Genomic DNA, 115343 nt, shown 5'->3' on the forward strand with positions numbered 1-115343 from the left:
GCGGGGCAGCGAAGCGGGGCAGCGAAGCGGGGCAGCGAAGCGGGGCAGCGAAGCGGGGCAGCGAAGCGGGGCAGCGAAGCGGTTCGGGGGTGCGGGTCGCTCCACTACTCCGCTGTCATCGACTGAACCACCCTGACACCAACACCGGCGGACACCCGATCCCAACCCCGCATCTGATTTGCACCCTCAACCCTCATCCCGACGCGGTGTTTCACGTGAAACATCCTCGGACCAACGCTCGGGCGCCGAACGCCGACTCCTTCCCGGAACCTCCGGAATCGCGATTCACGGACTGGTCGCCGGACTAGGTCACTGGTGGGCGCAGAACGCCCCGCGTAGGAGTTCCGACTGCCGCACCCGATCTGAATGGCGAGCTGTGGCGGAGGAACTGGCAGGTACCGGCTCGAAAACCCCGGGGAGGAGCATCGGCGCACTCATGCCCGACGTGACGGTGCGTTCGCTCGGAATCAAGACCTGGACGCGGAGCGGAAGTCGGGGCGGGCACACAATCACATGGCCGTCGGCGCCAGGACGCGCGAGTACTCGGCGGTAAGTACGCTCCGCCTGACACCGAAGAGCTCGTGCACGCCCCGGTGTCACGGACGGGCGCTGAGAAGCACAGCACAGCGCGCTGGAGGCGAGACGAGGTGAGGCACGGAGGAGCGCGCGGCGCGGAGACGCACGGCGAAGCGCCAATCTCGGACCACTAAGGACGCCCACAAGCGAACCCGCACGGCGGCGGTAGGCGGGTGCATGGTGCGAGCCCCAATGCCGCGCCGAACATCCGCGCGGGCGGTGACTCCGCGGCTCGTCGATGTTTCACGTGAGTCGGCCCAGCTTTGGGCTCGCAGTCGCCACCGCGTCGGGAACAACGCCTTTCGTCCAGGATCGGCACAGAGTCCGCTGATCAAGCGGCGCCGCGACGCCACCACAGACGTCCGTCATAGCGGGTCGGCAGATAGATGCCCGCCACAAAGCCCGTCGGAAGGACTCAGATGCGGCGCGATAACACGGGGACCGCAGCCACGAGTGAACTGCAGCTGCGGAGCTGGGCGGGGGATACGTGGAGCCCCGGGTCCAGTAGTGCCGCCCCCTGTGCGACGCTCGCACGACAAGTGGAAACCGCGGCGCGTCCGCTGCGAGCACCCCGACTTCCAACGCTGTGCGCCGATCGTAAGGGGTGCCGCGTCGACACCACGGGTTACCGCAGCACCAGGACAGCAAGTACCGGGACAGCAAGTACCGGGACAGCAAGTACCGGGACAGCAAGTACCGCAGCACCGGGACAGCAAGTACCGCAGCACCGGGACAGCAAGTACCGCAGCACCGGGACAGCAAGTACCGCAGCACCGGGACAGCAGGCAGAGGCCCCCACAACCTCAGCCGGCGGGGGCAGACATGCGAAGCGACAACACAGCGGGCGCGACGACCCACGATGAACCCAAGCTGCCGCACGGGACGATGCCTGAGGCCGGTTCACATAGCGACTCAGAGCGTCCGACGCTCGCACGACAGGGTGCGAAACACCGCTCGTCGGGCAGCCCACATCCCGGCTTTGAGCGTTGCGCGCCTAGACTCGGCGATCCGGACGGCTCATCTGGGGGAGTGGACCGACCGCGGGCCTGTCGAGACCACAAGCCGGCTCGCGCTCTCGATCCCCCGCGAGTGCTCGGGAATGTTTCACGTGAAACAACCGCATGTCGTCCGCGGCAGTCACACGCACATCGACCTGAGGTAGACGAGCATCCCTTGTCTGGATCTCAGCGCAGTTTCGCCGTCGGCTCGGTGGATCTGATTGTGCCTGGATGCACGGCACCGAGTCACACCCTGCCCGCGCGCGACGCTGCTTCAGACCAGGAGACTCGACGACGCACGACAGCCCCGGCTGACTTCGACCGCCTCACGACATCCCTTGATCTCGGTAATGTGCACGCGATCGAGACAGGCATGCCGCGCCCCGGATGGTCCGGGTAGGCGAACGCCCGTCAACACACCGCGACCGAGTCGACAGCGTCTTCGGCGACCAGCGGACCACGCGGTAGGAGTGGCCAGACATTCCCTTCCCAGCTGACCGACAAGAGGGCGTATAGATATGGGCAGACAGGCGTCCGAGCGGCCATCCTTGCCGCCACCCGCAGGGAATCCGGCGGTCGCACTGCGGGCGTCGCCCGCTGACCGAACAGGAGAACGCCCTCCGTGCGAGCGCCATCGGACCCAGTCGGCAACGACAACAGCCTGCTCACATGCTCAAGCTCCGACGCGAGACGCCCACGCGCACTGTCAGATGCCACGCTTGAGGGTCACTCTTGAGGCGCACGGAACGCGAGAGCGGAAGGCACACATCACGACGACCAAGCTCCCGCTGGGTTCACCAAGACCGCGACGGGTCTGCGTGATTCGCGGTATCCATACGAGCGGCAATCGTTCGATACCTCATCCTGCGGTTCCGACGTTGCATGGGCCGAGTCCTCTGCCCCCCAGCACGGCGATCATCGATCGCCGCTGCGCAGCGAGGTCCATCACGCCAGCATGGGCGCCGCTGAGCGTTTCACGTGAAACATCGATCCTGTTCGGCTTGCTGACGCCATCACACTCGTCGGCTCACGGCATGATGGGACGCGGGCGACTTGGATGGAACGCAGACCACCACCCCGCGTGGTGTGCGCAGCAGCAGCCATACCGTCGTCAACCACCGCACCGAGTGCTGCGCGACCGGTTGAACTCCGCCTACGCGCGTCGCGACAACGTTCACGACCATGATCATGGTCGCGCCTCAGGTGCAGCAGCCGCGCGGTCACACCGCCACAGAGGCGCCACAGAGGCGCCCAACTCACGCCAGCGGGGGAGCGTGCCAAGAAGAACCTGCCGAGAAGAGCGGTAGCCAGGCCAAACCCGACACTGAGCCGTAAGACCCGATGGTGCATTGAGTTGATCGACCGCTGACGCGAACGGTCCAGCTCCCACCGGCCAGGACGGAGAAGCGGAGCATCCCCTGAAGCGCACCACCGCATCGCACCTCTTCACCGGCTGGAAGGCGCCTGTCCAAACATGCGCCGTCGCAAGGACGCTGCCAGAGAGCCTTGATCCCCGCTCTGCTCCCCATCGCCGAGCGCAGTCCATCAACCTAGAAGCGCAGCACTGCGCAGCCCACTCGACCGCCGGGGAGTCAGGCATCCGAACCCTCGTGACGACACCAATGGCGCGTGCCGTGCAAGGCTGGCTAGCGAAGACCATCCATTGTCGACGCTTCGACAGCGCCGGACGCTCATCACACGGACCTCCATTGGTGGTCCACTACCGACGGACGCGAACGTTTCACGTGAAACATGCGCGGGCTCGTGCCGCCCCGTCGCCTCGCCCAGCACTAGGTGGCTGGACTCTCGGTACTCAACGCCTTCGGTCTCTCCCCGAGTGCCTTCAACTATGGCCCGGTGTCTCCGGACCCTGATTCCCCGTTCCCTCAGTTGTTCGGTGGAGCACCCACGCCCGCCGACCAACAGCATTCGAGCTAGACCGAAGCGCGTGATGAGCCGCCACGCCTGTGGGCGATGCCGACGCTGCGTTGCTGCGCGGCGACGATCGCATGGACATACGAGCAGGAGTACCGCGCCTCATCTGCAATTGCATTGCCCGTCTGACTTGTCCACATACGCGGCATTGGCGATCCAGTCACTGCACCAGAGCCTCGCTCCGGGGTGACCGCACCAAGGCGAAGCAGCTCCCTCGCTATCCCACCCGCCGTACCCCGCCCACCTGGCCGCGCCCCGGCCCAACAGCCGAGCTCAAGGCTCCTCACCATCGGACCAGTGACCTCATCACCCCGATTCCTCGCGCCGGAACACATGATCGATGGGCTCCGTTCCACGTGAACACGGCAGGGGAGAGGCGCCTGTGCAGAAGTGGCCTCCGCGGTTCTTCGACCCAAGCAGGTCGAGTCCGCTGTCGCGTGGCCGTGCCTGCGACGTCAGGCGATGAGAACCGTGGTCACCGGTGACAGAGTGGCTTCTTCTCACCACCCCACCGCAAGCAGGCCCGCAGCACGCAGACCACGGGAGTCACCCCGCTCACCTCCCTCTCAACATCCAGTTGTCGTGCACCCCGAAGTCGCCCGGACACGAAGCTGGTTGCTACGGCCACGAGCAGTCCGGCCGCGAACCTAGCCAAGTCTCGGTAGCGAGGCGGCCCGGAGGGCGAAGCGAGCTCGCCGCGTGAGCCCTCCCGTTCCACGTGAAACGGGAGCCTCGCATCGAGTCAGCGCGTTGCGCATGGGCAACGCCTTTCGCCACGGCCGGTGTTCGCACGCGCCAGTCACACGTCAGTCACGAAGTCTGCTGCACCGCGTTCGCGATCCCAACCAGCGGCCGCCCACCCCCGGCGATGATGTGCATCGGGTCGGCTGGCTGACTGTAAACGCCCCACGGAGCGAGATCGCCAACTGCCCGTCGCGTCAACGGAGAGCACGTCACGGGAGCGCCCTTCCGCGCGTCCGGGCACCGGAGAACTTCCTACGCCGCACACGGTGCAACCCAGATGACCAAGGCACGTCGCAACGGATGCCGCAGCCATCAACGTTCAGGGACCTTGTGGGGAAACGCATCTCGAGCATCACGCCAGGCGCGAAGCGGCGCGCTACCCGACCGAGCGCTGCCGGACAGGACACGTCACCGTACAAGACAGCCCCGTCCGCACGGGGAGTCGGTCGAGTGTTCCGCGGGTAGCGCCAACGTCGGGGCGGCAGAGACTCGGACGGAACCCACGCATGTCACCGCGTTCGGCCTAGAGGCGACGCCTCCGTCCAGCGCTCCACGAACGGCAACGCGTCGACGCCGGCCTCACGCGCGCAGTCGGTGCACTTGACTGGTGGCTCGGAGCAGCCGACCACCGATCAGCTGCCCCGGTTGTCGCTCCGCCTCCAGACGCCGAAGACGCCGTCGACCATCCCGCGACCGCTAGGACCGCTGGGACCAGCACGATTCACGTGAAACCGCGGTCCGGGGCGCGGGGCCGCCCGCCGGCTACGCAGCGAGATGAAACCAGCGAGACGGTGGCATTAGCCAACTGTCCGAAAGGCCACACACAGGACGATCGACAGGGAGTGCCGGGATCACCGGCCTCAAGTCCGACGCTAAGAAGCGACGAAACACCAGATCAGGATGAATAAAGCATCCATCCGTCGCTCACCGCGACGAGACGTCAGCGCACGGTGGCGCGGATGACTCGCGACGGCTCGTCGAGCAGGCCTTCGCCCACGATCTCGACGCGCGCGTCGGTCACCTTGTACTTACGCAGCTGCTTCTCGGCTGCTTCGATCTCGTTGCCGGCGCTGGTGCCCTTGAGGAGGATGAGCTCTCCGCCGTCGCGGACCAGGGGAGCGGTGATCGGCACGAGCGTGCGCAACGCGCTGACGGCCCGAGCGGTGACAGCGTCGAGCGACGGTCCGCGCTTCCAGTCCTCGGCGCGGGCACGCAGCACCTCGACGTTCTCGAGCCCGAGGTCTGCCGCTTGTTCCGACAGCCATGCGACCCGGCGCTCCATCGGCTCGATGAGCACCCATTCCACATCGGGGCGCGCGATCGCGAGCACCAGGCCAGGCAGGCCCGCACCGGAGCCGACGTCGCCGACGCGGCCCGAGAACAGGGGAGCGATCACCGCGCTGTTGAGAATATGGCGCGACCACAGGCGGGGTGGCTCGAGCGGTCCGATGAGGCCGCGCTCTTCACCGTGCTGGCCGAGCGCCTCCGCGAAGCGGCGGGCGACGTCGATGCGATCGCCGAAGACCTCGGCGGCCGCAGGGGGCTCCTGCTCGATCTCGATCATCGATGTGTCCGTGAGCGTCACGTCAGGCGCGACGGATCACCGTGTGACGGTCAGCGCCCTCGCCGTACGACTCCGACACGAAGCCGCGGTCGGCGACGATGTCGTGGACGACCTTGCGCTCGTAGCTCGACATCGCAGGAAGCGACGCCTGCGAGGCGCCCTCGTCGATGCGCGCGATCGCGCGGTCGACGAGTGTCTCGAGCTGGTGCTGACGCGCGTCGCGCGAACCGCCGATGTCGAGGATCAGACGCGAGAAGCGCCCGGTGCGGTTCTGCACGGCGATGCGGGTGAGCTCCTGCAGCGCCTGCACCGTGTCGGGGGCGGCGATCAACGACACCGAGCCGCCGACCGGAGCCTCCACCGACACGTACGCGCGACCGGCGCGCACGTCGAGATCGAGGTCGCCGTCGATGTCGGCGATGTCGAGCAGGCCCTCGAGGAAGTCGGCGGCGACGTCGCCTTCCTGCTCGAGCTCCTCGACGGTCGCGGGCGCACGGTCGTGACGCGGCTCGGCGGAGGCGAGCTCAGGAGAGGTGGTCATGAGAGGTCCTCGTGTTCGGGTCGGGGGAGAGCGATCGGGCCGGGATCAGGATGCCGCACCAGGGCCGCCGGAGGTCCCGGTGCCACCGGCTCCTCCGGTGCCGCCGGCCTGACCCTGCTGCGGACCCTTCTGCGACTGCTTCTTGGCGCGCTGCTTGCTCACCGGCTGCTGGCGCTTCGGCGCTGCGGCCTTCGCGCGCTCGGCCTCTTCGTACAGACGCTGCTGCTCGGCCAGGTACTTCTCCATCGGGATGACCTTGCCCGAGGCGTCGAGCGCCTTGCCCTTGCGCGCCAGGCGCTCTTCGCGCTCCTTGGCGGCCTCGGAGCCCGGGGTCGGCATCTCGCGGATGACGAGGAACTGCTGCCCCATCGTCCACAGGTTCGAGATGAACCAGTAGATGACGACGCCGAGGGGGAAGAACACACCCGAGAAGATGAAGCCGAGCGGCAGGATGAAGAGCATGATGCGCTGCATCTGGTATGCCTGACCGGTCTTGGCCTCGGGCGACAGGTTCTTCGAGATGATCTGCAGCTGCGTGAAGAACTGCGACGCGATCATCAGCACGACGAGCGTGATGAGGATGATGATCGCCGGCGTGTTCTGCGTGTTGAACGCGTCGATGAGCGTCTCGTGCAGCGATGCGACGCCGAACAGCTTGGCGTTGTAGAACTCCATCGTGAGTTCGGGCGTCAGGGGGCCGACACCGCCCTGACCCAGTTCGGCGTGCAGCTTGATCGAGCTCAGCACGGAGTACAGCGAGAAGAAGACGGGCATCTGCACGAGCAGCGGCAGACAGCTCGAGACCGGCGTGGTGCCGTGCTTCTTGTACAGCGCCATGGTCTCGCGGCTCATCGCCTCACGAGACAGCTGGTCGCGCTTGCCCTTGTACTTCTCCTGGACCTTCTTCAGCTCAGGAGCGATCTCCATCATCTTGCGCTGGCTCTTGATCTGCCGCACGAAGAGGGGGATCATCGCCGCGCGGACGACGATCACCAGGCCGATGATCGCGAGAACCCACGTGATGCCGTCGGCCGGCGGGAGGCCGATGGCGGTGAAGACCCAGTGCCAGGCCACGAGCACGAGCTCGACGAGCCACTTGAGCGGCCAGAGGATCGTGCCGAGCAGGTCGAACCCACCACCCGCCGCGGGGCTGGGCGTCGGCGTCGGGGTGGCGGCCAGCGCCATGAAGAGATCCATGCGGTGGATCAGTCCTTTCCGGAGGGGGCGGGTACGACGAACCCGTGATGGGTGAGGCCGTACCGGAAGCTCTTGCGAAGCGGGACGTCGTCGACGCCGCCCTTCGCCCAGGGGTGACAGCGGACGAGGCGAGCCGCAGTCAGCGCGGATCCCACGACGGCGCCGTGCTGCTGAACCGCGCCGACCGCGTAGGCCGAGCACGACGGGTAGTACTTGCAGACGTCGCCATAGGTGTGCGAGATCGTGGCACGGTAGCCGTGCAGCAGCGCGAGAACGGCGTTGCGGGGGAGCAGTGGGACGCTGCGAAGGACATCGGATGCCGCGAACTCGGCATCACCGAGCGCATAGGCCGGGAGCACGCTCATGCCGGCCTCCGGGCGAGACACTTCTCGACGTCGGCCTGCAGTTCCGAGAACGACGCGGATGCGGCGGTCGGCAGCGCGCGGATCACGATGTCGTTGCCCGGGGCGACGCCCTCGAGCGACGCGTAGCAGAGCGCCTTGAGCCGACGGCGGACGGAATTGCGCACGACGGCGCCGCCGACCTGACGACTCACGATGAAGCCGAACCGCGCCGGACCATCGGTCTCGACGCGGCTGACATAGGTGATTGTGTGCGCTCCGGCACACCGACGACCCCGACGGACGACGGCTTTGTAGTCCGCGCCGCGGGTGAGTCGGTTCGCCCTCGCGAGCACCGCTCGGCTCAGGCCGAGAGCTCGGTGCGCCCCTTGGCGCGGCGAGCCGAGAGGATGCCGCGGCCGGCGCGCGTGCGCATGCGGGCGCGGAAGCCGTGCTTCTTGGCGCGACGGCGGTTGTTGGGCTGGAAGGTGCGCTTGCTCATGAGGATTACTTCCGATCAGGGGTCACCGGGACGCTCGACCGGGGACGCGTGTACAGGAGGACTGCCCGGAGAATGACTCCAATGGGCATAAGTCAACCGATTAAGGCTACGTCGAGACGCCCGATAACTCAAACCGAGCCGGGCGAACCCGCAATTATGCCCCGCGCGCGCTGCCCTGCCTGGTAGGGACACGCCGCCGCCATCTACAGTGGAGTTTGCTCCCGAGTCGCCCGCTGACTAGCGTTGCTCCGGCAGTTATCCACAGGCTCGGCCCGATGTTTCCGCGGCATCCGGTGCAGTCATCAACAACCCGGGGGGGCCATGTCACCGCACGAGATTCCAGATGTCCCAGTCTGGTCGGCCGTCCTGGACGAACTCGCGCACGACGAACGCATCACTCCGCAGTTGCACGGATTCCTGAACCTCGCCGTGCCGCAGGGCGTCATGGGCGGCACCTTGTACCTCGATGTGCCGAACGATCTCACCGCGGCGCAGTTCACCAAGCGCATGCGCGCGCCGATCCTCGAGGCCCTGGCCCGGGTCGACCAGGACCTCGAGGGGGCGGCATCCACTTTTCGGGTCGTCGTCAATCCCGACCTCGCGGACGCGCACCTGACCGCGCCCATCCCGATCCAGGCGACCTCGACCGGCCCCACCCATACCCAGGCGCCCACGCAGGCGCCGACGCCGATCGGCCGCCCGCCGCTGGAAGAGCCGGTCGACACGGCGTCGGCATCGCGCAACGACACCCGCCTCAACCCGAAGTACACGTTCGACAACTTCGTCATCGGGCAGTCCAACCGCTTCGCGCATGCCGCAGCCGTCGCGGTGGCCGAAGCGCCGGCGAAGGCGTACAACCCGCTGTTCATCTATGGCGACTCCGGCCTCGGCAAGACCCACCTGCTGCATGCGATCGGTGATTACGCCCTCAGCCTCTATGCGGGCATCCGTGTGCGCTACGTCTCGAGCGAAGAGTTCACCAACGACTTCATCAACTCGATCGCGAACAACCGGGGCTCGGCCTTCCAGGCGCGCTACCGCGACGTCGACATCCTGCTGATCGACGACATCCAGTTCCTGCAGGGTCGCGCCGAGACGCAGGAGGCGTTCTTCCACACCTTCAACCAGCTGCACGACCACGACAAGCAGGTCGTGATCACGAGCGACGTCCCGCCGAAGCACCTCACCGGCTTCGAGGACCGCATGCGCAGCCGGTTCGAGTGGGGCCTCATCACCGATGTGCAGGCGCCCGACCTCGAGACGCGCATCGCGATCCTCCGCAAGAAGGCGCAGTCCGAGCGGCTTCACATCCCCGACGAGGTGCTCGAGTACATCGCGACCGTCGTCTCGAGCAACATCCGCGAGCTCGAGGGCGCACTCATCCGCGTCTCGGCGTTCGCGAGCCTCAACCGCTCGACGCTTGACATGTCGCTGGCCCAGACGGTGCTGCGCGACATCGTGGATCAGGACGACGCCAACGTCGTCTCGCCGACCGACATCATCACGGCGACCGCGCAGTACTTCAAGCTGACGGTCGACGACCTGTACGGCTCGAGCCGATCGCAGTCCGTCGCCACGGCGCGCCAGATCGCGATGTATCTGTGTCGTGAGCGCACGAGCCTGTCGCTGCCCAAGATCGGACAGCTGTTCGGCAACCGCGACCACACCACTGTCATGTACGCGTACAAGAAGATCAGCGAGCTCATGAAGGAGCGCCGCTCGATCTACAACCAGGTGACCGAGATCACCGCGCAGCTCGGCCGCAACGGCCGCTGACGCCCTCTCACCGCGCTCCCGCACCCCAGAACCCGTTCCGGCGCCATATGCCGGAACGGGTTCTTGACACGCGCCCACGACAGGGCCAAAATTCCGGTTCTGCACAGTGTGGAAAACCTGTGGATAACTCCCCAAGTCTGCGGAAACACCTGTGAATGAGCGGGGACAGCCTGTGGATGAATCGTGGATGCCGCGGCCACCGGCATCCCGGATCCCGCAATCTCTCCGCAGCCGTTCCACAAGTCACAACGGTGTGGTTTCCATCTCCCGACTGGTCTCGAGGACGTTGTCCACAGTTTCCACAGCCGTTAACACCATGACAAGAAATATCTCTGATGAAACCCGTCCGATGACCTTTCCGGTGGACAAGCCTCCGCGAGGATGACGGGCTGGCAATCTTGTGACCTGCCACTAGCATGAGAACCCCGAGCCCGCAGTCGAGGGGCCCGTTGCTGCAGAGGGAGCATTCGTGAAGTTCCACGTCAACCGCGATGTGTTCAGCGAAGCCGTGTCGTTCGTCGTCAAGCTCCTGCCGCAGCGAAACCCGCAGCCGATCCTGGCCGGCGTGCTGATCGAGGCGTCCGACGCAGGCCTCTCGCTCGCCGCATTCGACTACGAGGCTTCGGCACGCACGACGATCGAGGCCACGGTCGACGACCCGGGCACGATCCTGGTCCACGGCCGGCTGCTGTCCGACATCGCCAGCCGTCTGCCGAACGCGCCGATCCAGATCGAGGTCGATGACGACGGCGGCATCCTGCTCACGTGCGGCTCCGCGCGTTTCACGCTCGCCTCGATGCCGGTCCAGGAGTACCCCGCGATCCCCGAGGTCACCGGCGACTCCGGTCTCGTCCCGGCCGAGGACTTCGCGACCGCCATCGCGCAGGTCGCGTTCGCAGCTTCTCGAGACGACGTCACTCCGGTCCTCACCGGCGTCCAGCTCGAGGTCTCGGGCACGAGCCTCAGCCTCGTCGCCACCGATCGCTACCGGGTCGCGCTCCGCGAGATCCCCTGGGACGGCGGCACCGCTGCGTCCGAGGAGTCCACGACGGCCCTCGTCCCGGCGCGCACCCTCACCGAGGTCGGCAAGACCTTCGCGCACGGCGGCGACATCTCGATCGCCTTCTCGGGCTCCGGCGACCGCGAGATCATCGCCTTCACCGCCGGCAACAAGACAGTGACCTCGCTGCTCATCAAGGGAAACTTCCCGCCGGTCCGCCGGCTCTTCCCCGCGCAGACCGAGCACCACGCGGTCGTGAACACCGCCGAGCTCGCCGAGGCGGTTCGACGCGTGTCGCTCGTTCTGGACCGCTCTGCTCCGCTGCGCTTCACGTTCACCGCCGACAGTGTGTCGATGGATGCCTCCGGCACCGAGCAGGCGCGGGCCACCGAGTCGGTCGACGCCACGCTCATCGGCGGCGACGAGGTGACGCTCGGACTCAACCCGCAGTACCTGCTCGAGTCGCTCGGCGCGGTCAAGAGCGAGTTCGTGCGGATCACGTTCACCTCGAGCGAGAACGCGAACAAGCTGAGCCCGGTGCTCATCACGCCGCAGACCTCGGTCGACAAGGCCGGCTCTGACTCGTTCCGCTACCTGCTGCAGCCCAACCTGCTGTTGCGCTGACCGTCCTCCGCCCTCTCGAGCCCCGCGTCGGTGCCGATCACTAGGCTTGTCCGGTGATCGTGGAGCACCTGAGTCTGGTCGACTTCCGCAACTATGCGGCCGCCGACGTCGAGCTCGGTCCCGGTCCGAACGTGTTCGTCGGCCGCAACGGTCAGGGCAAGACCAACCTGGCCGAGGCCATCGGCTTCTTCGCGACGCTGGGCTCGCACCGCGTCTCGAGCGACGCGCCCATGGTGCGCGACGGAGCGGATGCCGCCATCATCCGGGCTCGGCTCGCCCACGGTGAGCGCCGCGTGCAGCTCGAGGCCCAGGTCAACCGGCAGGGTTCGAACAAGGCGCGCGTCAACGGCGCACCGGTGAAGCCCGCCGAGCTCCCGCGCTACGCGCAGGTCGTGCTGTTCGCCCCCGAAGACCTGCAGATCGTCCGCGGCGATCCCTCGGCCCGCCGCCGGTTCGCCGATCAGCTGCTCGTGCAGCGCGCGCCTCGCATGGCCGGCGTGATCGCCGACTACGACCGCGTGCTCAAGCAGCGCACCGCACTGCTGAAGTCGGCGCGGGCCCGTGGCGTCCGCGGCGACGCGCTGTCGACCCTCGAGGTGTGGGACGACAAGCTGATCACCCTCGGCACACAGCTGATCGCCGGGCGGCTCGCCCTGGCCGGCGACCTCGCGGCACCACTCGCCGCGGCCTACACAGCGATCGCCGGCGCCGACCACGATCCCGAGATCGAGTGGGCGCTCTCGGTCGCGGGCGCCGATACAGGCGAAGACGACACTGTCGCGTCGGCGACGGAGTCCGCGGCGCTCGAGACGTCGAGGGATGCCTCCACCCAGCGGATCGCGGAGCTCTTCCGTCAGGCACTGGCCGCCAAGCGCACCGCCGAGCTCGAGCGGGGACTGACCCTCGTCGGTCCGCACCGCGACGACCTGCTGCTGCGGATCCGCGGTCTTCCGGTCAAGGGATACGCCTCGCACGGCGAGTCCTGGTCGGTCGCGCTGTCGCTGCGCCTCGCTTCGGCCGAGCTGCTGCGCGCCGACTCGAGGCTCGGCGACCCGGTCCTGATCCTCGACGACGTGTTCGCCGAGCTCGACGCCGACCGCCGGGCACGGCTGGCACAGCTCGCGGGCGACTACGAGCAGGTCGTCGTGACCGCGGCGGTCGAAGGGGATGTCCCGGACGCCCTCCGCGCCCGGATGGTTCGGGTCGAAGCCGGCCGGATCCTCGAGAGCGCCGAGGCCGGCGATGCCTGACCCGTCGAACCGCCCGGGGACCGGTCCCGAAGGCGGCGCGGGCGTGCCCGAGACGATTGCCACCTATCTGCGGCTGCGCGGTCTCGAGCCCTCGGCGCGGTCGTACCGCAAGCGCCGGCGGCGCACCGAGGACGATGACAACATCCCGTTCGCCCCGGGTCGTGACCCGAAGGGCGTGGCCGATGTGCTCGCCGACCTGACCCGCGAAGCGGGCTGGAACTCGCAGCTCGCGCGCGAGGACGTCGTGCGCGCGTGGGACGAAGTCGCCGGCGCCGACACAGCCCGCCACACGCGGCCTGTCGCGTTCTCGGAGGGCACGCTGACCGTGCAGGCGGACTCGACGGCGTGGGCGAAGCAGCTGCAGCTGATGCGTGCGCAGATCCTGTCGGAGATCGTCCGGCGGTTTCCTGAAGCGGGCGTCGACGCGGTGCGGTTCATCGGGCCGGACGTCCCCTCCTGGAAATGGGGTCCCAGAACCATTCCAGGGCGGGGTCCACGCGATACCTACGGCTAGGCCACCTCAGGAGCTGTCCGCGACGATTTCAGGGCCTCACAGGGGCGTAGAACGCCGTAATCGACTCGTTACCCGATAGACTGTCAGGGCCCCTTCGAAGGATTTGGAGCCATCGAGAAGATGACGTCTGACAACCCCGACAACGTGTCCGAGGAACCCGAAACGCCCGCAGCGGCTCCCACAGGATCTCCCAGCGACTACGGGGCCGACGCCATCCAGGTGCTCGAGGGCCTCGAGGCCGTGCGCAAGCGTCCCGGTATGTACATCGGTTCGACAGGCCCGCGTGGTCTGCACCACCTCGTATACGAGATCGTCGACAACTCCGTCGACGAGGCGCTGGCCGGTGCGAACGACGCGATCCTCGTGACGATCCTCGCCGACGGCGGAATCCGCGTCGTCGACTTCGGCCGCGGCATCCCCATCGACCCGCACTCCTCCGACCCCTCGAAGTCGACGGTCGAGGTCGTCCTGACGATCCTGCACGCCGGCGGCAAGTTCGGCGGCGGCGGATATGCGGTGTCGGGCGGTCTCCACGGCGTCGGCTCCTCCGTCGTGAACGCGCTCTCGACCCGGTTCGAGGTCGAGATCAAGCGTCAGGGCTATGTCTGGCGGCACAGCTTCGCCGATGGCGGCCGTCCCCAGCAGAAGCTCGAGCGCGGCGAGGCCACCGACGAGACCGGCACGACGATCACCTTCTGGCCGGACCCTGCCATCTTCACCGAGACCGTCGAGTTCGACTACGACACCCTGCGCACCCGTTTCCAGCAGATGGCGTTCCTGAACAAGGGCCTTCGCATCGAGCTGCGCGACGAGCGCCCCTCCGCACTCGTCGAGGAGGAGATCGACGGCACCATCGTGACGAAGCAGCGCGAGGACTCCTTCCTCTACGAGCGCGGCCTCGTCGACTATGTCGAGTACCTCAACCACGCGCGGCGCGCCGAGGTCGTCAACGACGAGGTCATCGCGTTCGAGTCAGAGGATGCGGAGCGCAAGATCTCGCTCGAGGTCGCGATGCAGTGGACGACGGGCTACACCGAGAACGTCTTCACCTACGCGAACACGATCAACACGCACGAGGGCGGCACGCACGAGGAGGGGTTCCGCGCGGCGCTCACGACTCTCGTCAACCGCTACGCGCGGGCCAACAACCTCCTCAAGGAGAAGGACGAGAACCTCTCGGGCGACGACGTGCGCGAGGGCCTCACCGCCGTCATCTCCATCAAGCTCGGCGAGCCGCAGTTCGAGGGTCAGACCAAGACCAAGCTCGGCAACACCGAAGCGAAGGCCTTCACCCAGAAGGTCGTCGGCGATCAGCTCGGCGACTGGTTCGACCGCAACCCGGTGCAGGCCAAGAACGTCATCCGCAAGGCGATCGACGCCGCGACCGCCCGCATGGCGGCCCGCAAGGCGCGCGAGACCGCGCGTCGCAAGAGCGTCTTCGAGTCGGCGGCGATGCCCGACAAGCTGAAGGACTGCACGAGCAAGGACCCGTCGATCAGCGAGATCTTCCTGGTCGAGGGCGACTCGGCCGGCGGCTCGGCGGTGCAGGGTCGCGACCCGCACACGCAGGCGATCCTGGCGCTGCGCGGCAAGATCCTCAACGTCGAGCGCGCACGCCTCGACAAGGCGCTCGGCAACCGCGAGGTGCAGGCGATGATCCAGGCCTTCGGCACGGGCATCGGCGAGGACTTCAACATCGACAAGGCCCGGTACCACAAGATCGTGCTGATGGCCGATGCCGACGTCGACGGCCAGCACATCACGACGCTGTTGCTCACGATGCTGTTCCGCTACATGCGCGGGCTCATCGAGGCCGGCTTCGTGTATCTCGCGATGCCGCCGCTGTACCGCCTCAAGTGGACCAACTCGCCGCACGAGTACGTGTACTCCGACAAGGAGCGCGACGCGCTGCTCGAGCACGGCCTCGCGAACGGCAAGCGGATCCCGAAGGAGGGCATCCAGCGCTACAAGGGTCTCGGCGAGATGAACGCCAAGGAGCTGTGGGAGACCACGATGGACCACACCACGCGGACCCTCCGCCAGGTGACCATCGACGACGCGGCGGCTGCGGACGAGATCTTCTCGGTCCTGATGGGCGAGGACGTCGAGTCCCGCCGCACGTTCATCCAGCGCAACGCCAAGGACGTCCGCTTCCTCGACATTTAGCACAGGCGAGCGCAGCGAGCTGCCCCGGTCGTTGAGCGAGCGCAGCGAGTCGAAACGCCCAAGACGATCTCGAAACGCAACAAGAATCGAACAAGACATGGCAGACGAAGAACGCCCCGACCCGAACGCCGAGCATGAGCACGGTCGCATCGACCAGGTCGACCTGCAGCTGGAGATGCAGCGCAGCTACCTCGACTACGCGATGGCCGTCATCATCGGCCGGGCGCTCCCGGATGTGCGCGATGGCTTGAAGCCGGTGCACCGCCGCGTGATCTATGGCATGTATGACGGCGGTTTCCGTCCCGACAAGTCGTTCTCGAAGTGCGCGCGAGTGGTCGGCGAGGTCATGGGCCAGTACCACCCGCACGGCGACTCGGCGATCTATGACGCCCTCGTCCGCTTGGTGCAGCCGTGGTCGATGCGCTACCCGCTCGCTCAGGGCCAGGGCAACTTCGGCTCGCCGGGCAACATGGGCGCCGCCGCGCCGCGGTACACCGAGACGAAGATGGCCCAGCTCGCGCTCGAGATGGTGCGCGACATCGAAGAAGAGACCGTCGACTTCCAGCCCAACTACGACGGGCAGACCCAGGAGCCGTCGGTGCTGCCGGCACGGTTCCCGAACCTGCTGGTCAACGGCTCGGTCGGCATCGCGGTCGGCATGGCGACCAACATCCCGCCGCACAACCTGCGCGAAGTGGCCTCCGGTGCGCTCTGGGCGCTGGAGCACCCCGACGCGACCCGCGAAGAGTTGCTCGAGGCGCTGATGGAGCGCATCCCCGGTCCGGACTTCCCGACCGGCGCACAGATCCTCGGCACGAAGGGCATCCGCGAGGCGTACCGCACCGGTCGCGGCTCGATCACGATGCGCGCGGTCGTGGCCATCGAAGAGATCCAGGGCCGCACGTGCCTCGTGATCACCGAGCTGCCGTACCAGGTCAACCCCGACAACCTCGCGGTCAAGATCGGCGACCTCGCCCGTGACGGCAAGATCACCGGCATCGCCGACATCCGCGACGAGACGAGTGACCGCACCGGTCAGCGCATCGTCGTCGTGCTGAAGCGGGATGCCGTCGCCAAGGTCGTCCTGAACAACCTGTACAAGCACACGCAGCTGCAGGAGAACTTCGGCGCGAACATGCTCGCGATCGTCGACGGCGTGCCGCGCACGCTGTCGCTGGACGGGTTCATCTCGCTGTGGGTCGACCACCAGATCGAGGTCATCGTCCGGCGCACGGCGTACCGCCTGCGCAAGGCCGAAGAGCGCATGCACATCCTGCGTGGCTACCTCAAGGCGCTCGACGCGCTGGACGAGGTCATCGCGCTCATCCGTCGTTCGCCGACTGTCGACGAGGCCCGCGAGGGCCTGAAGACGCTGCTCGACATCGACGACCTGCAGGCCGATGCGATCCTCTCGATGCAGCTGCGTCGGCTGGCCGCCCTCGAACGGCAGAAGATCATCGACGAGGCCGCCGAGCTCGAGCTGCAGATCGCGGACTACAACGACATCCTCGCGACGCCCGCGCGTCAGCGCACGATCATCCGCGACGAGCTGACGGCGATCGTCGACCGCTTCGGCGACGAGCGTCGTACCCACATCCTGCACGGATTCGACGGCGACATGTCGATCGAGGACCTCATCCCCGAAGAGGAGATGGTGATCTCGGTCACGCGCGACGGCTACATCAAGCGCACGCGCAGCGACAACTACCGCCAGCAGCACCGCGGGGGCAAGGGCGTCAAGGGCGCGCAGCTGCGCGCCGACGACGTGGTCGAGCACTTCTTCGTCACGACGACGCACCACTGGCTGCTGTTCTTCACGAACAAGGGTCGCGTGTACCGCTCGAAGGCGTACGAGGTGCCGGAGGCCGGTCGCGACGCCAAGGGGCAGCACGTCGCGAACCTCCTCGCGCTGCAGCCCGACGAAGAGATCGCCCAGATCCTCGACATCCGCGACTACAACGTGGCCACTTATCTGGTGCTCGCGACGCGCAGCGGGCTCGTGAAGAAGTCGCGCCTGACCGAGTACGACACCAACCGTCAGGGCGGGATCATCGCGATCAAGCTCCGCGGCCAGGTGCCCGAAGAAGGCGAAGAGATCGAGGCCGGCCCCGACGACGAGGTGGTCAGCGCACTGCTCGTCGACGAGGGCGACGACATCCTGCTCATCAGCCGCCACGGCATGTCGCTGCGCTTCTCGGCGACCGACAGCGCGTTGCGTCCGATGGGCCGCTCGACGTCGGGTGTGAAGGGCATGGACTTCCGCGAGGGTGACAGCCTGCTGTCGGCCTCGGTCGCGAAGGATGAGGAGTACGTGTTCGTGGTCACCGAGGGCGGCTACGCGAAGCGCACGGCGGTGGACCAGTATCGCGTGCAGAACCGCGGTGGACTGGGCATCAAGGTGGCCAAACTGAGCGACGATCGCGGCGATCTGGCGGGCGGTCTGATCGTCTCGGAGGACGACGAGGTCTTGGTGGTTCTTGCCAGCGGCAAGGTGGTACGCTCTGCCGTGGCCGAGGTGCCTGCCAAGGGTCGAGACACCATGGGTGTCGTATTCGCCCGGGCCGGCGGCGATGATCGCATCCTCGCGATCGCCCGAAACGGCGAGCGTGGCCTGGCTGAAGAAACCGAGGACGCAGACGCCGAAAGCGGCGACGTCGACACCGACTCTGCACCGGCGACCGAGACCCCCGGCGGCGCCCCGTCCTCGCCCGATATCCCCGAAGAGAGCACTGACGCATGAGCACGGTAGCCGACAAGCTCGCAAAGAAGTCCAGTCACAAGACCAGCGCCAAGCAGGTCCGCTTGCGCCTCGTCTACGTGGACTTCTGGTCCGCGGTGAAGCTGTCGTTCCTGGCCGCGATCGCGATCGCGGTGGTGACGGTGGTCGCCTTCGTCATGGTGTACCTGGTCGTCTCGACCACCGGTCTCATCGGCAAGGCCGACGACTTCTTCTCGAGCTTCTCGGACGGCAGCGTCCTGCTGTCGGACTTCGTGAGCTTCCCGCAGGTCCTGGCATTCTCGGCCGTGGTCGCGATCCTGAACCTCGTCGTCGTGACGGTGCTCGGCGCCGTCGTGGCGGGGATCTACAACCTGGCCGTCAAGGTGACCGGCGGACTGCTGGTCGGCTTCACCTCGAACTGACGCGACACGGGGCGCCGGCATCCCTTCGACAGAAGCGGATGCCGGCGCTTCGTCGTTCTCTCAGACGACGGTGGTGCCGAGCAGGGTGCCGATGGCCCAGGTGGCCACGAGGGCGAGCGCCCCGCCGAGGACGAGACGGGATGCCGCACGCAGCCGCGGCGCGCCGCCGAGCTGGGCCGACACGGTGCCGGTCGCCGCGAGGGCGATGAGCACGGCGACGAACGTCACCGGAACGCGCCATTCGGGCGGCGGCAGCAGGATCGCCAGCAACGGCAGCAGGGCGCCCAGGGTGAACGAGATCGCGGACGACAGCGCCGCGTGCCACGGGTTGACCAGATCGTCCTGGTCGATGTGCAGCTCGACCTCGAGATGCGCCGACAGTGCGTCGTGTGCGGTGAGCTCCGCGGCCACCTGACGCGCGGTGGCGTCCGACAGGCCGCGATCGCGGTACAGCTGCGTGAGTTCCTCGAGCTCCTCGTCGGGCATCTCGCGCAGTTCTGCGCGCTCCTTGGCGATCAGGGCGCGCTCGGAATCGCGCTGGCTGCTGACCGACACGTACTCGCCGAGCGCCATCGAGATCGCGCCGCCGACGAGTCCGGCGATCCCCGCGGTGAACAGCGCACCGATGTCATCGGTGGCGCCGGCGACGCCGACGACGAGTGCGGCGACAGACACGATGCCGTCGTTCGCGCCGAGGACGCCGGCGCGCAGCCAGTTGAGGCGCTGTCCGAGTCCGGTCCCGTGGGGTTCGTCAGAATGCGGCTGAGCGGTCACGGCCCCAGTCAACCAGCCCGATTCGTGAAATCGACGATCGTCAGGTAAAGTCTTGGAGGTTGCGGAGCGCAAGCGAAGCACACAATCGGGGCTATAGCTCAGGCGGTTAGAGCGCTTCACTGATAATGAAGAGGTCCCAGGTTCAAGTCCTGGTAGCCCCACAACAACATGCCCCGGGGGCCTTAGCTCAGTTGGTAGAGCGCCTGCTTTGCAAGCAGGATGTCAGGAGTTCGAATCTCCTAGGCTCCACACACGAGATGCGACTCCCTGCCGGGGGTCGCATTCTTCATTTCCGGACGATCGATCGGATGCCGCGGACGCACGGTCGGGCGACCCGATCCTCCCGACGCCAGGCTGGAATCATGACGAGTACTGCATCGCTCCCCATGATCACCCCCGCGCAGCCGCGCCTGCGCTACGGCGCGCTTGTGGCGATGATGGCCATGAGCTTCCTGCTCGTCACCGCTGAGTTCCTCCCCGGGGGCGTGCTCACCGAGATCGCGGACGACATCGGCGTGACGCCCGGTCAGGCCGGTCAGATGGTCGCCGTGACGGCACTGGCGGGTCTGATCGTCGCCCCGACGATCGGTCTGGCGCTGCCGCGGCTCGATCGCCGCTCGCTGCTGGTGTGGATGGCTGTCGGCGCCACAGTCTCGAACGCGATCGTCGCGATCGCGCCCAACCTGCCGCTCCTGCTCGTCGGCCGCGTGCTGCTCGGCGCTGCGCTCTCGGGCTTCTGGGCGATGTCGATCACGGTCGCCGCGCGCATCGCCGGACCCGAGCGGCTCGGACGTGCCGTGATGTTCACGTCGGCGGGGACGTCGCTGGCGACCGTCGCCGGAGTGCCGATCGGCGTCATGCTCAGCGAGGCGCTGGATTGGCGCGCCGTGTTCGGACTGGCCGCGGCCGCGACGGCCGTGCTCGTCGTCGCCCTGCGGATCCTGCTGCCCTCGGTACCCGCCGAGAGCTCGGCGTCGCTGTCGACCCTGCTCGGAACGCTGCGGCTGCCCGGCATCGGCCTGGGCGTGGCCGGCCACGTGCTGGTCGTGCTCGGGCACTTCCTCGCCTTCACGTACATCCGCATCGCACTGGATCGCGTGCAGGACGCCGGTCAGCCGATCGACGCCGGCACCGTGATCTTGCTGCTCGCCGTGTTCGGCATCGGCGGGTTCGTCGGCAACATCCTCCTCGGCATCATCATCGACCGCACGTACAAGCTGTTCGCCGTCGTGTCGCCGATCGTGATGGCGCTGATGACGGTCCTGGTGATCATCGCCTCGGGCACCCCGATCCTCGTGGGCTTCGCCGCGTTCGCCTGGGGCTTCTTCTTCGCCTCATGGCTGCTGATCGTGAACACGTGGGTGGGTCACCGCATGCCCGATCGCCTCGAGGCCGGAGGAAGCATCGTCGTGGTCGGCTTCCAGGCGGCCATCATGATCGCAGCCGGCGTCGGCGGCCTGCTGGTCGACGGCCTGGGCATCGTCGCGGTCTACCTCGCCGGTGCCGTGATCCTCGTGCTCGGCGCGGTGCTGTTCGGGCTCTCGAACCGGGCGGGCGCCCGCGCATAGCCGAAGGGATGCCGCACCCCGCGTGATTCCGATCGGGCGGGGCGCGGCATCCCTTCGCCGTCGGCGGCCGGCGCGTCAGACGGTGGCGAACCGGTGCGTCGAGCGCCATACGGACGGCGTGGTGCCGACGCTGCGGCGGAAGGCGCGGCTGAAACCTTCGTCGGAGGCATAGCCGAGCTCGCGCGAGACCGCGCTGACGCCACTGCCGCGCGAGAGCATGTCCTGTGCGGCGCGCATGCGCACGGCTGTCACATAGCCCGCCGGCGATCGGCCGAACCGGGTGCGGAATCGCTCCGCGAACGCCGAGCGCGACATCGCGCCCACCGCGGCCAGGGCCTCGACGGTCCATTCGCGCCCGGGGTCGGCGTGGATCGCGGCCACCACCCTGTCGAGGAACGGGTCTGCCGACGCTGTGGGCCACCCGGCGGGAGCGCAACCGTTCGCCGCCCAGGCCCGGATGACCGACACGAGCACCGTCACGGCCATCATGCGGCAGACGACGAAGTCGCCCCCGCGCTTCGCGAGCTCTGCAGCGTGGGCGTCGTAGCCCATGTGGGGCAGCATCGCGGCTGCGGCGGGCTCCAGGTCCGCGAAGGAACGGACCACTGCGTGGTCAGGCAGCAGTGCGAGCAGATGCGCCGCGTCTTCGGCGAGGTCCAGCTCGGACAGCAGCACCGTCGTGGCGCCGCTCGCCGACAGCGCGCCGCGCGACCGGCCGCTCAGCAGAAGGATGTCGCCCGCCGGGAGTCGGCCGGGCTCCTCCCCCGCGAGGTGCGTCTCCAGTTCGCCCTCGAGGACGTAGGCGAACGTGAGCGCACCGGGATCCGGCGCCAGCAGTTCCTCGCGGTCGAGCCGGAGCCGGCGCTGACGGCGGATGCGGACGTCGACCGAGGCGAGCAGACGCTCGAGCGCGTCGTCGTCGGCGTCCGTGCGGGGCGCGCGCAGCGCGGCGGCGGTGGACTCCATATGAGTGACGAACCGCTGGTGACGAGGCAGTATTCCGGCAGCCGACGGCGTTCTCACGCGGCCTCGCCGAGCATTAGGGTGAAGCATGGACCTGCGCGTCGCCGCCTACGCGGTGATCCTCGACGAGCACGATCGCGTGCTCCTCGCGCATTGGAACGAGGGCCGGCGTGCCGCGTGGACCATGCCGGGCGGCGGGCTCGAAGACGGCGAGGACCCCGAGCAGGCCGCGCGCCGCGAGGTCCAGGAAGAGACCGGCTATCGCGTCGCGGTCGGCGAGCTGCTCGGCATCCATTCCCGCGTGATCCCCGCAGGCAGACGGCTGACACCGGGCGTCACCGAGCCGCTCCACACCCTGCGCATCGTCTACCGGGCGCAGATCACCGGCGGCCGCCTGCGCAACGAGGCCGACGGATCGACCGACCGCGCGGAGTGGTTCCCGCTCGCAGATGTGCCGGCCCTGCAGCGGGTCAAGCTCGTCGACATCGCCCTCGATCTCGCCGGGGTGCGGCTGCCGTCGTGATGCGCAGTGCGTGCCGACAGGTGCCGGTTCAGCCGAGCGGCTGCGAGATGTCGGCGACCGTCGCGCCGTACGCCGAGATGAGGTCGTCCGCCTGCACGAACATGCTGTACCCGTGGGCGCCCGCCCCCATCGCTACGCGGCGGCCGACGATGTCGGTGTCGGCGTAGACGGGCCAGTCGGTGGTGCTGCCGACCGGCACGATGGTGCCGCGCTCGTAGCCGGTGGCGGCCAGTGCGCGCTCCTGATCGGGCAGCTGCAGCTTGTTGACACCGACGACGGCGCGCAGCTTCGGCCACGAGATCGCCCGGTCGCCCGGGATCAGCGCGAACAGGTACGTGTCGTCGGAGCGCTTGACCACCAGGGTCTTCACGATCCCCGACGGGTCGATCCCGAGGATCTCGGCGGCCTCGTTCAGGCTGTTCGCGGCGGGGCGCTCCTTGATCTCGATCTCAAGTCCGCGATCGGATGCTGCCTGCCTGACGCGTGCGATGCCCTCGGGCTCAGGCATCCGGGGCGCGCAGCGGGTCGTCGGCGACCCAGAGCTCGTCGTCGGCACGGAGCGTCTGCCAGGCGGCGTAGAGCACGCCGACCGCGGCAGCCACGCCGAGGATGATGGCGATCACGCCGCCGGCGCCGATGCCCTTCTTCGCGGGGACGACCACTGGAACGGCGGCGCCGCGGACACCCGCCAGGCGTCCGCGCTGCTCGTTGGCGGCATCCCACACCGAAAGGGCCGACCCGACCACGGCGCCGGCCGCGGGGATCACGGTGCCGTTGAAGACCTGCTTGCCCTTGTCGACGTACGGTGCGGCGTACTTGTCGTACCCGGCCTGCACCTGCGGCGCGACCTGCTCACGGCTGTAGTTGCCCAGCTGGCGACGGGCCTCGCGAGCGACCGTGGTGGCCTCGCCGACCAGCACCTGCTGCGCCTCCCACAGGTTCGACGCCTGCTTCTGCAGCTTCTCGAGTTCCTTCTTGCGCTTGCGGCTGAGGCTCACGGTGCCCTCCCTGTCGTGGGGATGTCGGTCTGTTCATCTTGCCAGACCGGCGCCGAGACGGGAGGTGTTGCAGGGAACTCTGAGAGAATATGCACATGCCGCTTCACACCGCAGTCGCAACGATCCACACCAATTACGGCGACATCGTCGTCAACCTGTTCGGCGACCAGGCGCCGCGCACGGTCCAGAACTTCATCGGACTCTCCGACGGATCGCAGGCGTGGACCCACCCCGCGACCGGCAAGCCCGGCGAGGGCCCCCTGTACAAGGACGTCATCTTCCACCGCATCATCTCCGGCTTCATGATCCAGGGCGGCGACCCGCTCGGACAGGGTGTCGGCGGCCCCGGCTACAACTTCAACGACGAGATCAGCGGCGAGCTCACCTTCACCGACCCGTACAAGCTGGCCATGGCCAACGCGGGCCTGCGTCGCAACGCGATCACCGGTCAGGTCGAGGGCACCAACGGCTCGCAGTTCTTCATCACGGTCCCCGGCCAGGGCGGCCGCGGTCCGGAGTGGCTGCAGGGCAAGCACACCATCTTCGGCGAGGTCGTCGACGACGCGTCCAAGGCCGTCGTCGACACGATCGCCGAGGTCCCGACGGCTGCCGGCGACCGTCCGGTCGAGCCCGTGGTCATCGAGTCGATCGACATCGCCGCGGTCTGAACGCGGCCCGCGTGACCACCGACGACTTCCGCCGCAACAGCGACAACTTCTGCTACCGGCATCCTGACCGGCAGAGCTTCGTGCTCTGCCAGCGATGCCTGCGCACGATCTGCCCCGAGTGCCAGACCCCCGCCGCGGTGGGGGTCATCTGCCCGGAGTGCCTGCGCGATCAGCAGAAGGGCCAGTCCCCTGCGCAGCGCAAGGCGGAGCGTCGGTGGTCACGCCCGCGGGCGGCATCCGTGTCGGACGGCCGCCCCGTCGTGACCTACGCGATCATCGCTGTCACGGCATTCGTCTATCTGCTGACGCTCATCCCCGGATTCGGCGACACCGTCGAACGCGCGCTGCTGTACTGGCCCCCGACGCTCTACCCGGGCCTGACCGGCGTGTTCGAGCCCTGGCGGCTGCTCACCACCGCCCTCGTGCACTCGAGCATCTGGCACATCGGCCTGAACATGCTCGCGCTGTACATGATCGGCCGCACCCTCGAGCCGCTGCTCGGGCGCTGGCGGTTCCTCACCCTCTACGTGCTCAGCGCGCTGGGGGGTTCTGTCGCGGTGACCCTGCTCGCCTTCACGACGTCGGTCGTCGGCGCCTCGGGCGCCATCTTCGGCCTGTTCGGCGCGCTGCTCGTGATCGGCCGGCACCTCGGAGCGAACATCGCGAGCATCGTACTCGTCATCGGCATCAACCTGGTGATCGGCTTCGTGCCGGGCATGAACGTGGCGTGGCAGGCGCACGTCGGCGGGCTCGTGACCGGGCTCGTGGTGGCGTTCATCTTCACGCGCACTCGCGCGGTGCGACAGCGCACGCTGCAGATCTCGCTGCTCTCGGCGGTCGGCGCGGTGCTCGTCGCGCTGCTGTTCGTCCCGGTCCTCTTCCCTGCCCTCGTGCTGGGCTCCTGATTTCCACAGGAGTTATCCACAGGTTCATCCACAGCCTGGGGAGAATCACACCGGTGTAATTCACAGCTGTTAACAGATCTGTTAACAACTGCCGGGATGCCGCAGCCCGCGGCCCGCGGGCACGAAAAAGCCCCGGTCAGCTATGACCGGGGCTCTCTTCGTAGGGTTTATCGCCAGCGCGTCGTCATCAGGAAGCCGACGAAGGCGATGCCGAAACCGATCACCAGGTTCCATGCTCCGATGTCGGGAATCGGGAACGCCATACCGCTGAGGTAGAAGACGAGGATCCAGATCAGTCCGACGAGCATGAGGCCGATCATGATCGGCTTGAACCACACCGGGTTGGGTGCGGATTCGCCTTCTGCGCGCTCGACGAGCGAGTCGTCGTCTTTGCCGGGTCGTGCCATGCAGAAGAGTCTAACTGCCAGCCGGACCACAACTATGCTGTGCGAGAATCCCCCTGTGGATGAAGCGGTCGCCATGACCCGGGGGGCCGCCCGGACAAAGGCGCGCCCGAGGCGGCGAGTGTCGGTCGCGGGCGCCATCGGCGAGCTTCTCATCACCGCCGGCGTCATCGTCCTGCTGTACGTCGTGTGGCAGCTGTGGGTCGGCGACATGATCTACGGCGCCGAGCGCAACGCGTCGGGATCGGCGCAGTCGGAACTGTGGCAGCAGGAGTTCCAGCAGCAGAATCCCGGAGCCGCCGCGCCGACGCCCGAGGCGACCGATCCTGCCGTTCCCGTGACCGCACCGCCGCCCGTTCTCGCCGAACCCGGAGACGGCGAGAAGTTCGCAGTCATGCACATCCCCCGCTTCGGCCCGGACTACGCCGTCGAGATGGCCGGCGGCGTCACCCGTCCGCGCACGCTCGACCCCATCGGCATCGGGCACTACCCCGGCACCGTCATGCCCGGGCAGCCCGGCAACTTCGCGCTGGCCGCGCATCGCACCACATGGGGCAAGCCGTTCAACCGGATCGCCGAGCTGCACGTCGGCGACGCCATCGTGGTCGAGACGCAGGAAGGCTGGTACACCTACCGCTTCCGCACACTCGAATACGTCAAGCCGAGCGCGGTGGAGGTGCTGCTCCCGGTGCCGCAGGCGATGGACGTCCCGGCCGGCACCGCCTACATGACCATGACCAGCTGCAGCCCCATGTACTCGATGACCGAACGCATCGTCGCCTACAGCGTGTTCGAATCGTTCACCCCCAGATCGGCCGGCGCACCGGCATCCCTCCAGGCGGTGGCGTGATGTACGGGGCTCTGTGGCACGGCCTCCCCGGCCCATGGTGGGTCAAGGTGCTGATCCTCGTCGTGCTCGCCGCGGCGGTGCTGTACGGCCTCATGTTCTATCTGTTCCCGTGGGTGAGCCAGTTCATCGTCCCGCAGGAGGTCACCGTCGGACTGCCGCTGCCCGGTGCTCTCACGGGCGCGTCGACCGGCGCATGAGCGCGGCCGCGGGCGACGCGGCGCCGATCCTCGTCGTCGACAACCACGACAGCTTCGTGCACACCCTCGTCGGGTACCTGCATGAGCTCGGCGCCGACACCGACCTCGTCGAGGCCGATGCCATCGCCGATCCCGTCGCGGCGATCGCGGGCCGTCGGGGCGTGCTCGTCTCGCCGGGCCCCGGAACCCCGGCCGACGCCGGCGCGTCGATCGCCGTCGTCCGTGCGGCCACGGGCCGCGGCATCCCTCTTCTCGGAGTCTGTCTCGGCCACCAGGCGATCGGTGAGGCGTTCGGTGCGACAGTCTCGCACGCGCCGGAGCTCATGCACGGCATGACCTCGGCGGTGCACCACGACGGCTCCGCGCTGTACGCGGGCCTCCCCGACCCGTTCACGGCGACGCGGTATCACTCGCTCGCGATCATGCCCGAGACCCTCCCCCACGAGCTCGTCGTCACGAGCCGTACCGCGAGTGGCGTCATCATGGGCATCGCGCACCGCACCGCCCCGATCGTCGGCGTGCAGTTCCACCCCGAGAGCGTACTCACCGAGGGCGGATACCGCCTGCTCGGCAACTGGCTCGCGTCAGTGGGATTCGTGGATGCCGCCGCCCGAGGCGAGCGGCTCAGCCCGCGTCGGTGAACCGATCCCGGGGCCGGCGGGTCAGGAACCCGTGCAGACCTTCAGGGTGATCTCGGAGTGCACCGGCACGTCGCCCGGTGGCAGGGACTGCGCGGCGACGCCGGGCTTCTGGGCCGGCGTGCAGCTCGAGTCCTCCTCCACGGTCACGGTGAGCCCGGCGTCCTCCAGCACGCTCGTGGCCTTGTCGACGGTGTAGCCCGTGACGTCGTCGATGGCCACGCGGCCCGAGGCGACGACGAGGTTCACCGTGCTTCCCGCAGGCACGCTCGCGCCGTCGACCGGATCGGCCGAGACGATGACACCGGCCGCGAGATCCTTGTCGTTCTGCGGCGTGATCGTGCCCAGTGTCAGCCCGGCGTCGGTGAGCGCGGTCGTGGCGGCATCCTGTTCCAGGCCCTTGAGCGTGGGAACGGTGGTCATCTCCTGGCCCGTCGAGACGTAGACCTTGACCTGCTGCTCCTTCTCGACCGACGTGCCCTGCTCGGGGTCGGTGCGGATCACGTTGCCCTCGGGGACCTCGGAGCTCTCTTCGTCGACGCGGAAGGCGCGCAGATCCTCTTCTGCCAGGGCCTCGTTCGCGGCGTCGTACGTGAACCCGACCACGTTCGGCACGCTGCGCACGTTCGGCGTCGCGGGCGGCTGGATCGACAGCACCCAGAACAGCAGCGAGATCAGCAGCACGGCCAGCACCGCGACGCCCGCCCAGATCCACGCCACCGGAGGCCCAGCCTGCGTGCGCTTCATCGTCGTGTCGGTGCTCAGCTGGCGCAGCGAGCGGGCCGTCTCGGCCGCCTGGCGCGGGTTGGGCCCGTACAGCTCGCTGGTGAGAGCGCCCACCTGCCGCTTGCTGGGCTGGCGGCCATCGACTGTCGCATCGAGCGCCTCGCGGAAGCTCGCGGCATCCTGGTAGCGCTGGAACGGGTCCTTCGCGAGAGCCCGCAGCGCGACGGCGTCGAGGGCCCGGGGCACGGTCTCGTTGACCTCGGAGGGCGGCACCGGGGCCTCGCTGACGTGCTGATACGCGACCGCGACGGGCGAGTCGCCCCGGAACGGCTGGCGCCCGGTCAGCAGCTCGTACAGCACGACACCCGTCGAGTACAGGTCGGCGCGCGCGTCGACCGGCTCGCCCTTGGCCTGCTCGGGCGAGAAGTAGGCCGCGGTGCCGAGGATCTGGGTCGTCTCGGCCACCGTCGACGAGCTGTCGGACACCGCGCGCGCGATGCCGAAGTCCATGACCTTCACCTGGCCGGCCTCGGTCACCATGACGTTGCCCGGCTTGATGTCGCGGTGCACGACGCCTGCGCGATGCGAGTACTGCAGGGCTTCGAGGATGCCGTCGACGTATTGCACGGCATCCGCCACCGGAACCGGTCCGGCGGCGATGACGTCCTTCAGCAGACGGCCCTTGACGAGCTCCATCACGATGAACGGCACGGGACGCACGCGGCCGTCGGCACCGGTCAGCGAATCCTCACCCGCGTCGTACACGCGGACGATCGTCGGGTGCGCCATGCGTGAGGCGGCCTGCGCCTCGAGCCGGAAGCGCGTGCGGAACGCGTTGTCGTCGGCCAGTTCGCGGTCGAGGATCTTGATCGCGACATCGCGGCCGAGCGTCAGGTCATAGCCCTTGTAGACGCTCGCCATGCCGCCGCGGCCGATGGGCTCGTCGATGCGGTAACGCCCCGAAAGCACATGCGGCTCAGCTGTCACGGTCACTCCTGCCTGGAACATCAGCCACACTAGCCGAGGCCGAGCGGGTCACGCGTCGCGCGCGACCCGCTCGGCGTGACTCACGGCTTGGGCTTCGAGGCCGCAGTGGCCGACGGGCTCGGCTCGGGCTCGGGCTCGGCGGCCTCGATCACTCCGGTCGCCTCGACCGAGGTGCCGGTCGTGCGCTCGCCCGCCGTGCCGCCGCTGCACGTGACGGTGTACGTCACGATGAGCGACGCGCCCGCCTTGCCGGTGACCTGGATCTCGCCGGAGCGCTCGTCCGGACCGAACGAGGACGTCGACTGACCCGTCGTCGGGAACACTCCCTGGGTGGCCGTGAAGTTGTACGAGCTGACCTGGCCGGTGCCGGACGGGCAGCTGTATCCGGGCCACTGCACGGTGACCGTGCCCTCTTCTTCGATCGGGTCCGACAGCGTCGGAGCCGCCGGCGGGTCCATCGGCACCTGGCCCGCGTACACCGTCAGCTCGATGATGGTCGCGAGCGGGACGTTGCCCGTCGGCGCCACCGCGTAGACCTTGCCCTCGCTGTCGGCGTCGGGTGCGGCGTTGCCTTCGACGCAGCGCGTCGCGAACCCGAGACCGTCGAGCGCCGCCGATGCCGTGTTGCAGTCCTGGCCGATGTAGTCGGCTGCCACGACGGTGCCGGTGGTAGGCGTGGGCGTGACCGACTGCGTCGGCGTCTGCGAGGTGGTCGGCGTGGACTTGGTCGGCTCAGGCTCGCCACCGCCGTTGGCGAGGATCGCCCACAGCGTTCCGCCGATCACGAGCACCAGCAGCGCGATCAGCGCGATCAGGGGCCACGTCCACGGGCTGCGCTTCTTCTTCTCGGCCTCGGCCTCGGCGACCGGTTCACCGGGTGCGGGCATGAGCCTCGTGGCCGCGGAGGTGTCGCCGGCGCCGAGCAGCTGGGTGGCGGCCTCGGCCGCGACGACACCGCCGGCGATCGCCGGCACGGCGGCGGCTGCCGCCGAGACGTCGCCGCGACGCAGTGCGGTCGCCGCACGTGCGACCGCGGCTGCCGACGCCGGGCGCTCTTCGGGCTTCTTGGCGATCATCGCCATCACGAGGTTCTGCACCGGCACCGCGACCGTCGCGGGCAGCGGCGGCGGCTGCTCGTTGATCTGAGCCATGGCGATCGCGACCTGGGACTCGCCGGTGAACGGACGCTTGCCCGCCAGGCACTCGTACGCGACGATGCCGAGCGAGTAGATGTCGGTCGCGGGCGATGCCGGGTGGCCAGACGCCTGCTCGGGCGAGAGGTACTGCACCGTGCCCATGACCTGGCCGGTCGCCGTCAGCGGCACCTGGTCGGCGATGCGCGCGATGCCGAAGTCGGTGATCTTGACGCGGCCGTCGGGCGTGATCAGGAGGTTGCCCGGCTTGATGTCGCGGTGCACGAGCCCCGCCGCATGCGCGGCCTGCAGCGCCGCCGACGTCTGCGCGACGATGTCGAGCGTCTTGTCGGTGGACAGCGAGCCGTCGCGTTCGAGGATCGTCGACAGGGCTTCGCCCGGCACGAGCTCCATCACGAGGAACGCGCTGCCGTTCTCTTCGCCGTAGTCGAACACGCTGGCGATGCCCTCGTGGTTGACCAGGGCCGCGTGGCGGGCCTCGGCGCGGAAACGCTCCAGGAAGCCCGGATCGCCCATGTATTCGTCTTTGAGGATCTTGATGGCGACGGTGCGGCCGATGACGTGGTCGGTCGCCTCCCAGACCTCGCCCATGCCGCCGATCGCTATGCGCGAGTCGAGTTCGTAACGGCCGCCGAAGGTCACGCCCTGCGTCGGTCTCATTTGCCCAGCACCGCCTCCATGACCTTCTTCGCGATAGGAGCGGCGATGGTGTTGCCGCTTCCCGATTGTCCTTGCCCGCCGCCGTCTTCCACGACGACGGCGACGGCGACCTGCGGATTCTGTGCGGGTGCGAACCCGGTGAACCACAGCGTGTACGGATCGCCGGTACCCATCTCCGCGGTGCCCGTCTTTCCGGCCACGTCGACGCCGTCTATTCTTGCACCCGACGCCGCACCGTCACTGACATTGGCGACCATCATGGTGACCAGCTCGGCTGCCAGGCTGCGATCCAGCGCCCGTCCGAACTCGGTGTCCTCGTACGTCTTCTGCACCGAGAGGTCGGGGCCGATGACCCGGTCGACCATGCGTGGGTTCATGACCACACCTCCGTTGGCGATGCCGGCCGACACCATCGCCATCTGCAGGGGCGTCGCCGTCACCTGGCCCTGGCCGAACCCGCTCAGCGCGGTCTGCGCGTCGTCCTGGATCGTGCGCGGGTAGCCCGAGGGCGTCGAGGTGAGCGGGATGTCGAAAGACTTGTTGAACCCGTACTTCTCGGCCTCTTCGCGGATCGCGGTGTCGCCCAGCTCGACCGCGAGCTCCGCGAACGGGATGTTGCAGCTCAGGCGCAGGGCGTCGGCGATCGTGACGGTGTCACCGGGGCCGCACGCGCCGCCACTGGCGTTGTGCACGATGCTGCTCGACTGCGGCAGCTGGTACTGCGCCGGGTTCGGGAGCGTCGACTCGGGCGTGTAGTCCCCCGAGGCGAGGGCGGCCGAGGCGACCACGAGCTTGAACGTCGAGCCGGGAGGGTTGACGTCACCGCCGATCGCGCGGTCCGACAGCGGCTTGCCGGGGTCGGCCACCAGCTGGTCGTACGCCTCGTTGACGGCCACCGTGTCGTGCGAGGCGAGCACATTGGTGTCGTAGCTGGGGCTCGTCACGAGCGCGAGCACGCGTCCCGTCGACGGCTCGATCGCGATGACGCCGCCCTGCAGGTCGCCGAGCGCCTCGAACGCGGCACGCTGCACATCGGCGTCGAGGGTGAGCACGACGCTCGAGCCGCGCGGCGGCTGACCGGTGAAGATGCGTTCGACCCGTGACAGGAACTGCGACCCCGCGGTGCCGCTGAGCTCCTGGTTCATCGCCTGCTCGATGTTGGTCAGCGAGTTCAGCGCGGGGTTGATGTACCCCGTCACCGGTGCCCACATGTACCCGTCGGTGTACACGCGCTGCCACGTGTAGAGGTCGTCGGAAGGCACCGACGACGCGATCGCGGTGCCGCTCGCGATGATCGAGCCGCGCTGCACCTCGAACGAGTCGTACAGCGACCGCCGGTTGGCGGGATTCGCGGCCAGCTCGTCGCTCTGGACCACCTGGATCCAGCTCGCGGAGCCGAACAGCGCGAGGAACATGATCAGCATCAGGATGCTGAGGCGTCGGAGTTCCTTGGTCATGTCAGCCGATCACCACCCGGGGCCGGCTGCGGACGGCGTCCGAGATGCGCAGCAGCAGCGCGACGATGATCCAGTTCGCGACGAGCGACGAGCCGCCGGCCGCGAGGAACGGCGTCGTCAGGCCGGTCAGCGGGATGAGGCGCGTGACGCCGCCCACCATGATGAACACCTGCAGCGCGATCGTGAACGACAGGCCGGTCGCGAGCAGCTTGCCGAAGTCGTCCTGGCCGGCCAGGCCGATGCGGATGCCGCGGCTCGTGAACACCATGTACAGGCACAGGATCGCGAACACTCCGATCAGGCCCAGCTCCTCACCGAGCGCGGGCAGGATGTAGTCGCTCTCGGCGACGGGCGTCAGATACGGTCGCCCCTGGCCGAGCCCGGTGCCGAGCAGGCCGCCGTTGGCCATGCCGAAGATGCCGTTGACCAGCTGAAAGCTCGAGTTGTCCATCAGCTCCGGGTTGAAGGCATCCAGCCAGATCGTGAACCGGTTGCCGACGTACGGCAGGAATCGGGATGCCACGAACGCGCCGCCCGCGGCCAGCACGACGCCGATGACGACCCAGCTGGTCTTGCCGGTGGCGACGTAGAGCATCGCGACGAACATGCCGAAGATGAGCAGGCCGGTGCCGAGGTCGCGCTGCATCACGATGATGCCGAGCGAGACGAGCCAGATCACCAGCAGCGGGCCGAGTTCGCGGGCGCGCGGCCACGTGAGGCCGAGGAACCGCGTGCCGGTCGAGGTGAGGCTCTCGCGCGTGCGCACGAGGTAGCCGGCGAAGAAGATGCCGAGTGCGATCTTTGCCAGCTCACCCGGCTGGAACGAGAAGAAGCCGAGCGAGACCCACACGTCCGCGTTCGCGTCGGTGCCCAGGCCCGGGATGATCGGCAGGATCAGCAGCACGATGCCGACGAGGCCGAAGATGTAGGTGTACCGGAACAGCACGCGGTAGTTGCGCAGGTACAGCACGACGAGGATCGCGGCGACGAGGGCGATCGCGGCCCAGGCGAGCTGCCGCGTCGAGAACGCGTCCCAGCCGTGCCGGTCGCGCGCGATGTCGAGCCGGTAGATCATCGCCAGGCCGATACCCGTCAGCACCGTGGCGATCGGGACCACGAAGGGGTCGGCATCCCGGGCACGAAGCCGCAGCAGGATGTGCAGGGCGATCACGAGTGCGGTGAGGCCGCCGCAGTAGACCAGGAAGGTCCAGTCGATGGCGCCGAGCGCGCCGAGCTGCACCAGGGCGACCGCGGACCCGTTGATCGCGAACGCGAAGATCAGCAGGGCGAGCTCGCGGTTGCGCTGCGTCTGCGGCACGCGGATGCGCCGCAGCGCGCGGATGACCGCGGTGTCGGCCGAGACGCCGTCGGGCGGCGTGGTGACGGGTGCGCTCATCCGCCGCCTCCCGCCAGATCGCTGATGTCCGCGACGATACGGCGGGCATCTTCGAGCGAGCTCGCCGAGATCGTCCCCTCCACCGTCGCACGTGCGAAGTCCGACAGCGAATCGAGGGGGATCCCCGTCTCTTCGAACGGCGCCGACAGCGAGATCGGCCCGATGTTCTGCTGCACGCCCTGGAAGATCACCACGGTGTCTTCGTCGGCGCCGACGTAGTAGCGCGTCTGCGTCCACTGGTAGCCGAGCCACACGGCGCCCGAGATGAGGATGAGCACCAGCGCGACGCCGGCGATCCATCCGGCGCGGCGGCGCCGGGCGCGGCGGCGGTCCTCTTCGATGAGCTCCTCGAGGAACTCCGGCGCGGGCTCGAAGTGCGTCGGCTCGTTGGCCGCCTGGCGGTTCGGGTGCAGCCAGCCGCCGCGGCGCGGTGCGGCAGCGGGGACCTCGATGCCCTTGGGGTTGGACGCCGATCCGACGATCGTCGCGGTGCCCGAGAAGACGGGATGCTGCCCGCCGACGTCGACGATGACCATCGTGACGTTGTCGGGGGCACCGCCGTCGAGCGCCTGCTTCAGCAGGATGTCGGCGGTGCGGCCCGGCGCGAGTCCCATCCCGAGGGCCTTCGACGTGTGCGCATCGTCCACGACGCCCGACAGGCCGTCCGAGCACAGCAGCCAGCGGTCGCCCGGCTGCGTCGGCATGATGAACGTGTCGAGCTCGGGATCGGGGTCCATGTCGCCCAGCACGCGCATGAGCACCGAGCGCCGGGGGTGGTACCGCGCCTCTTCCGGAGTGATGCGGCCGGAGTCGACCAGGCGCTGGACGAACGTGTGGTCGGTCGTGATCTGCGTCAGGGTTTCGTCGCGGTACAGGTAGATGCGCGAGTCGCCGATGTGGGCGATGACGGCGTAGTCGTCGACCATGATCAGCGCACTGACTGTCGTGCCCATGCCGGCGAGCTCGGGGCGCACGTGAACCGTGTCGATCAGGTCGACTGCCGCCTCCGAGAGCGCATCCCGCAGCGCCCGCTCGGCGGCCGCGGTCGTGTCGTAGGGCTTGTCGAGGCCCTCGAGGCGTGCGATCGCGAGGCTGGAGGCGACGTCGCCGCCCGCGTGACCGCCCATGCCGTCGGCGACGACGAACAGGTTCGAGCCGGCGTACCCGGAGTCCTGGTTGTTGGAGCGGACCTTGCCGGTATGCGAGATCGCGGTGCTCGAGCCTTGGAAGACCATGTGCGAGGAGTCCGCCCGCTACTTCCGCAGCTCGAATGTCGTCGCGCCGACCTTGATCGGAGCGCCCACCTTGATCGGGACGGGCGAGGCGACGCGGGCGCCGTCGTGCCACGTGCCGTTGGTCGAGTCGAGATCCTGGATCATCCACTGGTCGCCCCACAGCACCAGGCGCGCGTGATGGCTGGACGTGTAGTCGTCGCGGACGACGAGCCCGGACTCGCTCGAGCGGCCGATCGTCAGCGGCTCGTTGCCCAGCGGCAGCTCCAGGCCGGCCTTCGGACCGCTCGTGATGACGATGCGCGAGACCGTCGCGGTGGTGGCGGGGCCGCCGTCCACGTGCGGTGCCGGAGCAGCAGGCGGGGGCGACACGGGCGCGGTCGCGGCCGATACCGCGGCGGCGGGGGCCCCCGCCCCGGCCGCACCGGGAGCGGCTGCGGTTGCGGCATCCGGCATCCGCCGCACTTTCACGCCGAACAGGTCGGCCCGCAGCGAGTAGACCACCGAGAAAACGAAAGCCCACATCAGCACGAGAAAGCCGATGCGCAGCAGCAGGAGCGTGAGCTCGCTCATGCCAGCGGTCCCCTCTCGCTCGGATCGTAGGCGGCGCTGCCCAGATCGAGTCGCCGCGTGGCGTCGTCGTGGGGTGCCGGCGGGCGAGGCGGTGCGGCCTGCGCGACCACGCGGAAGACGATGTCGGTGCGACCGATGCGCACTGTCGAGTCGGGCGGCAGCGCGGCCTCGGTCACCTTGCGGCCGTCGAGCATCGTGCCGTTCGTGGAGCCCATGTCGCGCACCATCGCACGCTCGCCGTCCCACAGGATCTCGACGTGCCGGCGGCTGGTTCCCGAATCGGCGACGGTGATGTCGGCGTCGCTGCCGCGTCCGATGACGGTGCGCGACTTGGTGAGCGGGATGCGGCGGCCCTCGACGTCGACGACCCCTCGCCAGGCCACGCGGCCGCCCTGGGCGGTCGCGGACTCGACGCGCAGCGTGCCGGTGCCGAGCTGGTCGTCGCGGCGCAGCGCGATCGTGACGGGTCCTGCGAACGAGTACCCCTGCGCTTTGGCGTGCTTCTGGACGAGCGTGTCGAGCTCCTGCGTGAGAGCGTCGCCGAGCGCCGACATGCGCTCGTCGTCGGCAGCCGACAGGCGCACCGTGAACGTGTTCGGAGCCAGGATGCGGTCGCGGCTGACCACAGCGGCTTTCTTGTCGAGTTCGCTGCGCAGGGCCGATGCGATCTCGACAGGCTGGATGCCGCTGCGGAAGGTCTTCGCGAACGCGCTGTTCACAGCGCGTTCGAGACCTTTCTCGAAGCTGTCAAGTAGTCCCACGGAGCTCCTCTTGAGGGGGGTGCCGGTTGCTACATGCTAATTGCACAGTCTGTCCGTGCGATGGATCGTCCTCGGGATCAGTCGAGTTCGGCGTCACGCGGATCGCGTGATATCCTCGGGAAGTTGAGTTTCGCGGATCTTCGGATCCACGACTCGCGCGAGTGGCGGAATAGGCAGACGCGCTGGCTTCAGGTGCCAGTGCCCGAAAGGGCGTGGGGGTTCAACTCCCCCCTCGCGCACAGAACGAAGGCCCCCGGGATCCCCGGGGGCCTTCGGCGTTCCCCGGCGTGGACGCTGGGGGGCGGGTGGGTTGAGGTGGCGCAGGCGTCTGCGCGCACGTCGCGGAGACTCGCCCTGTCGAGGCGGCGTGCGCTGCTGCTCTGAGCGGCACTCGGCATCGCGCTGCAGAAACCGGCATCCGCGGTCGGACTAGGGATCCCGCCCGCGGAAGCTCCCGTCGTCGAGAGCCTCCCGGACGGATGGCAAGGACATCTCGGACTGAGGGAGCGCCGCGGCAACCCCGCAACACGACGGTCTTCATGCTCGAAGGCGCCATCGGCCTGGGCAGCCGAGCGCCGCGCCCAGCAGGTAGCGTGGGCGCGGTGCGCGAGTTGACGGCGGCCGGTGCCGACTTCCTCCGGGAGCGGCACCTCGGGACGCTCTCCACGATCTCTTCGTGGGGCGGGATCCACGCGGTTCCCGTCGGCTTCACCTTTCACGACGGGGTCGTCAGGATCATCACGTCCCGCACATCGCAGAAGGTCCGCAACGTCCTGCGCGATGAGACCGCCGCCGTCAGTGCCGTGGCAGGCGCGAGGTGGATCTCCTTCCAGGGGACCGCATCCGTCCACGACGACCCGGCGGAGGTCGCATTGGCCGTCGCCCTCTACGCCGACCGATACCGCCAGCCCCGCGAGAATCCCCTGCGGGTCACGATCCACCTCGTGCCGACCCGGCTGATGGGGAGCACCGGGCTCCTGGCGTGAGCATCACGCCCCGTCGAGCGACGGAGGCAGCGTGAACACGATCTCTTCGATCTCGCGGCCGACGCCGGGGGCGAAGTCGACGTTGCGCGAGAGCTCGGTGAAGCCGACCTTGCGGAACACGGCGATCGAACCGGCGTTGTGGGCGGCGACACGGGCGAAGAGCGGGCGCACGGGTTCGTGCGACACCAGCAGACGCAGTGCGGCGGTGGCGACGCCGCGGCCCCACGCGTGCCGGGCGATCCAGAAGCTGACCTCGCGGTCGCCGTCTACGGTGAACGCCGCGGCGGTGCCGGCGAACCCGCCGTTCTCGGTCACGACCAGGCACAGCACGTCGTCGGACGCGCGCTGGCGGGCGATCCACGCATCGAACGCTTCACGGTCGTCGGGATCCGACGCCGTGAACGCGGCCATCTCGACCGCCTCGCGGTCGCGCATCATCTCGAAGACCGCGTCGAGGTCGTCGTCGTCGAACGGCCGCAGATCGATGTGGTTCACCCGAAACACGCTAGCTGCGGCATCCGACGTCGAAAAGGGCGGCCGGGGACCCGGTGGATCAGGGGAGGCCGTGGATGCCGCGCAGCAGCGCCTCGGCGCGGTCGCCGTCGCGGGCGACGAAGGCCTCGCGGAACTCCTCGTAGGCGGCGGTGCGGCCGACGGGGCATTCGAGGAAGGGCTGCCAGCCAACCATGTCGCGTCGGATCGCGAACTCGTACTCACGGACGAACTGCAGCAGCGCGTAGTTGCCGGCCGCGCGGGTGATCACCGCGAAGAAGGCCTGGCTGGCTTCAGCGAGGGCCACGCTGTCGTCGGCGCGCGAAGCGGCGATGACAGCGTCGAGACGCTCGACGGCCTCGACGATCTCTTCCTCTTCGGCGCGCGCGGACGCCATCCGCGCCGCCAGGCCCATGTTGAAGGCGACCAGCTCGGCCGTGTCGGTCTGCCGGTTCGGATGCGACACCCGTGTATAGCGGTGCGGCGAGACCTCGACGAGCCCCACGCGCTCCAGCCGCTGCAGCGCTTCGCGCACCGGCGTGCGCGAGACTCCCAGCCATTCCGCCAGCTCCTGATCGCGGACCCGCTCGCCGGGCGCGAGGCGGCCGTCGAGGATCGCCTCGCCCAGGCGTGCGTATACCTCGTCTCCGAGGACGGCACCGCGCGGGTCGAGCGGAACGAAGGGAGCAGTCATGGGTGGCACCAGTGTACGCCGGAGGATTCATTTGCATAGACCCTGATCCGCCGCGTGATTCCGCGGAAATGAACCCTCGCCTCTGCGTTGATATATCGGTACGATTACCGTGTCCACGCTTCGGCGTGGCCTATCCGGGGGGATCCGTCGACGCCCGGGCTTAGAGCACCGCTCAGCCCGGGCGTACGATGGGCGTACCCGAAACCCTCATCGTCGCGTGCAACGTTTGTGTCACCATCCGACGAGGGTCTCGCCGTGCGCCCGCGAGTTCACTACGTTGGATGCAATCGCCGCAATCGCGACGAGATCAACGAAGAACGGCAAGTAATGGCAACGCAGGGCACCGTCAAGTGGTTCAACTCCGAGAAGGGATTCGGCTTCATCGCTCCTGATGAAGGCGGAGCAGACGTCTTCGCGCACTACAGCGCCATCGAGTCGAGCGGCTACCGCTCGCTCGAGGAGAACCAGCGCGTCGAGTTCGAGATCGCCCAGGGCCCCAAGGGCCTGCAGGCTGAGAACATCCGCCCGCTCTGAGTCGAGCGGACAGACCGTAACAGGGTCACTGAGCCGCGGCATCCCGAATCGAAAGACGGTGGATGCCGCGGTTCAGCCATGCCCGCGCACCGGTGCTCGCGCGACCGCCCGCCGATCGAAGCGCAGCGCGCGCTGATCGGGGCAAAGTTTGCACGAGCGTAACCTGCGCGAAGCACCTGACGCCTAGCGTGGAGCCTGTGCGGCTCCCCATGCGCACACGGCCGATGTCGTCCGGACGGACACATCGACGATTGGACGCAGCGCATGGCAGAGATCTCGCGGCGGGTGGCCCTCTCGCTCCTCCTCGCCGCTCCGGCGGTGCTGGTGTCGTGCTCCGTCCCCGATCGCGCCAGCGCCCGTCCGACCCCCTCTCGGACGCCGACCACCCAAGCATCCCGCGGGATGCCCGCGTCGCTCTCGAACGCCGCCCTGCCGCGGGGCCCGCTCGCAGCGGCGTCGTTCGGGCCCACCGGCCGTCACTGGCCGTCCCGCACACCGCGCCCTTCGGACGCGTTCGACCTCGTCGTCGAAGCCGAGTGCACGTGGAAGGACATCTCGCGCTGCATCTCGTACGTCGCCGAACGCACGCCCCACGGCAAGGGCTGCGTCCTCGTCAAGCCGGGGACGCTGCCCGGCTACGGCGCGGGATCGTCCAAACCGCCGGTGCTGCAGGGGATCGGCGCGCTCGGTCGTGACTACCGCGTGCTGGTGATGCCGCGCGAGGGCTCGGCCAGCATCACCTTCAGTGACGCGATCCGCATGGATGCCGTGAAGGGGGTCGCCTTCGCGGGATTCTGGCTCTTCCCGCAGAGCATCGTGCTGACCTCGGTGCAGGACTTCGCGTGGGCCCGGTCCAAGGGACAGGCCTTCAACATCACCGCCGGCGGCTCGGGGCCCGCATCGCAGATCGAGCTGGTCGAGTGCGTGACTCCCGAGGCCAAGCTGACCGACGCGGACGTCTGGGCGATCCGCACCGGCGACAACCCGTGGAGCGACATCCAGATCGTCGGCTGCTACCTGGCGCCGTCATACAAAAGCGCGACGTCGACGGCGCACTGCGACACCCTGCAGCTGTCGGGGAGCAGCCCCGGTGCGGACCTGGTGATCCGCGACTCCGTGATCTTCGCGTCCACCAACTCCGGATTCATCCCCTCCGACCGTACGAGCGGCATCGTGTTCGATCACAGTCTCGTCGTCGGCGGAGACCGGATGGTGGTCCGCTACCCGCTGCCGCCCGACGCGAACGCGTTCGCCTCGGGCAAGCCCGCCGCCGTCAACGGCATCGGCACCGTCGACGCGATCTCGGCGGTGTCGTCGACGTTCGTGGGGAACCTGCGAGGACAGTGGCTGTCGGTGCAGAACTGCGTCGCGTCGATCCCGCGCCCACCCGCCGTCACCTCCGGCCAGTTCAGCATCGACCTGTCGCTGAACGCGATCGGCGCCGACTGGCTCGACGCCCGCGCGCCGCTGCCCACCGACGAGGCGCTCCGACTCGCGTGGAGCCTGTGACGAGGAAGGCGGGGCGAGCATGGTCGAGGTGATCCACTGGAACCCGCGGCGCAACCGCATCCCGGTGCTGCGGCGGTACCGCGTAGGGCCTCGGGTCGGCAACTTCGGCGACCTGCTCGGGCCTCTCGTCGTAGCCGCGATCCGCCGGAGCGAAGCCATCGCGGGCCGAGGCGACGGCAGGCGCCTGCTGGCCGTCGGATCGATCCTGCACCTGGCGCGCGACGGCGACGTCATCTGGGGGAGCGGCGTCAACGGCAAGATCCCCGTCGGCCAGCACCGGTTCACGGCGGTGGACGTCCGCGCGGTGCGCGGCCCGCTGACCCGCGACTGGCTGCGCGACGAGAAGGGCATCGAGGCGCCCGAGGTCTACGGCGATCCCGCGTTGCTGCTCAAACTGGTGCGACCCGACCTGTTCGACGGCGATCCGGGACCGCGTCGGGGGCTCACCATCGTCCCGAACCTGAACGACCACGCACGGATGTCGGCGCACGCCGCCACGATCGACCCGCGACGGCCGGTGCACGAGGTGGTCCGCGCGATCCGGTCCAGCGACGTCGTCGTCGCGTCCTCTCTCCACGGCATCGTGGTGGCCGAGCTCGCCGGAGTGCCGGTCGTCCCCGTCGCGAGCAGCGGGTCCGGGGCGCGCGGCCCAGAGCCGCTGTTCAAGTACGAGGACTACTTCCGCGGCACCGGGCGCGCCGTGCCGCAGTTCGCTCCCGATCTGGAGACGGCGATCGAGTGGGCGGGGTCGGCTCCGGCGCCCGACCTGCAGGTCGCGCCGATCGCGGATCGACTGATGGCGGCATTTCCGCGCGACGTCTGGAGGGCGGCATGAGAGGGATCGACGGCATGGCTGTCGTCTCGGGCGCGCAGCGCATCCGAGACGCCGCGTTCACCGCGATCGCCCGCAACGGTTTCGCCGAGTTCGGCAGCGGGAGCCGGATCATGCTGCCCTTCCGAGCCGGCAATCCGCACAAGGTCGCCGTGGGGCGCAACGTCCTCATCGGGCCGTCGTCGTGGTTCATGGTGCCGCTGCTGGACGCCGACGGACCCGTGATCCACATCCACGACCGCGTCCGCATGAACCAGACCTCGATCGCCGCGGTGGAGCAGGTGATCGTCGAAGAGGCGGTCGGCATCGCCCGCGGCGTGTACATCGCCGACCACATGCACGGCTTCGACGACCCCGCGCTGCCGGTGCGCGACCAGCCGCTGGCACGGGTCGCGCCCGTCCGGGTACGGCGCGGCGCGTGGCTCGGTCAGAACGCCGTCGTGATGCCCGGGGTCACCATCGGCGAGGGAGCGGTGGTGGGGGCGAACAGCGTCGTGACGCGCGACGTGCCGGCGCGCACGGTCGTGGCCGGTTCGCCGGCGCGCGTGATCCGGGAGCTCGTGACGTGACCGGCCCGCGCGATGTCGTGTTCACCTTCTCTTACGAGACGTATGCGGATGCTGTCGCGCGAGGCATGATGCGTCCGCCCGACCGGATCCTGCAGACCCTGCTCGGCGCCGACCAGGTCGGCGGCGTGCTCGTGGCCAACCCGTTCCGCAGCCTGCCGAGTGTGCTGTCGCGGCGGCTGCGGCGCACCGATCCGGGCCTTCCGTCCGGCCCGCGACGGGCGCTCATCACACCGACGCGGCTGGCCCGCGCCGATCCCGTCGACGTCGGCCGCATCGTGCGGTCGTACCGGGGGTACGACGCGGCGCTGCGAGAACGGGCACGATCGCTGGGGATCCGCAGGCCCGCCGTCATCACGACCAATCCGCTGGTCGCGGCGTTCTGCCCGTTCGGGTGGGCGTCTGCGGTGACCTACTTCGGGCGCGACGACTGGCTGAGCTCGGCGGCGCGGCAGGCGTACTGGCCCGCGTACCGGGCGGCCTATCGCCAGATCCGCGAGTCCGAGATCGCCGTCGCAGCCGTCTCGCAGGAGATCATCGACCGCATCGACCCGCTCGGTCCGAGCGCGGTCATCCCCAACGGGGTCGAACCCGGGGAATGGCGCGGACAGGCCCCGCCCGCGCCGGCATGGCTGGCCGGGATCCCGACGCCGCGTGCCGTCTACGCGGGCACGCTCGACCAGCGACTGGACACCGAAGGCATCGCTGCGCTCGCGGCGGACCGCCCGGAGCTGCAGATCATCCTGGCGGGCCCGGCCCCCGACCCGGAGTACGTCGCGGCGCTGCGCGGCATCCCCAATGTCCACGTGCACGGCGGGATGGGGCGGGCGGAACTGGTCGCGACGCTGCGCAACTGCCAGCTATCGCTGGTGGCCCACCGCCGCACGCCGCTCACCGAGGCGATGAGCCCGCTGAAGGTGTACGAGTACCTCGCTGCCGGACTGCCGGTGGTCTCGGTGGACCTGGGGCCGATCCGCCGGGCCGACGACAGGATCCTCATCGCGGCGAGCACCGCCGAGATGGGCCCGCTCACCGACCGCGCATTGGCAGGAGGCGGACTGACCGAGGACGAGCGGTCGGCGTTCATCGACAGTCACGCCTGGAGCTCGCGCCACGAGGCGATCCTCTCGCTCGCCCTGCGGTCTGGTTTGTTACACCGGAGTGAAGAGTTCCTTCCCGCCGTGTGAAACCAGGACCCCTGCCCGTGACCCGGGCCCATCTCTCGGCTTAGCCTGAGTCCACCACGGCGGGGCATCGGGACCGCCGTCAAGGCACCACTGCACCAACCCGGAGCCCTGGGGCGCCGGTTCCATAGGGTCAGCGCTGCCCCTGAAGCTGCTCATGCGTCTTCCGGGGGGTCGCATATGAGTTCTCTGGGTCATTCACTCGCAGCGACCGAACCATCCGCGGTCGTTGCAGGCACCACCGCAGTACCGAGGCAGCCGCGCGCGGCCGCCTGGTACTCACGGCTGGTCACCGGCATCTTCGTCGGGGACCTCGTGGCGATCGGCGCGTCGCTCGGCATCGCGAGCCTCGTCCGCTTCGGCACCGCCACGCAATGGCATGCGGCCTCCGCGGCGGCATACGGGGTCGCGGCCGCTGTCGTGGCGGTGCTGTGGGCGCTGTCGCTGTGGGCCGTGAAGAGCAGGGCGAAGCGGATCGTCGGCGAAGGGCTCACCGAGTACCAGCGGGTCACGAACGCGACACTGCTCGCCTTCGGATGCGTGGCCATCTTCTGCTATGTCGGGCAGATCGACTTCGCCCGCGGGTACGTGGCGGTGGCCATGCCGCTCGGGTGGGTGCTGCTGCTGGCCAACCGGCTGTTCTGGCGCCGCTCGCTCATGACGCTGCGCAGGAACGGCCGCTGCTTCACCGGAGCGATGGTGGTGGGCTCCGCCCTCGACGTCGACCGGGTCGTCGCGCAGCTGCGGGCGAACTTCGGCGCCGGATACAAACCGGTGGCCGTCTCGCTGACCGAGCCGCTCGAGGACGCGCCGGCGGAGGTGGTCGAACGGCTGCAGGACATGCCACGCGTCGAGTACGACGCCGTCGTGCCCGCCACGCGGGACTCGCGGACGAAGGCCCTCATGGTCGCCGGCGACCTGCCTCACGGCCGGGAGCAGATCCGCCAGCTGGGCTGGCAGCTGGAGAACTCGAAGGCAGAGCTGATCCTCGTCTCGCGGCTCACCGACGTGGCCGGCCCGCGCATCCACCTGCGCCCGGTCGTGGGGCTGCCGATGGTGCACGTCCAGCTGCCGCAGTACTCGGGGTTCGCGCACTCGGTCAAGCGCATCTTCGACGTGGCCGCGACCTCTGTCGGGCTGCTGATGCTCACCCCGCTCCTGGCGGTGATCGCGATGGCGATCCGGCTCGGCGACGGCGGACCGGTGCTCTTCCGGCAGGAACGCGTCGGCGTGGGCGGCTCGACCTTCACGATGTTCAAGTTCCGCTCGATGATCGTCGACGCGGAGCGCAAGCGGGCCGAGCTCGCCCCGCGGTCGGACGGCAACGGCGTCCTGTTCAAGATGAAGGACGATCCGCGCGTGACGCGCGTGGGGCGGGTGCTGCGCCGGTTCTCGTTGGACGAGCTCCCGCAGCTGTGGAACGTGCTGCGCGGCGACATGAGCCTGGTCGGGCCGCGGCCGCCGCTCCCGAGCGAGGTCGAGGCGTACGCCGGTCACGAGACGCGGCGACTGCTCTCCAAGCCGGGGCTCACCGGGCTGTGGCAGGTGAGCGGGCGCAGCGATCTGGACTGGGAGCAGAGCATCCGGCTGGACCTCTACTACGTCGAGAACTGGTCGTTCACCGGCGATCTGCTGCTCATCCTGCGGACGGTCCTGCAGATTTTCAAGCACGACGGCGCGTACTGAACGCGGCACTTCGAGAGGAGGCGGACGTGACCAAGACGATCATGGTGTGTTCCGGTGGCGGGCACCTCAAGCAGCTCTTCACCCTCGCACAGCGACTGGGCGTCGAACCCGACGATCAGGTGTGGCTCACGTTCGAGAACGGGCTGTCGACGTCGCTGCTGGCAGGGCGCGAGGTGCACTTCGCACCGTTCGTCGCACCTCGGGACCTCAGCAGCCTGTGGCGCTTCCGGGCCGTCGCCGCGCGCGTCCTGCAGCGGCACCGCTATGACCGGGCCTTCAGCACCGGGTCGAGCCCGGCCGTGGCGGTGCTGCCGATGGCGGCGGCGGGCGGTGCCCGCGCGCACTACATCGAGAGCGCCGCCCGCGCGGAGGGGCCGAGTGTGTCGGGGCGCATCCTTCAGCGGCTGCGGCGGGTCCGCACGTATACGCAGTACCCGGTCTGGCAGAGCGAGCGGTGGCGCTACGCAGGCTCGATCTATGACAGCTTCGCACCCGGACCGACGGCGCCCGCCGCGCCAGATCGCATCCGTCGCGCCGTGGTCACCGTCGGCACACAGGAGGGGTACGGGTTCGATCGGCTGTACGACGCTCTGGTGCCGCTGCTCGCGGACTGCGACGACGTGCTGTGGCAGGTGGGGCCTCAGGACGTCTCGGCGTGGGGCATCGAAGGACGCGACCGCGTGCCTCACGACGAGCTCAACGCGGCCGTGCGCGAGGCCGACGTCGTGGTCGCGCACTCGGGCACCGGATCTGCGATCACCGCGTTCGAGCAGGGCAAGTTCCCCGTGCTGGTGCCACGCCTGGCCCGCCACCGCGAGCACGTGGACGACCATCAGGTGCAGATCGCGCGCGAGATGCAGCGTCGGTCGCTCGCGTTCATGCGGGCGCCCGAGGAACTGGATGCCGACGTGCTGCGTGAGGCGGCGCGACGGTCGGTCGTCGAGGTCGAGGCCCCGGCCATGGCGCTGGACGGCTGACCGCGCGTCCGCGGAGCGGGTGCTGCGCGGCCGGGGATCAGTCCGCGGGTGCGGCCGGATCGATCGCCGCAGCGACAGTGGGCCAGGCGGCGGCGGCGAGCTTCGACTGGCCCTGCACCGACGGATGGAATCGATCGACGGACGACACGTCGGCGCTGTCGAAGCGCGCGGCATGGACGGCGCCCTGATCGTACGTGCACGTCGGCGTCGCGGCGCAGGCGCCCGCGATCGCGTCGTCGTAGGCCGTCACGAGATCCGCGATCGCCGCCCTCCGCTCCACGTCGTCGCTCTCGTCGGATGCCGCGCTCTGCAGCAGCGACCGGCATGAGGGGCTGCGGTCCCACGCCTCGACCGTCGCGGGGTCGGTGCGGCCCAGTTGCCACAGCTGCAGCAGGTCGGGGAGCGAGAGGGCGACGATGCGCGCCTCGGGCAGTGCGGTGCTCACGCCCGTCAGCAGCGCCGCATACGAGTCGGCGAAGTCCGCGACCGGGGTCACGGTGTCGACGGACGCCGTGCACGCATCGTTCGCGCCGACGAGCACGAGCACGAGGTCGGCATCGCTGTGGGCGAGCGATGACAGGGCGGATTCAGCATCGGCGATCCGCACCCCGGGCCGGGCGAGGGCCTCGGTGCGCGGAGCGCTCCCGGTCTGCTCGGCGACGCGCGACGCGATCGAGTCCACGGCGGGATCGGTGCCGATCGCCCACGACGCCGCGGTGCAGGCCTCCGCCGCGCCGCACGCGGCGACCCCCAGCGAGATGGAGTCGCCGATCACGGCGATCGATCCGACCTGCGGCTGCGCCGACGCGGAGGACGACGGCGTCGGGCCGGTGCGCGTGACGGCGGGCGAGCAGGCGGAGGTCACCGCGACGAGGACGGTCGTGAGGACCGCCGTGCCGACGCACCGGCGCCAGGCGGTCATCGCGACTCCCCGTCGCGCGGCCGGTCCATCGCCTCGGGGGCGGTGATCGCTGCCTGGTCGTCGTCGTGGCCCGGAAGCGACTCGCCCGGCATCGATGCCTCAGGCGCCGGCACGCCCGACTCGGCGCGGCGGATGGCCTGCAGCTCGCCGGCCGAGACTTCGTCGGCGCCGAGCATCGTCGCGGGCCCGTCGACGGGCGAATCGGATGCCGCATCCGCCGCCCCGCCGGCGGGCTTGCGCGCCCTCCGCACGAAGTCGACCATCATGGCGTAGTCGCGCCGGTACGCGGGGATCAGGGCGGCGGCGGCGAGGACGACCGCCCCGGCGGCGGCACCGGTGACGACCTGCAGCAGCGCCGGCCAGGAACCGACGAGCGTCGCGGCGGTCCATGCGGCGGCGAAGACGGCGAGGGCCACGATCGCCGGGCGCACCAGCGGAGCAGCGACGTCGGTCCAGCCCCGCACGAACGTGCCCCGGATCGCGACCGCGAACCCGGGGACGAGCAGGATGGCGGTGGAGATGCCGTACAGCAGGGCGAGGCCGTTCATCCCGGCCCACCAGATCCCCACGAAGAACGCGGCGATCACGAGCGGCCGGGTCACCAGGTAGTACACCAGCTGCCGGTGCGCGCGGCCGAGGCTGATGAACATCCATCCCTGCACGTTGCCCACGGCCTGTGCGACCCCGGCGATCGAGAGCAGGGCGAACGCGTCGGCTGCGGCATCCCATCCCGGTCCCAGCAGCACGAGCATGAGCGGGTGCGCGACGGCGGCCGCGATCGCGTAGGCCGGCAGCGCGAGATAGCCGATCACGGCGAGGGCGCTGCGCACGTAGCGGCGGTAGCGCTCGCCGTCGTCCTGGAGCCGTGACAGGACGGGCAGGGCCACGCGCCCGAGCGGCGCCGTCAGCTGCTGCTGGGGGAGCAGGAACAGCGCGTAGGCGCGCGAGTACTGACCGAGGGCGGCCGGTCCCAGCTGCTGGCCGATGATCACGTTGTCGAGGTTGCGCGCGGCGTAGTTGAGCAGCTGCACACCGAAGATGCTGCCGCCCGTGCTGACGAACGGCCGGATGTCGCGTCCGATGCGGGGCCGCCCGAAGTGCGGCCGGGCGGCGATCCACAGCGCGACGAGGCGGTACACCTGGCCCGCGCCGGCGAGGACGACCAGCGACCACACGCCCCACCCGAGCAGCGCGGCGACGATCGACAGGCTGACGCCGACGGCCATCGAGACGACGTCGATCATCGCCAGCGTCCCGAACTGCAGCCGGCGCTGGACGGCGGCCTGCATAGGCATCGCGAGCCCGTTGACCAGCAGCGTCGGGGCGATGGCGATCGTCAGCACGACGAGGCGCTCCTCGCCGTACAGCGCGGCGATGAGGGGTGCGGCGGCCGCCACGCCGATCATCAGGACGGTTCCGAGCAGCGTCGAGAACCACAGCAGTCCCGACCACTGCCGGCTGGTCAGGTCGCGCGACTGGAGGATGGCGCCGGTCAGCCCGAAGTCGCGCACGAGATCGGCGACGCCGACGATGGCCATGATCATCGCGACCAGGCCGAAGTCGGACTGGTCGAGCAGGCGCGCGAGCACCATCGTCGACGCGAGCTGGATGAGCGTCTTCAGCCACAGCCCGCCCGCAGTCTGCGCGGCGCCCCGCGATGCGCGGCTGCTGAGGTCGGACGCGGGCCGGTTCACGCGCGGACCGTCTCGCGCAGCGAATCGTCCCTCGACCACGTCACGGCGCTGCCGCCGCGGGCGCCGATCTTCGCGGCCGCGAACCCGTAGATGTAGAACGGCAGGCACAGCCACAGCGCGGGGCGCACCGCCACCCTGCCCAGCAGTCGCGCATACCGCCGTCGTGCCGGCTCGTGCGCGGCGAGCTGGGCGGCGGACGGGAGCTCGCGATTGCCCCGTTCGATGCGGACGCCGCGGCGGATGTGGGTGCGCATGTCTTTCGAGGCGGCGACGACGAACTCCTCACCGTCGAGCGATCGACGCTCGGCGGGCTCGAACCGCTGCTGCACGAACCGGTCGTCGGCGATGACGTCGGGAAAGGCATCCCACCGCGCGCGGCCCGCCGCGTTGACCGCGTACACGCCCGAGCCGACATGCCCGTCGCTGCGGTAGTCGGACACCGCCCACACGCGGTAGTACGCGCGCACCGGCCGGCTGGCCCGCGCCGTGTCGACGCGGAGCCGGGGAGCAGCGGCGCGGGGCGCGGTCGTCTCGTCCAGCGCCGTCGCGAGGGCGCGCAGCGTCGCGGTCGAGATCGACACGTCGCCGTCGATGTAGGCGCGCGGAAAGGCTCGGGCGGCGGCATCCCCCGCGTTCAGCGCGAGGATCTTCGAGGCGCGGCCGATCTCGACGACAGTGACCCCGTCGACGCGACGCGCCTGATCCGCGGTGTCGTCGGTGCAGCCGTTGGCCACGACCACGACCTCGAACTCGCCGGGATCGGCGTCGGCCAGCATGCGCTCCAGGCCGATCCGCACGAGCGGGCCCTCGTCGTGAGCGGGGATCACGATGCTCATGCGGGTCATCGGGCCACCTCCGCGGGTGCGGCGCGTGCCGCCCGTGCGGCGACGGCCGGCGGGCTCTCGGTCAGCAGCCAGGCGCCTACGGCGAGCAGCAGGCACAGCACGAAGAAGGTCTGATAGAAGCCGAACGCGTCGTAGAAGAACAGCGCTGCGGTGTAGCCGACGATCGCCGCGGTGACGGCGAAGGCCAGCAGCGCGTAGCGGGGCTCGTCGCGGGCCGTGATGAACGCCCAGCGCACGAGCATGACCACGGGCGTCAGCAGGAACACCGCCAGCCCGGCGACTCCCACCGCTCCGGACTCCATCAGCGTGCCGAGCACCTGGTTGTCGAGGATGAACGCGTTCGCCTCGTCGCCGACGACGATCCGGCTGCCCATCCCGGTCCCGAAGAACGGACTGGCGACGACCTGCTGCATCGCCGGCCCGAGGTCGGCCAGGCGACCGGCGCCCGTCATGCCCGGTGATGTCTCCTGTGAGGCGATGAGCGAGTCGATGTCGAGGAACGAGGCGAACAGCGTGTCGAACATCTTCGGCACGAGGAGGAACCCGAGCACGAACGCGGGCAGCGACAGCGCGATCAGGGTGACCCCGAGCCACGGTCGCAGCAGCAGGGCGAGCAGCAGCATCACCCCGAGCACGACGACGGCCGTGCGCGACACGGCGGTGAGGACGCCGACCAGCAGCACGGCTACGGCGCCGCCGTAGAGCAGCCGGCGGCTGAGGTCGTTGTGCGGCCGGCGCGCGTACTGGGCGAGGTAGATCGCGAGCGGGATCAGCATGGCGAGCATGACCGACAGTGCGATCGGATGCTGCGCCGAGCCGTAGGAGCGGAACCCGCCGGCGCGGAACGTCTCGCTGTCGTCGGCGAGCAGCTTCAGCGGCAGCACCGTCGCCAGTCGCCAGAAGACGTTGATGCGCGTGATGCGCTCGAAGATCGCCAGGACGGCGACGATCGTGCCGCACCACACGAGCGCGGTGACCAGGCCGAGCACGAGCCTCTCGGTGGTCAGCAGCTGACGGGCGATGTAGAACGTCGACAACAGGATCAGGAAGTTCAGCAGGGCGCCGGCGGCCGTCGATGCGAGCCCGGCGGCCACCAGTCCGGGACCGTTGGCGATGATCGACAGAAGGAGCGTCGCCACGAAGATGCCGATCGGCCAGCCGAAGGCGACCGGGCGCCACGTGCGGGTGCGGTCGAGCGCCAGTGCCGCGACGAGCGCCACGAGCAGCACGATGAGCACCACCCGGTAGGGCTCCAGGGCGAAGGGCAGCGGGATCGGCAAGGCGTATCGGCGCACCGGCACGAACATGATCACCGCGACGAGGACGGCGAGCCCGCCCACCCACGAGAACACCAGTCGGCGCGCGAGGAAGAGCAGGGCGACGGTCAGCAGCGTCGCGCCCGCGGTCAGCGGCGGGAGCAGCAGCACGACGGCGACGGCGACGACGGCGACGATCGCGCCCGCCACCGTCTGCCGTGCGATGCGTGGCCGGGGCGCGCGGTGGCGCGGAGCTGTGGGCGCCGGGCCGGTGGGCGGCGTCGTCGTCGGACCGCGGGGAGCCTGGATGGTCGACATGCGATCCCCGGTTCAGGCCGTGTGCGCCGGTTCGGGCTCATCGATCCGAGGATCGCCTTCGGGCGCGCTCGACCCGTCGAGGTCGGTGCCGGCATCCGCCGCCGAGGCCTCGTGCCGGTCACGACGGGCCCCGGCCCGCGCGGAACGAGGAGCGAACGAGCCGTCGTCGGGCCCTTCGGGCGCCTCCGCGGGCTGCTCGGCCGCCCGGCGCCGGCGGCCGCCGCGCACCCCCGCCACGACGAACGCCGCGACGACGAAGAGCAGGAAGACACCCAGGAAGGTCAGCACGATCGGGATGGCCGGGTTCGAGCCTTCGACCTCGGTGGCGGACGGCGAATCGAGCACCGTGACCTCGACGCGCTCCGAGTCGGGGAGCTTCGCCGTCTCCTGCTCGTCCTGCATGTTCGCGACGAACAGGTCGGCCGCCGTCTGAGAGATCTGCTCCGCGCGCTGGGGGTCCAGCGATGCGCCCATCACCGCGAGGATCGGCAGTGAGTAGCGCCCGGGGAACGCCTCGTCGCCGCCGGGCTGGGTGGTGCGCCGCAGGGCGGTGAGCGCATCGGTGTCGGCGAAGTCGCCGACGGACTGCTCCACGTCGTGGCGCATGTCGGTGCCGCTGATGATGTACGCGTACAGGATCGTCTTGGAGGTGAGATCGGCCTCTTCGGGCTGCGTCTGTCCCTCGACGAGCTGCTGACCGGGGATCACGGCCTGGTACATGTCGCTGGCCGGACTCGACACGAGGAGCGTGGTCTCGGCCGTGTACTGCTCGATCGCACGGGACTGCACGCGCCCGTCGACGATCGTGTAGCCGGCGAAGAACGCCGCGACGGCGGCTACGACGACGCCGACGGCCAGCAGCCACTTGCTGTTCCAGAGGACCTTCAGGTAGCCGGGTACGACCATGATCTCGCTCCTTGCTCGCCCCCCAGGGACGACTCGTCGGATGCGCGCCGCCGTGGCGATGAGGAGTGGTTGCCGTCCGCTCGCGAAGCGGCCCCACACTCATCGTGCGCGCGGCAGGCGGCTCGTGTGTTGCCGGAGTGTTAAGGGCTTGGGACAATTCGGTGCGAGTGACCCCGTGGACCTTGCACCGCCGGCGCGCACCACCCCACTCTGGTCGCAGACGCTGGACGTCAGCGTCGTGCGATGGGGCGGGGGGCCGCCCCTTCCGCCCTGCGAGACCGGGGGGTCTGCATGCAGGTGCTTCTCTCGTTTCCGCACGCGCTGGGCGCGCCCGGGATCGGCACGACCGCCTGGCACCAGGCGGACTCGCTGTCCGCGGCCGGCCACGAGGTGCACGTCGTGGCCGCGAGCGTGGCGCGCCCGCTGGCCGGTGCGGCGTCGGTCACGACATCGCTGTCGGCCAAGGGGCTGCGCGTGCCCCACAAGGCCGTCGGACGCGACCGCGCCTTCCGCTGGCACGACACCGTCGCCCGAAGCGTGCTCGCGCGCACGCCGGTCGACGTCGTCCATCTGTGGCCGCTTGCCCCCGGCCTGACCGCCCAGGCCGCGCGGGAGGCCGGGATCGCAGCGGTCAGGGAGGCGCCCAACACCCACACCCGCCACGCGTGGCGCGTCGTGGCCGCCGAGATCGACGCGCTCGGCTACCCCGCCGAACGCACCGCCCACACCCACGACGCCGAGCACCTCGCGATGGAAGAGGCCGAGTGGGCCGCCGTCACCGGAGTCCTGGCTCCGTCGGACGCCGTTGCGGACTCGTTCGTCGACGCCGGATTCGAACCGCACCGCGTGCTGCGCCACCGCTACGGACGCCGTCCCTCGCCGCGCCGGGCGGTCGCTCGCGCCGCCGCCGCGCGTCCGCTGCGCGCGGTGTACGTGGGGCTCGGCGAACCGCGCAAGGGGCTGCACCACGGGCTGCGGGCCTGGCTCGATTCGCGGGCGGCCGACGAGGGCACCTTCACGATCGTCGGAAGGCTGCTGCCGGCCTACGCGCAGATGCTGCAGTCGCAGCTGGCGCACCCGAGCGTGAGGGTCGCGGGCTTCGCCGACGACGTCGATGCGGCACTGGCCGCGGCCGACGTGCTGGTGCTGCCGACGCTGGAGGAGGGCAGCGCCCTGGTGACATACGAGGCGCAGGGGATGGGGTGCGTGCCGCTCGTGTCCACTGCCGCGGGGGCCGTGATCGACGACGGCGTGCACGGGCTGCTCCACCGCCCGGGCGACGTCGCGGCACTCACGCAGCAGTTCGACCGGCTGGCCGCTGACCGTTCCGAGCTCGCGGAGCTGAGCTCCGCGGCGCTCGCCCACGCCGACGAGCTGTCGTGGGATCGTGCGGGCGAGCACCTCGCGCGCGCCTACGAGGCGGCGATCGATCTGGCCAGGAGCACGCATGCCGACGCCGTCTGACATCACCGTCATCGTCTGCTCGCGCAACCGTCCCGCGATGCTGCGCGGAGCGCTCGCCGCGATCCTCGCCGCGTCGCCCGAGGCTGCGGAGGTGCTCGTGGTCGACAGCGCCAGCGACGGGCCCGACACACGCACGGCGGCCGAGGCTGCGGGTGTGGCCTGCGTGCGGTCCGCACGCGGTCTGAGTGTCGCGCGCAACGCGGGCATCACGGCATCCAGACGTCCGATCGTGGTCTTCACCGACGACGACTGCCGTCCGACCGAAGGGTGGATCGAGCGGCTGCTCGTGTGCTTCGACGACGACGAGGTCGGTGCGGCGACCGGCCGGATGCTCGACCACACCGAGGCTGCCGACGCCCCGTATTCGCGTGCTGAGCGCTATCGCACCCCGATCTCGGGCATCGACGCCGGCCACGGCGCCGTCATGGCCTTCCGCCGCGAGCTGCTGCTGCGCCTGGGTGGATTCGACGACGTCATGGGAGCCGGGCAGCGGCTCGCCGGCGCCGAGGACCTCGACATCTTCGTCCGCATCCTGCGCGCGGGCAGCGACGTCGTGCACGATGCACGATGCGTCGTGCTGCACGCGAACACCCGCGAGGGCGAGGCCTACGTCCAGCTGCACCGCGGGTACGGACTCGGGCTCGGAGCGCTGACGGGCAAATGGCTGCGACTTGACCCGGTGTTCGGTCTGCGGCTGGGGTGGCGGCTGGCCGGCCGCGCTGTCGCACGGATCCTCCGGGCCGCGCGCCGCGGCGCTCCGACCGCCCCCGACCGGGCGCTGCTGGCCGGGATGCTCGCCGGCGTGTGGGAGGTGCGCGGATTGCGCCTGGTCGGAGAGAGGTTCGTGCCGCCGTGGACGGACGACGAGCTGCCGGTGCTGCGTGCGGAAGGAGTCCCGACATGACCCCACGACCCGTCTCGATCGACATGGTGCGCACCCTCGACGAGCAGAAGATCAGCACGAGCATCGCCTACGAGGCGATGCATGCCGGAGCGGTGCTCGTGATCGACGGCGCGCCGTTCCTCGACGACGACGGCCGCATCGACCGCGAGCTCGTCCACGCCCACATGCGACGGTGCCTCGAGCGCGTGCCGGAGTGGTGCCTGCGGCTGATGGCTTCGCCGCTCGGGGTCACGACCCCGGCCTGGGTGCCCGACGAGCATTTCGAGCCGCGCGACCACGTCGCCTTCGAGGACGAGCCGGTCGCACTGACGGCCGATACGGCGCGGCGCCTCACCGGCGCCGGCGGACCCGGGCTCCCGCGCGAGCGGCCGCTGTGGGACCTGCGCATCGCGGTGCTCGACACCGGAGAGGTCGCGGTCGGCGCCCGCATGCATCACGTCGTCGGCGACGGCGAGTGGGGCTTCAGCGTCATCCGCCGGCTCACCGCGCCGCAGCCCGAGCCCGTCCTCGCGCGGGCGGCGGTCGGGTGGACGTCCGATGTGCGGGCGCCGCGGACCGCGTGGGCGATCCCGCCGTACGCGCTGCGGGCATTCCTCGCCCGACAGACCTCGCTCCGCGGCGGCTGGCACGACTACTGGCGCAAGCCGTTCGTCAAGCGCGTCAAGCGCGTCGCCTCGCGCGACACGGCGTCGCTGCGCGAGTGGTGGATCACGCGCACCGGATTGCGCGACAGGATGCTGCCGCCCACCCATGCGGCCGCGTTCGACGTCGCCGCATCGCCGGCCGCGCGCCGTGCCGCGCGGCTGCGGGGGACCCTCAACGATCTGCTCGTGGCATCCGCGCTCGGCGCTGTCGACGACGACGACCGGGGCCTGGACATGCTCGTGCCGGTCTCGCGCCGGCGCCGGGGCAGCGGGGAGGGCGTGCGCAACCACATCTCGATGGCGCGCGTGCACGTCGGGCCGGGCACGGCGCTGCCGGAGCGGGTGGCGCAGGTGCGGGGCACCGTGCGCGACGAGGTACGCGGCGAACGGGCCGACACCCCGCACGGGCGCATGCTCGGCTACGCCACGATCATGTCGCTCTCGGATGAGCCGCTGTGGTTCGGCGAGGCGAAGGTGAACCGGGTCATCGTCTTCCCGGTCGGCGACCCCCGCAGCGAGCTCTCGGCGTTCGGTGTCGTCTACGACGGGATGCTGTCGGTCGCCCTCGTCTCGCGCCTCGAGCTCGACGTCGCCCGCATGGCCGACAGCATGCGCCACGACCTCGAGACCGCCGCCGTGGCCGACTCCGCCCGAGCGCCCGGGCGGCACGACGCAGACCCTCAGGAGGCGGCATGAACCGGACGCTGAGAGCCCTGGCCTCGGTGCTGGACCCTCGGGTCTACGTCCACCTGCTGCGGGTCGCGCATTTCTACGGGTACGCGCACGTCACGCAGGTGCGTCGGCTCACCCGTGGCCCGCAGGTCTCGTTCGCGCCCAACGTGTCGTTCCGCAACGCGGAGCGGATCACGATCGGCGCCGGAAGTCACATCGGCGAGTACTCGACCATCTGGGCGGGCAACAGCACCGGGCGCATCACGCTCGGCGAGAAGGCGCTGCTGGCGCCCCGCGTCACCGTCACCGCGTCGGACTACGGCATGGTGCGAGGGATCCCGCCGATGGATCAGCCCAAGATCGAGCAGGACATCGTGATCGGCTCGGGCACGTGGCTCGGCGCCGGGGTCGTGGTGCTGGCAGGCGTGACGATCGGCGACGGCGCGATCGTGGCGGCCGGCGCCGTCGTGACCAAGGACGTCCCGCCCGACGCGATCGTGGGCGGAGTGCCGGCGAAGGTGATCGGGTGGCGTCCCGAGACGGTCCCGGCCGGCGCATCAGCCTCGACCGCACCGTCTGCCCCATCGGCCGCAGCCCGGGAGGTCGTATGAGCACGCCCACCGTCGATGTCGTCATCGTCAACTTCAACACCCGCGAACGCACCCTCGAGTGCCTGGAGTCGCTGTACGCGCAGGCGATCCCCGGCGTGCGGGCCGTCCTCGTCGACAACGGCTCGACCGACGGCAGCGTGCCGGCGATCCGCGAGGCGTTCCCGCAGGCGACGGTCGTGGACGCCGGCGAGAACCTCGGCTTCGCGCGCGGCGTCAACCGGGGGGTGGCCGCATCCGACGGCGATGTCGTGCTGCTGCTGAACCCCGACGCCACGGTGTTCCCCGGCTCGATCGAGGCGCTGCTGGACTTCGCGCGGCGGCATCCCGAGCACGGGGTGTACGGCGGGCGCACGGTGCGCGCCGACGGCACGCTGGACCCGTCGTCGTGCTGGGGCGCACCGTCACTGTGGTCGCTGCTGTGCTTCGCGACCGGCCTGTCGACGCTGCTGCGCGGATCGCGCGTGTTCGACCCGGAGTCGCTCGGCGGATGGGCGCGCGACACGGTGCGGGAGGTGCCGGTCATCACCGGCTGCCTGCTGCTCGCGCGGCGGTCGGACTGGGAACGGATCGGCGGCATGGACGAGCGGTTCTTCCTGTACGGCGAGGACGCCGAGTTCTCGCATCGGGCACGGTCGCTGGGGCTGCGTCCCGTGGTCGTGCCCGACGCCGTCATCCGCCACGACGTCGGCGGGTCCACCGCCTCGAGCGGCCGCAAGATGGCGATGGTCATGGCCGGCAAAGTGACCTATCTGTGGACGGTGTGGGCGCCCGTGCTCGCGCTCGCGGGGGTGCTGCTGCTGCAGGCCGGGGCGGGCGTGCGGGCGGTGCTCGAGACCCTCACGCGTGCCTCGCGTCGCACCTGGCGGGACGTATGGGCGCACCGCCGGTCGTGGCGTGGGGGGTATCCTGCGGCTGAGCGCACGCTCTTCGGACGCGCGCCGCGGCCGGCGCCCGGCCTCGTGGTGCAGGCGGAGCCCGCCTTCCGCACCGAGCACGCCAACCCCTACACCGGGCGGCTCTACCGCGCGCTGCAGAGCCGCGGCGCCCGCGTCAGCGATCTCAGCTACTGGCGGCTCGTCGCACAGCCGACCGACGTCGTGCACCTGCACTGGCCCGACCTCTCATTCCTCTCGGGCTCGCGGCGCAGCATCCACGTCGCCCGTCTGGCGATCTTCTACGGCGCACTGCGCGCGGTGCGCCGCCGCGGCACGGTGCTCGTCTGGACCGTGCACAACGTGTCGTCCCACGAGACCCGTTCGACCCCGCGGGTGCGGCGAGCCGCCGAGAGGCTGCTGCTGCGCAACGTCGACGGCATCATCGGGCTGACCCAGCAGGGAGTGGATGCCGCACGCGACGCCTATCCGCGGCTGCGGGAGGTCCCTGCCGCCGTCACGCCGCACGGGCACTACCGCGACGACTACGAGTTCGGCGTGCCCCGCGACGTGGCCCGCGCGGCGCTGGATCTGCCGCCGCACGATCCGGTCATCGCGACGGTGGGGCAGCTGCGTCCCTACAAGAACATCCCGCACCTCATCCGCGTGTTCCGCGCGCTGGAGGTCGAGGCGACGCTGCTCGTGGCGGGCAAGCCGTCGCCGCCCGAGCTCGCCGACGAGATCCGCCGCGCCGCCGCCGGCGATCCGCGCATCGTGCTCGACCTGAGGTTCGTGCCCGACGACGAGATCCCGGTCGTGCTGGGGGCGGCGGATCTGGTCGCCCTGCCGTACACCGACATCCAGAACTCGGGGTCCGCGATCCTCGCCTCGTCGGCCGACCGACCCGTCCTCGTGCCCGAGCGGGGGGCGATGGGCGAGCTGCGCGAGCAGCTGGGCGCGGACTGGGTCCGCACCTATCGTGGCGACCTCGACACCGCGCAGCTCGCCGAGGCGCTCGCGTGGGCGACCGCCGGGGGACGCCCGCAGCGCGCCGACCTCTCGGCCCTGGACTGGGACGCCATCGCCGCCCAGACGATGGACGCCTACCGGCGGTTCCAGGGCCGGCCGCGACGACGCAGCACCTCTCAGACCCCCGCGACGAGCGAAGGAGACCGCACATGAACCGCACCCGACGGCGCTGGGCCGCACGGCCGCGGCTCTCGGCCGCCGCAGCGGCGGCGTTCGTCGTCTCGCTGCTCATCGCCCCGCAGTCCGCCGTGGCCGCGCCGCTGCCGGCCGGCCGCTACGTCGTCGCGGTCGCCGACGGCTTCGATGCGGATGCGCTCGCCCGCGCGGCCGGCCTCGACGTGGACCGACGGTTCTCGGCCGCGATCCAGGGGTTCGCCGTGGAGCTGACCGCGGCCGAGGCGACAGCCCTCGCACGTGATCGGCGCATCGCCGGCATCACCGCGGACGCGCCCGTCGAGGGGCAGGCGCAGACGGTGCCGGCATCGGTGCGCACCGTCGAGGCCGATGAGCCTCCGGTGCGCGCGGGCGACGGCACGACGTCGTGGACCGGACCGGCCGTGGCCGTCGTGGACTCCGGCGTCAACGCCCACTCCGACTTCAACCTCCAGCGCGCCGTCAACTGCCTCGGCACCGGAGACGAGCGCGACGGCAACGGTCACGGGACAGGCGTCTCGGGGTACATCGCCGCCTACGACAACGACTTCGGCACGGTCGGCGTCGCCCCCGGCGCCCCGATCTACTCGGTGCGGGTGCTGGACGCCGACAACCGCGGAACGCTGTCGACCATCGTGTGCGGACTGGACTGGGTGGCCGACAACGCGGCGACCTACGGGATCAAGGTCGTCAACCTCAGTCTCGCCACCACCGGCTCGGACGATCAGAACTGCGGGTACACGAACGGCGACGTCCTCCATCAGGCCGTGTGCCGCCTGGTGGCGCAGGGGCTGGTCGTGGTCACGTCGGCGGCGAACTCCTCGAAGGACCTGGCGGGCTTCGTCCCCGCGTCGTACGACGAGGTGCTCACGGCGACCAACGTCGCGGACTACGACGGCGCGCCCGGCGGCAAGGGCTCGCCGCCGTGCGCCGTGACACCGCCTGACGACTCGCCCGCGCCGAGTTCGAACTTCGCGGTGTCGGCGGCCGATCAGGCCCACACCGTCGCCTCGCCGGGGGTGTGTCCGTACACGACGCTCAAGGGCAACCGGTACGGCGTCATCCAGTCCGGGACCAGCATGTCGGCGGCCGCCCTGAGCGGCGTGGTGCTGGACTGCTTCGCAGGCGGGGCGTGCGCCGGTCGCACGCCGGCAGAGGTGAGGTCGATCATCATGGGCCAGGCGTCCGCCGCGGCGGCCCGAGGCCACCGCTTCACGGGCGACCCGCTGTCGCCGATCGCGGGCAAGTACTACGGCTACCTCGCCTCGACGGTGCCCACCTCGGGCGGCCCGACGCCGACACCGACCCCCACCCCGACCCCCACTCCGACCCCCACCCCGACCCCCACTCCGTCGCCGACTCCGGACCGGACGGCGCCCACCGTGGCCATCACCTCACCGGTGTCGGGCAGCACGGTGTCGGGAGCGGTCGTGGTCGTCTCCACCGCCTCGGACGACGTCGGGGTGTCGTCGGTCGCCTACTGGTCGGGCACCACGCGACTCGCGGTGGCCACCCGGCAACCGGACGGCACCTGGCGTGCCACGGTGAACTCCACGTCGTATCCGAACGGCGGCTACTCCGTGGTCGCGAAGGCGACCGATGCCGCCGGCAACGTCGGCACGAGCGCCGCCGCGAGGTTCACGATCCGCAACTGACGTGCGCTGCGCTCAGCCGCCGCCGCTCTCGCCTCTCACGAGCTCGAGGCCGGCGCCGGCGAACTGGCGCAGCGTCGCGTCGGGCAGGAACGCCCGGGTGAGCGCCCCGCCGATGCGCGTGAGGTCGGTCTCGTCGCGGTACAGCAGGTACATGGTCTCGTACCGGGGGTGGAACTTCTCTTTGAAGCGGTGAAGGGAGCGGAACCCGTAGACGGGTTCGAGCGCGTCGGCCAGCCGCTCGCTCAGCGCCGCGATCATGCCGGCGTCCGGCGGGTAGTCGTGCGCGAGGGGTGCGCCCGACAGCGACATGATCTCGGCGCCCTCGTCGGAGAAGAGCTTCGCCGACGAGCCGATCAGGAACTCCATCACCGGTGCGAACCCGCCGTCGCGGCGGCGCATCAGGTCCAGGGTCCAGCCGCGGACACGACCGTCGCCGCCGTACACCGGCAGCCACGACAGGAACCCGTCCACATCGCCGTTCGGCGCGATCGCGAGGGCCAGCCGCACTTCCGGGCTCTCGGCCTCGACGAGGGTGCCGAGCGTGAAGCCCATCTCGGGCAGGTCCTTGTCGCCGACCCACAGCTCCGAGATCGCGCGCAGCTGCTGCTGCACGCCCCACGGCTCGTCCTTCAGATGCGTCATGCGGAAGGTCATGTCTTCGCGACCCGCGCGGTTGAGCGACGTGCGCACCGAGTTCCAGCGCTTGCCGGTGAACTCCAGGCCCTCGAGGTCGACGATCGTGTCGTCCGCCACGACGATGCTGTGCCACGACGACGGCACCGCCGCGCGCGTCGCGTCGCTCGCGCTGAAGAAGCACGGGATGAGGCCGGCGCGCTCGGCATCGTGGATGAACTCGTCGACGGATGCCGCACGCGAAGCCTCGGGGCCGAGCGGGTCCGCCAGCGCCAGGGCCACGCCCGCGCGACGCTGGTAGGCGACGATTCCGTCGGCCGTACGTGCGTAGGTGTTGCCCTCCCACGTCGTCATCCACGACAGCGTGCCACCGCCGTGGGCATGCAGCATCCCCACCACGTCGTCCACGGCGGGCGCCGGCTGACGCCCGATGCGCGACTTCCGGCGGGCCCGGAACGCCCGGCGCACCCAGATCAGGTAGATCAGCATCAGCAGCCACATGACACCGCTCGCCAGCGACAGCTCGGTCTCGCTGTCGATCGTCGTCTCGAGCTGGCGCTCACTGGTGAGGATGATCAGCACGACCACCAGCGCGGCCGTCAGGATGTTGACGGCGGCGAGGACGATGGCGACGATCCACGACCACCGCCGCCCTCGACGCAGGCCGTTGGCCACGACGAGGATCACGACCGCGTCGATCGCGATGTCGATGAAGCCGCCCGACGCGGGCTCGGTGGGGCCGAACGGTCCGTCGGTGGGCACGATGAGCGTGATGACCTCGACGGCGCCGAGCACCAGCACGGCGATGAACGCGATCAGGCGCTGCTCGCGGATCGTGGTGCGGTGGATGCGCAGCGACCGGTCGACGAACAGGACCAGCAGCACGGCCATCAGGTGCTCGAGATCTGCCAGTGCGCCCCAGAACAGCATCGCCACGAAGACCGTGCCCAGCAGCACCAGCCAGGCGCGCACGCGCCAGGGTGCCCGGAACAGTCCGACGGCAGCGGCGATGCACGCCATCGTGCCGCCCGAGGCGCCGACGTCGAGCGCCGCGGCCTCGGTGCTCGCCCAGGCCCACGGGAACATCGACAGCAGCCACAGCAGCAGCGCCGTCCCGCAGATCGCGAACAGCTGCCCCACCCAGTAGTAGGCGAGGGCGACGCGGGAGCCGCGGCGGAGCTCGAGGTAGGCCATGCCGACGAAGCTCGTGATCGTGAACGCATACACCCACGGCTGGTTCACGAAGAAGGTGCCGGTGAACGGCGTCCACCATCTGCCGGCCTCGAAGGCCGGCAGTCCGTAGGCGACCGCCGCGAACACCGGAGAGTCCTCGAAGGGCCGCCACAGCCCCTGCCAGATGACCCCGGCGACGAGGATCGCGCCGACCATGGCCAGGGTCGCGGGGATCCTCGACACGACCGCGAGGACCCGGTTCGTCGCGGTCGTCGGAGCGTCGCTCATGCGTTCAGGGTAGCGAGAGGGCCGTGGCGGACCCAGGCATCTCGGTAAGGTGCCTGATCGGGCGGCGGTCGCGATCAGCGGCCGGGCGAGGCGAGCCGTGCGTAGTCGGCCAGGGCCTTGGCGTCCTCGGCATCGCGCAGCGCGCGGCGGGCGGCGTCGATCGCCTCGACCGGGTCGGTCGTCTGGCGCGCCTGGGCGAGCTCGTGCTGGGCCGAGAGCAGGCGAGATCGCGCGTCGGCGCCGGCCCGCGAATGGGCGATGGATGCCTCGGCCTGGGCGATCGCGCCGCGCGCGGCCGCAAGGGTGCCCGGCAGCGCGGTCCGGGCTCCGCGCAGGCGCTGCTGCGAGGTCCGGGCGTCGCCGAGCGCGAGGTCGAGCCGGCCGCGCAGGCGCGCGATGGTGTCGACCGTGCGGGTGGGGTGGCGGGCGGCATCCCCTTCGACGCGGTTCAGTTCGGCTTCGACGGCGTGCAGTTCGGCGCCGAGCCGTTCGGCGTCGGCGGGTTCGAGGCTGCCGCGCGTGTGCGAGGCCGAAGCGAGGGCCGCGCGGGCCGCCGCGATCTCGTCGGGCACGGCTTGCGCGGCCTGCAGCACGAGGCGGTGCGTCTCTTCGAGGTGGCGTGCGTCGCCCTCGGCCTGCCGCAGCGCACGTTCGGCGGCGGCGAGATCGGGCAGCGCGCTCAGCGACGGGTCGGCGGCGCGGTCGGCCGCGGCGTCGAGCAGACGGCCCGCCTCGGCGACCTCGGCGAGGGCCGCACGGGCGGAGTGCGAGGCATCCCGCCATTCGTCCTCGGCGAAGCGCGACGACAGCTCCGCGACGAGCGCCGCCGGGTCGCCCATCGAAGCGCGCAGATCGGCAAGACGCCGGCGGGCGGCCTCGATCTGACCCGCGGCCGACACGTTCGCGCGCACCCAGGCGCCGTGCTCGGCGCGTGCGGCGGCGACGATGCCGAGCGCCTCGCCGGCGCGGCGGTCGATGCGGGCAGCGACGCGGCGGATCTCGGCGGGTGCGACGCCCGGTGCGCTGATCTCGCGGTAGTCGTCGAACGCGTCGTCGCGCACGTGCTGGGCGGTCATCCGCGCGCGCCGCAGCGACGCGGGTGCATCGCCGCCGTAGAGCGCGCCCGACAGGCCGACCTCGAGCTCGAGCTCGCCGACCTCGTCGTCGAGCTTGACGAGCGTGCTGCCCGCCTGGGCGCGGACCTGCTCGGCCGCCGCCCGGGCACGCGGCGAGCGACGGGCTCGGCGCACCGCCCACACGATCACGGCGATCGCGATCGCCGTGACGCCGAACACGACCACGGCCGGCACGAGCCAGCCGAGGAACGTGGCGGCGGGATCAGTCATCGGCCTTCGAGCGCCTCGGCGGGCTCGCCGAACAGCAGCAGCGCACGCAGCTGGTCCATGTCCTCGACCACGGCCTGCGCACCCTCGGACTCGTGCGGCCAGCTGAATCCCCAGCGCACGAAGATCACCGGCACGCCGTGCTCGGCCGCGCCCTCGACGTCGTGGTGCCGGTCGCCGACGAGCACGGGGCGACTCGTGTCGACTCCGGCCGCCTGCAGGCGGCGCAGCGCCTCGGCGATGACGTCCGACTTGCTGCTGAGGGTCTTCTCGTCCGGCGAGGCGCCCACGATGGCCGTGAACGAGGTCGTCAGGTCGAAATGCTCCATGAGCGCGACGACCTGCACCTCGGGCTTGGAACTGGCGGTGGCCTGCGGGATGCCGGCGGCCGCGGCATCCCGGATCAGCTCCCCGACGCCGGGGAACAGCTTGGCACCGGTCGCGTAGCCGTCGATCTTGTTGAGCCCGCGGTAGAAGCGGACCGCCTCGGCGGCCTGCTCGGGGGTCATGCCGACGTTCACCTGGAACGACTCGAACATGGGCGGCCCGATCCAGTGCACGAGCTCCGCGCGCGTGGGCGGGCGCTTGCCGAAGTGCTCCAGGGCGACGGTGAGGCGGCGCAGGATCCCGTCGGACGCGTCGACGATCGTCCCGTCGACGTCCCACAGGATGCATGTCCACGGAGATCGGCTCGGCATGCCCTCCAGCCTAAGCGGAGCCCGCCCGCCGCTCCGAGACGGACCGGTGCACGCGCGCGAGCCGGGCCATGGTGCGGCGCAGGTCCGCGACCTCGTCGGGCGACCAGTCCGACAGCACGAGGCGCAGATTCGCCTCGGCGACGGCCATGATGCGCTCGCCGATGACCCGGCCGTCGTCGGTGAGCGCGACCAGCACACCGCGGTCGTCGTCCGGCGCCGGCACCCGCACCACGAGGCCCGCCTGCACCAGGCGGCCCACGATCTTGCTCATGTTCGTGGCGGTCATGCCGAGCGCGAGCGACAGCTCGACCGGGCGCATCGCGCCGTTGTACGACAGCTGGTTGACGACGAGGAACATGCCCATGTCGTCGATCGGGAACGCCACCTTCGCCATGACGTCGCGGCGCACCGCCGTGCTGTCGGCCCAGTGCACGATCGAGGCGAGTGAGAGCCGAAGGTCGAGCGGGTCGCCCCCGATCACCGCGCTGAGGTCTGCGGAGGCGTCGCTGTCGACGTCACCTCGGGCCATGTCGTCTGGTTCCTCTCAGCTGGGCGCGGCACGTACCGGCGGCGGGGCGCGGGATCAGTCCTCGCGCAGCAGCCGCACCGGACCCGTGAGTCCGTACTCGCGCACGATCGCGTGCTGCATGCGCTCCTCGCCGGTGAGCTGCGCACCGATGTCGGGGACGCGCTCATAGTAGCCGCGCGCGCGGAGCCGGTTGTTGAGCGAGCTCGACACCCGCACCACGACGACGTTGTCCCCGGCGCGCAGGTCGGCGGTCACATCGACGACCGGATGCGCGGTGTCGAAGCCGCGCACCGGGCCGGCGCCGACCCGCACCGAGCCGAGCCCGCCGCACGAGGACCCCAGGTCGAGCACGTACCTCGCCCCGGTGACGAGCTCGGGCACCGTGATGGCCGCCGTGTACTCGCCGACACCCGACACGTCCGCGCCTACGCCGTCGAGCCGCGACCACGGCTCCAGGCCGACCTCGCCGGCGTCCAGCCGGGTGATCGCCGTGGTCGGTCGCACCTCCCGCGTGACATAGCCGAGGCCGCGGTCCTCGCTCAGCACCTCGGGCTGGCCGGCATCCCAGCTCTCGACCACGAGTCGCCACGTCTCAGCGCGGGCGACCTCGACGGGCGTCGGCGCGGGGGAGCCGGCGGCCTCGGCCGACCGGTCGAGCACCACGATCGCGACCTCGCCGGGCGCCAGCGTCAGCTCGACCACGGTGCGGTCGCCGTCGATGTGCACGCCGCGGTGCGGGCGCAGCTCGCCGGTCCACGCGTCCAGGCGATGCACCGCGCCGGTCCCCTCCAGGCCGATGCGCACCGTGGTGGGCTCGGTCGTCTCGTAGAGGAAGTGGTAGGCGTACAGCACCGCGAGCCCGGCATCCTCGCGCAGATGGGTGAGCACGTGCCGGTCGTCGTCGACGAATCGGGCCCGCCCGCCCGCGCCGAGGTCGTCGAGTGCGGCGACCACGCCGGACGGCGCGGCCACCCGGACGCCCGGCATCCCTCGCAGCTCCGTCATGACGGCCGAGAGCTCGTCGTCGCGCCCGTCGAGGCCGGGAGTGGTGGATGCCGCCACCTCGTGCGTGCGGAAGCGCCCGGCCATCAGCGACTCGACCTCGCGCGCGCCGTCGACGATGACGACGCGCAGCCCGCGGCGCGCCCAGTCGCGCAGGTGCGCGGCGACGTCGGCGTCGAGCGTGCTCTGGTACACGACGAGCGCGCGGTAGCCGGGGCCGTCGGGCTGCACCTCGTCGCCGTCGAACGAGACGTCATCGCGCTGCAGCAGCGAGCCGTCGAAGAACTCGTAGGTGATGCCGGCGTCCTGCATGCCGAGGTCCTGCCACCAGTGGTTCTCGCGGTCGCGCATCCACATCGTGCCGTAGGCGACCTCGTCGGGGATCCGCTCGCCGTCCGGCCCGATCAGCGCCATGCCGATGAGGTTGTCGGTGAAGTGGTCGGTGCGCAGGATCCCGACGTCGATGCGAGGGCGCCCGCGGCGCAGCGCGTACTGCAGGCGGCCGATCGCGGCGGTCCACAGCGGGTAGAACTCCGATCCCGGCTGTCGCGTGTCGAACCGCTCCGAGAACATCGGCCACATGCCCTCGTGGCCCGGCCACTCGGTGACGCCCTCGGCCCCGGCCGGGCTCGCCCAGCCGTGCAGCACGGTCTTGGTGATGCCCGCCGCGAGCTGCGTCGCGATGATCTGGTCGTAGAAGCGGTGGTCGAGCATGTGGTTGCGGGTGGTCGCCCCGGTCTCGGAGGAGTACTGCTTGCCGAACAGGTGCGCGGGCCCCGCCAGCAGCCGGTAGGCGTCGATCTGCGCGCCGAACTCGAGCGACTCGGTCTCGATGCCGTCGACCTCGGGCCCCGGACGCGTGAGCTCGAACGGCAGGCCGTAGCTGATCTCGGAGCGCAGGGTCATCCCGACCTCGTGCAGGAACGTCGCGAACGGCCGCAGCATGTTCTCGATGTACAGGTCGGTGAGCGTGCGCACGTAGTCGAAGCGCACTTTCTCGATCGTCCGGCGGTCGGCCTCGTCCGCGGGCTCGTGGTGGTACACCGTCGACACCGCCATGAAGGGCGCGTCGCGCGTGAGGAAGGGCAACCACGGCACGATGTCGTAGCCGCGGCGCGCGCGGAACTCGTCGGCGACCGTGAACCCCCAGAACATGCCGCCGGCGCCGTACGTCGACAGCTCGAGCGAGTCCATGTACATCTGGGCGCGCGGGTTGCGCGCGACCTCGGCGCGCAGCGCGGGCGTCAGCACGACCTCGTCCCAGTAGGCGATCACGGCGTCGACGCCGTCGCGGTCGAGGTAGTTCACGGTGTAATTGACGCTCGCCGACGGCGACGCGGTCTGGCCCGTGCCGTGCACCCAGTAGACGAACAGGCGCCACTCCCCGTCGCCCTCGGGCGCGGTCCAGTCCAGGGTCTCGGCGTCGACGAGGCCGGTCAGATCGACGAGCGACGACGCGTCGAGGAGCCCGTCGCCCGCGACGCGCGCGGCGACGACGGCCGCCAGGTACTGGTCGCGCACCGCACCGCGATGGCCGGGCAGCGTGGTCTCGGGGATCGGCGCGTCGAGGTCGATGCGCGGCAGCGTCCCGCCGCGCGCCTGGCCGGACGCGAGCGTCTCGTGCACGACGTCCAGCTCCTGCGCCGCGGCCCGCTGGTCGGGGTCGATCGTGGGCAGGTTGGCGTTGGACCAGTTGGTGCCCGACGTGAAGCTGACCGACATGCCGCGCCGTGTCGTCTCTTCGACCACGACCTGCGAGTCGTGCACCCACTCCTCCGAGCCCCAGCCGTAGCGCGCGTGGTCGATCGCGCCCTCGTCCATCGCGAGGAACTCCATGCCGCCGAAGCCGAGGCGGTGCGCGTCCTCGATCTCGCGTCGCAGCGTCGCGTCGGTGTGCAGGCCTTCGGCCAGCCACCAGCGCAGCTCGGGGCGGAATTCGATGGCGGGGACGGCGATCTCACGCCGGAAGTCGTCGAGCGTCATTGCGCGGCATCCATTCTCAAGAACTGTCTCAGCGACAGTATGTACTGTCAGAGAGACAAAACACAAGAGTGGATGCCGCCGTCACAAGGGCGGCGCGCCCGGACTAGAACAGCCGGGGTGCGCCGGACTCGATGCCCTTCATTCCCTCGTAGTCGAGGGTGACGCACCGGATGCCACGGTCGGTGGCCAGCACCTTCGCCTGCGGCTTGATCTCCTGCGCGGCGAACACGCCGGTGACCGGCGCGAGATGCGGATCGCGCCCGAGCAGCTCGAGGTAGCGGGTGAGCTGCTCGACGCCGTCGATGTCGCCGCGGCGCTTGACCTCCACGGCGACGGTGCCGCCCGCGGGGTCGCGCAGCAGCAGGTCGACCGGGCCGATCGCGGTGGGGAACTCGCGGCGCACGAGCGTCAGATTCTCGCCGATGACATCGACCTGCTCGGCCAGCAGGCGCTGCAGGTCGGCCTCGACGCCGTCCTTCTGCAGGCCCGGGTCGATGCCGAGCTCGTGCGACGAGTCGTGCAGCACCTCGTAGATGCGCACCAGCAGCGCATCGCCGGTCTTGGCGTGGGTGACGCGCCAGTGCTCGAGCACACCCGCCGAGGCGGACTCCTCGTCGGGCTCCTCGACATCGAGCCGGCAGGGCGGGCTCATCCAGTTGAGCGGCTTGTACGAACCGCCGTCCGAGTGCACCAGCAGTGAGCCGTCGCCCTTGTGCACCAGCAGGCGGGTCGCGAGCGGCAGGTGGGCGTTGAGCCGCCCGGTGTAATCGACGGAGCAGCGGGCGATGACGAGACGCACCCGAAGAGCCTAGCCCGGCCAGCGGTCCCGCCGGCGGGACCGCGCCTCAGCTTGCCCGCAGGCTCGTCGGATAGCGTGAGTGTCAGTGTCGCATCAGCGACGACGGTCGACGCTCCGATCCCGACGGGTCGATGAGCAGGTCACCGCCACCTTCTGCCCGCGGGCCCCCTGCCCCGCTCACACGCCTCATCGCCGGAGAAGAACCGATGAACTCACGCCTGCCCGACGCGACAGTGCACATCCTGTCGAGCACCGTCGCCGAACTCCACGTCGGCACCGACGTGGCCGAGGTCGTCGCCCCCGACAGCCTCGCCCTGCGCGATCGGGTCGTGGAAGAGATCCGCCAGCTGGCCGCCTCGGCGGGGGAGCCCGCGCACGCGACGCTGGTCGAGGGCTCCTCTCGCTGGCCGCTCGTCGTCCACCCGGACGGCACGTACGCGGAGGAACTCGAGTCCGGCGAGGTCGTGACCGAGGATGCCGTCGCCACGGCGGAGGCGGTGCCGACCCGCACCGCGCCGACGCCGGTGTCGGCCGCGGCGGCAGCGGTGTCGCCCGCGACCGCGCCGCCCGCGCCGGAACCCGAGGCGCGTCCCACCGTGCAGGACCTGCTCGATTCGCGCGGCGGAACGACCCGCGCACGTGCCACCGAAGGCTGGCAGGGCGCGGTGCGCCGCGCCACCGGCGGCCTGATCTCTCCCGCGCCGGGGCGCGCCGAGCGGTCGCGCCTCGACCGCGAGAAGCGGGTCCAGCGCCGGCTGGACGCCCCCCGCACGATCGTCGTCCTGAACCCGAAGGGCGGCGCCCACAAGACCACGAGCACGCTGCTGCTGGCCGCGACGTTCGGCAGGCTGCGCGGCGGGGCGACCCTGGCATGGGACAACAACGAGACCCGCGGGACGCTCGGCTGGCGGGCGCAGAACGCACCGCACCACCGCACCGCCGTCGACCTGCTCGAAGACCTCGACGAGTCCTCGAACTTCCGCGGCTCGAGTCTGGCCGCGCTGGACCATTACGTGCGCACGCAGGTCGACGCGCGCTTCGACGTGCTCGCGTCGGACGAGGACGCTGCGGCCTCCTCGACCATCGACTCGGCGGCCTTCGACCGACTGCACACGCTCCTGCGTCGCTACTACCGCCTGATGATCGTCGACACGGGCAACAACATGCGCGCGTCGAACTGGGTCGCCGCGGTGGCCGCCGCCGACCAGCTCGTCATCGTGTCGACCGTCCGCGAAGACACCGCGGCCAGTGCCGCCTGGCTGCTGGACGGTCTGCGCGAGAAGGGCTTCGGCCGCAAGATCGACGAGGCCGTCACGGTGCTGACGGCGCCGTCATCGCGCCCCGACCGTCAGCTCGAGGCGCGCCTGGCGCAGCACTTCGAGCAGGTGACCTCGGCCGTCGTGAAGGCGCCGTTCGATCCCTCGCTCGTGGACGGCGGTCCCATCGACTTCGACGCGCTCGCTCCCGAGACGCGCGACGCGTGGCTCACGGTCGCGGCGACGGTGGCAGACCGGCTCTGACCTCTGGCGGCATCCCTGCGCCGCGCCCGGGCCGGTGGATTCCCCGGTCTCGCCGAGCCAAGGCATCCGCGGTGAGACCGGGGGCCCCGCCCCGGGTCTCGGCATGGACCCCTTGGCTCGACGCCTGAACTCCCTGGCTCGGGATGCCGGCGGACCGGCATCCTCTCGACGCGACAGTGCGGGTCAGTGGTGGGCGTGCCCGGCGCCCACCTTCGAGCCGGCGATCGGCTTGGCCGCCCCCGAGGCCAGTCCCGACATCGCGATGAGGCCGACGATGATCCACAGCGTCGGCAGGATGCCGATCTGGTGGCTGATCCAGCCGAGGATCGGCGGACCGCACAGGAACGCCAGATAGCCGATGGTCGCCGCGGCCGAGACCGAGGCTGCGGCCTTGCGCGGGTCGTCCGCCGCCGCCGACATGCCCAGGGGGAAGCCGAGCGAGGCGCCGGCGCCCCACAGTGCGATGCCGATGAACGCGATCGGCAGGTTCGGCGCGAGGATGAACATCACGAGCCCGATGCCGGCCGCGATCGACAGGATGCGCAGCGACCACACGCGACCGATCCTGTCGACCAGCGGGCCGCCCAGGATGCGGAACGTGGTCATCGCGACCGAGAACACCGTCAGGGCGACGGCCCCGACCGGCTCGGTCTGCGCGTGGCCGTCGACCATCGCGATCGTGAGCCAGTCGTTCGCGCTGCCTTCAGCGAAGGCCATGCCGAGCATGATGGCCCCGATGGCGTAGGTGCGGGGGTCGCGCCACACCGCGAGCACCTCTGCGAAGCGCTCGCGCCGCGTGACGGTGGTCGCCGCGTCGTCGTGCATGCTCTCGCGCACCGGCACGGCACGCAGCGAGAGCAGTCCGGCCACGGCCACCAGCACACCGGCGCCGGTCAGGTGCCAGCCGACGCCGATGCCCGCGGCGGCCATCGCGACGCCCAGCCCGGCGCCGACGACGGTGCCGAGGCTGAAGAAGGCATGGAACAGCGGCATGAGCGTGCGCTCGAACGCCTGCTCGACCGCGGCGGCCTCGACGTTCATCATGACGTCGGTGGCGCTCATGCCGAGACCCATGAGCCCCAGGCCCACGGCGGTGACGATGTAGGACTCGACGAACTCCACGCCCACGCCCGCGACGACGACACCGAGCCCGAAGGTGATGATCGTCGCGAACATGCCGCGACGCGCCCCCCATCGCGCGACGATCACGTTGGCCAGCGACAGGCCCACGATCGAGGTCGCGCCGGAGACGAACAGGAGCACGCCCACCTGCAGGTCGTTGATGCCGAGGTCGTCCTTGACGGCCGGAAGCCGCGACGCCCACGACGCGAAGCCGACGCCCATGCTGAGGAAGATCGTGAAGATGGCGGTACGCCAGGCGACCAGCTGTCGACGGGTGAGCGCGGTGTCCATCCGGACACCTTACCGAATCGATTCGACCGGATGCCGGGCACGGGCTACGATCAGGACGACATGAGCCGCAACGACCCCGGCACCCGCCGCGCCACGATCTCGGACGTCGCCCGCGAGGCCGGCGTCTCACCGTCGACGGCGTCCGTCGTGTTCAGCGGCAAGACCCCGGTCTCGGACGCGACCCGTCGTCGCGTGCTCGATGCCGCCGCCGCCCTCGGCTACACCGGGCCAGACCCCCGCGCGGCATCGCTGCGACGCGGCCGCTCGGGCATCGTCGGGGTGGTCTTCGAGGAGCACCTCGGCCAGGCCTTCCTCGACCCCGTGAAGACGCTCATGATGGACGGCCTCGCCGACGCGGTCACCCCGCTCGGAGCCGGGCTGCTGCTGCTGCGCGACCACGAGCCTGCGGCGACCGACATGGTTCCCGGTGCCGGTCCGTCGCTCACCACCGCTCCGCTGGACGCCGCCGTGCTGATCGGCTGCAGCGGCATGCTCCGCGAGTCTCTCGAGATGGTCAAGGCGCGCGGCATCCCCGTGGTCGTGATCGAGGGCGACGCCGGCGGCGACGTGCCCCGCATCGACCTCGACAACCGCGAAGCGCAGCGCCAGCTCGCCAGCCACCTGCGGGCGCTCGGCCACCGCCGCGTCGCGGTCGTCACCCTCCCGGCGCGCGTGGACTGGGAGCGCGCCTGGATCGGCGACGACACCGCGATCACGGTCGACGTCACGCGCGAGCGGCTGGCCGGAGCGCTGGACGTGTTCCCCGACGCTCCCGCATACGCCGCCGCCGGAAGCTTCATCGACGAGGGTCTCGCCGCGGGCCGGGAGATCTTCGCCGACCCCGAGCGCCGGCCGACAGCCGTGCTCGCGCAGAGCGACCTGCTCGCTGCGGGAGTGATCCGCGCCGCCGAGGAGGCGGGGCTGCGCGTGCCCGAAGACGTCAGCGTCACCGGCTTCGACGGCATCGTCGTGGACGGCCTCGCGCCGTACGACCTCACCACCGCCGTGCAGCCGGCCACGGACAAGGGCCGGGCCGCGGGCGCCGCCGTCGCCGCGATGCTGGAGGGCCGGCCCGCCGCATCCATCCGCTTCACGTGCACGTTCCGCGAGGGGAACACGTCCGGTCCCGCGCCGGAGTGATCCCGGGGCTGCGCCGCCCCGGCGGTTGAGAGCGCGACATCACCGCCGGTCGTCGGGCGAGCGAGGGGTGTCCGGTTCAGGAACGCTGCGGGCCGATCGGCAGCAAGAGGTCGCCGAAGTCGGCGATCGTGTAGCGACCGCATGAGGTGAGCTCGGCGTCCGACGGGCTCACGCCGGCGGGCAGCTCGAACGCGGGCGACTGCGCATCCATCACGAGGAACGTCACCTCGCCCACCGCGAAGTCGTCGCGGTTCACGAGCCACGCGTAGCCGCGCAGCTGGTGGTCGACCTGCACGAGCCCGCGCGGGTCGGCGAGGTGCGTCTTGGGCAGCCTCACCGTCCAGAACTGCCCGGCGCCGGTGCGCCCCGACTGCTCGGCCCAGCGCACGACGCAATCGAGGTCGGTATCGGGGGAGGTCGCAGCGGTCACCAGCGAAGGGATGCCGAGTCCCACGGCCGCCACCAGGGCCAGCGCGGCCGCCCCGACCGCCGGCATCAGTCGTGTCACCGGGATCCGGTCCGGCAGCAGTCCCGGCACCACGGTGAGTGCGAGCAGCGGCGCGAACACGGCGGGCTGCAGGTACCGAGCCGCATGCGTGCCGAGCGCGACCGCGCCGACGATCACGAGGAGCGGTATGACCCAGCCGCACGCGGCGACGACGGCCGCGCCGGACGTGCCCCGACGCGCCAGCAGCACGGTGGCCACGATGCTCCAGGCCCACAGCAGCACGAGGAGGAGAATGGATGCCGCCCCCCAAGGCTCACGCCATCGGTCCGCGAGCAGTGCGCCGTAATAGTCGAGCGAGGCGAGCCACTGCGAGGGATCGATGTAGCCGGCGCCGGTGTTCGCGATGAGGTGGGCGAGCGGCATCCTGGCGAGGTAGCCGATGACCGATCCCGCGACGAGCGCCCCGGCCGGCCACCACGCGTCAGGGCGGCGCAGCGCGACGATCACCAGCACCGCGCCGAGCGGGACTGTCGCCCACGCCGCGAACAGCGGATTGGTGAGGACGGATGCCGCGGCCACGAGCGCGAGCGCCGCGACGAGGCCCCGCGCCGCGGGCGTTCCACGTGAAACATCGGGGCGATCGAGTGCGCGGCGCGCGAGGCCGACCGCCAGCACGACAGCCACGACCGTCGCGCTGTAGTACGTCGTGGTGGTGAGAAGCGAGGCGAGTTCGAGCGCATCACGCGATGGCGAGCCCTCGGTCGCCGCGAGCAGCGCGAACCCCGCCAGTGCGAGCAGGGCGCCGGCGATGGGGGCGCGGGTGCGCGCCGATCCCGCGGCGACGCGCAGCGCCCCGTAGAGCGCGAGCACGTTGACGACGCCGGCGAGGGCGAGCGTGCCGTTGATGCCGAGGCCCAGGAGCGACAGCATCCAGAGCACGGCGATCTCGGGCAGGAACAGCACCGACGACATCGCCCAGTCCTGCGGCTGGCCGATCGCGAGCGAGTGCACGACCAGGGTGGTCACGAGCGAATCGCCGTCGCGGAACAGCAGTTCCGACCGCGGGGACGCCGCGACCACGGCCACCGCGGTGATCGCGACGGCGGCGGCGACCGCCCAGCCCAGCAGCTCCCGCGTCCACCGCGGCACCTCACCGCGTCGACGGGTCTCAATGCCACTCACCCTGACACTCTGGCACGGCGCGGGCCGCCGGCATCCATTCTGTTCGTTCGTCACCTGTGCACGCGAAACAGCCCGAAAACCGTGCACAGGTGACGAACGAACAGGGGGTGAAGGGCGGCGATATCCGAGGTGCGGGCGCGAGCCGAGGCGATGCGCCCCGTAGAATGGACTCAGACACCCCGATCGCCATGGTCTGCCGTCCTGCCCGGACGCCCGCCGGCCGACGACCCCGAGGAGGCCATGGATGCTCCTCGTGCTCGGCGCGTTCGCGGTCCTCCCGCTCCTGCTCCCGTGGTTCGTGTCGCGCATCGGGGCTCGGGCGTTCTACATCGCCGCGATCCTGCCGATAGCCGGCTTCGTGCATGCCGCGCTGCTCTCCCCGGCAGTCATGGCCGGAGACATTCCGTTCGAGACATACGCCTGGATCCCGTCGCTGCACATCGACCTGTCGATGCGCATGGACACACTGTCGTGGCTCATGACGCTCGTCGTCACGGGTGTCGGCGCGCTCGTGATGATCTACTGCCGCTGGTACTTCCGGGGCAAGCGCGAGAACCTCGGGCAGTTCGCTGCCGTGCTGCTGGCGTTCGCCGGTGCCATGTACGGGCTCGTCCTCACCGACGACCTCGTCGTGCTGGTGATGTTCTGGGAGATCACGAGCGTCCTGTCGTACCTGCTCATCGGCTACTACAACGGCCGCGCAGCCAGTCGACGCGCCGCGCTGCAGGCGCTGCTGGTCACCACGCTCGGCGGTCTCGTGATGCTGATCGGCGTCGTGCTGCTGGTCGTGGATGCCGGCACGTCGAGCATCTCGCAGATCCTCGCCGACGCACCCACAGGCGGCGTCGTGAATGCCGCGCTGGTGATGATCCTCGTCGGCGCGCTCAGCAAGTCGGCGATCTTCCCGTTCCACTTCTGGCTTCCCGGCGCGATGGCCGCGCCGACACCGGTCAGCGCCTACCTGCACGCCGCGGCGATGGTCAAGGCCGGCATCTACCTCATCGCCCGCTTCGCGCCGGTGTTCGCGATCGCCGCACCGTGGCGCCCGATCGTCGTCGCGCTCGGCGTGTTCACGATGCTGCTGGGCGGCTTCCAGGCACTGCGCGAGACAGACCTCAAGCGCGTGCTCGCGTTCGGCACGGTGAGCCAGCTCGGCATGCTCACCGTCGTGCTCGGGTACGGGACGAGGGATGCCGCCCTCGCCGGTCTCGCGCTGCTGCTGAGCCATGCGCTGTTCAAGTCGGCGCTGTTCCTCGTCGTCGGCGTCATCGACCGGCAGCTGTCGACGCGAGATCTGACCGAGCTCTCGGGCGTCGGACGCCAGGCGCCGGTCATGACGACCTTCTCGATCATCGCGGTGGCCTCGATGGTCGGGGTCATCCCGACGATCGGCTTCGTCGCGAAGGAGGGCGCACTGGCCGCGCTCCTGGACGAGGCGATGGGCGGCGCGGTGTGGGGCATCGTCGCCGTGGCGGGGATCGCCCTGGGCTCGGTGCTCACGGCGGGCTACGGCATCCGGTTCCTGTGGGGCGCCTTCGCGACCAAGCGCGACGCGGCGGGCGACCGCCTGCCCGACACGGAGTGGCCCGATCCGCCGATCGGCTTCCTCGTCGCACCCATCGTGCTGTCGGGGCTGACGCTGGTCGCGGGAGTCGCGGCGCCGTGGCTCGACAAGGTGTTCGCGCCCTACGCCGACACCGCCCCCGCGTCGACGCCGGGGGTGCCGGCGCCCGAGCACGCAGCGCACCTCGCGCTGTGGCACGGGCTCGAGCCGGCGCTGTGGATCTCGCTCGCCTCCATCGCCCTCGGCGCCGTCGTGTTCTGGCTGACGCACGGCTGGCGGCCCGCGAAGCGTCTGCTGCCCTTCACGGCGGCCGACGCGTACAACGGCACGCTCCGTGCCATCGCGCGCCTGTCGGTGGTCGTCACCGGCCTCACCCAGCGCGGCTCGCTGCCGGTGTACGTCGGCACGATCTTCGTCGTGTTCGTCGCCGCCGAGGCCACGGCGCTGCTCGCGGGCGACGAGTGGCGCGCACAGCTGGACGCGTACCAGACCCCGATGCAGCTGTTCGTCGCGCCCATCATGATCGCCGCGGGCCTCATCGCCATCCGCGCCCGCAAGCGGTACACGGGCGTCGTGCTGGTGTCGGTGACGGGCCTCGGCATGGTCCTGCTGTTCGCGACGAGCGGCGCCCCCGACCTCGCGCTCACCCAGATCCTCGTCGAGACGGTGACGCTCGTGGCCTTCGCGCTCGTGCTCCGCCGCATCCCGTCGCGCATGGGCGAGCACAACGCCTCGGTGTGGCCGGTCGCGCGGGCGGTGCTCGGCGCCGCCGTGGGCCTCACGATGGCCGTCGTCGCGATCGTGGCCACGAGCGCCCGCGTCGAGAAGCCGATCTCGGAGCGCTTCCCCGACCTCGCGTACGAGCTGGGCCATGGCAAGAACGTCGTCAACGTCGCCCTCGTCGACCTGCGCGGCTGGGACACGATGGGCGAGCTGTCGGTGCTGATCCTCGCCGCGACGGGTGTGGCATCCCTCGTGTTCGTCACGCATCGCGCCGACACGCTGTCGCGGGCGATCTCGTCGCTGCCGACGGGCGCCACCCGTTCCCGGCGGCCGCTCGTCGAGACGTCGGACGGTCTGCGGCAGCGCGGCGACGCGAGCGGCAGCGGCCGCACGGCATGGCTCGTCGGTGGGCAGCGCGTGCGGCCCGAGAACCGGTCGATCATGCTCGAGGTGATCGTGCGGATCCTGTTCCACACGATCATCATCGTGTCGCTGTACCTGCTGTTCGCCGGCCACAACCTGCCCGGCGGCGGCTTCGCCGGCGGACTCGTCGCCGGAATGGCCCTGGTCATGCGGTATATCGCCGGCGGCAGGTACGAGCTCGGCGCCGCCGCGCCCACCGACGCCGGACGCCTGCTCGGCACCGGCATGACGATCGCGGTCGCGTGCGCCGTCGTGCCGGTGTTCTTCGGCGACCAGCCGCTCACGAGCTACTTCTGGGATGCGGACATCCCGGTGCTCGGTCACGTCGAGTTCGTGACGTCGACGCTGTTCGACATCGGCGTATACCTCGTCGTCATCGGCCTCGTGCTCGACGTGCTGCGCAGCCTCGGCGCCGAGGTGGACCGTCAGGCGCTCGCCCTTCGACAAGCTCAGGGACCGGAAGGGGCTCAGGGACCGGGTTCGCAGGAGGAGGTGAGCGTGCCGTGAACGTGTCGCTCATCCTCATCATCGTGATGGCCGTGCTCTTCGCGTGCGGCGTGTACGCGATGCTCGAGCGCAGCCTGACGCGCGTGCTCATCGGCTTCCTGCTGCTCGGCAACGCGACCAACCTGCTGCTGCTCATCGTCATGGGCGCTCCCGGGGTCGCGCCGTTCTTCGGGGCGGCGAAGGACGTCGAGGACCTGTCGGACCCGCTGCCGCAGGCGCTGACCCTGACCGCGATCGTCATCACGTTCGCGGTGTCGGCGTTCCTGCTCGCGCTCATCTACCGCTCGTGGCAGCTCGGCCAGGCCGACACCGTGACCGACGACGAGGCCGATCTCGAGGTGCGCGAGCGCGGAGCGCTCGCCGAGGACGCGATCGACGAAGAGATCGAGATCGAGGACGCCGACGACGAGACCACCACCGACTTCGTCGGCACGGCCACGGCGCCCATCACGATCCTCGGCGCCCGCGACTTCGCGGGGCTCCGCGACGATGCGCCGGTCGACCGCCCCGAACAGGGCGGAGGGATGCCGGCCGCCACCCGGACCGCTGCGGACACCACGGGTGACGGCATCCATTCCGATGACGGCATACGTGACGACGCCACACGCGACGAGAGGGGCGACGAATGAATCTGACGACCATCGCCCCCGCGCTCGTCCCGCTGCTGGTGACGCTGCCGCTGCTCGGTGCGGCGATCGCTCTCATCGCCGGCCGCCACCGCCGGACGCAGGTCGTCGTGTCGGTCGTCACGCTGACCGCCGTGCTCGTGATCGCGGCGATCCTGCTGTACGTCGTCGACACCGGCGACCAGCCGATCGCAGTGTCGGTGGGCGGATGGCCGATCCCGTTCGGCATCGTGCTGTACGTCGACCGGCTGTCGGCGCTGCTGGTGGTGGTCTCGAGCGTCGTGCTGCTCGCGGTCCTGCTGTTCTCGATCGGCCAGGGCGCCGCGGACGGCGACGACGACACTCCCGTCTCGATCTTCCACCCGTCGTACCTGATCCTCGGGGCGGGCATCTTCAACGCGTTCATCGCGGGCGACCTGTTCAACCTGTACGTCGGATTCGAGATCCTGCTCGTCGCCTCGTACGTGCTCATCACCCTCGGGTCGACCGAGTCGCGCATCCGCACCGGCGTCGTCTACATCGTCGTGTCGCTGGTGTCGTCGATCCTCTTCCTCGCCGCGATCGCGATGATCTACGGCGCGCTCGGCACCGTCAACATGGTGCAGATCTCGGAGCGCATGGGCGAGCTGCCGCAGCAGACGCAGCTCGTGCTGCACCTCATGCTGCTGCTCGCGTTCAGCATCAAGGCCGCCGTCTTCCCGCTCTCGTTCTGGCTGCCCGACTCGTACCCGACGGCGCCGGCACCGGTCACTGCGGTGTTCGCGGGCCTGCTGACCAAGGTCGGCGTGTACGCGATCATCCGCACCGAGACCGAGATGTTCCTCGACAACGACGTGAACATGCTGCTCATGTTCGTCGCGCTGGCGACCATGATCGTCGGCGTGCTGGGCGCTGTCGCGCAGGCAGAGCTCAAACGCATCCTGTCGTTCACGCTCGTGAGCCATGTCGGCTACATGATCTTCGGGCTCGCGATCGCGACGCCCGCGGCGATCGGCGCGACGATCTACTACATGGTCCACCACATCGTGGTGCAGACCACCCTGTTCCTCGCCGTCGGCCTCGTGGAGCGAAGAGCCGGATCCACGTCGATCCTGCGGGTCAAGGGCCTCATGAAGGCCGCGCCGGTGATCGCCGTGCTGTACTTCATCCCCGCGATCAACCTCGGCGGCCTGCCGCCCTTCTCGGGCTTCATCGGCAAATACGCCCTGTTCGATGCGGCCGCGCAGGTGGGCACGCCGATCATGATCGTGCTGATGGTGGGCGGCATCGTCACCTCGCTGCTCACCCTCTACGCGCTCATGCGCGCGTGGAACCTGTCGTTCTGGCGCGAGGACGAGGACTCGGCCGAGACCGAGGCGCGCATCTCGTACCTCGGCGCCGCACCCGCCGGCGTCGAGACCGAGCGTCGCGTGATCCCCAAGATCATGACCGCCGCGACCACGGGCATGGTGGCCATCACAGTGGCGCTGACGGTGTTCGCCGGGCCCCTCTACGACGTGTGCAACCGCATCGGCGAGGCGCTCCTGCAGCCGGTGTCGCTCACGCAGCTGCAGGACGACTCGTCCGGGACGGAGAAGGCGCCGTGAGCCCCGACCCGCCCCAGAGCCGCTTGCGCCGCGCGGTCGCCACGGCGTGGCGCCAGCTGCCGTTCTTCGTGTGGCTGATCGCCCTGTGGATGCTGCTGTGGGGCCAGTTCACGTGGCTCGCGTTGCTCACCGGGCTCATCGCGGCGCTGATCGTCACGCGCGTGTTCCGTCTGCCGCCGGTGGAGCTGTCCGGCCGCGTCAACCTGTGGTGGGGCCTCGTCTTCGTGGTCGAGTTCCTCGTCGCGGTGGTGCAGGGCTCGCTCACCGTCGCGTGGCAGGTGCTCGACTTCCGTCACCGCCCCGGCACGGCGATCATCGCGGTGCACCTCGTGACCGACGACGACCTGATCATGACGCACGTCGGCGTGACGGCATCCCTCATCCCGGGCTCTCTCATCGTCGAGACCGACCGCGATCGGCGCATCCTGTACCTGCACGTGATCGGCGTGCACGACGACGCCGACGTCGAGAAGCAGCGCGCCAGCGTGCACCACTGGGAGGAGCGGATCGTCCGCGCCGTCGGCTCGCGCGCCCAGGTCGAGGCGATGAGGGATGCCGCACGCCGGCGCTCCACGACCGTCGGAGGGGGTGCGCGATGAACGTGCTGCTGATCGCGATCTATGTGATCTTCGGGATCGCCGCGCTGCTGACGCTGTGGCGCATCGTCATCGGGCCGTCGATCCTCGACAGGGCCGTGGCATCCGACGTCCTGCTCACCGAGGTGATGTGCGTGCTGGGCGCCGAGATGGCGATCAACCACCACACGCGCACGCTGCCGGTATTGCTCATCATCGCCGCGGTGGGCGTGTTCGGGTCGATCTCGATCGCGCGGTTCGTCGCGAGAAGGGACCAGGAACGCTGATGGATGCCGCACTCGACGTCGCCGCTCTGATCCTGATCCTCATCGGGGCCCTGCTGTGCCTGACCGCCGCCATCGGCGTGCTGCGGTTCCGCGACGTGCCCACCCGCCTGCACGCGGCGACCAAGCCGCAGGTGCTCGGCTTGATCCTCATCTGCCTCGCGGTCGCGCTGTCGCTGCGGTCGTGGCCGGTGGTCGCGTTCCTCGTGCCGGTGGTGCTGATCCAGCTGGCGACGGCGCCGCTGTCGGCGCACATGGTGGGACGCCAGGCGTACCGCAACGGCACGATCGACGAGGCGTCGCTGCACGTCGACGAGCTCGCCGAGTCCAAGCGCACGCCCCCCGCATCGGGCGGCTGAGGCGCGCGCCCGGCGAGAGCCGCTTAGGCTGGCCCGGTGACGACACCGCTGGATGAGGGCCCGTTCTTCCACGGCACGAAGGCAGACCTGCGCGAGGGCGAGCTGCTGACCGCCGGGTTCCGCTCGAACTACCGGCCCGAGATCGTGATGAACCACATCTACTTCACCGCGCTGCGCGACGGGGCCGGGCTGGCGGCGGAGCTCGCCGCCGGCGACGGCGAGCCGCGCGTCTACCTCGTGGAGCCGACCGGTCCGTTCGAGGACGACCCGAACGTCACCGACAAGAAGTTCCCGGGCAACCCGACGCGGTCGTACCGGAGCACGGAGCCGCTGCGGGTCGTCGGCGAGGTCGTGGACTGGGCGCGGCTCACGCCCGAGGCGCTGCAGCAGTGGCGTGACCGCCTGGCCGAACTGGCCGCGGACGAGCGGGGCGCGATCATCAACTGACGGGCCGCGCCGCCCGTCAGGACCGGCGCTCGGTGAGGTGCACCTCGACCTCGTCGCCGTCGGTCTTGCCGATCGCCCGGCGGATGCCCGAGGCGATGGGCAGCTTGTGGGTGCCGTCGCCGAGCGCCATGAATGCGCCGTCGAAGGGGTGGCCGTCGACCGTACCCGACACCTTGACGAGCCCGCGGGTGCCGAAGATCGTTGCAGAGTCAGGCAGCTGCACGCACGTCCAGGTGTCGCCTTCGCGCACCTTGCCGAGCGTGGCGGTGAAGCGGATGTCGAGCGGTCCGGTCGTGCGAGCCATGGCGTCCTCCGTCGGTGCGTCCGTCACGAGTATGTCTCGCGGCGGTCCCTCACGGGGATGACGATCGGGTGGCGCCCTGATCGACAGCGGCCGGGCGCATCGTCTCGCCGGCCGCGGCGGCGAGCTCGCCGGCCGTGCGCGCGATCGTGCGCTGCATCACCGCCACGGCCGAGGTCGGGGCCATGTCGGCGGGACGCGCCAGGCTGATCGTGCGGGTGAGGGTGGAGTCGCGCAGCCGCACCGCACGCAGGCCCGGCCGCTCGACGAGGACCATCGCAGGGACGATGGCGACCCCGAGCCCGCGTTCGACGAATCGCAGGACGGCATCCATCTCGGCTCCCTCGACGGCCGCGCGCGGTGTCAGTCCCGCGGCACGGAATGCCGCGTCGGTCGCGGCGCGGAGGTCGTAGGCGCGGCTGAACACGACCTGCGGCAGCGCAGCGACGTCGGCGAGCTCTATGGCATCGCCCGCCGTCACCGGCGGAGCGCCGCTGGACGAGATCACGACGAGCTCCTCGACCAGCAGCGGGGTCACGGTGAAGCGCTCGGGTGGCGCGGAGTCGGATGTCGTGACGAGCGCGAGGTCGAGCTCGCCCGCGCCGAGCTCTTCGAGCAGCCGTCGCGACCCATGCTCCGAGATCTGCAGCTCGATGGCGGGGTGCGCGGCGTGAAAGGCGGTGAAGACCTCGGCGACGAGGCTCACGCACAGGGTCGGTGTCGCGCCGAGCCGCACGCGGCCGCGCTGCAGCCCCGCCAGCTCGGCGAGCTCACGGCGCACCGAGTCGGCGTCGGCGAGCATGCGGCGCGCGAGGGGGAGCAGCGACTCGCCGGCGACGGTGAGCGTGCTCCCGGCTCGGGCGCGGTGGAAGAGCTCCATGCCGAGGTCCTGCTCCAGAGCCGTGATCTGGCGGCTCAGCGACGGCTGGGCCAGATGCAGGCGCTCGGCGGCACGTGTGAAGTTGCCCACCTGAGCCACCTCGACGAAGGCTTTGAGCTGCTCCAGATTCACATCCATAGCCTAACCGCATCGAGATGACCAACATTATGCATTGGAGTAATCGAAAGGATCGACCTAGCGTCTTCGTGTGACCCCCTCAGAACGTCAGCTGTCCACCACCGTCCTCGTCATCGGCACCGGAGGCTCGGGCCTGCGCGCGGCCATCGAGCTCGCCGAGGCGGGCGTCGACGTGCTCGCCCTCGGCAAGCGCCCGAAGTCTGACGCCCACACCTCGCTCGCCGCCGGCGGCATCAACGCGTCGCTGGCCACCATGGACCCCGAAGACACCTGGCAGCAGCACGCCGCCGACACCCTCAAAGAGAGCTACCTGCTCGCCAACCCCGAGACCGTCGAGGTCGTGACGAAGGGCGCCGCCCGAGGCATCGACGACCTGGAGCGCTACGGCATGCCGTTCGCCCGCGAGGACGACGGCCGCATCTCGCAGCGCTTCTTCGGCGCGCACACGTACCGCCGCACCGCCTTCGCGGGCGACTACACCGGCCTGGAGATCCAGCGCACGCTCGTGAACCGCGCCGCCCAGCTCAGGGTTCCGATCCTCGACACCGTCTACGTCACGCGCATCCTCGTGAATGACGACGGCGCCGTGTTCGGCGCGTACGGGTTCGACCTCGAAGACGGCACGCGCTACCTGATCCACGCGGATGCCGTCATCCTCGCCGCCGGCGGCCACAACCGCATCTGGCGCCGCACGTCGTCGCGCCGTGACGAGAACACCGGCGACTCGTTCCGCCTCGCCGTCGAGGCGGGCGGCAGGCTGCGCGACCCCGAGCTCGTGCAGTTCCACCCGAGCGGCATCATCGAGCCCGAGAACGCCGCCGGCACGCTGATCTCCGAAGCCGCGCGCGGCGAGGGCGGCATCCTGCGCAACGGGCTGGGCGAGCGGTTCATGCACAAGTACGACCCCGAGCGCCTCGAGCTGTCGACCCGTGACCGCGTCGCCCTCGCCTGCTACACCGAGATCAAGGAGGGCCGCGGCACCCCGAACGGCGGCGTGTGGCTCGACGTCTCGCACCTGCCCCGCGAGGTCATCATGACCCGCCTGCCCCGGGTGTACCAGACGATGCTCGAGCTGCAGATGCTCGACATCACGAAGGAGCCGATCGAGATCGCGCCGACGGCGCACTACTCGATGGGCGGCGTGTGGGTGCGCTCGTCGGACCACTCGACCGACGTGCCCGGCCTGTATGCGATCGGCGAGGCCTCGTCGGGTCTGCACGGCGCCAACCGCCTCGGCGGCAACTCGCTCATCGAGCTGCTCGTCTTCGGCCGCATCGTCGGCCAGGCGGCGGCCGCGTACTCGGCCGCCCTGCCCGCGCAGCAGCGCTCGGCGGCGTCGGTCGAGACGGCCCGGAGCGAGATCTCAGGCCTGCTGGCGGCATCCGGAACCGAGAACGTCCGCGCCCTGCAGCGCGCGATCCGCGATGTGATGACCGAGCACGCCGGCGTCGTGCGCGACGAGCAGGGGCTGCTCACGGGCCTCGCCGAGCTCGATGCGATCGAGGCGCGCATGGCCGACATCGGCGTGCACCCCGACATCGCAGGGTTCCACGACCTCGCGCACGCGTTCGACCTCAAGTCGGCGGCGCTCGCCGCCCGCGCGACCCTCGAAGCAGCTCTCGAACGGCGTGAGACGCGTGGATGCCACAACCGCAGCGACTACCCCGACCTGGATCCCGAGCTCCAGGTGAACCTGGTCTGGTCGCCCGAGACGGGTGTGGTGCGCGAGGCGATCCCGCCGATCCCGGACGAGATCGCCGCGCTCATGCGCGAGGTGTCGGTCGTCGGCAAGCTCGTCGAATAGGGGTCGATCGAACGTTCTTGGCCTGAGGTGTCCCAGATCGGAAGGTGCCGGACACTACTTAGCAGGGGCGTCGATTCGCATGACGCCCAAAACCGTACAAAGAAGTTCGGGTGCTGATCTGAGACAGGCAAGGTCGTCATCGAGTACGTCGGCAGCCTCGATGAGTCACTGCAGATGGACCGCCGGGCGGGTGACTACGCCGGGTCGATCGAACTGCGTTCAGTCGGGTCGCTGGATAGTGGTCTCGCGTACCGCGGCGGAATGATCACCGGCAGCTGCACGGCCGCATTCGTCGTTCGCTCAGGGTCGACGTACGGAATCACCGGAGCTGCACACTGCCCTGCGATCTCGATCTACGACGGTGCCAATTTCAGCCCGGTAGCTGTGCTTGCTTCGGGTAACGGAGACCTCCGATGGTCTGCGGCCACGTCGGGGTCGCCCTCCAACGCCTTTCAATACAGCCCTGGGGCGTTTCGATACGCGGACAGCGGCCTCAACCCTGGAGTAGGTACGGTGGTTTGCAAGTACGGGCGGACCACCGGCTATAACTGCAGCACGGTGTACGGCACCGGTTACTGCAATGCGGGCTATTGCGGCCTCTACGCATCGACAGAAAACATTGTTGTCTCAGGCGACAGCGGTGGACCGTGGTTCTACGGGAACGGCGCGAAGGGCATCTCAAATGGTTACGGCCCTGTCGGTGGCGCCACCCGGTCCTTCTTTACGAGAATTGGCGCTGTGAACCTACTGAACACGGTGGTCTTTACAGGGTGACCATGCGGCCGTGGGGTGCGCTCGTCCTGCTGCTTGCGGCAGGTGCCTTGGCGTCCTGCGCTGGCTCCCCGGAAGTTCTCGACAACGGAGCCGTGCAGGTAGCGGTGTATCCGGCACCTCAAGGCATTCTGGCGATCGCTCAACCAGCAGATGTCATCGATCTCGGCGACGGCTGCGTCGGAGTTGAGCTACCCGGGTACGACGAATCGCCCATGATTCTCGCTGTGCCGTTAGGGAGCACGCTTGATGCGGATGGCAACATCTCGGTCGTCACCCCTGACATTCTCGAACTCGACGAACCAACGTTCGCGGTCGGCGACCAGATCCATATGCAGGCCGCGCACATTTACAGGAAGGGCGAGCACGTGCCCGACGACGTGCTCATACCTGACGCCTGTCCGAGCGTTGGAGTGTGGTTGATGCTGCCGTATTCGACAGACCTCGGCGGGTGAGAACCCGGCGACTCTACGGGCGCCATGGTGCGGCCGTAGGCTCCGACGTGCAGCGCACGGGACGACGAGCACAGGAGGCCACGCCATGGCGCCCATCACCACCTTCGACCACGTGGGCGTGACGGTCCGCGACCTCGACGCGGCGACGGCGTTCTTCGTCGCGCTCGGTCTCGAGATCGAGGGCCGCACGTTCGTCGAGGGCGAGTTCATCGACACGGTGTGCGGAATCCCGGATTCGCGCACCGAGATCGTCATGCTCCACCCGCCGGGCGGCGGTACGAGCGTCGAGCTGTCGAGCTTCGTACGCCCCGACCCGGTCGAAGGCTCGCCCGCTGCCATGGCGAACGAGCTCGGCCTGCGCAGCCTGGCGTTCCAGGTCGACGACCTGCGCGCCGAGGTCGCCCGCCTCGCAGACGAGGGCTTCGGTCTGATCGGCGGCATCGGCGAGTACGAGGGGATCTGGCTCATGGCCTACGTGCGCGGACCCGAGGGGATCACGGTCGCCCTCGCCGAGCGCCTCGGCTGACTCTGACCCGGCTCAGGCAGCGTCGGCCTTGCGGCGTTCGCGGTAGGCCTTCGCCTTCATGCGGCTGCCGCACGTCGCCATCGAGCACCACTCGCGCCGGTGTCCGCGTGACGTGTCGAGGTACACCTGCGTGCACTCGGGGCGTGCGCACTCGCGCAGCAGCGCGGCCTCTTCGCCGCCGACGATCTCGACCGCTTCGCGCGCGAGGTGCGACAGCGCCTGCCGGGGCGTACCCGAGCGCGCCCAGCCGTCGGGCGTCAGGGCGGCGGCCAGCGGCGGCTGCGCCGCGACGGCGTTGAGGGTCGTCACCGCGCCGGCCGGCAGCGCGCGGTCGTGCAGGCGCGCCCACACGAGCGCGTAGATCGCCTCGCGCACCTCGACCGCGGCCTCCAGGTCGGACGGATCGGATGCCTCGGCCCGCGGCACGAGACCCGACTCGACGAACCACGCGTCGAGGTCGGTCGGCACGGTGAGCTTCTCGGTGGGCTCGTCGTTGCGTCGCGCGCGCAACGTGCCCACGAAGTCGAGGGCGAGCGTGCCGCAGGGGAAGGCGTGGATCACATCACCATTCTGACAGGTGATTCGCCGATGCGGCCGAATGTTCGTCACCTGCTTGACAGGTGACGATTCAAGGAGCAAGGTAGTCACCAGTCAGACCGGTGACGCACCGGACGAATGAGGAGAGAATCCATGGACCTGAAGCTCGAAGTCGTCGTCATCCCCGTCTCGGACGTCGATCGTTCGAAGGCCTTCTACGAAGCGCTCGACTTCCGTCTCGACGCGGACTTCCGCTCCGAGCGCGGGCTTCGCGTCGTGCAGGCCACGCCGCCCGGGTCGGCGGCATCCATCATCTTCGGCGAGAAGCTCACAACCGCCGAGCCCGGATCCACGCAGGGACTGCACCTCATCACGACCGACATCGCGGCGGCCCGTGCCGAGCTGATCGAGCGGGGCGCCGAGGTCAGCGAGCTGTGGCACGACGCCGACGGCATCTTCCACTGGGCGGGCGCCGAGAACCGCGTCGCCGGTCCGCACCCGGCCACCGACAGCTACGGCACCTACGCCTCGTTCGCAGACCCCGACGGCAACGGCTGGGTGCTGCAGCAGATCGTCACGCGGGCACCGGGCCGCTGATCGCCGAGAGGACCTGACGATGTCGCACGAGACGCCGGTGCCCGACGCCGAGACCTTCCTGCGGGAACTGCTGATCCGCACCGCCTCCGCACACGGCGAGCATGAGCGCGACGACCTGGGCGGGGTGTACGACGAGGACTGGCCGCGCTGGTACGCCGCGTACATGGCCCAGGCGCTCGCGTCGGGCGGGTACACGATCACCCGGAGCACCTCGTGAGCGCCGACCGCCGCCCCGGTCTCGACGACGATGCCGCTCTCGCGCGCTACCTCGTCGCGCTGCGCGACAGCGGGTCGGCGCTCACCCCCGAGCTCGCCGCCGCGTTCGACGAACTGACACCTGGTCAGCTCGACGTGCTGGTCGGTCTGCTGATCGACGCTGCCGAACTGCGCGCGGCGACCGGCCCGGGCCCGCGTCCGTGGCGCAGCGTTCGAGAAACGGATGCCGCACCGACAGCCGATGGCAGGCCCTGGCCGTTGCGGGCGTGGGTGGCGCTGCTGGTCGGCGCATCGCTCGTCACCGGTGCCCTCGTGTGGGCCGCCGATGTGGCGCTCGACGGCCCTGCCGACGGTACGAGTGTGGTCGCCGAGCGGGGCGACGGCCCCATCGACCTCGGCGACCTCGGCATCGACCTGACCGGGCTCGACGACGTCGGCTGGTGAACCGATGCCGGCCGGTCCGCCCGGTCACCGGCATCCCGAACCCGGGGATCTGCACGCCGAGCCGGGGGATCCGCGCCGAGACCCGTGGCGAAGCCCCATGCCTCAGCACGAATCCCCGGTCTCGGCGAGACCGGGGATTCTGCGGACGGGGCAGGGGGAGCGAGGGTCAGGGCTTCAGGAACAGCGTGTCGGTCGTCGCGGCCGCGACCGCCTTCTTCGAGAACGCCCAGGGGCTGAGCTCGGCCTTCTGCCACGACTCGACCTGGTCGGTGTAGTTCGTGTGGAAGGCGTGGCCGCTCTCGCCGGTGAGCTGGTTCCAGCGCGACGCGTCGAAGTCGTCGAGGTCGACGATCATGCGCATCGACGGCACCGTGACCGTCGCGAAGTCCCCCGAACCGAGGTCCCAGCCTGTCGCGTTCACGACCGACGAGCCGCCGCCGACCGGGAACGGCCCCCGGTTGAAGAACCACTCGATCGGTGCGATGCCCGACTCGCCGAACGAGCCGTTGTTGAGCGGCAGCGCGTGCAGCGCACCCCAGTTCCAGCGCGACTCATTGTCGCCCTGTGCCTTCTCGAGTCGCTCGTACGCGTCGATCGCCGACCGCTTGAGCATCTCGCGCATGCCCGAGACGCCGAGCTCGTCGTTCGTCCACCACGGCGACGCGTCATCGGCCAGCAGCGAGTCCATGACCAGGAAGAGGCGCCCCTGACCGCTCAGCGGCGCGGGGTTCTCGCGGCCCTTCTCGAACACGTTCTGCGCGAGGGTGTCCCACAGCACGCTCGCGTACGCGGCGGCCGGCGAGTCGGCGCTCGCCTGGGCGTCCCACTCCTGCAGCAGGTCGAGGGCCGCGTCGGTGCGGGTGTCGCCCGTCTCGATGTCGGTGTACGCGGCGGTCAGCCGCATGCCGATGTAGGAGTAGTTGTCGGCCTGGATCGCGTTGAGGTCGTCCGCGGTCACCGGACCCTTGGCGATGGCGCGCTCGATGAGCTCGGTGATGCGGGCGGCGCGCCAGCCGTAGTCCCAGTCGCTCGTGAGGAAGTGCGGGTAGTCCTGACCCACGATGGCGTTGTTGGCGGTGACGATGTAGCCCTCTTCGGGGTTGTACGAGACCGGCAGCTCTTCGAACGGGATGTAGCCCTGCCATGCGTAGGCCGAGCTCCATCCCGGCTGGGGCATCGAGCCGTCGGCCGCACCGCGGATCGGCAGCTTGCCGGGCGTCTGGTACCCGATGTTGCCGTCGACGTCGGCGTAGATGAGGTTCTGCGCCGGTACGTCGAACAGCGCCGCCGCGCCGCGGAAGTCGTCGAAGTCCTTCGCCGTGTTGAGGGCGAAGATCGCGGATGCCGTCGTCCCGGGCTGCAGCGCGGTCCAGCGCAGGCTCACCGCGTACTCGCCCTCGGGTGCGTCGGCCGGCGGCGCGGTCACCGTGCCGCCGGTGCCCACATACGGGTTCTCGGCGATCTCGGTGAAGTCGTCGGTGAGGCCCGACACGATCGGTCCGTTCGCCGTGGCCCGCACCTCGAGCTCGACGTCGTCGCCGCCGGCCACCTTGAAGGTCTCGGTGTGGGTCTCCAGCGGCACCAGGGCGCCGTCGTACCAGTACGAGTCGCCCTGGATCTTCTCGAGGTACAGGTCGGTGACGTCGGTGGTGAGGTTGGTGAAGCCCCACGCGACGCGCTCGTTGTGGCCGATCACGACACCCGGAAGGCCCGAGAACGAGAAGCCGGCGACGTCGAACGGGCAGGCCTCGGTGACGTCCGCGCACTTCAGCTGGATCTGGTGCCACACGCTCGGCAGCGACGCGCCCAGGTGCGGGTCGTTGGCCAGCAGCGGCTTGCCGGTGTCGGTGTTCGCACCTGAGACGACCCACGAGTTCGAGCCGATGCCCTCGCCCGCGTCGCCGACGAGCTCGCCGACGGCCTCGATCACACTGTCGACCTGGGTCCACTCGATCCCCACGGTGCTGCCGTCCGTCGAGCCCGCCGCGTCGCCGGCGGCGTCGCCCTCGGTCGCGCCGTCCGTCGTGCCCTCGGCCGTGGCGTCGGGCGCGGTGCCGAGCGCGGGGACGGTCGAGATCTTCGGCACGATGACCGGGTTGCGGTCGAACGGGTAGCCCGGGTACAGCTCGTCGATCTGCGCTTCGCTGTAGTCCGACGCGAGCACGGCGCGCTCGGTCTCGGACTCGATGTTGCTGCGGAGGTCCCAGGCCATCGCCTTCAGCCAGGCGACGGAGTCGGCGGGGGTCCACGGCTCGATCTCGTAGTCGGGGTTCTGCAGCCCCAGCACCGCGTACTCGAACGAGGCGTCGGCGCCCTGGTGATCGGCGAGGTAGGCGTTGACGCCGTCGGCGTACGCCTCGTAGTACGCGCGCTCGGTGTCGCTCAGCGCCTCGACCTCCTGCTCGGCGATGGCGTGCCAGCCGAGGGTGCGCAGGAACTTGTCGGTACCGAGCTGCGACTCGCCGAACAGCTCCGACAGGCGGCCGCTCGTCACGTGCCGGCGGAAGTCCATCTCCCAGAAGCGGTCCTGCGCCTGCACGTAGCCCTGCGCGAAGAACAGGTCGTGCGAAGAGTCCGCCGTGATCGTGGGCACGCCGAGCGCGTCGCGCTGCACGGTGACCTGGTCGTCGAGGCCCGTGACCGTGATCTCGCCGCTCAGCTGCGGGAACGAGCGTTGCACCGTGTAGGTGACGAAGCCGACTGCGACCAGGGCGATCACCACCACCGCGGCGAGGATCGAGAACAGCGTGATCCCGATGCCGCGTCCTATGGAGCGGCGCGGAACGGTGTCGTCGGTGGCATAGGGCGAGGCGGGGGGCTTCGACATTGAGAGCTTTCCGGGCAGAGGTGGGGGACACGCGGTGCCGGACACCGCGAGACGGGGTGCCGCAGGCGTTCGGGGTGCACGCGGCCTGTTCCGCATCGTATCCCGACCCGCGCCCCGAGCCGAATCCTGCTCGCTTTTCGGCACGCGACCGGCCCCTTGTCGTCGCCCGGAGGCAGTGCCAGACTCGGACGCGTTCACTGGTCCGATCTCAACTGGGGGAGATCCACTATGTCCATGCACACGCGCGTCTCGCGCCGGTCCGTCGCCCTGGCGGCGGCCGTTTCACTCACGGCGGTCGTCGCGCTCGGGAGCGCCGCACCCGCACTCGCCTCGCAGCCCGTCGACGGGTCGCACCGGGTCGCGTACTGTCACGCCACCCACAGCGCGAAGAACCCGTTCGTCTTCATCGAGACCGACAAGACGGCGGTGATCCGTGCCCACGAGAAGCACCAGGACGACGAGGACATCATCCCCGCGTTCTGGTACCAGGACCGCGACGGCAACCTGGCCTGGTTCCCTGGGCAGGGGGATTCGACGCAGATCGGCGACCGCACCTGCGAAGGCGGCGGCCCGCTGTAAGAAGCGATGGAGAAGGGGATGCCGAGCGCCGGCATCCCCTTCTCCGAGGTGTCAGCCGATCACACTCGGCTGCAGGTCGCGCAGGGTGCGGAAGTGGGTCATGCGGGTCACCCCGATGGCCGCGAGCACCCCGGCGCCGACCAGCCATGCCACGAGCACGGTGAGGTCGAGCCAGACGCGGTCGGCGTTGCCGCCGTACATGACCTGTCTCATCGCGTCGACGACGTAGCCCATCGGCAGCACGTGGTGCAGCGCCGCGAGCGGCGCCGGCAGCGTCTGCCACGGGAACGTGCCGCCGGCGGTCACGAGTTGCAGCACCATGAGCACGAGGCCCAGGAACTGCCCGACCGAGCCGAGCCAGACGTTCAGCGCGAGCACGATCGCCGCGTACGTGGCCGAGGCCAGCAGCAGAATGCCGAGCGTCGCGAGCGGATGCGCGAACGAGAAGCCGAGGGCGAGCGAGAGCACGCCGAACAGCCCGAGCATCTGCACGCCGCCGAGGAGGGCGGGCGTCGCCCAGCCGGCCAGCGTGATGCGGATCGGGGAGTGCAGCGCCGTCACCGCGCGCTTGGAGACCGGCTTGACGATGAGGAACAGCGCGTAGATGCCGATCCAGCCGGCGAGGGCGGCGAAGAACGGCGCGAGTCCCGCGCCGTAGTTCTGCGCCTGGGTGAGCGACGAGCGCTCGATGTCGACCGGCGCGGCCAGTGTGTCGGCCTGCTTCTCCCTGGTGTCGGCGTCATACGACGGCAGCTGCGCGGCCCCCGCGCTGAGTCCGTCGCGCAGCTGCGTCGCACCGTCTTCGAGCTGGGTGATCCCGCTGCCGAGGGCCGTCGAGCCGTCGCGCAGCTTGGCCGCACCGTCGGCGGCGGTCGCGGTGCCCGCCGCGAGGGTCGCGGCGCCGCCGGCGACCGTCGCAGCACCCGCCGACACCTGCTGGGCGCCGGAGTCGAGTCGATCGATCTGCGCGACGGCGCCCTGCACGCGGTTGTTGACCGCGGTGAGCCGGTCGCCCACGGGATCGAGCGCGGCCAGCACGTCGTCGATCTGGGCCTGGTCGAGCCCGGTCTCGGTGAGCTTCGCGGCGATGTCGGCACGCACCTGCGGCAGTGTCGAGGTCGCGTCGGAGGCTGCGGTGCCGATCCGGTCGGCGATGGCGTCGAGCTGCGCCGTGCCCGCGGCGACCTGGGCGGCGCCGTCGGCGACCTGCGCGGAGCCGTCCGAGAGCTGCGCGGCGCCGTCGCGCAGCTGCACGGTGCCGTCTGCCAGCTGGGTCGCGCCGGCCGTGAGCTGCGCTGCGCCGTCGCCGGCCTGCGCGAGCCCGTCGACGAGCTGCCCCGCACCTGTGGCGGCGTCGGTCAGCTGCACGCGGATCGTGTCGAGGGCGTCGAGCATCGTGAGCCCCGCCTCGGCCACCACCTTCTCGGTGACGGTCGTGCGGATCTTCTCGACCGCCTGCGTGCCGATCGTCGAAGCCAGGTAGTTGTTCGCGTCGCTGGTGTGCAGCACGATGTCGGCCGGGTGCGGGTCTCCCGACGTGATCGAGGCGATGGCCGCGGTGAAGTCGGCGGGCAGCTCGACGCCGAAGTCGTACGTGCCGTCGTCGAGACCGGCGGTCATCTCGGACTCGGTCGTCAGGTGCCAGTCGAACGAGCCGTCCTCGATGAGCTGCTGGGCCACCTCGTCGCCGAGGTTGCGCTCGGCGCCGTTCAGTTCGGCGCCGGCGTCCGCGACGACGAGCGCCACCGGCACCTGGTCGAGCTGGCCGTACGGGTCGCGGTTGGCCCACAGGTACAGCCCGCCGTACAGGATCGGCACCGCGATGAGCGCCACGAGCGCGATGAGCGACATGCGCGTCGAGGTGAGTCGCCGCAGCTCGGCGAGGATCATCTGCGGGACCTTCATGCGCGGCCCCCCCTCGTGCGCGCGGTGAGCCTGCGAAGGTGCGGGCCGCCGCTCGTTGAGCGAGCGAGGAACGAGCGAGACGAAACGCCCTGGCCGACGGTCGGGTCGTTGTCGAGATCGGCTCGCGACGTTTCGACTCGCTCCGCTCGCTCAACGACCGGAAGCGCGACAGGCGCCGACGCCTGCCCCGCGATCACGAGCACCGCGAGCCCGCGGTCCGCGAACTCCCGGGCGATCGCCCACCACGTGGCCGGCTCGCCGCCGTGGCGGTCGGGCGAGACGAGCACGATGCCCTCGACGCCCTTGCGCAACACGGCGAGCTCGCACAGGGCGCGCACGCGGTCGGCGGGTTCGACGTTCGAGACGGGAAGGGATGCCGCCTCTGCGAGCGAGTTGTCGGCCAGCCAGTTCTGCACCGCGATCGGGTGTGAGGCGCGGCCGGCGAACATGAGCTCCTCGGCCACGACGCCGGCCAGGGTGACGTTCGGCTCCGGCTCCGACACCTCGGGCGCGTCGACCAGGGCGACACGGCGGCGCAGGGCGGAGGCATCCACCTTTCCGTCGAGCTCGACGCGACCCGTGTCGGGACGCATGCGGCCCGAGGCGATGAGGCCGAGCACGGTCGGACGCTGCTCGGTCTCGGCGACGACCAGGGTCGCCGTGCCGGAGGCGTAGGCGGTCGAGGTCACGGGAAGCGCGTGTTCGCGGCGGCCCTTGCCGACCGCGTCGAGCACGACCCTCACGCGCCAGCCTCCTCGGTGCGGGCGACGTCGGCGAGGATCTCGGGATGCATGTCGAGCAGCGCCGCGGCCTGCCGCCACGACAGCCCGGCGATGCTGAGCACCGCGCGGACGGCCAGCGTGCGCGCCTCGGGTGACGAGGCGTCGATGCGGGTGATGACGGTGCGCGCCGTCTCTTCGACCAGGCGCGCGAGCGTGGGGGCGGCGACATCGGTGCGCAGCACGTCGGCGTCCTGCCCCTCGCGGACGATGCGCACGACGGTGCGGCGCAGCGGCGCCAGTGCGGTCGCGGTCTCTTCGAGGTGTGCCTCGTCGAGGGCGATCGCGGCGAGCACCTGCACGTGCGCGGCCTCGTTCCACAGGGCGCCGGCCAGTCGGGCGAGCGCGACGCGGGCATCGGTGTCGTCGATGGTGGCGGCCACTGCGTTGAAGCGCTCGGCGCCCTGCGCGACGAGCTCGCTCACCAGCGCGTCGCGGTCGTCGAAGTGGCCGTACAGGGCGCGGCGCGAGAGGCCGGCCTGACGAGCGATCGCGTCGACCGAGGCGCGGGGATCGTGCGCGAGGGCGATATGGGCCGCGGCCAGGATGCCGGCGCGGTTCTCGCGGGCATCACGGCGCGGACGGCGCGTCTGAGTCGTGTCGGACATGCCTTCAGTGTACATAACATGCACACTGGTGTGCAAGATAGCTAGGCGGGCTGCACCTCGACGACGACCTTCCCGCGCGCACGCCCCTCGCCGTGATGCACCAGCGCGGCGGCGACCTCCTCCAGCGGGAACCGTCTGTCGATCCGGACCCGGACCTCGCCGCCAAGAATCATGTCCGCCATCGGCGCGAACTGCTCGGGTCCTTCGCGCACGACGAGCACCCGCAGCGTCGTCCCGCTGAGGGCGCCGACGATCGTGCCCAGCGTGAGCACACGCAGGAGCGCCCGCAGCGTGCCGCCGACCACGTAGTAGCGGCCCCCCGGCGCGAGCGCTCGCCGGTACGCGAAGACCGAGCGATGCGCGACGAAGTCCACGATGAGGTCGTACGGTCCGGTCCGGGTGAAGTCTCGTCGCGCCGGATCCTCGGCGCGGTAGTCGAGCACCCGATGGGCGCCGAGCTCACGCATGAATTCGAGCTTCGCCGCGTTGTCGACGCCGGTCACCTGCATCCCGGCGGCTACCGCGAGCTGAATGGCGAAAGCGCCGGAACCGCCGCCGGCGCCGTTGATCAGGATCCGCTCTCCCGCTCGGCCCCGCGCGACCGCCTGGAGCGCGATCGCCCCGGCCTGCGGGATCGCGCTCGCCTCGGCGAAGCTGAGGCCCGAGGGCTTGCGGGCGAGTGCCGTCTCGGGCGCGACGGCGAACTGCGCGAACCCGCCCTTGCGCGCCAGGTTGTCGCCGTAGACCTCGTCGCCGACGCCGAAGCGCGTGACCCCGTCGCCGACGGCGGCCACGCGGCCCGCGATGTCCGATCCGAGGACCCGCTGTCGCGGGCGTCGCAGTCCGCCGGCGATCCTCGCGTAGGCCGGAGACCCGCGCAGGCCTTCCCAGTCCGAGAGGTTGATCGAGGTCGCGACCACCTCGACGAGCACCTCACCCGCGCCCGGCGCCGGAACCGGCACGTCCTCCAGGCGGAGCTGCTCGATCCCGCCGTAGCGGTCGTGCACGGCGGCGCGCATCGTCGCGGGAATCCCCGGGCTCACGACCGCCAGCGTAGGCGGCGCGCGGGATCACCGCCACCGAGGCGGTCGGCCTCGCAGGCGGGCGGGACGGCTCGGCTCAGTCGGTGCCGAGGTCGAAGGCGGATGCCTCGTTCGCGGCATCCGTCGCCTCGGCCAGCTCTTCGCCCGCGGCCGAGAGCGGGGTCGCGCTCTCGGTGATCTCGCCCGCCTCGCCCTGCGCCAGGTGGCCGACGAGCTCGCCGGTCGCGCCGCCGATGATTCCGGCCGCCGCGTAGTGCTCCAGGCGCACGCGCGAGTCGGCGATGTCGAGGTTGCGCATCGTCAGCTGGCCGATGCGGTCGGTGGGGCCGAACGCGGCGTCGCCGACACGCTCCATCGACAGCTTCTCGGGGTGGTACGACAGGCGCGGGCCGTCGGTGTCGAGGATCGTGTAGTCCTCGCCGCGGCGCAGGCGCAGCGTGACCGAGCCGGTGATGGTCGAGCCCACCCACTTCTGGATCGACTCACGCAGCATGAGCGACTGCGGCTCGAGCCAGCGGCCCTCGTACATGAGGCGGCCGAGGCGACGGCCCTGCTCGTGGTAGGTCGCGAGGGTGTCTTCGTTCAGGATGCCGTTGACCAGGCGCTCGTACGCGGTGAACAGCAGCGCCATGCCCGGTGCCTCGTAGATGCCGCGCGACTTCGCCTCGATGATGCGGTTCTCGATCTGATCGCTCATGCCGAGACCGTGGCGGCCGCCGATGCGGTTCGCCTCGAACACCAGCTGCACCGGGTCGCTGAACTCGACGCCGTTGAGCGCGACCGGGCGGCCGGCCTCGAAGGTCACTGTGACGTCTTCGGTCTCGATCTCGACCGACGGGTCCCAGAACCGCACGCCCATGATGGGCTCGACGGTCTCGAGCGAGACGTCGAGGTGCTCCAGGGTCTTGGCCTCATGGGTGGCGCCCCAGATGTTGGCGTCGGTGGAGTAGGCCTTCTCGGCCGAGTCGCGGTACGGGAAGCCGTGCTCGACGAGCCACTCGCTCATCTCTTTGCGGCCGCCGAGCTGCGTCACGAAGTCCGCGTCGAGCCACGGCTTGTAGATGCGCAGGGCGGGGTTGGCCAGCAGGCCGTAGCGGTAGAACCGCTCGATGTCGTTGCCCTTGTAGGTGGAGCCGTCGCCCCAGATGTCGACGCCGTCCTCTTTCATGGCGCGCACCAGCAGTGTGCCGGTGACCGCGCGCCCGATCGGCGTCGTGTTGAAGTAGGTGCGTCCGCCCGAGCGGATGTGGAACGCGCCGCACGCGAGGGCGCCGAAGCCCTCTTCGACGAGGGCGGGCTTGCAGTCGACCAGGCGCGACAGCTCGGCGCCGTACTCGAGCGCCCGGTTCGGGATCGCGTCGATGTCGTCCTCATCGGGCTGCCCGAGGTCGCCGGTGTAGGTGCAGGGGATCGCGCCCTTGTCGCGCATCCACGCGACGGCGACGGAGGTGTCAAGGCCCCCCGAGAAGGCGATGCCGACGCGCTCGCCGACGGGCAGGGACTGGAGGACCTTCGACATGGTCTCCAGCTTACCGAGGGCGTGCCGGATGCCGCGGGTCGGTGTCCGTGGCCACTCACGGGTGTCACACGATTCACACCTGTCACACCTGTGGGTCTGGAAATCGGCTGTGAACAGGTCCTAGGCTGAACCGAGTACGTGCTGCGTGACGGGGGTCTAGGTATGGAACGTCGGAGGGGTCTTCTCGCGGGGCTGACCGCGGTGGTGCTCGCCGCCGCGACCGTGTTCGTCGGAGCAGTGCCGGCGGCGCTCGCTGAAGACACCGCGCTGTTCCAGATCGACAAGAGCGTCGTCGACCCCGGCCCGTACGCGCCCGGTGATCCGATCACCTACACGATCACCATCAACTGCTCGTCGACCAACCAGGGCGGCTGCGACAACACGCTGGTGACCGATTCCCTGCCCGACCCGCTCATCTTCGACCCCGACTTCTCACCGGCGGTCACGGTGCAGCTCGCGGCGGCGAGCGGTCAGCCCATCGGTGAATCCGATGTGCAGATCGATACCGCCGGCCAGAGCTTCACCGTCCGCGCCGCCACCGATCTCGATGCGACGCCGGCGACGTGGGCGGGCGGCAACAGCATGGTGATCACGGTGCACGCGAAAGTCGATCCGACCGCCGACGGCACCTGGGACGGCGCGACGGTGACCAACACGGCGAACGTCGACGCCGACAACGCTCCCGCTGCGAACGACACCGCCGATATCACGCTCGACGTGCAGACGACGCTGGTGCCCGGCCTCGTCAAGTCCGTCACTCCGACCACGACCCTGCCCGCTCTCCCCGGCCAGGCCGTGGACTGGACGCTGGCGCCGAGCAACCAGTCGAACCAGAACGTCGACACCATCGTCGTGCAGGATCCGATCGACCCGCCGGCCGACTTCGGCGGATATCTGGACGTCACGGGCTTCGACATCGTGGCTCCGCCCGGAACGACGGCCACGACGACCGAGTACTACGTCGACGGTGATTGGACCGAGACCGAGCCGGACCCGATCAGCGAGGCGGGCGGCATCCGCGTCACTTTCACCGGCACCTTCGCGCCCGGGGCGAGCGGATCCGTCGTCGTGCACACGGTCACCAACGACACGGTGACGACGATCCCCGACGGCCAGGACGTGACCGTCACGAACGACGCGGAGACCACCGTCGCCAAGGGTGACGACACGAGCGACCCCGTCCCCGACGATGCGTCGATCACCATCGCGCAGCGCAAGCCCGACGTCACGATCACGAAGGGTTTCGCCGACAACTCGCTCGTCAGCGGCCAGAGCACCACGGCGACCATCACCTCGACGGTCGGCGAGCAGAACGTGCAGACGATGACGATCACCGAGCCGACGGCCGGCACCTCGACGTTCAGTGATCAGGGCCTCACGTTCAACGGATTCGGAGACGGCGTCGCATGGCCGGTCGCGGCGAAATCGGCGACGATTACCTATACATACAGTGACTGCGACGACAGCACGGAGACGACCGAGACGCCCGACACGCTGCCCGATCCCACTGCGGGCTGCACCGTCGAGGGCTTCACCGTCGTGTTCGCGGCCGATGGCGACGACATCGTGTCCGGCGCCTACGCGACGCTCCCGATGGACGTCACGGCGAACGCGACCGAGACCGCCGTCTCGAGCACGAACGCCGTCGACACCGAGGTCGAGAACACCAATGGCCAGACCGGCGTCGACGACGACGAGGCGCCGTTCACGATCGACCCGCTGACGCTCGACACGACGGTCACGAAGTCGATCACCCCCGACACGATCTGGGGTGCGCCCGGCACGACCTCGAACGTCACCCTCACCGGCAACGTCACGCCCGAGTCCAACACCGGATCCGACAAGCTCGTCATCTCGGACCCCCAGTTCCCCGGCGTGCAGACGGAGTTCTGGAACAACTTCACCGCGACCGAGATCAACAACACCGACGTTCCCGAGTGCACGACGCTGACCGTCCGCTACTGGTCGAAGTCTCAGGGCGACTGGGTGGATCTGACCACCGTGACCGGACCGCAGACCCTGTGGTCGTACGACATCCCGGCCGAGGTCGTGCCCGATGTCGGCGGCATCCAGCTCGAATACGATCCGCTCGATGCCGAAGGCTGCCCCGATCAGCTGGCGCCCGGGTTCACCGTCGCCACCAACATCGGAGTCGAGCTCACGACCGAGCAGGACGAACCGGTCACCTTCACGAACTTCGCCGAATCGCTCGTCGACAACCCCGACGCCGGCGGTGAGAAGACGGACGACACCTCGGCCGACATCGACGTGAACCCGATCGACGGCGGCGGCACCGGGGTGGACTTCCTCGACAAGCAGTGGCTCGAAGACACGGTTCCCGCCCAGACCCAGGACGTCCGCACCGTCCGCCTGCTGTGGTCCACCGACGGCCTCAACATCTCGCAGATGACGCTCACCGACATCTCTGAGACCGAGAACCCGACCGACACCGCCGCGTCCGTCTTCGACGCATGGGATCTCGTGCGCATCGACCCGGTCACGACGGCGACCGATCCGCTCATCTCGAACGCCGTGATCACCGAAGTGTCGCTGTATTCAGAGGATGCCGACGACTGGGTCGACATCACCGACGAGGCGTGCGCCGTCGCCTCCGACTGCGACGGCCAGTTCGCCGGATACACGCTGACCGACGACGAAGCCGCCGACACCCTGTCGGTGCGGTTCGTACTGACCGAGAAGGTCGCCGGCGCCGGCATCGGCTCGTCGTACGACCGTCGTCCCTTCGACCTGGACTTCCGCCTGCGCGACACGCTGCGCAGCGACCCGTCGCAGTGGGTGCTGGGCAACTTCCACCCGTACACCTACAACACCGACCAGGCGGGCCTCGTCGACAACACCGCGAGTGCCCACGGTGTCAACGAGGCCACCGGCGTCGACAGCACCGATGTGGCCGACGACACGATCCTCATCGTCGACGAGCCGATCAACGCCGAACTGACGAAGGAGTTCGACCAGGACCAGCTCGGTCTGCCCGACCCGTCGCAGAACGTCGACCCCGACGACTATCCACTCATCAGTGGCACGATCGTGGCGACCAACAAGTCGGCCGCGCGCGTCTCGGGCATGGTGATCGACGATCCCACGCCGGGTGAGGCGCTCGCCGACACCGCCTTCGACACGCTCAACCTGTATGACATCGACGGGTTCCGGCTACCGGCCGATACGTCGGCCGACGACGTCACCGTCACGCTCTCGCGCAGCGGCGTCACCTCGACGTACGACTACGGCGAGGCGCTCGATCTCGAGCCCGACGACCTGCGCGACGTCACCGGATTCGAAGTCGCCTTCCGTTCACCCGACGGCAGTGCGCTGATCCAATCCGGCGCTGAGGGCGGCGTCACCCTCACCTGGCAGCTGCGCGACACGCTCCGGTCCGATCCGGCCACGCCGGTCACGGTGACCCCCACCGGCGAGAGCATCGAGAACAACGCTCACACGCAGCTCGAGAGCCCCGTGCTCGACGACTGCGCCGACAACCAGTGCGGCACGGGCGCGGCAGACGCGAGCGACGACTTCGTGATCGTCGCGGCGAACTACGACATCACGACGACGAAAGAGATCACGCCCGACCAGATCTACGAGGACGAGTCGAAGAGCTACATCACCCACCTGGGCGGTCGCCCCGACGGCACGGCTCGCGCGGTGTCGTTCACGCTGACCGACACCACCGACACGTTCTGGAACACGATGGACTTCACGGGCGCGCAGATCAACGTGCCTGCCCCGGTCAACAACGTCGCGATGGACGTGCTCGTCGGCACGACGTTCACGAGCGCCGACGGCGAGCTCACCGAGACCTGTGGCGGCGCACCGATCGACGAGGACTCGGCGTGCTGGGTGAACGGCGAGTGGGTGGATGCCACACCCGGCCAGATCACCACGTTCGACCTTCCCTCTGGCGTGACCGATGCGGGCGACGTGGTGGGCGTGCGGTTCCGCGCGCAGCAGGTCGACGAGAACGGCAACGTGCTGCAGTGGGAGCGCCCGTACAACCCGCAGCTCACCTACGACCTGACCACGATGCGTCGCGACACGCTGCGCAGCGACCCCGGCGTCGAGGTGTCGACCACGCGTCCCGACCTGCAGCCGAACCCGGGCGAGACCGAGCTCGGCGTCATCAGCAATGAGGTGCAGGCGACGAGCACCGGTCAGTTCGGCCAGCAGTCCTTCACCGTCACCAAGCCCGCGGACGACTCGACGATCGTGTTGCACCGTGAGAACAAGGTGCAGATCACGAAGACCCGAGGGTCGTCACAGTTCGTGAGCGCACCCGGACCGATCCAGTACGTCATCAAGGTGACGAACACGGGCGACTGGAACATGACCGGGTTCACCCTGGTCGACCAGATCGACACCGACGACGAGGGCTCGCTGCTCGTCGAGCCCACCCCGCCGTCGTATGTCTTCACGCTGACCGGCGACGGAGCTCCCAGCGAGGATCCCGGGTTCTCGGCATCCCTCGATCCCGACTCCGGACTGCTGACGATCACTCCGCCGGACGGCTTCGTCTTCAACGCGGGATGGACGCTGACGGTCAACGCCTCGTTGAACTTCCGCGCTGACGTGGGGCCCGACACCGTGGTGGGCAACACCGCAACGGTGTCGTCTGATCGTCTGTTCGAAACCTGTCAGGGCACGACGCTGGCGGACGACGGCGGTGCGGATCTCGTCGACAAGGCTCCCGAGACGGAGGCCGACGACTGCTCGGCCGACACCGCCGTCACCCCGCTGGCCTCGGCCACCATCGCCGCGAAGAAGTACGTGAAGGGTGATGACGCCGGTGACCCGAACGTGCCCGGCGACGACGACCTGGGTGTGCTGAACGTCACCGGCGACGGCACCGCTTGTGATCCGAGCCAGCCGGGGGTCGTGAACGACGGCTTCTACTCGTACCCGTGTGCGCCGATCACGCGTCCGGGTGGCACCGAGAGCTGGCGCATCGACTTCAGCAACACCGGCAACACGAACGCCCGCGTGATCGCCGCGGTCGACACGCTGCCGACCGTGGGCGACCAGGGCGTCATCGTGCCCGGCGATCGCGGGTCGCAGTTCCCGGTGACGGTTGCAGGAACGATCTCGGCGAACTTCGCCGAGCTGACCGCGGGCGAGCAGGCGACGTACGGCATCTACATCTCGACCGTCCAGTTGAGCCAGGCGTGCAACACGAACGCCATCGAGGTGTGGACGAAGGGCGTCGCGCCGGACGCGAACTGTCCGTTCGACTGGCAACTCGTCGACGCCACCACGCCGCTGTCGACGCTGCAGACGGCGCGTTCGGTGATGTTCGCGCTCAGTTACGAGAACCCCGACGAACAGGTGCCGGCGCCGGGCCTGGAACCGGGTGAGACGCTGCGCGTCACGTACGAGACGATCACGCCCTACGTGCTCCCTGCGAATTCTGCGGTGGGCGACGGCCTGCCCATCGCGTGGAACTCGTTCGCGACGGCCTCGCTCTCGAGCGCGACCGACACGCAGCAGGAGCGCCCTTCCCTCATCACCGAGCCGCAGAAGGTGGGTGTCGCCGCCGCGACGGGGCAGCTGCAGCTGTCCAAGACGGTGGAGGCCCCTGACTACGCCGTCGACGTCGACTTGCCCGACAGCTACCCGATGCTCGTCACGTGTGAATCCGGCGGTGAGGAAGCGGTGCTGCTGCACGCCGACGGCAGCGATGCGAGTCGTCCCTCGGTGCCCGCTGACGGTGAGCCGTTGATCTACGACAGCACCACCGGACCGGTGAACCTGCCGCTCTTCTCGACGTGCACCGTGGTGGAGGATCCTGTCGATCCGGGGGTCGTGGTCACCGTCGATCCCGAGGACGGCGTGATCGCCGATCGCGACTTCACCGACAACACGAGCGTGTGGGACCCGTACGCAGGAGACATCGAATCCGCCTCGTTCCAGATCACGAACGAGTACTTCGCCGGCGGTTTCACCGTCGAGAAGTCGGTCGACAACGGCGGCGCCGAGAACCAGGCAGGCGACGACATCGTCTACGACCGTACCTACACGTTCGACGCGAGCTGCGAATACCTCGGCCAAGAGACGATCCCCGAAACCGACCTGACGTTCACGCTGCAGGACGGTGAGTCCAAGACGTTCTCCGACATCCCCGCCGGCGCGACGTGCACCGTCGAAGAGCAGGATGCCGGCGGCGCAGCGAGCACGAACATCACGATCACCGAGGGTGACGGCGAACCGGTGACGGTGGAGGAGCCGGTCGAGTTCACGATCCTCCCGTACGCCGAAGGGTCGACCACCGCGCTGACCACGGTCGCGTTCGAGAACGTGTACACCGTGGGCTCGGTGAAGGTCGTCAAGTCGATCGTCGATCCGGGCGGCTGGGCGACGGCTCCGTTCACGGTCGAGATGACCTGCACGATCGACGGCGCGACACCCGATCCGGTGTATCAGAACACGCACACGCTGACGCCGCCGGACGACCTGGAGTGGACGGTCGACAACCTTCCCACCGGTGCGACGTGCACCGTGACCGAGCCTGACAAGGGTGGTGCCAACGACTCCACGACGAGCGTCACCGTCACGGTCGGCGACGACCCGACCGTCCCGGTCGAGGCCGACATCACCAACACGTTCACAGTCGGCTCGCTGCAGGTGCAGAAGCAGCTCGACGGCGCTCCCGCGAACGCGCTCGACCCGGCGACCACCGACACCTACACCGTGAGCCTGGAGTGCACGCGCGAGGTCAACGGCGAGGACGTCGATGTCGCGATCCCCGGCGGCGCGACGCGCACCATCACCGGCGCCGGGACAGCGCTGTACGAGGGCCTGCCGACCGGCGCAGAGTGCACCGTGACCGAGACGGATCCCGGTTTCGCGACGGGCGACGTGCAGATCAGCCCGGATCAGCCGGTGACGATCGGCGACGGCGACACCCCCGTCATCGTCACCGTGACGAACGTATTCGAGAACGGCTCCGTCTCGGTCGAGAAGACGGTCGACGCGCCCGAGGGCTTCCCGGTGCCCGAGTCGTTCACGGCGACGGTGTCGTGCACCTGGCAGGGCGCTGACGTCCCGCTCGCGGACGACGGCGTCGTGACGATCGTTCCTGGAGAGGACCCCGTGGTGATCCCCGATGTGCCGGTCGGCTCGATCTGCACGGTCGAAGAGGAGGATGCCGGCCAGACCGGGACGACGGTCACCCCCGACTCGATCACCGTCACCGATGCTGACGAGACCTTCGCGCTCGACGTCGAGAACACGTACGAGTGGGCGTCGCTCGAGGTCGGCAAGCGCGTCATCTCGCAGGCCGGATCGGTGCCGACGCAGTTCGAGTTCCACGTCGTCTGCACCTTCCAGGGCGAGACGGTCGTCGACGAGACGTTCAACCTGGATGCGGACGAGACCGAGACGATCAGTCCGATCCCGGCGCGGTCGGAGTGCACGGTCACCGAGACCGATGACCGCGATGCGACCGCGACGATCACGCGGGCCGACATCCCCGGTGTGGACGGCGATCTCGCGCCGCAGATCGATCAGGCGACGCGGACCGTCGTGATCCCCGAACTGCAACCCGACAGCACGGCCGAAGTGAACACGGTGACCTACATCAACCTGTACGGGTCCACGGCCGTGGTCCTCACGAAGGAATTCGCGGGCGCCGGCGCCGAGCAGTTCGGCATGGACGAGACATTCGTTCTGGACTACTCCTGCACCTTCGAGGGCGAGACGATCATGGAAGGCCAGGTCGAGCTCAACGCCGCGAACGGCTGGACGACCGCTGTCACAGAGGTCGTCGTCGGCTCGGAGTGCACGGTGACCGAGGATGACCTGAACGGGGCGGACGCGGTCGTGATGACGCCGAACGACGGCGAAGACACGACGACCGCGACGCTGGTCATTCCGCCGGGCGGCGGCACGATCACCGTGACCGCGACCAACTGGTACCTCACCGGCTCGCTCGAGGTGACCAAGTCGTTCGCCGGCGACGGCGCCGAGCTGTACGGCACCGACGACTACATGCTGAACCTCTCGTGCGTGCGCGACGGCGAAGCGGTGGTCATCCCCGAGGGCGACGACCGCACGGTCGATGCCGATGCGCCCACCGCACTGTGGCAGAACCTGCCGACCGGCGCTGACTGCACGCTCACCGAACCGGATGCCGGAGGCGCGAATTCGACGGTCATCTACGATGCCGACGGCAACGTGGTCGCGGGCGACGGCGAGGGCTACACCTTCACGGTGACCACCGATCCGACGATCCTCAGCGAGGATGACCAGGCGCAGCCCGCGTTGACGGTCGAGAACACGTTCAACCTCGCGCAGGTGTCGGTGACCAAGACGGTCGCTCCCACGACCGCCACCGACATCAACGGAGACCCGGTCGAGTACGGACCGTTCGAGGTCGAGCTCGCGTGCACCTGGAACGGCGAAAGCGTGACCGCGGCCGAACCGATGACCCAGACGATCGCGGACGGCGAGACGGTGACGTGGAGGCAGCTGCCCGAGGGCGCGGACTGCACCATCACCGAGACCGACACGATGGATGCGCTGGCCACGACGGTGACGATCACCGAGGCCGGCGCCACCGGTGACCCGATGGCGGGAACGGTCGCCGAACTGCAGCCGCTGCCGAATGTGGACGCCGAGGATCAGACATCGGTCGCGCTCGTCAACGAGTACGGCGACCCGCCGATCACGGTGCGGAAGGTGGTCGACGGTGGTGCCGCCGCCGACTTCGCCGGCCGTTCGTTCACCTTCGACGTGCGCTGCGTGCTCATCGACGCGTCGCATCCCGCCCCGGGTCTGCTGCTGCGCGACGCGAGGTACGAGGTCGGCGGGCCGATCGGTCCGCTCGTGACGACCCTGCCGACGGGCGCCCAGTGCTCGATCACCGAGGTCGACACGGGCGGCGCCGATCAGACGACGATCACGATCGACGGCGTCCCGCTGACGGGCACCACCACCGTCGCGGTCATCGGCACTGTCGCCATGGACATCGTGGTGACGAACACGTTCAACCCACCGCTGCCGGCCACGGGCCTGGATGGTCGGGCGATGGTGCTGGCGCTGTCGGCAGGCTTCGCGATCCTCGCGGGTGGCGTGGCGCTGGTGTTCGTCGCGATGCGTCGCCGCCGACGCCTGGGCTGAGACGCACGACAGCGAGGAAGGGGATGCCGCGGGCCGCAGCATCCCCTTCCTGTGCGCGTGCGCGTGACGTCGGTCAGACGGCGAGCGGCCCGCGGGTGGCAGGGGCGAGAGGGTGATTCGCGCGACGTTCGCGGAAGCGGCCGATCTCGATGATGCCGACACCGAGGATGAGGAACATCGCGAGGATCGCCCCGATGTACATCACGGCTGAGCTGTAGCCGCCCGCCCCGTGCGGGTCGAGGAACGGGTACGGGTACCACCACGGCGCCGAGCCGTCGGGGTTTCCCACGAGTTCCCCGCGCACCATCGTGTAGGCGGTCCAGACGAGCGGGTAGCCGACGATCACAGCCAGCGACCACCACGGCAGACCGCGACGGCGCGGCGCCAGCAGCAGATCGAGCACGAAGTAGATCGGCAGCACGACGTGGAGTACCTCGACCGCGTACTGGTCCAGCAGGTGGATGCCGACGGTGTCGCCGAGCGCCACGGGCGATGGCAGCCCCCGCAGCAGGGCGTTGTACACGATGCCCAGCAGGAGCACGGGGCCGGTGACGGCGGCGAGGGCCAGGGCGATGCCGAGGGGCTCGCGCGACCAGCCCGGGTGCCGCAGATCCCACGATGCGGCGGTCAGCAGCACGATCGCGCTCAGCAGCGTCGAGACGATCGTGAAGAGACTGAAGTAGTTCGTCAGCACCGCGGCGAGCGATTCGCCCAGCCGTGCAGCGCGGTCCACATTGACGATGAAGCCGGCGACGACCCCCGACAAGCCGGCGATCGCTGCTGCGATCCGAAACCATGCCCAGCGCATTTCCCACCCCCAGAATTCTGGCGACATGCGGAGTGCATGCCGTTCTTCTCGAGGTCGAGGGTCCTCCCGGCAATACGAGATGGCGCGAAATATTGGCGCGCGAACGCCAGGAAACCGTGCGCCCAAGGGTGCAGATTGTGACAGATCTACAACGTGTCCGCCGTTTGGGGGACAGATGCTACAACACCACGATCCGCCGCGCGGCGACCCCACCACACGACGAGTGCGCCGACCGCGACGATCGCGATCGCGATGCCGATGACGTAGACGATCACCGACCCCCAGCCGCCGTCGTTGTTCGGGTTGAGGAACGGGTACGGGTACCAGAACGGCTCGCCGCTGACCGGGTTCGTGGTCAGTGGACCGCGCACCATCGTGTAGCCGACCCACACGATCGGGAACGCGACGATGGCCCACAGCGCACGCCACGGCAGGCGGCGGCGCAGGGGTCCGACGAAGACGTCGGCGAGCAGGAACAGCGGCCCGATCAGGTGCAGCACCTCATTGGACCACCACACCGGCTCGCTGCCCTGCGGCAGCACGACGCTGCGCAGCAGCAGGTTGTAGACGATGCCGGTGACGATCATGTACGTGCTGACGGAGGCCAGCGCGGTCGCCAGACCTGGGGGCTCGGCATCCCGGTCGCGCCTCTTCGTCCAGAACCAGATCGCCGCCCACGCCAGCACGATGGCGGCCGCGGCGTTGGAGAGGATCGTGAAGAAGCTGAGGAAGTTCGCGATCGTCGTGACGACGTCGCGTCCGAGCTCGAGGGCGGTGCCGATCGAGGCGGCGAGCTGCCGGACGACCGCGGCCGCGATCAGCAGCGACATCGCCGCGCGCGCACCGATCCAGACCCATGCCCCTGTCGCCGTCCGCATGCGGTCACCATAGACGACACGGACGCCGCGTGCTCACTCCCGCGCGGGGCGCCGAGCGCTCCCGCGCGGGAGGCGGATTCAGAGCGTCGTCTGCACCGTGCTCACCGTGCAGACGCCACCCTCGGTCGAGACCATCATGTCCCATTCGGTGGCCGCGTCACCGAGCACGGTGCGGACGACGACGTGGTTGTCGTGGGGAGAGGCCGCCAGGATGTATCGCTCGGTGGCAGCGGGCATGACGAAGTGGTCCGCGAGCGGTGATGGGTTGACCCAGGTGAGCCACCCCTCCAACGGGCTGCCGGCGGGCGCACGCAGTATGGCGACGACCCCGTTCGAGCCGAAGTCCTCGTTGCACCCGAGCACCATCGTGCCGGCCTCCGAGGGGTACTCGAATTTCGACCCGACACCCGCCGCCATTGTGGCGAGCAGGTGCTGCGTGGCGCCCGTGGCGTCGGCCCCCGCGGGCCCCTGCGGTCCCGCCGGCCCCTGCGGTCCCGTGGCGCCTTGCGGTCCCGCGGCGCCCTCAGGTCCTGCCGCGCCGAGCTGGTTCCAGGTCAGCGGTGCCTCCTGCAGGACCTTCAGCCCCGACGTCACGCATTGATTCGCTTTGCCGCTCGTTCCCATGTTCAGGATGCGGACGACCCCGGTCGTCGTGTTGACACACGCCGCGACCTCCCCGTTGTCCGCAGCCGTCGCCGTGGCCGCGCCGATGCCGAACACCAACAGCACCGCCAGCGTCCCCGCAGCGATGGTCGCCGCACGTCGCCTCGCCTCGATACGCATGATCGATCCCTTCTGTCGACTTTCGCAGAATCTAGATCGCGGTCGGCTGAGGGGCATCGGGCAAATGCCCCATCTTGCGAGCGGGAGCGCCTCGGCGCCCAGGGCTCCCGAGGGTTCGACGGAGCATCCCGATAGGATGGGGTGTAACCGTCAGATAACGGGGGAGTAGCCCATGCCAGGCATCGTGATCGTCGGAGTCCAGTGGGGAGACGAGGGCAAGGGCAAAGCCACTGACCTCCTCGGTGAGCGCACCGACTGGGTGGTCAAGTTCAACGGCGGCAACAACGCCGGTCACACTGTCGTGATCGGTGACGAGAAGTACGCCCTGCACCTGCTGCCTTCCGGCATCCTCTCCGACGGCGTGAACCCGGTGATCGGCAACGGCGTCGTCATCGACCTCGAGGTGCTGTTCGCCGAGCTCGGGGCCCTCAAGTCCCGCGGCGTCGACACCTCGCGGCTGAAGGTGAGCGCCAACGCGCACATCATCACGCAGTACCACCGCACGCTCGACAAGGTCACCGAGCGGTTCCTCGGCAAGCGCATGATCGGCACCACCGGCCGCGGCATCGGCCCCGCGTACGCCGACAAGATCAACCGCGTCGGGATCCGGGTGCAGGACCTCTTCGACGAGAACATCCTGCGCCAGAAGGTCGAGGGGGCGCTTGACCAGAAGAACCACCTGCTGGTCAAGGTGTTCAACCGTCGTGCGATCACCTGCGATGAGATCGTCGACGACCTGCTGTCGTACGCCGACAGGCTGCGGCCCATGGTCACCGACACCGCGCTGCTGCTGAACGAGGCGCTCGACGCCGGCGACGTCGTGGTGTTCGAGGGCGGCCAGGCGACGATGCTCGACGTCGACCACGGCACCTACCCGTTCGTCACGTCGTCCTCGGCGACGGCGGGCGGCGCGGCGACGGGCTCGGGCGTCGGGCCGAACCGCCTCGACCGCATCGTCGGCATCGTCAAGGCCTACACGACGCGTGTCGGCTCGGGACCGTTCCCGACCGAGCTGTTCGACGAGAACGGCGACTTCCTGCGCTCGCGCGGCTTCGAGTTCGGCACGACGACGGGCCGTCCGCGCCGCGTCGGCTGGTACGACGCGCCCATCACGCGGTACGCGACGCGCATCAACGGCATCACCGACCTCGTGCTCACCAAGCTCGACATCCTCACCGGCCTCGACCGGATCCCGGTCTGCGTCGCCTACGACGTCGACGGCCGCCGCTTCGACGAGGTTCCGGTGAACCAGTCCGACTTCCACCACGCCAAGCCGATCCTGGAGTACTTCCCTGGCTGGAAGCAGGACATCTCGGGCGCCCGCACCTTCGAGGACCTCCCCGTCGAGGCGCAGGAGTACGTTCTCGCACTCGAGGCGATGAGCGGCACCCGCATCTCGGTGATCGGCGTGGGCCCCGCGCGCGACGCGGTCATCGTGCGACACGACCTCGTCGACTGACGTGAAGTTCTGGCTGGGCGGCTACACCGCCGATATGGGCGGCAACGCGACCGGAATCGGGATGCTGCTCGCCGGCGCCGCCGACGAGGCCTCGGCGGGTGGCGCGCTGGCGTTCGCCGGCGAGATCGCCGCAGCCGAGTCGCCGTCGTGGGTGGCTGCGCACCCGGGGTCCGCGAGCCTGGCGAAGGGCGACGTCGTGTACGCCGCGCTCGAGCACCGCCAGGTCGTGCAGGCGTTCCGGCGCACCGGCGAGACCTCGTTCGCGCCGCTGGGCGAGCCGGTCGCGGCGGGCGAGGCGGTGTGCCACGTCGCCGTGGCCCCCGACGGCGGTTCGCTGATCGCGAGCTGCTGGGGCGACGGCCGTGTGGTGCGGATGACGCTGGATGCCGCGGGCCGGCCCTCGGCGCCGGTCCTGGCCTCGCCGGCCGTGGATCCGTACGGTCCCGACGCCGCTCCGGCCGAGCCGGGTGATCTCGACCTGGCGGCGGCCGCACGCGCCCTGCGCGAGGCGGCGGGCGAGGAGTACGCGCACCTGGTGCCCGACCATGACGAGCCAGCGGTTGCCGCGGGGGACGCAGCATCCACCCGCCCCTCTCGCGCGCATGAATCCGTGTTCCTGCCGGGCGGTCTGATCGCGACCACCGATCTGGGCTACGACCTCGTGCGGTTCTGGCGCGCCGGAACGAGCGGGCTGCGGCAGGTGCAGCAGGTCGCGCTGCCGAAGGGCAGCGGTCCGCGGCACATGGTGTGGCATCCGAGCGGGCACCTGTATGTGGTGACCGAGCTGTCGTGCGAGCTGTTCGTGCTCGCCTCCGCCGCTGACGGCACGTGGAGCGTCGTGGGCGGGACGCCGCTCGGCGCCGGGACCCTCCCGGGCGACAGCGCGGCGGAGCTTGCGGCGTCGCACGACGGCGAGTTCCTGTACGCCGGGGTGCGCGGCAGCAACACCCTCGCGACGCTGCGCGTTCGCGGCGCCGGCGAATCGGTCGCGCCCGTGGCGCTCGTGGACGCGGGAGTGGACTGGCCGCGACATCACGTCGTGGTGCGCGACACCCTGCTCGTCGCCGGCCAGCTGTCGGACGAGATCGCCTCGCTCGTCCTCGACCTGCGCACCGGGGTGCCCGGTCGTGTGCGGCATCGCACCCCCGCCCCGTCGCCCACGTGCCTGCTGCCGGTGCGCTGATCCACAGCCGTCGGGCGGCCCCGCGCGGCCTTGTTAGCCTGGTCCGTGGACGAAAGGCGGCGATGAGCGGGAACACGACGCTGAGCGGTGCCGCTCGCAACCGTCTGTTCGCGTTCAACGGCACCGCGTGGATCGTGGGTCTCGTGGTGATCGTGATCATCGCCGTCGCGCTGATCTCGGACGCCGTCGCCGTCGACGGATCCTCTGGCTCCTCCGACTACGGGTACGAGCCGTGGCTCAACCCCGATCCGCCCGTCGCCACCGACGAGGGAGACGGGATCTACAGCGGCGTGGACGGCTCGGTGATCCGGCTCGCGGGCCTCGACCCGGCGCAGCCGCTGCTGGTCAGCGAGCTCGACGGCACGTATGTCGGCAGGGTGTACGTCACCGGACCGGGCGGCGAGATCCTCACGCCCGGCGAGTACGGCGACGCCCCCGAGTTCGACTCCTACTCGGGCGACGGGCAGTGGGTCCTCGTGCCGCAGGCCGAGGTCGAGCTGTGGGTCGACGGGTTCAGCGACGAGCGGTTCCGGCTCCAGATCACGATGCCCGAGGTCGAACAGCGCTCCGGCGTCGTCAGCGGAGTCGGCCCCACCGCCTTCTTCCTCGACGGGGGCGCCACCACGGCGCGCGTGAGCATGCGCGGCGACGGGCGGCTCACGATCGAGACGGTCACCGTGGCCGGCGTCACCGAGATCTTCACCTCGGGCGACGCCACCGACCAGTCGATCGCGTGGGCCGATGCCGATCCGGTGCTGTTCCGCATCGACGCGTGGGAGGACACCCCGTGGACCATCGACTTCCCGGTGCCTCCGGCAGAGTCTGAGCACAAGCCCGCGGCCACGCCCACCGACGGCGCGCCGACGCCGGCCGCCACCGAGGGGACGACGCCCTGATGAACGGTCTCGAACGCATCCGCCGCTTCTCGATGGTGACGTGGATCCTCGGCAGCATCGTCGTCGCGGTGATCGCGTTCCTGGTGTTCCCGCAGATCGCGCTGAACCCGCGCACCGGCGAGATCCAGGTGGGCGATGAGCTCGGCGACGATCCGCGTCCCTGGCAGATCGCCGACCCGCAGGAGTACGAGGTCGTCGACGGCGAACTGCACGGCACCGCGGCGGGCGGGTTCCTGCGCCTGCCGGCCGGTTCGCCGATGATCCAGCTCGCCGGCGGTCCCGGCGTCGAGAATGCAGACTGGGTCGACATCTACCAGCAGCAGGGCACCCAGACCGACATCGAGGCCGACGACTGGGAGTACCCCGGCTACATCGGCTCGCTGCATCCCGATGCCGAGGTGCTCGTGCTGGCCTCGGCCGACGAGGACGGCCTGCTGTGGTTCCGCGAGTCCGAGGCCGATTGGACCGTGACCGTGACCGAGCCCGAGGTCACGCCGATGGGCGAGTCCGCCTCCGGCACCGGCAACGCCGTGCTGATGTACGAGGGCGACGCGCTGAGCGGGCGCTTCGAGCACACCGGCACCGGCGTGTTCCTCGTCGCCGCCGTCACGGTCGGCGACTGGGAGAGCCTGGTGAACGAGGTCGACGAGGTGGACGAGCGGGTGTCGTGGAAGCCGACCGACCGCGTCGTGTTCCAGGTGCAGGCCGACACCGGCGACGGCAGCTGGACCATCACCCTCGACACCCCGGCGGGCACCGCCCCTGAGCCCACGACGACCGGCGATCCGCCGGGCGACGCGGCACCGGAGCCGACACCGTGACCGCACGCATCCATTCGATCCCCCACACCGAGGAGCTGACGTGACGTTCGCCGACACACTCACCGAGGCGTTCAAGGCGCGCTTGCCGCTGCTGTACATCGAGACCGGAGAAGAGGTCCGCGCGATCGCGGCGATCTCCGACGCCGCCGAGACGCAGCGCCACCCCCGCGCGCTGTGGACCTGGAGCGCCGCGCTCGGCCTCGTGGGCCCGGACGGCAAGTCGGTCGCGAACACCGTCAACCCGGCCCGTGCGCTGCAGCACGTCGCGGGTGTCGACACCCCGAGCGTGTTCGTGTTCTGCGACCTGCACGCGTATCTGGGCGGCGAGCATCGACCCGGTGACCCGGTGCTGGTGCGGACGGTGCGCGAGACGGCGCTGGAGTTCCGCCACGGCGACGTGTCGCGCACGCTCGTGATCACCGCGCCGGTGCGGATCATCCCGCCCGAGCTCGATGAGGTCACGCACCTGCTGGACTTCCCGCTGCCCACGGCCGTCGAGATCCGCGACCTGCTCGAGACGATGATCGAGAACAACGCGTCCGGCGACGGACGGATCCGAGTGGATGCCGACGACGCGGCCCGCGAGCAGCTCGTGCACGCCGCGCTCGGCCTGTCGATGGCCGAGGCCGAGAACGCGTTCGCCCGTGCCATGGTCAACGACGGCAGCCTGTCGGCGCAGGACGTGCCGATCGTGCTCGACGAGAAGCGCCAGGTGGTCCGCAAGTCGGGCGTGCTGGAGTTCGTGCAGGCCGACATCGACCTCGACGACGTCGGCGGCCTCAACAACCTCAAGCGCTGGCTGTCGCGCCGCGACGGCTCGTGGCTGGGCAGCGCCCGCGACTACGGCCTGCCGGCGCCGAAGGGCGTGCTCATCACCGGCATCCCGGGCTGTGGAAAGTCGCTGACCGCCAAGGCGACCGCGGCGTCGTGGGGGCTGCCGCTGCTGCGCCTCGACATCGGCCGCATCTTCTCGGGCCTCGTCGGATCCAGCGAGCAGAACCTGCGCACCGCGATCGCCACCGCCGAGGCCGTGGCGCCGTGCGTGCTGTGGGTCGACGAGATCGAGAAGGGCTTCTCGAACACGACCGGCCAGGGCGACTCCGGCACCACCGCCCGCGTGTTCGGCACGTTCCTCACGTGGATGCAGGAGAAGAAGCATCCCGTCTTCGTCGTCGCCACAGCGAACAACATCGATTCGCTGCCGCCGGAGTTCCTGCGCAAGGGCCGCTTCGACGAGATCTTCTTCGTCGACCTGCCCACGTCGCACGAGCGCGAGGCGATCTGGCGCCTGCAGCTGCGATCGCGCGCATCCGAGGCGAACGGCCTCGAGGCGATCGCCTCCGACGCCGCCGCGCTCGCCGCCCTGGCGGCCGCGAGCGAGAACCACTCCGGCGCCGAGATCGAGCAGTCCGTCGTGGCGGCGCTGTACGAGGGCTTCGGCGGGCGCGAGAAGGTGACCGCCGACACCGTCCGCGAGGTCGTGGATACGATGATCCCGCTCGCGGTGACCCAGGCCGAGCAGGTGCAGCGCATCCGCACCTGGGCGACCGAGCGCGCGGTGCGCGCGACCGGGACCGAGGACCTGGATGCCGCTGAACTGACCGGCGCGGCGACCGAGGGCGCGCTCTCTTCGCGCCGCGGCGGCCGGACCGTGGATTACTGACCAGGCGACACGGAGGACGGGGAACATGGCCAAGCAGCTCGTGGTGCGGCTCCGCGCCGATGGAACGGTCGACGCCGAGAGCATCGGCATGCACGGTTCGGAGTGTCTCGACCACATCGAGGCGCTCGAGGCCCTGCTCGACGCCGAGACGGTGTCGTCGAGCTTCACCGACGACTACACGTCGGCCTCGACCTCCGAGACGACTTCGCTCGATGCCGAGCAGTCGGACGGCGCACCATGACGACGGTCGTCGCCGCGTCCCCCGGCCGGGGTGGGGCGGACTCGCTGCTCGGTACGGTGGCACCGCCGTCCGGCGCGGCGACCGACGTGCGCTGGTCGCGGTTCCTGCCGGCCACCGAGGCCGAAGGACCCGGGGTGCGGGCGGCGGTGTGGCTGCAGGGCTGTGCGGTCCACTGCCCCGAGTGCTTCAATCCGCAGCTGTGGGCTCCGCGCGGCGGCATCGTGACCGCCGTCGACGGGCTCGCGCCGGCGTGGGTCGAGCAGGCCCTGGCCGCCGGTGCCGAAGGCGTCACGCTGCTGGGCGGCGAGCCCTTCGAGCAGGCGTGGGGGGCGGCATCCCTCGCTCAGGCGTTCCGCGCGGCGGGCCTGGGCGTCATGACCTTCAGCGGGCATCCGTACGCGCTGCTGCAGGCCTGGGCCGACGGGGGCCGCGACGACATCGCGGCGCTGCTGGCGGCAACAGACCTGCTGTGCGACGGACCTTATCTGCGCGATCTGCCCGACCGTGCGCGGCCGTGGGTCGGCTCGCGCAACCAGGGCATCCGCGCGCTGACCGAGCGCTATGCGAGCGAGGTCCGGGCGATCGAGTCAGACGGCGGCG

The 115343-nt window shown here is 70.0% G+C and carries 97 protein-coding genes and 3 tRNA genes (1 of these 100 running past the window's edge); 55 read left to right on the top strand and 45 right to left on the bottom strand.

Annotation, left to right across the window (positions count from 1 at the left end; all coding sequences use genetic code 11):
• Positions 1-5193 precede the first annotated feature (5193 nt).
• From rsmG to rpmH, 6 genes are read right to left on the bottom strand one after another with little or no spacing between them, the layout of a single operon-like run.
• The gene (rsmG, locus tag ABEA46_RS09710) at positions 5194-5817 is read right to left on the bottom strand and encodes a 16S rRNA (guanine(527)-N(7))-methyltransferase RsmG (protein WP_345544252.1); all 624 of its coding nucleotides are present in this window, start codon (positions 5815-5817) and stop codon (positions 5194-5196) included.
• Positions 5818-5839: 22 nt separating this feature from the next.
• Positions 5840-6358, bottom strand: coding sequence for a Jag family protein (locus tag ABEA46_RS09715; RefSeq protein ID WP_345544254.1), 519 nt, complete (start codon positions 6356-6358; stop codon positions 5840-5842).
• A 45-nt stretch (positions 6359-6403) separates the two neighbouring features.
• Complete coding sequence (yidC, locus tag ABEA46_RS09720; protein ID WP_345544256.1) at positions 6404-7555, bottom strand: membrane protein insertase YidC; 1152 nt, start codon at positions 7553-7555, stop codon at positions 6404-6406.
• An 8-nt stretch (positions 7556-7563) separates the two neighbouring features.
• Entirely contained in the window at positions 7564-7920 is a 357-nt protein-coding gene (gene yidD, locus ABEA46_RS09725; RefSeq protein ID WP_345544258.1) for a membrane protein insertion efficiency factor YidD, read from the bottom strand.
• A complete protein-coding gene (gene rnpA, locus ABEA46_RS09730) occupies positions 7917-8252 on the bottom strand; it encodes a ribonuclease P protein component (RefSeq protein ID WP_345544260.1) in 336 nt (111 codons plus the stop codon). Before rnpA ends, yidD begins: the two co-directional genes overlap by 4 nt.
• A gap of 8 nt (positions 8253-8260) precedes the next feature.
• Positions 8261-8398: a 50S ribosomal protein L34 gene (rpmH, locus tag ABEA46_RS09735; protein ID WP_055952712.1), complete on the bottom strand. Its 138-nt coding sequence runs from the start codon at positions 8396-8398 to the stop codon at positions 8261-8263.
• A gap of 321 nt (positions 8399-8719) precedes the next feature.
• On the opposite strand from rpmH, the gene dnaA reads away from it, so the two are divergent.
• From dnaA to ABEA46_RS09770, 7 genes are all read left to right on the top strand, one after another.
• Entirely contained in the window at positions 8720-10174 is a 1455-nt protein-coding gene (dnaA, locus tag ABEA46_RS09740) for a chromosomal replication initiator protein DnaA (protein WP_345544262.1), read from the top strand.
• Positions 10175-10643: 469 nt separating this feature from the next.
• On the top strand, positions 10644-11798 hold the full coding sequence (gene dnaN, locus ABEA46_RS09745) for a DNA polymerase III subunit beta (protein WP_345544264.1): 1155 nt from the start codon (positions 10644-10646) through the stop codon (positions 11796-11798).
• A 53-nt stretch (positions 11799-11851) separates the two neighbouring features.
• Positions 11852-13048 carry a DNA replication/repair protein RecF gene (gene recF / locus ABEA46_RS09750; RefSeq protein WP_345544266.1) on the top strand — a complete coding sequence of 399 codons (1197 nt, stop codon included), beginning with the start codon at positions 11852-11854 and terminating at the stop codon, positions 13046-13048.
• Positions 13041-13562, top strand: coding sequence for a DciA family protein (locus ABEA46_RS09755; protein WP_345544268.1), 522 nt, complete (start codon positions 13041-13043; stop codon positions 13560-13562). The genes recF and ABEA46_RS09755 overlap by 8 nt, the downstream gene beginning before the upstream one ends.
• Positions 13563-13682: 120 nt before the next feature.
• On the top strand, positions 13683-15728 hold the full coding sequence (gene gyrB / locus ABEA46_RS09760; protein ID WP_345544270.1) for a DNA topoisomerase (ATP-hydrolyzing) subunit B: 2046 nt from the start codon (positions 13683-13685) through the stop codon (positions 15726-15728).
• A 97-nt stretch (positions 15729-15825) separates the two neighbouring features.
• The gene (gene gyrA, locus ABEA46_RS09765; protein ID WP_345544271.1) at positions 15826-18468 is read left to right on the top strand and encodes a DNA gyrase subunit A; all 2643 of its coding nucleotides are present in this window, start codon (positions 15826-15828) and stop codon (positions 18466-18468) included.
• Entirely contained in the window at positions 18465-18869 is a 405-nt protein-coding gene (locus ABEA46_RS09770) for a DUF3566 domain-containing protein (protein ID WP_345544273.1), read from the top strand. Before gyrA ends, ABEA46_RS09770 begins: the two co-directional genes overlap by 4 nt.
• Before the next feature lie 60 nt (positions 18870-18929).
• Here the strand turns inward: ABEA46_RS09770 and ABEA46_RS09775 are convergent, their stop codons facing one another.
• Positions 18930-19643, bottom strand: a complete 714-nt coding sequence (locus ABEA46_RS09775; RefSeq protein ID WP_345544275.1) for a VIT1/CCC1 transporter family protein — start codon at positions 19641-19643, stop codon at positions 18930-18932.
• A gap of 87 nt (positions 19644-19730) precedes the next feature.
• Here ABEA46_RS09775 and ABEA46_RS09780 point away from each other — a divergent pair.
• From ABEA46_RS09780 to ABEA46_RS09790, 3 genes are all read left to right on the top strand, one after another.
• A tRNA-Ile gene (locus ABEA46_RS09780) sits at positions 19731-19804 on the top strand.
• A 15-nt stretch (positions 19805-19819) separates the two neighbouring features.
• Positions 19820-19892 (top strand) — tRNA-Ala (locus tag ABEA46_RS09785).
• Between the two features lie 113 nt (positions 19893-20005).
• Positions 20006-21211 carry an MFS transporter gene (locus tag ABEA46_RS09790; protein WP_345544277.1) on the top strand — a complete coding sequence of 402 codons (1206 nt, stop codon included), beginning with the start codon at positions 20006-20008 and terminating at the stop codon, positions 21209-21211.
• 75 nt (positions 21212-21286) lie between these two features.
• Here the strand turns inward: ABEA46_RS09790 and ABEA46_RS09795 are convergent, their stop codons facing one another.
• Complete coding sequence (locus tag ABEA46_RS09795) at positions 21287-22177, bottom strand: AraC family transcriptional regulator (protein ID WP_345544279.1); 891 nt, start codon at positions 22175-22177, stop codon at positions 21287-21289.
• A gap of 85 nt (positions 22178-22262) precedes the next feature.
• Between ABEA46_RS09795 and ABEA46_RS09800 the strand changes: the two genes are divergently transcribed.
• On the top strand, positions 22263-22697 hold the full coding sequence (locus ABEA46_RS09800) for an NUDIX hydrolase (RefSeq protein WP_345544281.1): 435 nt from the start codon (positions 22263-22265) through the stop codon (positions 22695-22697).
• 28 nt (positions 22698-22725) lie between these two features.
• Here ABEA46_RS09800 and ABEA46_RS09805 read toward each other — a convergent pair whose 3' ends face one another.
• Together ABEA46_RS09805 and ABEA46_RS09810 are read right to left on the bottom strand one after the other, a co-directional pair.
• Positions 22726-23205, bottom strand: a complete 480-nt coding sequence (locus ABEA46_RS09805) for an aminoacyl-tRNA deacylase (RefSeq protein ID WP_345544283.1) — start codon at positions 23203-23205, stop codon at positions 22726-22728.
• Positions 23198-23695 carry a DNA helicase gene (locus tag ABEA46_RS09810; RefSeq protein WP_345544285.1) on the bottom strand — a complete coding sequence of 166 codons (498 nt, stop codon included), beginning with the start codon at positions 23693-23695 and terminating at the stop codon, positions 23198-23200. The genes ABEA46_RS09805 and ABEA46_RS09810 overlap by 8 nt, the downstream gene beginning before the upstream one ends.
• Before the next feature lie 95 nt (positions 23696-23790).
• Here ABEA46_RS09810 and ABEA46_RS09815 point away from each other — a divergent pair, with 95 nt between their 5' ends.
• Complete coding sequence (locus tag ABEA46_RS09815; protein ID WP_345544287.1) at positions 23791-24363, top strand: peptidylprolyl isomerase; 573 nt, start codon at positions 23791-23793, stop codon at positions 24361-24363.
• 11 nt (positions 24364-24374) lie between these two features.
• Positions 24375-25268, top strand: coding sequence for a rhomboid family intramembrane serine protease (locus tag ABEA46_RS09820; RefSeq protein WP_345544289.1), 894 nt, complete (start codon positions 24375-24377; stop codon positions 25266-25268).
• Positions 25269-25435: 167 nt separating this feature from the next.
• Here ABEA46_RS09820 and ABEA46_RS09825 read toward each other — a convergent pair whose 3' ends face one another.
• Entirely contained in the window at positions 25436-25675 is a 240-nt protein-coding gene (locus tag ABEA46_RS09825) for a cell division protein CrgA (RefSeq protein ID WP_141896730.1), read from the bottom strand.
• Positions 25676-25793: 118 nt separating this feature from the next.
• Here ABEA46_RS09825 and ABEA46_RS09830 point away from each other — a divergent pair, with 118 nt between their 5' ends.
• Genes ABEA46_RS09830 through ABEA46_RS09840 form a run of 3 tightly spaced genes read left to right on the top strand, consistent with a single transcriptional unit; the run spans position 25794 to position 27360 of the window.
• On the top strand, positions 25794-26522 hold the full coding sequence (locus ABEA46_RS09830; protein WP_345544294.1) for a class E sortase: 729 nt from the start codon (positions 25794-25796) through the stop codon (positions 26520-26522).
• Positions 26522-26719, top strand: coding sequence for a hypothetical protein (locus ABEA46_RS09835; protein ID WP_345544825.1), 198 nt, complete (start codon positions 26522-26524; stop codon positions 26717-26719). The genes ABEA46_RS09830 and ABEA46_RS09835 overlap by 1 nt, the downstream gene beginning before the upstream one ends.
• Positions 26716-27360, top strand: coding sequence for an anthranilate synthase component II (locus ABEA46_RS09840; protein ID WP_345544296.1), 645 nt, complete (start codon positions 26716-26718; stop codon positions 27358-27360). Before ABEA46_RS09835 ends, ABEA46_RS09840 begins: the two co-directional genes overlap by 4 nt.
• Before the next feature lie 21 nt (positions 27361-27381).
• Here the strand turns inward: ABEA46_RS09840 and pknB are convergent, their stop codons facing one another.
• The 7 genes from pknB to ABEA46_RS09875 are packed head-to-tail and all read right to left on the bottom strand — an operon-like array spanning position 27382 to position 36303.
• Positions 27382-29091 carry a Stk1 family PASTA domain-containing Ser/Thr kinase gene (pknB, locus tag ABEA46_RS09845; RefSeq protein ID WP_345544298.1) on the bottom strand — a complete coding sequence of 570 codons (1710 nt, stop codon included), beginning with the start codon at positions 29089-29091 and terminating at the stop codon, positions 27382-27384.
• A 59-nt stretch (positions 29092-29150) separates the two neighbouring features.
• Positions 29151-30884, bottom strand: coding sequence for a serine/threonine-protein kinase (locus tag ABEA46_RS09850; protein WP_345544300.1), 1734 nt, complete (start codon positions 30882-30884; stop codon positions 29151-29153).
• Positions 30881-32341, bottom strand: a complete 1461-nt coding sequence (locus ABEA46_RS09855) for a peptidoglycan D,D-transpeptidase FtsI family protein (protein ID WP_345544302.1) — start codon at positions 32339-32341, stop codon at positions 30881-30883. The genes ABEA46_RS09850 and ABEA46_RS09855 overlap by 4 nt, the downstream gene beginning before the upstream one ends.
• A 1-nt stretch (position 32342) precedes the next feature.
• Positions 32343-33737, bottom strand: coding sequence for an FtsW/RodA/SpoVE family cell cycle protein (locus ABEA46_RS09860; protein WP_345544304.1), 1395 nt, complete (start codon positions 33735-33737; stop codon positions 32343-32345).
• On the bottom strand, positions 33734-34972 hold the full coding sequence (locus tag ABEA46_RS09865; protein ID WP_345544306.1) for a PP2C family protein-serine/threonine phosphatase: 1239 nt from the start codon (positions 34970-34972) through the stop codon (positions 33734-33736). The genes ABEA46_RS09860 and ABEA46_RS09865 overlap by 4 nt, the downstream gene beginning before the upstream one ends.
• 18 nt (positions 34973-34990) lie before the next feature.
• Positions 34991-35542: an FHA domain-containing protein FhaB/FipA gene (locus tag ABEA46_RS09870; protein ID WP_345544308.1), complete on the bottom strand. Its 552-nt coding sequence runs from the start codon at positions 35540-35542 to the stop codon at positions 34991-34993.
• Positions 35539-36303 (bottom strand): FHA domain-containing protein, encoded by a 765-nt coding sequence (locus ABEA46_RS09875; RefSeq protein WP_345544310.1) that lies wholly within the window; start codon positions 36301-36303, stop codon positions 35539-35541. The genes ABEA46_RS09870 and ABEA46_RS09875 overlap by 4 nt, the downstream gene beginning before the upstream one ends.
• A 155-nt stretch (positions 36304-36458) precedes the next feature.
• Here ABEA46_RS09875 and ABEA46_RS09880 point away from each other — a divergent pair.
• A tRNA-Leu gene (locus ABEA46_RS09880) sits at positions 36459-36542 on the top strand.
• A 363-nt stretch (positions 36543-36905) separates the two neighbouring features.
• A complete protein-coding gene (locus ABEA46_RS09885; RefSeq protein ID WP_345544312.1) occupies positions 36906-37289 on the top strand; it encodes a TIGR03618 family F420-dependent PPOX class oxidoreductase in 384 nt (127 codons plus the stop codon).
• A gap of 3 nt (positions 37290-37292) precedes the next feature.
• On the opposite strand, the gene ABEA46_RS09890 is transcribed toward ABEA46_RS09885, so the two are convergent.
• Together ABEA46_RS09890 and ABEA46_RS09895 are read right to left on the bottom strand one after the other, a co-directional pair.
• Positions 37293-37784, bottom strand: a complete 492-nt coding sequence (locus ABEA46_RS09890; RefSeq protein ID WP_345544314.1) for a GNAT family N-acetyltransferase — start codon at positions 37782-37784, stop codon at positions 37293-37295.
• Between the two features lie 58 nt (positions 37785-37842).
• Complete coding sequence (locus ABEA46_RS09895) at positions 37843-38475, bottom strand: GntR family transcriptional regulator (protein WP_345544316.1); 633 nt, start codon at positions 38473-38475, stop codon at positions 37843-37845.
• 327 nt (positions 38476-38802) lie between these two features.
• Between ABEA46_RS09895 and ABEA46_RS09900 the strand changes: the two genes are divergently transcribed.
• The 7 genes from ABEA46_RS09900 (at position 38803) to ABEA46_RS09930 (ending at position 45763) form a co-directional block, all read left to right on the top strand.
• Complete coding sequence (locus tag ABEA46_RS09900; protein WP_018173742.1) at positions 38803-39009, top strand: cold-shock protein; 207 nt, start codon at positions 38803-38805, stop codon at positions 39007-39009.
• A gap of 264 nt (positions 39010-39273) precedes the next feature.
• A complete protein-coding gene (locus tag ABEA46_RS09905) occupies positions 39274-40518 on the top strand; it encodes a hypothetical protein (protein WP_345544321.1) in 1245 nt (414 codons plus the stop codon).
• Between the two features lie 19 nt (positions 40519-40537).
• A complete protein-coding gene (locus ABEA46_RS09910) occupies positions 40538-41353 on the top strand; it encodes a polysaccharide pyruvyl transferase family protein (protein ID WP_345544323.1) in 816 nt (271 codons plus the stop codon).
• Positions 41350-41919: an acyltransferase gene (locus ABEA46_RS09915; protein WP_345544325.1), complete on the top strand. Its 570-nt coding sequence runs from the start codon at positions 41350-41352 to the stop codon at positions 41917-41919. The genes ABEA46_RS09910 and ABEA46_RS09915 overlap by 4 nt, the downstream gene beginning before the upstream one ends.
• Positions 41916-43103: a glycosyltransferase gene (locus ABEA46_RS09920; protein ID WP_345544327.1), complete on the top strand. Its 1188-nt coding sequence runs from the start codon at positions 41916-41918 to the stop codon at positions 43101-43103. The genes ABEA46_RS09915 and ABEA46_RS09920 overlap by 4 nt, the downstream gene beginning before the upstream one ends.
• 177 nt (positions 43104-43280) lie before the next feature.
• Complete coding sequence (locus ABEA46_RS09925) at positions 43281-44786, top strand: sugar transferase (RefSeq protein ID WP_345544329.1); 1506 nt, start codon at positions 43281-43283, stop codon at positions 44784-44786.
• 26 nt (positions 44787-44812) lie between these two features.
• Positions 44813-45763 (top strand): glycosyltransferase, encoded by a 951-nt coding sequence (locus ABEA46_RS09930; protein ID WP_345544331.1) that lies wholly within the window; start codon positions 44813-44815, stop codon positions 45761-45763.
• Positions 45764-45800: 37 nt separating this feature from the next.
• On the opposite strand, the gene ABEA46_RS09935 is transcribed toward ABEA46_RS09930, so the two are convergent.
• From ABEA46_RS09935 to ABEA46_RS09955, 5 genes are read right to left on the bottom strand one after another with little or no spacing between them, the layout of a single operon-like run.
• A complete protein-coding gene (locus ABEA46_RS09935) occupies positions 45801-46685 on the bottom strand; it encodes an SGNH/GDSL hydrolase family protein (protein ID WP_345544333.1) in 885 nt (294 codons plus the stop codon).
• Complete coding sequence (locus ABEA46_RS09940) at positions 46682-48379, bottom strand: lipopolysaccharide biosynthesis protein (RefSeq protein WP_345544335.1); 1698 nt, start codon at positions 48377-48379, stop codon at positions 46682-46684. The genes ABEA46_RS09935 and ABEA46_RS09940 overlap by 4 nt, the downstream gene beginning before the upstream one ends.
• Positions 48376-49224 (bottom strand): glycosyltransferase family 2 protein, encoded by an 849-nt coding sequence (locus ABEA46_RS09945; protein ID WP_345544337.1) that lies wholly within the window; start codon positions 49222-49224, stop codon positions 48376-48378. Before ABEA46_RS09945 ends, ABEA46_RS09940 begins: the two co-directional genes overlap by 4 nt.
• Entirely contained in the window at positions 49221-50798 is a 1578-nt protein-coding gene (locus tag ABEA46_RS09950) for an O-antigen ligase family protein (protein WP_345544339.1), read from the bottom strand. Before ABEA46_RS09950 ends, ABEA46_RS09945 begins: the two co-directional genes overlap by 4 nt.
• Before the next feature lie 12 nt (positions 50799-50810).
• Positions 50811-51704 carry a hypothetical protein gene (locus tag ABEA46_RS09955; protein WP_345544341.1) on the bottom strand — a complete coding sequence of 298 codons (894 nt, stop codon included), beginning with the start codon at positions 51702-51704 and terminating at the stop codon, positions 50811-50813.
• Positions 51705-51995: 291 nt separating this feature from the next.
• Here ABEA46_RS09955 and ABEA46_RS09960 point away from each other — a divergent pair, with 291 nt between their 5' ends.
• The 6 genes from ABEA46_RS09960 to ABEA46_RS09985 are packed head-to-tail and all read left to right on the top strand — an operon-like array spanning position 51996 to position 59708.
• Positions 51996-53168 carry a glycosyltransferase family 4 protein gene (locus tag ABEA46_RS09960; protein WP_345544343.1) on the top strand — a complete coding sequence of 391 codons (1173 nt, stop codon included), beginning with the start codon at positions 51996-51998 and terminating at the stop codon, positions 53166-53168.
• The gene (locus ABEA46_RS09965) at positions 53152-54072 is read left to right on the top strand and encodes a glycosyltransferase family 2 protein (RefSeq protein ID WP_345544345.1); all 921 of its coding nucleotides are present in this window, start codon (positions 53152-53154) and stop codon (positions 54070-54072) included. Before ABEA46_RS09960 ends, ABEA46_RS09965 begins: the two co-directional genes overlap by 17 nt.
• Positions 54069-55412, top strand: coding sequence for a wax ester/triacylglycerol synthase domain-containing protein (locus ABEA46_RS09970; RefSeq protein ID WP_345544347.1), 1344 nt, complete (start codon positions 54069-54071; stop codon positions 55410-55412). Before ABEA46_RS09965 ends, ABEA46_RS09970 begins: the two co-directional genes overlap by 4 nt.
• The gene (locus tag ABEA46_RS09975; RefSeq protein WP_345544349.1) at positions 55409-55999 is read left to right on the top strand and encodes an acyltransferase; all 591 of its coding nucleotides are present in this window, start codon (positions 55409-55411) and stop codon (positions 55997-55999) included. The genes ABEA46_RS09970 and ABEA46_RS09975 overlap by 4 nt, the downstream gene beginning before the upstream one ends.
• On the top strand, positions 55996-58053 hold the full coding sequence (locus tag ABEA46_RS09980; protein ID WP_345544351.1) for a glycosyltransferase: 2058 nt from the start codon (positions 55996-55998) through the stop codon (positions 58051-58053). The genes ABEA46_RS09975 and ABEA46_RS09980 overlap by 4 nt, the downstream gene beginning before the upstream one ends.
• Entirely contained in the window at positions 58050-59708 is a 1659-nt protein-coding gene (locus ABEA46_RS09985; RefSeq protein WP_345544353.1) for a S8 family serine peptidase, read from the top strand. The genes ABEA46_RS09980 and ABEA46_RS09985 overlap by 4 nt, the downstream gene beginning before the upstream one ends.
• A 12-nt stretch (positions 59709-59720) precedes the next feature.
• On the opposite strand, the gene ABEA46_RS09990 is transcribed toward ABEA46_RS09985, so the two are convergent.
• The 6 genes from ABEA46_RS09990 to nucS form a co-directional block, all read right to left on the bottom strand.
• Complete coding sequence (locus ABEA46_RS09990; protein WP_345544355.1) at positions 59721-61802, bottom strand: bifunctional lysylphosphatidylglycerol flippase/synthetase MprF; 2082 nt, start codon at positions 61800-61802, stop codon at positions 59721-59723.
• Between the two features lie 74 nt (positions 61803-61876).
• Positions 61877-63148, bottom strand: coding sequence for a hypothetical protein (locus tag ABEA46_RS09995; RefSeq protein WP_345544357.1), 1272 nt, complete (start codon positions 63146-63148; stop codon positions 61877-61879).
• Positions 63145-63843 carry an HAD hydrolase-like protein gene (locus ABEA46_RS10000; protein WP_345544359.1) on the bottom strand — a complete coding sequence of 233 codons (699 nt, stop codon included), beginning with the start codon at positions 63841-63843 and terminating at the stop codon, positions 63145-63147. The genes ABEA46_RS09995 and ABEA46_RS10000 overlap by 4 nt, the downstream gene beginning before the upstream one ends.
• A 10-nt stretch (positions 63844-63853) precedes the next feature.
• Entirely contained in the window at positions 63854-64372 is a 519-nt protein-coding gene (locus tag ABEA46_RS10005) for a MarR family winged helix-turn-helix transcriptional regulator (RefSeq protein ID WP_345544361.1), read from the bottom strand.
• A 54-nt stretch (positions 64373-64426) separates the two neighbouring features.
• Positions 64427-67357 (bottom strand): glycosyl hydrolase, encoded by a 2931-nt coding sequence (locus ABEA46_RS10010; RefSeq protein WP_345544363.1) that lies wholly within the window; start codon positions 67355-67357, stop codon positions 64427-64429.
• A gap of 103 nt (positions 67358-67460) precedes the next feature.
• Positions 67461-68156 carry an endonuclease NucS gene (gene nucS / locus ABEA46_RS10015; protein ID WP_345544365.1) on the bottom strand — a complete coding sequence of 232 codons (696 nt, stop codon included), beginning with the start codon at positions 68154-68156 and terminating at the stop codon, positions 67461-67463.
• A gap of 206 nt (positions 68157-68362) precedes the next feature.
• Here nucS and ABEA46_RS10020 point away from each other — a divergent pair, with 206 nt between their 5' ends.
• Positions 68363-69676, top strand: a complete 1314-nt coding sequence (locus ABEA46_RS10020; protein WP_345544367.1) for a MinD/ParA family ATP-binding protein — start codon at positions 68363-68365, stop codon at positions 69674-69676.
• Between the two features lie 183 nt (positions 69677-69859).
• On the opposite strand, the gene ABEA46_RS10025 is transcribed toward ABEA46_RS10020, so the two are convergent.
• Positions 69860-71089 carry an MFS transporter gene (locus ABEA46_RS10025; protein ID WP_345544369.1) on the bottom strand — a complete coding sequence of 410 codons (1230 nt, stop codon included), beginning with the start codon at positions 71087-71089 and terminating at the stop codon, positions 69860-69862.
• A gap of 60 nt (positions 71090-71149) precedes the next feature.
• Here ABEA46_RS10025 and ABEA46_RS10030 point away from each other — a divergent pair, with 60 nt between their 5' ends.
• Positions 71150-72229, top strand: a complete 1080-nt coding sequence (locus ABEA46_RS10030) for a LacI family DNA-binding transcriptional regulator (RefSeq protein ID WP_345544370.1) — start codon at positions 71150-71152, stop codon at positions 72227-72229.
• Positions 72230-72305: 76 nt separating this feature from the next.
• On the opposite strand, the gene ABEA46_RS10035 is transcribed toward ABEA46_RS10030, so the two are convergent.
• Entirely contained in the window at positions 72306-73859 is a 1554-nt protein-coding gene (locus tag ABEA46_RS10035) for a hypothetical protein (RefSeq protein ID WP_345544372.1), read from the bottom strand.
• A gap of 244 nt (positions 73860-74103) precedes the next feature.
• On the opposite strand from ABEA46_RS10035, the gene ABEA46_RS10040 reads away from it, so the two are divergent.
• From ABEA46_RS10040 to arr, 7 genes are read left to right on the top strand one after another with little or no spacing between them, the layout of a single operon-like run.
• Positions 74104-77076 carry a Na+/H+ antiporter subunit A gene (locus tag ABEA46_RS10040; RefSeq protein ID WP_345544374.1) on the top strand — a complete coding sequence of 991 codons (2973 nt, stop codon included), beginning with the start codon at positions 74104-74106 and terminating at the stop codon, positions 77074-77076.
• Positions 77073-77705, top strand: a complete 633-nt coding sequence (locus ABEA46_RS10045; protein WP_345544376.1) for a Na(+)/H(+) antiporter subunit C — start codon at positions 77073-77075, stop codon at positions 77703-77705. The genes ABEA46_RS10040 and ABEA46_RS10045 overlap by 4 nt, the downstream gene beginning before the upstream one ends.
• Positions 77702-79288 (top strand): Na+/H+ antiporter subunit D, encoded by a 1587-nt coding sequence (locus tag ABEA46_RS10050; protein WP_345544378.1) that lies wholly within the window; start codon positions 77702-77704, stop codon positions 79286-79288. The genes ABEA46_RS10045 and ABEA46_RS10050 overlap by 4 nt, the downstream gene beginning before the upstream one ends.
• Complete coding sequence (locus ABEA46_RS10055; protein ID WP_345544380.1) at positions 79285-79887, top strand: Na+/H+ antiporter subunit E; 603 nt, start codon at positions 79285-79287, stop codon at positions 79885-79887. Before ABEA46_RS10050 ends, ABEA46_RS10055 begins: the two co-directional genes overlap by 4 nt.
• On the top strand, positions 79884-80150 hold the full coding sequence (locus ABEA46_RS10060; RefSeq protein WP_345544382.1) for an MrpF/PhaF family protein: 267 nt from the start codon (positions 79884-79886) through the stop codon (positions 80148-80150). Before ABEA46_RS10055 ends, ABEA46_RS10060 begins: the two co-directional genes overlap by 4 nt.
• Positions 80150-80506: a monovalent cation/H(+) antiporter subunit G gene (gene mnhG, locus ABEA46_RS10065; protein ID WP_345544384.1), complete on the top strand. Its 357-nt coding sequence runs from the start codon at positions 80150-80152 to the stop codon at positions 80504-80506. Before ABEA46_RS10060 ends, mnhG begins: the two co-directional genes overlap by 1 nt.
• A gap of 36 nt (positions 80507-80542) precedes the next feature.
• Positions 80543-80953 carry an NAD(+)--rifampin ADP-ribosyltransferase gene (gene arr, locus ABEA46_RS10070; RefSeq protein ID WP_345544386.1) on the top strand — a complete coding sequence of 137 codons (411 nt, stop codon included), beginning with the start codon at positions 80543-80545 and terminating at the stop codon, positions 80951-80953.
• 16 nt (positions 80954-80969) lie between these two features.
• On the opposite strand, the gene ABEA46_RS10075 is transcribed toward arr, so the two are convergent.
• The gene (locus ABEA46_RS10075; protein WP_345544388.1) at positions 80970-81257 is read right to left on the bottom strand and encodes a DUF1905 domain-containing protein; all 288 of its coding nucleotides are present in this window, start codon (positions 81255-81257) and stop codon (positions 80970-80972) included.
• A gap of 49 nt (positions 81258-81306) precedes the next feature.
• On the bottom strand, positions 81307-82272 hold the full coding sequence (locus ABEA46_RS10080) for a LysR family transcriptional regulator (RefSeq protein ID WP_345544390.1): 966 nt from the start codon (positions 82270-82272) through the stop codon (positions 81307-81309).
• Between the two features lie 70 nt (positions 82273-82342).
• Here ABEA46_RS10080 and ABEA46_RS10085 point away from each other — a divergent pair, with 70 nt between their 5' ends.
• From ABEA46_RS10085 to ABEA46_RS10095, 3 genes are all read left to right on the top strand, one after another.
• Positions 82343-84076, top strand: coding sequence for an L-aspartate oxidase (locus ABEA46_RS10085; protein ID WP_345544391.1), 1734 nt, complete (start codon positions 82343-82345; stop codon positions 84074-84076).
• A gap of 770 nt (positions 84077-84846) precedes the next feature.
• Entirely contained in the window at positions 84847-85302 is a 456-nt protein-coding gene (locus tag ABEA46_RS10090) for a hypothetical protein (protein WP_345544392.1), read from the top strand.
• Positions 85303-85387: 85 nt separating this feature from the next.
• Complete coding sequence (locus tag ABEA46_RS10095; RefSeq protein ID WP_345544394.1) at positions 85388-85828, top strand: VOC family protein; 441 nt, start codon at positions 85388-85390, stop codon at positions 85826-85828.
• Positions 85829-85840: 12 nt separating this feature from the next.
• Here ABEA46_RS10095 and ABEA46_RS10100 read toward each other — a convergent pair whose 3' ends face one another.
• Positions 85841-86389 (bottom strand): CGNR zinc finger domain-containing protein, encoded by a 549-nt coding sequence (locus ABEA46_RS10100; RefSeq protein WP_345544396.1) that lies wholly within the window; start codon positions 86387-86389, stop codon positions 85841-85843.
• A 129-nt stretch (positions 86390-86518) separates the two neighbouring features.
• Between ABEA46_RS10100 and ABEA46_RS10105 the strand changes: the two genes are divergently transcribed.
• From ABEA46_RS10105 to ABEA46_RS10115, 3 genes are read left to right on the top strand one after another with little or no spacing between them, the layout of a single operon-like run.
• Complete coding sequence (locus tag ABEA46_RS10105) at positions 86519-86962, top strand: VOC family protein (RefSeq protein WP_345544398.1); 444 nt, start codon at positions 86519-86521, stop codon at positions 86960-86962.
• Positions 86963-86981: 19 nt separating this feature from the next.
• Positions 86982-87179: a hypothetical protein gene (locus tag ABEA46_RS10110; protein WP_345544400.1), complete on the top strand. Its 198-nt coding sequence runs from the start codon at positions 86982-86984 to the stop codon at positions 87177-87179.
• A complete protein-coding gene (locus ABEA46_RS10115; protein ID WP_345544402.1) occupies positions 87176-87622 on the top strand; it encodes a hypothetical protein in 447 nt (148 codons plus the stop codon). The genes ABEA46_RS10110 and ABEA46_RS10115 overlap by 4 nt, the downstream gene beginning before the upstream one ends.
• Before the next feature lie 166 nt (positions 87623-87788).
• Here the strand turns inward: ABEA46_RS10115 and ABEA46_RS10120 are convergent, their stop codons facing one another.
• Positions 87789-90449 (bottom strand): penicillin acylase family protein, encoded by a 2661-nt coding sequence (locus ABEA46_RS10120; RefSeq protein ID WP_345544404.1) that lies wholly within the window; start codon positions 90447-90449, stop codon positions 87789-87791.
• A gap of 234 nt (positions 90450-90683) precedes the next feature.
• On the opposite strand from ABEA46_RS10120, the gene ABEA46_RS10125 reads away from it, so the two are divergent.
• A complete protein-coding gene (locus ABEA46_RS10125) occupies positions 90684-91028 on the top strand; it encodes a hypothetical protein (protein WP_345544406.1) in 345 nt (114 codons plus the stop codon).
• A 51-nt stretch (positions 91029-91079) separates the two neighbouring features.
• On the opposite strand, the gene ABEA46_RS10130 is transcribed toward ABEA46_RS10125, so the two are convergent.
• The 5 genes from ABEA46_RS10130 to argG all read right to left on the bottom strand — a co-directional run bounded on the left by ABEA46_RS10130 (position 91080) and on the right by argG (position 96882).
• On the bottom strand, positions 91080-92933 hold the full coding sequence (locus ABEA46_RS10130; RefSeq protein WP_345544408.1) for a YhgE/Pip family protein: 1854 nt from the start codon (positions 92931-92933) through the stop codon (positions 91080-91082).
• Positions 92930-93676 (bottom strand): hypothetical protein, encoded by a 747-nt coding sequence (locus ABEA46_RS10135; protein WP_345544410.1) that lies wholly within the window; start codon positions 93674-93676, stop codon positions 92930-92932. The genes ABEA46_RS10130 and ABEA46_RS10135 overlap by 4 nt, the downstream gene beginning before the upstream one ends.
• Complete coding sequence (locus ABEA46_RS10140) at positions 93673-94320, bottom strand: TetR/AcrR family transcriptional regulator (protein ID WP_345544412.1); 648 nt, start codon at positions 94318-94320, stop codon at positions 93673-93675. Before ABEA46_RS10140 ends, ABEA46_RS10135 begins: the two co-directional genes overlap by 4 nt.
• A 41-nt stretch (positions 94321-94361) precedes the next feature.
• Entirely contained in the window at positions 94362-95363 is a 1002-nt protein-coding gene (locus ABEA46_RS10145; protein WP_345544414.1) for an NAD(P)-dependent alcohol dehydrogenase, read from the bottom strand.
• Positions 95364-95439: 76 nt separating this feature from the next.
• On the bottom strand, positions 95440-96882 hold the full coding sequence (argG, locus tag ABEA46_RS10150) for an argininosuccinate synthase (RefSeq protein ID WP_345544416.1): 1443 nt from the start codon (positions 96880-96882) through the stop codon (positions 95440-95442).
• Positions 96883-97044: 162 nt separating this feature from the next.
• Between argG and ABEA46_RS10155 the strand changes: the two genes are divergently transcribed.
• Positions 97045-106011, top strand: coding sequence for a DUF5979 domain-containing protein (locus ABEA46_RS10155; protein ID WP_345544417.1), 8967 nt, complete (start codon positions 97045-97047; stop codon positions 106009-106011).
• A gap of 73 nt (positions 106012-106084) precedes the next feature.
• On the opposite strand, the gene ABEA46_RS10160 is transcribed toward ABEA46_RS10155, so the two are convergent.
• The 3 genes from ABEA46_RS10160 to ABEA46_RS10170 all read right to left on the bottom strand — a co-directional run bounded on the left by ABEA46_RS10160 (position 106085) and on the right by ABEA46_RS10170 (position 108480).
• Entirely contained in the window at positions 106085-106777 is a 693-nt protein-coding gene (locus ABEA46_RS10160; protein WP_345544418.1) for a Pr6Pr family membrane protein, read from the bottom strand.
• A 188-nt stretch (positions 106778-106965) separates the two neighbouring features.
• Positions 106966-107697: a Pr6Pr family membrane protein gene (locus tag ABEA46_RS10165; RefSeq protein WP_345544419.1), complete on the bottom strand. Its 732-nt coding sequence runs from the start codon at positions 107695-107697 to the stop codon at positions 106966-106968.
• A gap of 78 nt (positions 107698-107775) precedes the next feature.
• The gene (locus ABEA46_RS10170) at positions 107776-108480 is read right to left on the bottom strand and encodes a hypothetical protein (RefSeq protein WP_345544421.1); all 705 of its coding nucleotides are present in this window, start codon (positions 108478-108480) and stop codon (positions 107776-107778) included.
• A gap of 172 nt (positions 108481-108652) precedes the next feature.
• Between ABEA46_RS10170 and ABEA46_RS10175 the strand changes: the two genes are divergently transcribed.
• The 7 genes from ABEA46_RS10175 to ABEA46_RS10205 all read left to right on the top strand — a co-directional run.
• Positions 108653-109939, top strand: coding sequence for an adenylosuccinate synthase (locus ABEA46_RS10175; RefSeq protein ID WP_345544423.1), 1287 nt, complete (start codon positions 108653-108655; stop codon positions 109937-109939).
• A 1-nt stretch (position 109940) separates the two neighbouring features.
• Positions 109941-111122 carry a lactonase family protein gene (locus ABEA46_RS10180; protein ID WP_345544425.1) on the top strand — a complete coding sequence of 394 codons (1182 nt, stop codon included), beginning with the start codon at positions 109941-109943 and terminating at the stop codon, positions 111120-111122.
• 62 nt (positions 111123-111184) lie between these two features.
• Positions 111185-112018 carry a hypothetical protein gene (locus tag ABEA46_RS10185; RefSeq protein ID WP_345544427.1) on the top strand — a complete coding sequence of 278 codons (834 nt, stop codon included), beginning with the start codon at positions 111185-111187 and terminating at the stop codon, positions 112016-112018.
• The gene (locus tag ABEA46_RS10190; protein WP_345544429.1) at positions 112018-112839 is read left to right on the top strand and encodes a hypothetical protein; all 822 of its coding nucleotides are present in this window, start codon (positions 112018-112020) and stop codon (positions 112837-112839) included. Before ABEA46_RS10185 ends, ABEA46_RS10190 begins: the two co-directional genes overlap by 1 nt.
• Positions 112840-112879: 40 nt before the next feature.
• Entirely contained in the window at positions 112880-114502 is a 1623-nt protein-coding gene (locus ABEA46_RS10195; RefSeq protein ID WP_345544431.1) for an AAA family ATPase, read from the top strand.
• 25 nt (positions 114503-114527) lie between these two features.
• Complete coding sequence (locus ABEA46_RS10200; RefSeq protein ID WP_345544433.1) at positions 114528-114743, top strand: DUF2997 domain-containing protein; 216 nt, start codon at positions 114528-114530, stop codon at positions 114741-114743.
• Positions 114740-115343, top strand: the 5' portion of a protein-coding gene (locus tag ABEA46_RS10205) for a 4Fe-4S single cluster domain-containing protein (protein WP_345544435.1). It continues 170 nt past the right edge of the window; only the first 604 of its 774 coding nucleotides appear in the window; it begins with the start codon at positions 114740-114742; its stop codon lies off the right edge, out of view. Before ABEA46_RS10200 ends, ABEA46_RS10205 begins: the two co-directional genes overlap by 4 nt.

This window comes from Microbacterium jejuense, from assembly GCF_039544225.1.
GTDB classification, from domain to species: Bacteria; Actinomycetota; Actinomycetes; order Actinomycetales; family Microbacteriaceae; genus Microbacterium; species Microbacterium jejuense.

What these genes read in the sequence shown, in the direction of transcription:
- yidC (WP_345544256.1), bottom strand. Translation starts at nt 7,555, where the DNA reads ATGGATCTCTTCATGGCGCTGGCCGCCACCCCGACGCCGACGCCCAGC.
- ABEA46_RS10105 (WP_345544398.1), top strand. Translation starts at nt 86,519, where the DNA reads ATGGACCTGAAGCTCGAAGTCGTCGTCATCCCCGTCTCGGACGTCGAT.
- gyrB (WP_345544270.1), top strand. Translation starts at nt 13,683, where the DNA reads ATGACGTCTGACAACCCCGACAACGTGTCCGAGGAACCCGAAACGCCC.
- ABEA46_RS10075 (WP_345544388.1), bottom strand. Translation starts at nt 81,257, where the DNA reads ATGGCTCGCACGACCGGACCGCTCGACATCCGCTTCACCGCCACGCTC.
- yidD (WP_345544258.1), bottom strand. Translation starts at nt 7,920, where the DNA reads ATGAGCGTGCTCCCGGCCTATGCGCTCGGTGATGCCGAGTTCGCGGCA.
- ABEA46_RS09970 (WP_345544347.1), top strand. Translation starts at nt 54,069, where the DNA reads ATGACCCCACGACCCGTCTCGATCGACATGGTGCGCACCCTCGACGAG.
- ABEA46_RS09855 (WP_345544302.1), bottom strand. Translation starts at nt 32,341, where the DNA reads ATGACCAAGGAACTCCGACGCCTCAGCATCCTGATGCTGATCATGTTC.
- ABEA46_RS09955 (WP_345544341.1), bottom strand. Translation starts at nt 51,704, where the DNA reads ATGGTCGTACCCGGCTACCTGAAGGTCCTCTGGAACAGCAAGTGGCTG.
- ABEA46_RS09935 (WP_345544333.1), bottom strand. Translation starts at nt 46,685, where the DNA reads ATGACCGCCTGGCGCCGGTGCGTCGGCACGGCGGTCCTCACGACCGTC.
- ABEA46_RS10000 (WP_345544359.1), bottom strand. Translation starts at nt 63,843, where the DNA reads ATGCCGAGCCGATCTCCGTGGACATGCATCCTGTGGGACGTCGACGGG.
- ABEA46_RS09995 (WP_345544357.1), bottom strand. Translation starts at nt 63,148, where the DNA reads ATGACTGATCCCGCCGCCACGTTCCTCGGCTGGCTCGTGCCGGCCGTG.
- ABEA46_RS09865 (WP_345544306.1), bottom strand. Translation starts at nt 34,972, where the DNA reads ATGGTCTTCCAAGGCTCGAGCACCGCGATCTCGCATACCGGCAAGGTC.
- ABEA46_RS10010 (WP_345544363.1), bottom strand. Translation starts at nt 67,357, where the DNA reads ATGACGCTCGACGACTTCCGGCGTGAGATCGCCGTCCCCGCCATCGAA.
- ABEA46_RS09900 (WP_018173742.1), top strand. Translation starts at nt 38,803, where the DNA reads ATGGCAACGCAGGGCACCGTCAAGTGGTTCAACTCCGAGAAGGGATTC.
- ABEA46_RS09825 (WP_141896730.1), bottom strand. Translation starts at nt 25,675, where the DNA reads ATGGCACGACCCGGCAAAGACGACGACTCGCTCGTCGAGCGCGCAGAA.
- ABEA46_RS10125 (WP_345544406.1), top strand. Translation starts at nt 90,684, where the DNA reads ATGCACACGCGCGTCTCGCGCCGGTCCGTCGCCCTGGCGGCGGCCGTT.
- ABEA46_RS09790 (WP_345544277.1), top strand. Translation starts at nt 20,006, where the DNA reads ATGACGAGTACTGCATCGCTCCCCATGATCACCCCCGCGCAGCCGCGC.
- ABEA46_RS10050 (WP_345544378.1), top strand. Translation starts at nt 77,702, where the DNA reads ATGAATCTGACGACCATCGCCCCCGCGCTCGTCCCGCTGCTGGTGACG.
- ABEA46_RS10165 (WP_345544419.1), bottom strand. Translation starts at nt 107,697, where the DNA reads ATGCGGACGGCGACAGGGGCATGGGTCTGGATCGGTGCGCGCGCGGCG.
- ABEA46_RS09965 (WP_345544345.1), top strand. Translation starts at nt 53,152, where the DNA reads ATGCCGACGCCGTCTGACATCACCGTCATCGTCTGCTCGCGCAACCGT.
- ABEA46_RS09835 (WP_345544825.1), top strand. Translation starts at nt 26,522, where the DNA reads ATGTACGGGGCTCTGTGGCACGGCCTCCCCGGCCCATGGTGGGTCAAG.
- pknB (WP_345544298.1), bottom strand. Translation starts at nt 29,091, where the DNA reads ATGTTCCAGGCAGGAGTGACCGTGACAGCTGAGCCGCATGTGCTTTCG.
- mnhG (WP_345544384.1), top strand. Translation starts at nt 80,150, where the DNA reads ATGGATGCCGCACTCGACGTCGCCGCTCTGATCCTGATCCTCATCGGG.
- ABEA46_RS09980 (WP_345544351.1), top strand. Translation starts at nt 55,996, where the DNA reads ATGAGCACGCCCACCGTCGATGTCGTCATCGTCAACTTCAACACCCGC.
- ABEA46_RS10200 (WP_345544433.1), top strand. Translation starts at nt 114,528, where the DNA reads ATGGCCAAGCAGCTCGTGGTGCGGCTCCGCGCCGATGGAACGGTCGAC.
- ABEA46_RS09755 (WP_345544268.1), top strand. Translation starts at nt 13,041, where the DNA reads ATGCCTGACCCGTCGAACCGCCCGGGGACCGGTCCCGAAGGCGGCGCG.
- ABEA46_RS10140 (WP_345544412.1), bottom strand. Translation starts at nt 94,320, where the DNA reads ATGTCCGACACGACTCAGACGCGCCGTCCGCGCCGTGATGCCCGCGAG.
- ABEA46_RS09945 (WP_345544337.1), bottom strand. Translation starts at nt 49,224, where the DNA reads ATGACCCGCATGAGCATCGTGATCCCCGCTCACGACGAGGGCCCGCTC.
- ABEA46_RS10185 (WP_345544427.1), top strand. Translation starts at nt 111,185, where the DNA reads ATGAGCGGGAACACGACGCTGAGCGGTGCCGCTCGCAACCGTCTGTTC.
- ABEA46_RS09975 (WP_345544349.1), top strand. Translation starts at nt 55,409, where the DNA reads ATGAACCGGACGCTGAGAGCCCTGGCCTCGGTGCTGGACCCTCGGGTC.
- ABEA46_RS09925 (WP_345544329.1), top strand. Translation starts at nt 43,281, where the DNA reads ATGAGTTCTCTGGGTCATTCACTCGCAGCGACCGAACCATCCGCGGTC.
- ABEA46_RS09985 (WP_345544353.1), top strand. Translation starts at nt 58,050, where the DNA reads ATGAACCGCACCCGACGGCGCTGGGCCGCACGGCCGCGGCTCTCGGCC.
- rpmH (WP_055952712.1), bottom strand. Translation starts at nt 8,398, where the DNA reads ATGAGCAAGCGCACCTTCCAGCCCAACAACCGCCGTCGCGCCAAGAAG.
- dnaA (WP_345544262.1), top strand. Translation starts at nt 8,720, where the DNA reads ATGTCACCGCACGAGATTCCAGATGTCCCAGTCTGGTCGGCCGTCCTG.
- ABEA46_RS10095 (WP_345544394.1), top strand. Translation starts at nt 85,388, where the DNA reads ATGGCGCCCATCACCACCTTCGACCACGTGGGCGTGACGGTCCGCGAC.
- ABEA46_RS09860 (WP_345544304.1), bottom strand. Translation starts at nt 33,737, where the DNA reads ATGAGCGCACCCGTCACCACGCCGCCCGACGGCGTCTCGGCCGACACC.
- ABEA46_RS09915 (WP_345544325.1), top strand. Translation starts at nt 41,350, where the DNA reads ATGAGAGGGATCGACGGCATGGCTGTCGTCTCGGGCGCGCAGCGCATC.
- ABEA46_RS09950 (WP_345544339.1), bottom strand. Translation starts at nt 50,798, where the DNA reads ATGTCGACCATCCAGGCTCCCCGCGGTCCGACGACGACGCCGCCCACC.
- ABEA46_RS10110 (WP_345544400.1), top strand. Translation starts at nt 86,982, where the DNA reads ATGTCGCACGAGACGCCGGTGCCCGACGCCGAGACCTTCCTGCGGGAA.
- ABEA46_RS10040 (WP_345544374.1), top strand. Translation starts at nt 74,104, where the DNA reads ATGCTCCTCGTGCTCGGCGCGTTCGCGGTCCTCCCGCTCCTGCTCCCG.
- ABEA46_RS10170 (WP_345544421.1), bottom strand. Translation starts at nt 108,480, where the DNA reads ATGCGTATCGAGGCGAGGCGACGTGCGGCGACCATCGCTGCGGGGACG.
- gyrA (WP_345544271.1), top strand. Translation starts at nt 15,826, where the DNA reads ATGGCAGACGAAGAACGCCCCGACCCGAACGCCGAGCATGAGCACGGT.
- ABEA46_RS09795 (WP_345544279.1), bottom strand. Translation starts at nt 22,177, where the DNA reads ATGGAGTCCACCGCCGCCGCGCTGCGCGCGCCCCGCACGGACGCCGAC.
- ABEA46_RS09850 (WP_345544300.1), bottom strand. Translation starts at nt 30,884, where the DNA reads ATGAGACCGACGCAGGGCGTGACCTTCGGCGGCCGTTACGAACTCGAC.
- rsmG (WP_345544252.1), bottom strand. Translation starts at nt 5,817, where the DNA reads ATGATCGAGATCGAGCAGGAGCCCCCTGCGGCCGCCGAGGTCTTCGGC.
- ABEA46_RS09770 (WP_345544273.1), top strand. Translation starts at nt 18,465, where the DNA reads ATGAGCACGGTAGCCGACAAGCTCGCAAAGAAGTCCAGTCACAAGACC.
- ABEA46_RS10190 (WP_345544429.1), top strand. Translation starts at nt 112,018, where the DNA reads ATGAACGGTCTCGAACGCATCCGCCGCTTCTCGATGGTGACGTGGATC.
- ABEA46_RS10060 (WP_345544382.1), top strand. Translation starts at nt 79,884, where the DNA reads ATGAACGTGCTGCTGATCGCGATCTATGTGATCTTCGGGATCGCCGCG.
- ABEA46_RS09895 (WP_345544316.1), bottom strand. Translation starts at nt 38,475, where the DNA reads ATGACTGCTCCCTTCGTTCCGCTCGACCCGCGCGGTGCCGTCCTCGGA.
- ABEA46_RS09905 (WP_345544321.1), top strand. Translation starts at nt 39,274, where the DNA reads ATGGCAGAGATCTCGCGGCGGGTGGCCCTCTCGCTCCTCCTCGCCGCT.
- ABEA46_RS09870 (WP_345544308.1), bottom strand. Translation starts at nt 35,542, where the DNA reads ATGAGCGAGCTCACGCTCCTGCTGCTGCGCATCGGCTTTCTCGTGCTG.
- ABEA46_RS10080 (WP_345544390.1), bottom strand. Translation starts at nt 82,272, where the DNA reads ATGGATGTGAATCTGGAGCAGCTCAAAGCCTTCGTCGAGGTGGCTCAG.
- ABEA46_RS09990 (WP_345544355.1), bottom strand. Translation starts at nt 61,802, where the DNA reads ATGAGCGACGCTCCGACGACCGCGACGAACCGGGTCCTCGCGGTCGTG.
- argG (WP_345544416.1), bottom strand. Translation starts at nt 96,882, where the DNA reads ATGTCGAAGGTCCTCCAGTCCCTGCCCGTCGGCGAGCGCGTCGGCATC.
- ABEA46_RS10175 (WP_345544423.1), top strand. Translation starts at nt 108,653, where the DNA reads ATGCCAGGCATCGTGATCGTCGGAGTCCAGTGGGGAGACGAGGGCAAG.
- ABEA46_RS10155 (WP_345544417.1), top strand. Translation starts at nt 97,045, where the DNA reads ATGGAACGTCGGAGGGGTCTTCTCGCGGGGCTGACCGCGGTGGTGCTC.
- ABEA46_RS10020 (WP_345544367.1), top strand. Translation starts at nt 68,363, where the DNA reads ATGAACTCACGCCTGCCCGACGCGACAGTGCACATCCTGTCGAGCACC.
- ABEA46_RS10005 (WP_345544361.1), bottom strand. Translation starts at nt 64,372, where the DNA reads ATGGCCCGAGGTGACGTCGACAGCGACGCCTCCGCAGACCTCAGCGCG.
- ABEA46_RS09840 (WP_345544296.1), top strand. Translation starts at nt 26,716, where the DNA reads ATGAGCGCGGCCGCGGGCGACGCGGCGCCGATCCTCGTCGTCGACAAC.
- ABEA46_RS09960 (WP_345544343.1), top strand. Translation starts at nt 51,996, where the DNA reads ATGCAGGTGCTTCTCTCGTTTCCGCACGCGCTGGGCGCGCCCGGGATC.
- ABEA46_RS09910 (WP_345544323.1), top strand. Translation starts at nt 40,538, where the DNA reads ATGGTCGAGGTGATCCACTGGAACCCGCGGCGCAACCGCATCCCGGTG.
- ABEA46_RS10025 (WP_345544369.1), bottom strand. Translation starts at nt 71,089, where the DNA reads ATGGACACCGCGCTCACCCGTCGACAGCTGGTCGCCTGGCGTACCGCC.
- ABEA46_RS10120 (WP_345544404.1), bottom strand. Translation starts at nt 90,449, where the DNA reads ATGTCGAAGCCCCCCGCCTCGCCCTATGCCACCGACGACACCGTTCCG.
- ABEA46_RS10030 (WP_345544370.1), top strand. Translation starts at nt 71,150, where the DNA reads ATGAGCCGCAACGACCCCGGCACCCGCCGCGCCACGATCTCGGACGTC.
- ABEA46_RS09715 (WP_345544254.1), bottom strand. Translation starts at nt 6,358, where the DNA reads ATGACCACCTCTCCTGAGCTCGCCTCCGCCGAGCCGCGTCACGACCGT.
- ABEA46_RS09815 (WP_345544287.1), top strand. Translation starts at nt 23,791, where the DNA reads ATGCCGCTTCACACCGCAGTCGCAACGATCCACACCAATTACGGCGAC.
- ABEA46_RS10130 (WP_345544408.1), bottom strand. Translation starts at nt 92,933, where the DNA reads ATGAAGGTCCCGCAGATGATCCTCGCCGAGCTGCGGCGACTCACCTCG.
- ABEA46_RS09800 (WP_345544281.1), top strand. Translation starts at nt 22,263, where the DNA reads ATGGACCTGCGCGTCGCCGCCTACGCGGTGATCCTCGACGAGCACGAT.
- ABEA46_RS09805 (WP_345544283.1), bottom strand. Translation starts at nt 23,205, where the DNA reads ATGCCTGAGCCCGAGGGCATCGCACGCGTCAGGCAGGCAGCATCCGAT.